Source organism: Zobellella aerophila, assembly GCF_039539325.1.
Lineage (GTDB): Bacteria > Pseudomonadota > Gammaproteobacteria > Enterobacterales > Aeromonadaceae > Oceanimonas > Oceanimonas aerophila.
Window position 1 is genome coordinate 1 of record NZ_BAABCX010000004.1, and the last position, 115343, is coordinate 115343.

The 115343-nt window shown below is 58.3% G+C and carries 107 protein-coding genes, 8 tRNA genes and 1 other RNA gene; 69 read left to right on the forward strand and 47 right to left on the reverse strand.

What is annotated here, in order from left to right; all coding sequences use genetic code 11:
• Positions 1-358 precede the first annotated feature (358 nt).
• Entirely contained in the window at positions 359-1738 is a 1380-nt protein-coding gene (locus ABD806_RS13575; RefSeq protein ID WP_344958907.1) for a PhoH family protein, read from the forward strand.
• Here ABD806_RS13575 and thiQ read toward each other — a convergent pair.
• From thiQ to leuA, 7 genes are all read right to left on the reverse strand, one after another.
• Positions 1735-2430: a thiamine ABC transporter ATP-binding protein gene (gene thiQ, locus ABD806_RS13580; protein ID WP_344958909.1), complete on the reverse strand. Its 696-nt coding sequence runs from the start codon at positions 2428-2430 to the stop codon at positions 1735-1737. The two genes, ABD806_RS13575 and thiQ, sit on opposite strands and share 4 nt — an antisense overlap.
• Positions 2414-4015: a thiamine/thiamine pyrophosphate ABC transporter permease gene (thiP, locus tag ABD806_RS13585; protein WP_344958911.1), complete on the reverse strand. Its 1602-nt coding sequence runs from the start codon at positions 4013-4015 to the stop codon at positions 2414-2416. The genes thiQ and thiP overlap by 17 nt, the downstream gene beginning before the upstream one ends.
• The gene (thiB, locus tag ABD806_RS13590) at positions 4015-5004 is read right to left on the reverse strand and encodes a thiamine ABC transporter substrate binding subunit (RefSeq protein ID WP_344958913.1); all 990 of its coding nucleotides are present in this window, start codon (positions 5002-5004) and stop codon (positions 4015-4017) included. The genes thiP and thiB overlap by 1 nt, the downstream gene beginning before the upstream one ends.
• Positions 5005-5650: 646 nt before the next feature.
• The gene (gene leuD, locus ABD806_RS13595) at positions 5651-6250 is read right to left on the reverse strand and encodes a 3-isopropylmalate dehydratase small subunit (RefSeq protein ID WP_344958915.1); all 600 of its coding nucleotides are present in this window, start codon (positions 6248-6250) and stop codon (positions 5651-5653) included.
• A 10-nt stretch (positions 6251-6260) separates the two neighbouring features.
• Complete coding sequence (gene leuC / locus ABD806_RS13600) at positions 6261-7658, reverse strand: 3-isopropylmalate dehydratase large subunit (RefSeq protein ID WP_344958917.1); 1398 nt, start codon at positions 7656-7658, stop codon at positions 6261-6263.
• Positions 7658-8758: a 3-isopropylmalate dehydrogenase gene (gene leuB / locus ABD806_RS13605; protein ID WP_344958919.1), complete on the reverse strand. Its 1101-nt coding sequence runs from the start codon at positions 8756-8758 to the stop codon at positions 7658-7660. The genes leuC and leuB overlap by 1 nt, the downstream gene beginning before the upstream one ends.
• Positions 8759-8760: 2 nt before the next feature.
• Positions 8761-10326, reverse strand: a complete 1566-nt coding sequence (leuA, locus tag ABD806_RS13610; protein WP_344958921.1) for a 2-isopropylmalate synthase — start codon at positions 10324-10326, stop codon at positions 8761-8763.
• A gap of 486 nt (positions 10327-10812) precedes the next feature.
• Between leuA and ABD806_RS13615 the strand changes: the two genes are divergently transcribed.
• The 16 genes from ABD806_RS13615 to ABD806_RS13690 all read left to right on the forward strand — a co-directional run bounded on the left by ABD806_RS13615 (position 10813) and on the right by ABD806_RS13690 (position 23240).
• A complete protein-coding gene (locus ABD806_RS13615) occupies positions 10813-11760 on the forward strand; it encodes a hypothetical protein (protein WP_344958923.1) in 948 nt (315 codons plus the stop codon).
• A gap of 367 nt (positions 11761-12127) precedes the next feature.
• Entirely contained in the window at positions 12128-13846 is a 1719-nt protein-coding gene (locus tag ABD806_RS13620; protein ID WP_344958925.1) for an acetolactate synthase 3 large subunit, read from the forward strand.
• On the forward strand, positions 13846-14340 hold the full coding sequence (ilvN, locus tag ABD806_RS13625) for an acetolactate synthase small subunit (protein WP_344958927.1): 495 nt from the start codon (positions 13846-13848) through the stop codon (positions 14338-14340). Before ABD806_RS13620 ends, ilvN begins: the two co-directional genes overlap by 1 nt.
• 113 nt (positions 14341-14453) lie before the next feature.
• Positions 14454-14756, forward strand: coding sequence for a DUF2845 domain-containing protein (locus ABD806_RS13630; RefSeq protein WP_344958929.1), 303 nt, complete (start codon positions 14454-14456; stop codon positions 14754-14756).
• A 125-nt stretch (positions 14757-14881) separates the two neighbouring features.
• Positions 14882-15598, forward strand: coding sequence for a helix-turn-helix transcriptional regulator (locus tag ABD806_RS13635; RefSeq protein WP_344958931.1), 717 nt, complete (start codon positions 14882-14884; stop codon positions 15596-15598).
• A gap of 12 nt (positions 15599-15610) precedes the next feature.
• The gene (locus ABD806_RS13640) at positions 15611-15994 is read left to right on the forward strand and encodes a RidA family protein (protein ID WP_344958933.1); all 384 of its coding nucleotides are present in this window, start codon (positions 15611-15613) and stop codon (positions 15992-15994) included.
• Between the two features lie 95 nt (positions 15995-16089).
• Positions 16090-16488, forward strand: coding sequence for a sulfurtransferase complex subunit TusD (tusD, locus tag ABD806_RS13645; RefSeq protein ID WP_425583137.1), 399 nt, complete (start codon positions 16090-16092; stop codon positions 16486-16488).
• Complete coding sequence (tusC, locus tag ABD806_RS13650) at positions 16488-16844, forward strand: sulfurtransferase complex subunit TusC (protein ID WP_344958935.1); 357 nt, start codon at positions 16488-16490, stop codon at positions 16842-16844. Before tusD ends, tusC begins: the two co-directional genes overlap by 1 nt.
• A gap of 7 nt (positions 16845-16851) precedes the next feature.
• Positions 16852-17136 carry a sulfurtransferase complex subunit TusB gene (tusB, locus tag ABD806_RS13655; RefSeq protein WP_344958937.1) on the forward strand — a complete coding sequence of 95 codons (285 nt, stop codon included), beginning with the start codon at positions 16852-16854 and terminating at the stop codon, positions 17134-17136.
• A 136-nt stretch (positions 17137-17272) separates the two neighbouring features.
• Complete coding sequence (gene rpsL / locus ABD806_RS13660; protein ID WP_344958939.1) at positions 17273-17647, forward strand: 30S ribosomal protein S12; 375 nt, start codon at positions 17273-17275, stop codon at positions 17645-17647.
• An 83-nt stretch (positions 17648-17730) separates the two neighbouring features.
• A complete protein-coding gene (gene rpsG, locus ABD806_RS13665; protein ID WP_116475231.1) occupies positions 17731-18201 on the forward strand; it encodes a 30S ribosomal protein S7 in 471 nt (156 codons plus the stop codon).
• Positions 18202-18277: 76 nt separating this feature from the next.
• Positions 18278-20377 carry an elongation factor G gene (gene fusA, locus ABD806_RS13670; RefSeq protein ID WP_344958942.1) on the forward strand — a complete coding sequence of 700 codons (2100 nt, stop codon included), beginning with the start codon at positions 18278-18280 and terminating at the stop codon, positions 20375-20377.
• Between the two features lie 63 nt (positions 20378-20440).
• Complete coding sequence (tuf, locus tag ABD806_RS13675) at positions 20441-21625, forward strand: elongation factor Tu (protein ID WP_344958944.1); 1185 nt, start codon at positions 20441-20443, stop codon at positions 21623-21625.
• 171 nt (positions 21626-21796) lie between these two features.
• A complete protein-coding gene (locus tag ABD806_RS13680; protein ID WP_344958946.1) occupies positions 21797-21985 on the forward strand; it encodes a hypothetical protein in 189 nt (62 codons plus the stop codon).
• Between the two features lie 117 nt (positions 21986-22102).
• Positions 22103-22642: a hypothetical protein gene (locus tag ABD806_RS13685; protein ID WP_344958948.1), complete on the forward strand. Its 540-nt coding sequence runs from the start codon at positions 22103-22105 to the stop codon at positions 22640-22642.
• A gap of 22 nt (positions 22643-22664) precedes the next feature.
• Entirely contained in the window at positions 22665-23240 is a 576-nt protein-coding gene (locus ABD806_RS13690; RefSeq protein WP_344958950.1) for a hypothetical protein, read from the forward strand.
• A gap of 183 nt (positions 23241-23423) precedes the next feature.
• Here ABD806_RS13690 and ABD806_RS13695 read toward each other — a convergent pair whose 3' ends face one another.
• The 8 genes from ABD806_RS13695 to ABD806_RS13730 form a co-directional block, all read right to left on the reverse strand.
• Positions 23424-24725 (reverse strand): hypothetical protein, encoded by a 1302-nt coding sequence (locus tag ABD806_RS13695; protein ID WP_344958952.1) that lies wholly within the window; start codon positions 24723-24725, stop codon positions 23424-23426.
• A 357-nt stretch (positions 24726-25082) separates the two neighbouring features.
• Positions 25083-25442: a hypothetical protein gene (locus ABD806_RS13700; protein WP_344958954.1), complete on the reverse strand. Its 360-nt coding sequence runs from the start codon at positions 25440-25442 to the stop codon at positions 25083-25085.
• A gap of 138 nt (positions 25443-25580) precedes the next feature.
• Positions 25581-26207 carry a recombinase family protein gene (locus tag ABD806_RS13705; protein ID WP_344958956.1) on the reverse strand — a complete coding sequence of 209 codons (627 nt, stop codon included), beginning with the start codon at positions 26205-26207 and terminating at the stop codon, positions 25581-25583.
• 156 nt (positions 26208-26363) lie between these two features.
• Positions 26364-28391 (reverse strand): site-specific integrase, encoded by a 2028-nt coding sequence (locus tag ABD806_RS13710; protein ID WP_344958958.1) that lies wholly within the window; start codon positions 28389-28391, stop codon positions 26364-26366.
• Between the two features lie 198 nt (positions 28392-28589).
• Complete coding sequence (gene dolP / locus ABD806_RS13715; RefSeq protein WP_344958960.1) at positions 28590-29171, reverse strand: division/outer membrane stress-associated lipid-binding lipoprotein; 582 nt, start codon at positions 29169-29171, stop codon at positions 28590-28592.
• Entirely contained in the window at positions 29172-29762 is a 591-nt protein-coding gene (locus ABD806_RS13720) for a D-sedoheptulose-7-phosphate isomerase (RefSeq protein WP_344958962.1), read from the reverse strand.
• An 8-nt stretch (positions 29763-29770) separates the two neighbouring features.
• Positions 29771-30133 (reverse strand): YraN family protein, encoded by a 363-nt coding sequence (locus ABD806_RS13725; RefSeq protein ID WP_344958964.1) that lies wholly within the window; start codon positions 30131-30133, stop codon positions 29771-29773.
• The gene (locus ABD806_RS13730; RefSeq protein ID WP_344958966.1) at positions 30108-31922 is read right to left on the reverse strand and encodes a penicillin-binding protein activator; all 1815 of its coding nucleotides are present in this window, start codon (positions 31920-31922) and stop codon (positions 30108-30110) included. Before ABD806_RS13730 ends, ABD806_RS13725 begins: the two co-directional genes overlap by 26 nt.
• An 83-nt stretch (positions 31923-32005) precedes the next feature.
• Between ABD806_RS13730 and rsmI the strand changes: the two genes are divergently transcribed.
• The 23 genes from rsmI to msrA all read left to right on the forward strand — a co-directional run bounded on the left by rsmI (position 32006) and on the right by msrA (position 56899).
• Entirely contained in the window at positions 32006-32842 is an 837-nt protein-coding gene (rsmI, locus tag ABD806_RS13735; RefSeq protein WP_344958968.1) for a 16S rRNA (cytidine(1402)-2'-O)-methyltransferase, read from the forward strand.
• A gap of 191 nt (positions 32843-33033) precedes the next feature.
• Positions 33034-33418: RNase P RNA component class A (gene rnpB, locus ABD806_RS13740), an RNA gene on the forward strand.
• Between the two features lie 242 nt (positions 33419-33660).
• Positions 33661-34119: a division/cell wall cluster transcriptional repressor MraZ gene (gene mraZ / locus ABD806_RS13745; RefSeq protein ID WP_344958970.1), complete on the forward strand. Its 459-nt coding sequence runs from the start codon at positions 33661-33663 to the stop codon at positions 34117-34119.
• Positions 34120-35064 (forward strand): 16S rRNA (cytosine(1402)-N(4))-methyltransferase RsmH, encoded by a 945-nt coding sequence (gene rsmH, locus ABD806_RS13750; protein WP_344958972.1) that lies wholly within the window; start codon positions 34120-34122, stop codon positions 35062-35064.
• Complete coding sequence (gene ftsL / locus ABD806_RS13755) at positions 35061-35375, forward strand: cell division protein FtsL (protein WP_344958974.1); 315 nt, start codon at positions 35061-35063, stop codon at positions 35373-35375. The genes rsmH and ftsL overlap by 4 nt, the downstream gene beginning before the upstream one ends.
• Positions 35372-37117 carry a penicillin-binding transpeptidase domain-containing protein gene (locus ABD806_RS13760; RefSeq protein ID WP_344958976.1) on the forward strand — a complete coding sequence of 582 codons (1746 nt, stop codon included), beginning with the start codon at positions 35372-35374 and terminating at the stop codon, positions 37115-37117. The genes ftsL and ABD806_RS13760 overlap by 4 nt, the downstream gene beginning before the upstream one ends.
• Positions 37101-38573 (forward strand): UDP-N-acetylmuramoyl-L-alanyl-D-glutamate--2,6-diaminopimelate ligase, encoded by a 1473-nt coding sequence (gene murE, locus ABD806_RS13765; RefSeq protein ID WP_344958978.1) that lies wholly within the window; start codon positions 37101-37103, stop codon positions 38571-38573. The genes ABD806_RS13760 and murE overlap by 17 nt, the downstream gene beginning before the upstream one ends.
• Positions 38570-39910, forward strand: coding sequence for a UDP-N-acetylmuramoyl-tripeptide--D-alanyl-D-alanine ligase (locus tag ABD806_RS13770; protein ID WP_344958980.1), 1341 nt, complete (start codon positions 38570-38572; stop codon positions 39908-39910). The genes murE and ABD806_RS13770 overlap by 4 nt, the downstream gene beginning before the upstream one ends.
• Complete coding sequence (gene mraY, locus ABD806_RS13775) at positions 39904-40986, forward strand: phospho-N-acetylmuramoyl-pentapeptide-transferase (RefSeq protein ID WP_344958982.1); 1083 nt, start codon at positions 39904-39906, stop codon at positions 40984-40986. The genes ABD806_RS13770 and mraY overlap by 7 nt, the downstream gene beginning before the upstream one ends.
• A gap of 3 nt (positions 40987-40989) precedes the next feature.
• The gene (gene murD / locus ABD806_RS13780) at positions 40990-42285 is read left to right on the forward strand and encodes a UDP-N-acetylmuramoyl-L-alanine--D-glutamate ligase (RefSeq protein ID WP_344958984.1); all 1296 of its coding nucleotides are present in this window, start codon (positions 40990-40992) and stop codon (positions 42283-42285) included.
• The gene (ftsW, locus tag ABD806_RS13785) at positions 42282-43457 is read left to right on the forward strand and encodes a cell division protein FtsW (RefSeq protein ID WP_344958986.1); all 1176 of its coding nucleotides are present in this window, start codon (positions 42282-42284) and stop codon (positions 43455-43457) included. The genes murD and ftsW overlap by 4 nt, the downstream gene beginning before the upstream one ends.
• Complete coding sequence (murG, locus tag ABD806_RS13790) at positions 43454-44545, forward strand: undecaprenyldiphospho-muramoylpentapeptide beta-N-acetylglucosaminyltransferase (protein ID WP_344958988.1); 1092 nt, start codon at positions 43454-43456, stop codon at positions 44543-44545. Before ftsW ends, murG begins: the two co-directional genes overlap by 4 nt.
• The gene (gene murC, locus ABD806_RS13795) at positions 44542-46008 is read left to right on the forward strand and encodes a UDP-N-acetylmuramate--L-alanine ligase (protein ID WP_344958990.1); all 1467 of its coding nucleotides are present in this window, start codon (positions 44542-44544) and stop codon (positions 46006-46008) included. Before murG ends, murC begins: the two co-directional genes overlap by 4 nt.
• Positions 46005-46922 carry a D-alanine--D-alanine ligase gene (locus ABD806_RS13800; RefSeq protein ID WP_344958992.1) on the forward strand — a complete coding sequence of 306 codons (918 nt, stop codon included), beginning with the start codon at positions 46005-46007 and terminating at the stop codon, positions 46920-46922. Before murC ends, ABD806_RS13800 begins: the two co-directional genes overlap by 4 nt.
• A 1-nt stretch (position 46923) precedes the next feature.
• Positions 46924-47697, forward strand: a complete 774-nt coding sequence (locus tag ABD806_RS13805; RefSeq protein ID WP_344958994.1) for a cell division protein FtsQ/DivIB — start codon at positions 46924-46926, stop codon at positions 47695-47697.
• Positions 47657-48913: a cell division protein FtsA gene (ftsA, locus tag ABD806_RS13810; protein WP_344958996.1), complete on the forward strand. Its 1257-nt coding sequence runs from the start codon at positions 47657-47659 to the stop codon at positions 48911-48913. Before ABD806_RS13805 ends, ftsA begins: the two co-directional genes overlap by 41 nt.
• 41 nt (positions 48914-48954) lie before the next feature.
• On the forward strand, positions 48955-50094 hold the full coding sequence (gene ftsZ / locus ABD806_RS13815) for a cell division protein FtsZ (protein WP_116475210.1): 1140 nt from the start codon (positions 48955-48957) through the stop codon (positions 50092-50094).
• Between the two features lie 104 nt (positions 50095-50198).
• Positions 50199-51122, forward strand: coding sequence for a UDP-3-O-acyl-N-acetylglucosamine deacetylase (gene lpxC / locus ABD806_RS13820; RefSeq protein ID WP_344958998.1), 924 nt, complete (start codon positions 50199-50201; stop codon positions 51120-51122).
• 71 nt (positions 51123-51193) lie between these two features.
• Positions 51194-52048, forward strand: coding sequence for a M23 family metallopeptidase (locus tag ABD806_RS13825; protein WP_344959000.1), 855 nt, complete (start codon positions 51194-51196; stop codon positions 52046-52048).
• 58 nt (positions 52049-52106) lie between these two features.
• Positions 52107-54836: a preprotein translocase subunit SecA gene (gene secA, locus ABD806_RS13830; RefSeq protein WP_344959002.1), complete on the forward strand. Its 2730-nt coding sequence runs from the start codon at positions 52107-52109 to the stop codon at positions 54834-54836.
• Positions 54837-55161: 325 nt separating this feature from the next.
• Positions 55162-55881 (forward strand): 1-acylglycerol-3-phosphate O-acyltransferase, encoded by a 720-nt coding sequence (locus ABD806_RS13835; RefSeq protein WP_344959004.1) that lies wholly within the window; start codon positions 55162-55164, stop codon positions 55879-55881.
• A gap of 40 nt (positions 55882-55921) precedes the next feature.
• Positions 55922-56266 (forward strand): ribonuclease E inhibitor RraB, encoded by a 345-nt coding sequence (gene rraB / locus ABD806_RS13840; protein WP_344959006.1) that lies wholly within the window; start codon positions 55922-55924, stop codon positions 56264-56266.
• Positions 56267-56389: 123 nt separating this feature from the next.
• A complete protein-coding gene (msrA, locus tag ABD806_RS13845; protein WP_344959008.1) occupies positions 56390-56899 on the forward strand; it encodes a peptide-methionine (S)-S-oxide reductase MsrA in 510 nt (169 codons plus the stop codon).
• A 125-nt stretch (positions 56900-57024) separates the two neighbouring features.
• Here msrA and ABD806_RS13850 read toward each other — a convergent pair whose 3' ends face one another.
• Entirely contained in the window at positions 57025-57948 is a 924-nt protein-coding gene (locus ABD806_RS13850) for a bifunctional helix-turn-helix transcriptional regulator/GNAT family N-acetyltransferase (RefSeq protein ID WP_344959010.1), read from the reverse strand.
• Positions 57949-58082: 134 nt separating this feature from the next.
• On the opposite strand from ABD806_RS13850, the gene ABD806_RS13855 reads away from it, so the two are divergent.
• A complete protein-coding gene (locus ABD806_RS13855) occupies positions 58083-60374 on the forward strand; it encodes a DUF6351 family protein (protein ID WP_344959012.1) in 2292 nt (763 codons plus the stop codon).
• A gap of 38 nt (positions 60375-60412) precedes the next feature.
• Positions 60413-60820 carry a hypothetical protein gene (locus ABD806_RS13860; protein ID WP_344959014.1) on the forward strand — a complete coding sequence of 136 codons (408 nt, stop codon included), beginning with the start codon at positions 60413-60415 and terminating at the stop codon, positions 60818-60820.
• A 2-nt stretch (positions 60821-60822) separates the two neighbouring features.
• Here the strand turns inward: ABD806_RS13860 and ABD806_RS13865 are convergent, their stop codons facing one another.
• Positions 60823-61635, reverse strand: a complete 813-nt coding sequence (locus ABD806_RS13865; protein ID WP_344959016.1) for a helix-turn-helix domain-containing protein — start codon at positions 61633-61635, stop codon at positions 60823-60825.
• 185 nt (positions 61636-61820) lie between these two features.
• Between ABD806_RS13865 and ABD806_RS13870 the strand changes: the two genes are divergently transcribed.
• The 3 genes from ABD806_RS13870 (at position 61821) to ABD806_RS13880 (ending at position 64790) form a co-directional block, all read left to right on the forward strand.
• The gene (locus ABD806_RS13870) at positions 61821-63218 is read left to right on the forward strand and encodes an aspartate ammonia-lyase (RefSeq protein ID WP_344959018.1); all 1398 of its coding nucleotides are present in this window, start codon (positions 61821-61823) and stop codon (positions 63216-63218) included.
• Position 63219: 1 nt separating this feature from the next.
• Positions 63220-64233, forward strand: a complete 1014-nt coding sequence (locus ABD806_RS13875; protein WP_344959021.1) for an asparaginase domain-containing protein — start codon at positions 63220-63222, stop codon at positions 64231-64233.
• A 344-nt stretch (positions 64234-64577) separates the two neighbouring features.
• Positions 64578-64790, forward strand: coding sequence for a glycine zipper 2TM domain-containing protein (locus ABD806_RS13880; RefSeq protein WP_344959023.1), 213 nt, complete (start codon positions 64578-64580; stop codon positions 64788-64790).
• A gap of 198 nt (positions 64791-64988) precedes the next feature.
• On the opposite strand, the gene ABD806_RS13885 is transcribed toward ABD806_RS13880, so the two are convergent.
• Positions 64989-65558: a CAP domain-containing protein gene (locus ABD806_RS13885; protein WP_344959025.1), complete on the reverse strand. Its 570-nt coding sequence runs from the start codon at positions 65556-65558 to the stop codon at positions 64989-64991.
• 187 nt (positions 65559-65745) lie between these two features.
• On the opposite strand from ABD806_RS13885, the gene ABD806_RS13890 reads away from it, so the two are divergent.
• The 3 genes from ABD806_RS13890 (at position 65746) to ABD806_RS13900 (ending at position 67998) form a co-directional block, all read left to right on the forward strand.
• Entirely contained in the window at positions 65746-66159 is a 414-nt protein-coding gene (locus ABD806_RS13890; protein WP_344959028.1) for a GFA family protein, read from the forward strand.
• 200 nt (positions 66160-66359) lie between these two features.
• Complete coding sequence (locus ABD806_RS13895; protein WP_344959030.1) at positions 66360-67214, forward strand: GNAT family N-acetyltransferase; 855 nt, start codon at positions 66360-66362, stop codon at positions 67212-67214.
• A gap of 151 nt (positions 67215-67365) precedes the next feature.
• Complete coding sequence (locus ABD806_RS13900) at positions 67366-67998, forward strand: glutaredoxin family protein (RefSeq protein WP_344959032.1); 633 nt, start codon at positions 67366-67368, stop codon at positions 67996-67998.
• Positions 67999-68325: 327 nt separating this feature from the next.
• On the opposite strand, the gene ABD806_RS13905 is transcribed toward ABD806_RS13900, so the two are convergent.
• The 3 genes from ABD806_RS13905 to pepA are packed head-to-tail and all read right to left on the reverse strand — an operon-like array spanning position 68326 to position 73152.
• Positions 68326-71181, reverse strand: a complete 2856-nt coding sequence (locus ABD806_RS13905) for a valine--tRNA ligase (protein WP_344959034.1) — start codon at positions 71179-71181, stop codon at positions 68326-68328.
• Positions 71182-71185: 4 nt separating this feature from the next.
• Complete coding sequence (locus ABD806_RS13910; protein ID WP_344959036.1) at positions 71186-71638, reverse strand: DNA polymerase III subunit chi; 453 nt, start codon at positions 71636-71638, stop codon at positions 71186-71188.
• Between the two features lie 2 nt (positions 71639-71640).
• A complete protein-coding gene (gene pepA, locus ABD806_RS13915; RefSeq protein WP_344959038.1) occupies positions 71641-73152 on the reverse strand; it encodes a leucyl aminopeptidase in 1512 nt (503 codons plus the stop codon).
• Between the two features lie 161 nt (positions 73153-73313).
• Here pepA and lptF point away from each other — a divergent pair, with 161 nt between their 5' ends.
• Together lptF and lptG are read left to right on the forward strand one after the other, a co-directional pair.
• Positions 73314-74423, forward strand: a complete 1110-nt coding sequence (gene lptF, locus ABD806_RS13920; protein ID WP_344959040.1) for an LPS export ABC transporter permease LptF — start codon at positions 73314-73316, stop codon at positions 74421-74423.
• Positions 74423-75493 (forward strand): LPS export ABC transporter permease LptG, encoded by a 1071-nt coding sequence (lptG, locus tag ABD806_RS13925; RefSeq protein ID WP_344959042.1) that lies wholly within the window; start codon positions 74423-74425, stop codon positions 75491-75493. The genes lptF and lptG overlap by 1 nt, the downstream gene beginning before the upstream one ends.
• 84 nt (positions 75494-75577) lie before the next feature.
• Here the strand turns inward: lptG and ABD806_RS13930 are convergent, their stop codons facing one another.
• Entirely contained in the window at positions 75578-76072 is a 495-nt protein-coding gene (locus tag ABD806_RS13930) for an RDD family protein (RefSeq protein ID WP_344959044.1), read from the reverse strand.
• 181 nt (positions 76073-76253) lie between these two features.
• Between ABD806_RS13930 and ABD806_RS13935 the strand changes: the two genes are divergently transcribed.
• The 3 genes from ABD806_RS13935 (at position 76254) to ABD806_RS13945 (ending at position 77989) form a co-directional block, all read left to right on the forward strand.
• A tRNA-Leu gene (locus ABD806_RS13935) sits at positions 76254-76338 on the forward strand.
• A gap of 74 nt (positions 76339-76412) precedes the next feature.
• Positions 76413-77759 carry a 23S rRNA (uracil(1939)-C(5))-methyltransferase RlmD gene (rlmD, locus tag ABD806_RS13940; protein WP_344959046.1) on the forward strand — a complete coding sequence of 449 codons (1347 nt, stop codon included), beginning with the start codon at positions 76413-76415 and terminating at the stop codon, positions 77757-77759.
• Between the two features lie 56 nt (positions 77760-77815).
• Positions 77816-77989, forward strand: a complete 174-nt coding sequence (locus tag ABD806_RS13945; protein WP_344959049.1) for a hypothetical protein — start codon at positions 77816-77818, stop codon at positions 77987-77989.
• A 71-nt stretch (positions 77990-78060) separates the two neighbouring features.
• On the opposite strand, the gene ABD806_RS13950 is transcribed toward ABD806_RS13945, so the two are convergent.
• The 5 genes from ABD806_RS13950 to rsmC form a co-directional block, all read right to left on the reverse strand.
• Positions 78061-78621, reverse strand: a complete 561-nt coding sequence (locus ABD806_RS13950; protein ID WP_344959053.1) for a CBS domain-containing protein — start codon at positions 78619-78621, stop codon at positions 78061-78063.
• Between the two features lie 544 nt (positions 78622-79165).
• A tRNA-Leu gene (locus ABD806_RS13955) sits at positions 79166-79251 on the reverse strand.
• A 51-nt stretch (positions 79252-79302) separates the two neighbouring features.
• Positions 79303-79388 (reverse strand) — tRNA-Leu (locus ABD806_RS13960).
• Between the two features lie 71 nt (positions 79389-79459).
• A tRNA-Leu gene (locus ABD806_RS13965) sits at positions 79460-79545 on the reverse strand.
• A 132-nt stretch (positions 79546-79677) separates the two neighbouring features.
• Positions 79678-80700 carry a 16S rRNA (guanine(1207)-N(2))-methyltransferase RsmC gene (gene rsmC / locus ABD806_RS13970; protein WP_344959056.1) on the reverse strand — a complete coding sequence of 341 codons (1023 nt, stop codon included), beginning with the start codon at positions 80698-80700 and terminating at the stop codon, positions 79678-79680.
• Between the two features lie 292 nt (positions 80701-80992).
• Here rsmC and dapA point away from each other — a divergent pair, with 292 nt between their 5' ends.
• The gene (gene dapA / locus ABD806_RS13975; RefSeq protein ID WP_344959058.1) at positions 80993-81865 is read left to right on the forward strand and encodes a 4-hydroxy-tetrahydrodipicolinate synthase; all 873 of its coding nucleotides are present in this window, start codon (positions 80993-80995) and stop codon (positions 81863-81865) included.
• A 40-nt stretch (positions 81866-81905) separates the two neighbouring features.
• On the forward strand, positions 81906-82496 hold the full coding sequence (locus ABD806_RS13980; protein ID WP_344959061.1) for an HAD family hydrolase: 591 nt from the start codon (positions 81906-81908) through the stop codon (positions 82494-82496).
• Between the two features lie 34 nt (positions 82497-82530).
• Here ABD806_RS13980 and hfq read toward each other — a convergent pair whose 3' ends face one another.
• On the reverse strand, positions 82531-82902 hold the full coding sequence (hfq, locus tag ABD806_RS13985) for an RNA chaperone Hfq (RefSeq protein WP_344959063.1): 372 nt from the start codon (positions 82900-82902) through the stop codon (positions 82531-82533).
• Positions 82903-83015: 113 nt separating this feature from the next.
• Here hfq and ABD806_RS13990 point away from each other — a divergent pair, with 113 nt between their 5' ends.
• Positions 83016-84194, forward strand: coding sequence for an MFS transporter (locus ABD806_RS13990; protein ID WP_344959065.1), 1179 nt, complete (start codon positions 83016-83018; stop codon positions 84192-84194).
• On the opposite strand, the gene ABD806_RS13995 is transcribed toward ABD806_RS13990, so the two are convergent.
• From ABD806_RS13995 to mutY, 9 genes are all read right to left on the reverse strand, one after another.
• A complete protein-coding gene (locus ABD806_RS13995; protein ID WP_344959068.1) occupies positions 84191-85387 on the reverse strand; it encodes a multidrug effflux MFS transporter in 1197 nt (398 codons plus the stop codon). The genes ABD806_RS13990 and ABD806_RS13995 overlap by 4 nt on opposite strands.
• A 94-nt stretch (positions 85388-85481) precedes the next feature.
• Positions 85482-85691, reverse strand: coding sequence for a cold-shock protein (locus ABD806_RS14000; protein WP_071472183.1), 210 nt, complete (start codon positions 85689-85691; stop codon positions 85482-85484).
• Positions 85692-86055: 364 nt separating this feature from the next.
• Positions 86056-87636 carry a sensor domain-containing diguanylate cyclase gene (locus ABD806_RS14005; RefSeq protein WP_344959074.1) on the reverse strand — a complete coding sequence of 527 codons (1581 nt, stop codon included), beginning with the start codon at positions 87634-87636 and terminating at the stop codon, positions 86056-86058.
• 120 nt (positions 87637-87756) lie between these two features.
• A tRNA-Phe gene (locus ABD806_RS14010) sits at positions 87757-87832 on the reverse strand.
• A gap of 11 nt (positions 87833-87843) precedes the next feature.
• Positions 87844-87919: transfer RNA gene (locus ABD806_RS14015), tRNA-Thr, on the reverse strand.
• A gap of 10 nt (positions 87920-87929) precedes the next feature.
• Positions 87930-88005: transfer RNA gene (locus tag ABD806_RS14020), tRNA-Phe, on the reverse strand.
• Between the two features lie 30 nt (positions 88006-88035).
• Positions 88036-88111: transfer RNA gene (locus tag ABD806_RS14025), tRNA-Phe, on the reverse strand.
• A 94-nt stretch (positions 88112-88205) separates the two neighbouring features.
• Positions 88206-88493 (reverse strand): oxidative damage protection protein, encoded by a 288-nt coding sequence (locus ABD806_RS14030; protein WP_344959076.1) that lies wholly within the window; start codon positions 88491-88493, stop codon positions 88206-88208.
• Positions 88490-89551 carry an A/G-specific adenine glycosylase gene (gene mutY / locus ABD806_RS14035; protein WP_344959078.1) on the reverse strand — a complete coding sequence of 354 codons (1062 nt, stop codon included), beginning with the start codon at positions 89549-89551 and terminating at the stop codon, positions 88490-88492. Before mutY ends, ABD806_RS14030 begins: the two co-directional genes overlap by 4 nt.
• A 177-nt stretch (positions 89552-89728) precedes the next feature.
• On the opposite strand from mutY, the gene ABD806_RS14040 reads away from it, so the two are divergent.
• Together ABD806_RS14040 and trmB are read left to right on the forward strand one after the other, a co-directional pair.
• Positions 89729-90907, forward strand: a complete 1179-nt coding sequence (locus tag ABD806_RS14040; protein WP_344959080.1) for an aminotransferase-like domain-containing protein — start codon at positions 89729-89731, stop codon at positions 90905-90907.
• 393 nt (positions 90908-91300) lie between these two features.
• The gene (gene trmB / locus ABD806_RS14045) at positions 91301-92017 is read left to right on the forward strand and encodes a tRNA (guanosine(46)-N7)-methyltransferase TrmB (protein WP_344959082.1); all 717 of its coding nucleotides are present in this window, start codon (positions 91301-91303) and stop codon (positions 92015-92017) included.
• 84 nt (positions 92018-92101) lie between these two features.
• Here trmB and hemW read toward each other — a convergent pair whose 3' ends face one another.
• The 7 genes from hemW to ABD806_RS14080 all read right to left on the reverse strand — a co-directional run bounded on the left by hemW (position 92102) and on the right by ABD806_RS14080 (position 96800).
• Positions 92102-93247 carry a radical SAM family heme chaperone HemW gene (gene hemW, locus ABD806_RS14050; RefSeq protein WP_344959085.1) on the reverse strand — a complete coding sequence of 382 codons (1146 nt, stop codon included), beginning with the start codon at positions 93245-93247 and terminating at the stop codon, positions 92102-92104.
• The gene (locus ABD806_RS14055) at positions 93247-93843 is read right to left on the reverse strand and encodes an XTP/dITP diphosphatase (protein ID WP_344959087.1); all 597 of its coding nucleotides are present in this window, start codon (positions 93841-93843) and stop codon (positions 93247-93249) included. Before ABD806_RS14055 ends, hemW begins: the two co-directional genes overlap by 1 nt.
• A 122-nt stretch (positions 93844-93965) precedes the next feature.
• Entirely contained in the window at positions 93966-94379 is a 414-nt protein-coding gene (locus ABD806_RS14060) for a DUF4426 domain-containing protein (protein ID WP_344959090.1), read from the reverse strand.
• A 35-nt stretch (positions 94380-94414) separates the two neighbouring features.
• Positions 94415-94726: a DUF167 family protein gene (locus tag ABD806_RS14065; RefSeq protein ID WP_425583142.1), complete on the reverse strand. Its 312-nt coding sequence runs from the start codon at positions 94724-94726 to the stop codon at positions 94415-94417.
• Entirely contained in the window at positions 94714-95265 is a 552-nt protein-coding gene (locus ABD806_RS14070) for a YggT family protein (RefSeq protein WP_344959096.1), read from the reverse strand. The genes ABD806_RS14065 and ABD806_RS14070 overlap by 13 nt, the downstream gene beginning before the upstream one ends.
• Before the next feature lie 9 nt (positions 95266-95274).
• Positions 95275-96099, reverse strand: coding sequence for a pyrroline-5-carboxylate reductase (gene proC / locus ABD806_RS14075; RefSeq protein WP_344959098.1), 825 nt, complete (start codon positions 96097-96099; stop codon positions 95275-95277).
• A gap of 11 nt (positions 96100-96110) precedes the next feature.
• On the reverse strand, positions 96111-96800 hold the full coding sequence (locus ABD806_RS14080) for a YggS family pyridoxal phosphate-dependent enzyme (RefSeq protein ID WP_344959100.1): 690 nt from the start codon (positions 96798-96800) through the stop codon (positions 96111-96113).
• Between the two features lie 33 nt (positions 96801-96833).
• Between ABD806_RS14080 and ABD806_RS14085 the strand changes: the two genes are divergently transcribed.
• The 3 genes from ABD806_RS14085 (at position 96834) to yaaA (ending at position 99865) form a co-directional block, all read left to right on the forward strand.
• A complete protein-coding gene (locus ABD806_RS14085; protein ID WP_344959102.1) occupies positions 96834-97871 on the forward strand; it encodes a type IV pilus twitching motility protein PilT in 1038 nt (345 codons plus the stop codon).
• Positions 97872-97972: 101 nt separating this feature from the next.
• Complete coding sequence (locus tag ABD806_RS14090) at positions 97973-99082, forward strand: PilT/PilU family type 4a pilus ATPase (RefSeq protein WP_344959104.1); 1110 nt, start codon at positions 97973-97975, stop codon at positions 99080-99082.
• A 9-nt stretch (positions 99083-99091) separates the two neighbouring features.
• On the forward strand, positions 99092-99865 hold the full coding sequence (gene yaaA / locus ABD806_RS14095) for a peroxide stress protein YaaA (protein WP_344959105.1): 774 nt from the start codon (positions 99092-99094) through the stop codon (positions 99863-99865).
• A 156-nt stretch (positions 99866-100021) separates the two neighbouring features.
• On the opposite strand, the gene srmB is transcribed toward yaaA, so the two are convergent.
• The gene (gene srmB / locus ABD806_RS14100) at positions 100022-101350 is read right to left on the reverse strand and encodes an ATP-dependent RNA helicase SrmB (protein ID WP_344959107.1); all 1329 of its coding nucleotides are present in this window, start codon (positions 101348-101350) and stop codon (positions 100022-100024) included.
• A 75-nt stretch (positions 101351-101425) separates the two neighbouring features.
• On the opposite strand from srmB, the gene ABD806_RS14105 reads away from it, so the two are divergent.
• From ABD806_RS14105 to ABD806_RS14115, 3 genes are all read left to right on the forward strand, one after another.
• Positions 101426-102136, forward strand: coding sequence for a tRNA1(Val) (adenine(37)-N6)-methyltransferase (locus ABD806_RS14105; protein WP_344959385.1), 711 nt, complete (start codon positions 101426-101428; stop codon positions 102134-102136).
• A gap of 166 nt (positions 102137-102302) precedes the next feature.
• The gene (gene brnQ / locus ABD806_RS14110; protein ID WP_344959109.1) at positions 102303-103607 is read left to right on the forward strand and encodes a branched-chain amino acid transport system II carrier protein; all 1305 of its coding nucleotides are present in this window, start codon (positions 102303-102305) and stop codon (positions 103605-103607) included.
• 339 nt (positions 103608-103946) lie between these two features.
• Positions 103947-105302 carry a diguanylate cyclase domain-containing protein gene (locus ABD806_RS14115; protein WP_344959111.1) on the forward strand — a complete coding sequence of 452 codons (1356 nt, stop codon included), beginning with the start codon at positions 103947-103949 and terminating at the stop codon, positions 105300-105302.
• 43 nt (positions 105303-105345) lie between these two features.
• On the opposite strand, the gene fldB is transcribed toward ABD806_RS14115, so the two are convergent.
• Positions 105346-105861, reverse strand: coding sequence for a flavodoxin FldB (gene fldB, locus ABD806_RS14120; RefSeq protein WP_344959113.1), 516 nt, complete (start codon positions 105859-105861; stop codon positions 105346-105348).
• A 75-nt stretch (positions 105862-105936) separates the two neighbouring features.
• Between fldB and xerD the strand changes: the two genes are divergently transcribed.
• The 4 genes from xerD (at position 105937) to lysS (ending at position 111886) form a co-directional block, all read left to right on the forward strand.
• A complete protein-coding gene (xerD, locus tag ABD806_RS14125) occupies positions 105937-106824 on the forward strand; it encodes a site-specific tyrosine recombinase XerD (protein WP_344959115.1) in 888 nt (295 codons plus the stop codon).
• 387 nt (positions 106825-107211) lie between these two features.
• The gene (gene recJ / locus ABD806_RS14130) at positions 107212-108930 is read left to right on the forward strand and encodes a single-stranded-DNA-specific exonuclease RecJ (RefSeq protein WP_425583144.1); all 1719 of its coding nucleotides are present in this window, start codon (positions 107212-107214) and stop codon (positions 108928-108930) included.
• Positions 108931-109057: 127 nt separating this feature from the next.
• A protein-coding gene (gene prfB / locus ABD806_RS14135) for a peptide chain release factor 2 (RefSeq protein WP_344959117.1) occupies positions 109058-110156 on the forward strand; the annotation gives its coding sequence in 2 pieces (ribosomal slippage) (positions 109058-109132 and positions 109134-110156; 1098 coding nt in all).
• A 245-nt stretch (positions 110157-110401) separates the two neighbouring features.
• Positions 110402-111886, forward strand: coding sequence for a lysine--tRNA ligase (gene lysS / locus ABD806_RS14140; protein ID WP_344959119.1), 1485 nt, complete (start codon positions 110402-110404; stop codon positions 111884-111886).
• A gap of 69 nt (positions 111887-111955) precedes the next feature.
• Here the strand turns inward: lysS and ABD806_RS14145 are convergent, their stop codons facing one another.
• Positions 111956-113653, reverse strand: coding sequence for a BCCT family transporter (locus ABD806_RS14145; protein WP_344959121.1), 1698 nt, complete (start codon positions 113651-113653; stop codon positions 111956-111958).
• A 293-nt stretch (positions 113654-113946) separates the two neighbouring features.
• On the opposite strand from ABD806_RS14145, the gene ABD806_RS14150 reads away from it, so the two are divergent.
• Positions 113947-115221: a dicarboxylate/amino acid:cation symporter gene (locus ABD806_RS14150; RefSeq protein ID WP_344959123.1), complete on the forward strand. Its 1275-nt coding sequence runs from the start codon at positions 113947-113949 to the stop codon at positions 115219-115221.
• The last annotated feature ends 122 nt before the right edge of the window (positions 115222-115343 follow it).

Below are 115343 nucleotides of genomic sequence, written 5' to 3' on the forward strand. Positions count from 1 at the left end.
AACTCAGAAGTGAAACGCACCCGCGCCGATGATAGTGTGGCAGCTGCCATGTGAAAGTAGGTCACTGCCAGGCACCCAATTGAAAAGCCCTTCACCGATGTGAAGGGCTTTTTTGCGTTTCTGCCGCTCACCCTTTTCGTCTCCTGTTGATGTTGAATATCATCATAACCTTGTCTGGTCTGATGATTACGAGGGGGTTCTGCTAGCTCAAAGTCGTCCTGACAAAACAAACGCTTGCCGATTGAGCAAAAGCGTTTTAGGTTAAATGTAATAAAGCAGTCATCTCGCTATCACCTTGACGTGGTGTAACTGATAAAGCCGATGAACAACACAGGGGCTTAGCCCGGGGAGAATGCCTATGGACGGCAATGACCGTAAGCGCTTTATTTTGGATACCAACGTACTCCTGCACGAACCCCTCTCTATCTACTCCTTCAAGGAACACAATGTCGTTATTCCGATGACGGTCCTGGAAGAGCTTGACCGGATCAAAGACAGGCAAAAAGATGTCAGCCGTGATGCCCGCGTCGCCATCCGCACCCTGGAAGATATTTTTCATGATGCCACCCCCGAGCAGATTATCGCAGGGGTCCCGCTGGGCCTGAAAGATGATGAGGCTTCTGGCTCCATCGCCATTATTTCCGACCGGCACCTGCCGGAAGGTTACTCGATGTTTACCGATGATGAAGCGGACAACCGCATCATCAATACCGCCCTCTATCTGCAAAAACATAATGCCGAGGGGATGGCGGTACTGGTGACCAAAGACATCAATATGCGACTCAAGGCCAAAGGGGCCGGACTGGAGCATGTGGAAGATTATCGTTCCGATCAGCTGATCGACGATATTCGCCTGCTCTCCAAGGGGTTTAATCATATTAACGACAGCTTCTGGGACAAGGTGGGTGAATGCGAGAGTGAGACCCACGGTCGTGAGGTGATTCATATGGTGGCCGACGAGCTGCTGCCGGGAGCCCATACCAACCAGTATCTGATCGATGATGGTGACGATTTTGCCGGCCGGGTGCTGAGCCGGGAAAACGACAAGGTACGTTTCGTAGACCTGGGGCGGGAACGGATGATGGGTCGCAAGGCCTGGGGTATCCAGCCTAAGAATATCTACCAGGCGATGGCACTGGATGCCTTGATGGATCCCCATATCGAACTGGTGATACTGACCGGCCCGGCAGGTTGCGGCAAGACCCTGCTGGCGATGGCTTCGGCGCTGGAGATGACCATTGAAAAGGGGATATACGACCGGGTAATAGTCACCCGTAACACCCCGGAAATTGCCGAGAGCATTGGTTTTCTGCCCGGTACCGAAGAAGAAAAGATGGCGCCCTGGCTGGCTGCCATTACCGATACCCTGGAGGTGCTGCACAAACAGGATGAGTGCATGGACGGCTCGCTCAGCTACATCATGGGCAAGGCCAATATCCAGTTTAAATCCGTCAACTTTATGCGCGGACGCAGTATCCAGAATACCTTTGTGCTGTTAGATGAGTGCCAAAACCTGACCGCCTCCCAGCTGAAGACCATCATTACCCGTTGTGGTGAAGGCACCAAGCTGGTGTGTTCGGGCAACCTGGCTCAAATTGATTCCAGTTACCTGACCCCGGTGACCTCCGGGCTGACCTATATAGTGGAGCGTTTCAAAGACTTCGAAGGCAGCGCCAATATCTATCTGAATGGCGTGGTGCGTAGCCGGCTGGCCTCGTTTGCCGAGGAAAACCTCTAACGTCCCAGATAGGCTTTAAACTCCTCCGTGCGGGGGGCTGACAACAGTTCCCTGCCGCCGGTTTCCACAATGCCGCCATTGTGTACGAAGGCGATGTTGTCGGCCACCCTGACCGCTTCCTCCGGGTGGTGGGTAACCAGCAGGACGGCCAGCCCCAGAGCATCCGTCTGCTGACGCAGCAACCCCAGCAACTCAAAACGCAAGGCGGGATCCAGGGCGGAGAAGGGCTCATCCAGTAACAATACCGGCTTGCGCCGCGCCAGGCTGCGTGCCAGCCCCACCCTTTGTTGTTGTCCCCCCGACAGGGTATCCGGTTTGCGCGCCAATAATGCCGCCAGCCCTACCTGTTCGGCGGCCTGCTGTACCTGGCTTTGCTGGTCCGAGGTGAGCCTGAGTGACGGCGACAGGCCAATGGCAATATTCTGGTAGACGCTCATATGCCAGAACAGGTTATTGTCCTGAAACAGGGTAGTGATGGGACGCTCGGCTGGGGGAAGTCCCAGGAGGCTGAGGCCATTAAAGGTCAGGGTGCCCGACTCGACCTTGGCGAAGCCGGCGACCATGGACAACAAGGTGGATTTACCGGCGCCACTGGGGCCGATCAGGGCGGTGATCTGCCCAGAGCTTATCTGCAGGGTGAAACACAGGCTTTGCTCCGGATAGCGGCTGGCGAGTTTATCGAGTTCTAGCATGCTTACCTCCCAATACCCGTTCAATCAGGATAAAAAGCCCCAGGCTCAAGAGCAGCAACACCAGGGCGGTGGCGGCGGCCTGAGTCATCTGGTAATTGCCCAGCTGCTGATAAAGCAGCCAGGGCAGGGTTTGCAGGTGCTGGCTGCCAAACAGGGCAATGGCGCTTAGATCGCCGACCGACAGCATCATCGCCAGGGCCAGGGCCAGGGCAATCGGCTTGCGCAACAGCGGCCACTCCACCCGGTAGATGCGGGCCAGTCCTGTGATGCCCAGGCTGGCGCAGAGCCGGTCATGCTGCCGGGCAACCTGCTCCATTGGCAGCAGCAGGGTGCGTAATGCATAAGGCAGTGCCATCAGTGCATTCACCAACAACACCAAGACAGTCCCGAGGCTGAAGACATCGACCAGCCCCCGCAACAGGATAAAGAGCCCGGTCGACAGCACCACCGCGGGCATTACCAGAATGATGGAGCCCAGGGACTCCATCAGGGCGGCGGCCCCGGTTTGCTTCAGGTGTAGCCGAACATAACGGCTGCTGCTTAACAGGCCGAGGGTAAAGAATACAGAGAGCATGCCTGCCCCCAGGGCGATTTTCAGCGAGCTTAAGGTGGCCCGCCACAGCTCGCCGGACAAAAGCACCGGCCATAACTGGGGATTGATGCCAGCCACGACAATCGCCAGCAGAGGCGGTAAAAACAGGCTCAGGCAGAGCAACATAACCGAGGCATCCATCAGGCGGGTGCTCAGATGATGCCGATCCGGCCTGTCAGGCCGAGGCCGCCCGGGGGCGGCGGCTTGAACGGGCCTGGACAACCCATGCTGTAACAGTAAAAACATACCGCAGAAAACCAGCTGCAATAGGGCCAGTCCTCCCGCCAGCGGCAGATCGAAATCAAAGCGCAGTGCCTGATAGATGGCAACCTCCAGGGTGGTAGACCTGGGGCCGCCTCCCAATGCCATCACGGTGGCGAAACTGGTAAAGCAGAGCAGGAAAATCAGGCTGGCAAGTGCGGGCAGGGCGGTACGCATCGCCGGCCATTCCAGCCAGCGGAATAAATGATGGGAGCGAAAGCCGAGCTGGCTGGCCAGGCGCCAGCTGGTATCGGGAATCGCTTCCAGCGACTGCAGCAGGATGCGGGCCGCCAGTGGCATATTGAAAAAGATATGGGCCAGCAGTATGCCGTTCAAACCGTAGAGGTAGCCGAAGGGTTCGAACCCCAGCGCCATCAATAGCTGGTTTACCCAACCCTGGCGGCCATGGACGGCCACTATACCAAACACCGCCAGTATGGCCGGCAGGACCAGGGATAAACCAAACAGCTTGACCAGCAGGTCTCGCCCGGGAAAGCGCCGTCGGGACAGGGTGCGCGCCAGGGGAATGGCCAGTGCCAGGCTCAACAGGGTTGAAAGCCCTGCCTGGTAGAAGCTGAACCAGAGCACGTGACGCAGGTAGCTGTCGGCCAGCAAATCGGTGAAGGTAAATGTGGGCACCTGAACCAAAAGGGCCCCAATGGGCCCTGTTATCAATAGCAGGATCAGACTCAGGCTAACGGCACCCGGTAGCCACCACCAGCGGGCGGGCATCAGCGGGCGACGCTGTTAAGCCACTGGCGTACCCAGGCCTGGCGGTGCTCGGCGACTTCTTCCGCACTGAAGCTCAGGCTGCTGGCGGGCTGTACCAGCTTATCGAAGCTGGCGGGCAGTGGGGTGTCGATCACCGGGTACATCCAGTTACCGGTGGCGATGTGCTGTTGGAAACCGGGACCGACCATAAATTGCAGGAAGCGGTCGGCCAGTTCCGGCTGCTGGCTGGTTTTCACCTTGGCGGCAACTTCCACCTGCAGGTAGTGGCCCTCACTGAAGCCGGCGGCCCGGTATTGCGTCTTCTGTTCCGCTTCGATGTGATAGGCAGGTGAAGTGGTGTAAGACAGCACCAGGTCCGCCTCGCCTTCCAGGAACATGCCGTAGGCTTCGCTCCAGCCCTTGGTCACCGACACGGTGCGTTTAGCCAGGTTTTGCCAGATGTCGGACGCCCGTTCAGCATACAACTGTTGCACCCACAGCAGCAGGCCCAAGCCCGGGGTACTGGTACGGGGATCTTGATAGAGCAGGCTCAGGTCGTCCCGTTCCAGTAACTCGGCAAAGCTGGTTGGCGGTGTGTCCAGCTTGTCGGCATCATAGATAAAGGCGAAATAACCGTAGTCGAAGGGCACAAACACGCTGTCATTCCAACCGCCGGGCAGCCGTATGCCATCCAGTTCAACTTTATGCTCGGAGAGCAGTCCGGTTTCCTTGGCGGCCTGCAGCAGGTTGTTGTCGAGCCCCAGCACCAGGTCGGCCCGGGTGTCGCCACCTTCGAGGCGCAGGCGATTGAGGATGGAGACACCGTCGTCCAGGGCGACAAACTCCAGCTGACAACCACATTCGGCTTCAAAGCTCTTCTTGATGGCAGGGCCGGGGCCCCAATCGGATGCAAATGAGCCGTAGGTATAGACGGTCAGGGTGGGCTCCGCAGCCATGGCCTGGCTGGAGATCAGCAACGGCAGGGAAAGGGCGAGCAGGTTTTTTTTCATATGGTCACTCCTGGTTGACCGGGGTGGCCATGTACTCAAATGCCAGTGCCAGCATAAAGCGGGCAGGATACGAGAATGCTCTCAGCGGTTAACCGCACCCCGTTTGAGAATAGGCGCTATTGTAGAGAGCTTTGCCAACTCAGACCAGCCTCTTTTCAACAAGATAATACCGATCGGGTTAAGCATCTGGTCAACGTTGTGATTTCGTAGCTAAGAGGAGAGAGGGACGCCTCCTCCGACACGCTGCAAGTACATTCATGTAAGCTCGGGCATGCCATCTGAGCGCCAGGGGTGGCGGGAATGCCGGAACGGCAGGAGCATTTTCCGGCCCTGGCATGTAACGGTCGGCTGAGGCGTTCCCTATTACCTCTTTTTGAATCTCGAGGTGACTGTTGGCGGCACAAACAGGCGATATCGGCGCTTCAAGGAGGACAATGGGATCTGCTTCGCCGACCTTCTGTTTCAGGGATGAAACCGATAGCGTACAGAGATGTATTCATAGCGAGTCGGCAGAGTTGGCCCCTTGTCCGGAGTCTTAGTGATAATGAAATAGCTCCAATCTTTAATGTGATTGGTATAAGTTTGTTGGAGATGATCCAGATAAGAAAACGCCGGCATCACGCCGGCGTTTTCAAGTCAGCCTGGCTTACAGCCAGCCGGGCTGGTTGGCCTCATAAGTATCGATCTGATCCTTGTGTTGCAGGGTCAGGCCGATGCTGTCCAGGCCATTGAGCAGGCAGTAACGACGGAACTCGTCAATCTCGAAGGAGAAGCAGTGCTCGCCGGCGCGTACCTGCTGGGCTTCCAGATCCACGGTTACCTCGGCGCCCCTGTTGGCGGTTAGATAGGCAAACAGGGTATCTACCTCAGCTTCGGTGAGCCGAACCGGTACCATGCCGTTATTGATGGCATTGCCGTAGAAGATATCGGCAAAGCTGGGGGCGATAATGGCCTTGAGGCCGAAATCGGCCAGCGCCCAGGGCGCATGTTCACGGCTGGAACCACAGCCGAAGTTTTCCCGGGTAAGCAGAATACAGGCCCGCTCGTAAGGGGCTTGGTTGAGCACAAAGTCCGGGTTGGGCTGCAGGCCGGCATCGTCCAGAAAACGCGAGTCATGGAACAGGTGCTTGCCAAAGCCAGAACGGGTCACCTTCTGCAGAAACTGCTTAGGGATGATCTGATCCGTGTCTACGTTGGCCGCGTCCAGGGGGGCGGCGATACCTGTTAATTGCTTGAATCCGCTCATGTAAAACCCCTTATAAATCCCGAATATCGACAAAGTGACCAAACACGGCGGCGGCGGCGGCCATCGCCGGGCTCACCAGATGGGTGCGGCCACCCCGGCCTTGGCGGCCTTCAAAGTTACGGTTGCTGGTGGCGGCGCAGCGCTCGCCCGGTGCCAGCCGATCATTGTTCATGGCTAGGCACATGGAGCAACCGGGCAGACGCCACTCGAAGCCGGCTTCGGTAAAGATTTTATCCAGGCCCTCGGCTTCCGCCTGGGCCTTGACCTGCTGTGAGCCCGGCACCACCAGGGCCTGTACCCCGGCGGCGACCTTGCGACCCTTGGCAATGGCGGCGGCGATACGCAAGTCTTCAATCCGGCTGTTGGTGCAGGAGCCGATAAAGACTTTGTCGATGGTCACCTCGGTCAGTTTCTTGCCCGCTTCCAGAGCCATATATTGCAGGGCCTTGGCGGCGGACTGGCGTTCGACCGGATCGGTAAAGTCTTCCGGCGCCGGTATGGTGTCGTCGATGGCCATCACCTGGCCCGGGTTGGTGCCCCAGGTGACCTGCGGCGCTATCTCGGAGCCGTTTAATTCCACCACGGCGTCGAATTTGGCATCGGCATCGGATTTGAGGGTATGCCAGTAGCTGACCGCCTCGTCCCAGTCCTTGCCGGTAGGCGCGAAAGGCTTACCTTCGAGGTAATCGATGGTGGTCTGGTCGGGGGCGACCATGCCCGCCTTGGCACCTAGCTCGATGGCCATGTTACAGATGGTCATGCGGGCCTCCATCGACAGGGACTCGATGGCGCTGCCACAGAATTCGACCACGTAACCGGTACCGCCGGCATGGCCGACCTTGCCGATGATCGCCAGCACCAGATCCTTGGCACTGATCCCCGGCTTGAGTTCGCCGCTGATCTCGATCTTCATGGTTTTGGCCCGGCCCTGCTTGAGGGTCTGGGTGGCCATCACATGTTCCACTTCCGAGGTGCCTATACCGAAGGCCAGGGCACCGAAGGCACCATGGGTGGCGGTATGGGAGTCACCACAGACGATGGTGCTGCCGGGCAGGGTCAGCCCCAGCTCGGGACCTATGACGTGGACTATGCCCTGGTATTTGTGGTGCAGGTCATACAGGGGCACGCCGAATTCTTCGCAGTTCTTGGCCAGGGTTTCCATCTGGATGCGGGCCATCTCACCGGAGGCGGCGATGTCGTTGGTCTGGGTGGACACGTTATGGTCCATGGTGGCCCAGGTCCGGTCCGGTCGGTGCAGCTTGCGGCCTTTTTCCCGCAGGCCGTCAAAGGCCTGCGGGGAGGTGACTTCATGCACCAGGTGGCGGTCGATATAAATCAGCGGGGTTTCACCGGCGACATCGCGCACCAGGTGCGCCGTGAAGACTTTTTCATATAAGGTGCTGGACATTAGTTTGCCCTCCTGATGCGAGTGACTATCTGCTCACCCATTTGACTGGTGGATTGCACCGGATGTTCGGCTTTTTCACTGTGCAGGTCACCGGTAAAGTAGCCGGCGGCGAGGGCTTCACTGACGGCGCGCTCGATCGCCTGGGCGGCCTCTTCCTGCTTGAAGCTGTAGCGCAGCATGAGTGCCGCCGACAGGATCTGGGCGATGGGGTTGGCAATGCCTTTGCCGGCGATATCCGGGGCCGTGCCGCCGGCCGGTTCGTACAGGCCGAAGCCTTTTTCATTCAGGCTGACGGAAGGCAGCAGGCCCATGGAGCCGGTGATCATCGCCATTTCGTCGGAGATGATGTCACCGAACAGGTTGGAGCACAGCAGCACGTCAAACTGGGACGGATCCTTGATCAGCTGCATGGTGGCATTATCGATATAGATATGGTTGAGGGTCACATCCGGATAGTCTTTGGCTACTTCGATAACCACCTCACGCCACAGGATGGAGGCCTGCAGTACGTTGGCTTTGTCTACCGAGGTAACAATGCCGCGACGACCGCGAGCAGCCTCGAAGGCAAGGCGGGCGATGCGTTCGATCTCGAAGCGGTGATAGATCTCGGTATCGAAGGCCTTCTCCTGGGGGCCGGAGCCTTCGCGCCCCTTGGGCTGGCCGAAGTAGATGCCGCCGGTCAGTTCGCGCATGCAGACGATATCGAAACCGCGGGCGCTGATATCGGCGCGCAGTGGTGAAAAGGACTCCAGGCCTTGGTAGATGCGGGCCGGACGCATATTGCAGAACAGCTTGAAATGACCGCGCAGAGGCAGCAGGGCGCCACGCTCCGGCTGTTCGTTGGGGGGCAGTTTTTCCCACTTGGGCCCCCCCACCGAACCGAACAGGATGGCATCGGCGGCTTCACAGCCGGCCAGGGTCGCCGCCGGCAGCGGCGAGCCATGGTTATCGATGGCGATGCCGCCTACATCATGGTGGCTCAGTTCCAGGCTGAAACCGAACTCGGCCTGTGCCTTGTCCAATACTTTCAGGGCTTCTGCCATCACTTCGGGGCCTATGCCGTCTCCGGGCAGCACCGCCACCTTATAACTTGCAGTCATACTCACACTGTCTCCATTCGTATCTTGTTTTGTATTTGCTCTTTTTTCTCGGCCACCTGCTCGGCCCGCCAGATGCTGTTAATCACATGGACCAGCGCCTGGGCGGACGATTCGACGATGTCGGTTGCCAGACCCATGCCGTGGAACTTACGGCCCTTGTATTCGGCGACGATATCGACCTGGCCGAGGGCATCTTTGCCTTCGCCCTTGCTCTTGAGTTCGTACTTGTCGATGCGGATGTCATAACCCGTGACCCGGTTGATGCACTGATAGACCGCATCGACAGGACCATTACCGACGGCGGCTTCGTTGACCGTCTCGCCGCCGACAGTCATGCGCACGCTGGCGGTGGACATCACATCACTGCCAGACTGCACACTCAGGTACTTGAGCTTGAACTGCTCTGGTTCTTCGTGGATCTGGCTGAAGAACAGCAGGGCTTCCAGATCATAATCGAAAACCTGGCCCTTGCGGTCGGCCAGTGCCAGGAAGCTGGTATAAAGGGTATCGAGATCATAGTCCTGCTCGCTGTAGCCCATCTCGGTCATGCGGTGTTTGATCACATGACGGCCGGAGCGGGAGGTCAGGTTCAGCTGGTTTTTGGGCAGGCCAATGCTTTCCGGGGTGATGATCTCGTAGGTATTCTTGTTCTTCAATACCCCATCCTGGTGAATACCGGAAGAGTGAGAGAAGGCATTGGCACCGACGATGGCCTTGTTGGGCTGTACCGGCATGTTGCACAGGTTACGGACCAGCTGGCTGGTACGATAGATTTCCTGGTGCTTGATATTAGTATGCACCCCGAGTAATTCGCCCCTGGTTTTCATGATCATCGCCACTTCTTCGAGTGAACAGTTACCGGCCCGTTCGCCGATGCCATTGATGGTACATTCGATCTGACGGGCTCCTTGCTGCACGGCCGCGATGGAGTTGGCCACCGACATGCCCAGATCGTCATGGCAATGGACCGAGATAATGGCTTTGTCGATATTAGGTACCCGGTTAAACAAGGCCTGGATGATGCCGCCAAACTCGCTGGGCACGGTGTAACCGACGGTATCGGGAATATTGACCGTAGTGGCGCCGGCCTTGATCACCGCCTCTACCATGCGGCACAGGTTATCGATGGGGGTGCGGCCCGCATCTTCACAGGAAAACTCCACATCGTCCGTGTAACCGCGCGCATGTTTGACCGCGGCGACGCTCATGTCCAGCACGGAGCCGAAGTCTTTGCGCAGCTTGCTCTGCACATGGATATCCGAGGTGGAGATAAAGGTGTGGATGCGGAACTGATCCGCGACCCTGAGCGCTTCGCCGGCGGCGTCGATATCCGCCTTGAGCGCGCGGGACAGGGCACAGACCCGGCTGTTCTTGATATGACGGGCTATGGTCTGGACAGACTCAAAATCCCCCGGCGAAGAGATGGGGAAGCCGACTTCCATCACATCCACCCCGAGACGTTCCAAGGCCAGGGCGATTTGCAGCTTTTCTTTTACTGTCAAACTGGCAGACAGGGCCTGTTCACCGTCTCTTAAGGTAGTATCGAAAATAATGACTTGATCTGACATGTCGCTTCCCCTTGTTTGGATCTTTGCCGCCCGCGACAGATATAAAAAACCCGTGCGGATGGCACGGGTTTTAACTTGAAGTATGTGGGTGATGAATCCCAGCTACGCCTGACCCGTGCGCCTGTGCACAATGAGAGTTAGTAGTAGTAGCTGAATGGTTTTTTGCATAGCACTCATCACCGAAAAAAGAATCCGTCAACAACGCTATACCAATAGCGAGAAACTTAGGGCCTGTCAACTTACAAAGTCAAGCCTAGCCTCCGGTTATGTTGTTTCATATGCTGATTATTTGTTTTTGTTTGAATTTATTTTTTGTTTTTTGTGTTTTTTTTGGTGTTTGGTTCTGTGTTGGTGGGTTGGGGTGGGGGTATTGCTCTACCCCTTTTTATTTTACCAAAGGGGGCTAAATATTCTTGTTCTTCATCATCTTGTCATCGGTCTGGGCCAGACTGGCTCATCGTCTTGTATGACAAGGATCAGTGACCCATGAAGATTTTGTATTTTATTGGTGCCGGGGACCATGTCTCCCAGCACTATGCAAGGATGCTGGCGGTGGCGTTGCAGTCACTGGGAGGCGAGCTGGAAGTGGTTTGCACCGGGGGGGATGGCGTGGCTCCGTTGAGCGGGCTGACGTTGTCCACCCTATCCATGCGTACGCGCCTGCGTCAGCAGGATTACCAGCTGGTATTTGCGGGCAGCAGCGGCCTGGCGCTCAGGCTGAAATTGTTTACCTCAAGCCCGGTGTTTATGTTTGCCCAGGGCAACAAAGGCAGCTTGCTCCGCCGGGCCGGTATCGAGGTTATCGGCCTGGACTGGTTTCATTTTGGCCGCTCCGTGTTGCCGCCCTTGCTGGATACGGTGAGTGAAGAGCGGCGGGTTGACTATGATATTTGTCTGGCATTACCCCAACAGCCCCTGGAACAGATAATTCGCCACCAGGCTGCCGGCGGCCCTAAGGTTTGTTGTCATCCGGAGGTGAACGCGATCCGCCACATCGGTGCCTTGACCCTGCTGCCCTGGCAGCACTGGCCGACGGCACTCAGTCGAAGCCGCGCCGTACTCAGCGAGGGGCAGCTAAGTGTGGTGGCCGAGGCCCTTCATCGCGGTATCGGTTTAACCCTGTTGGGTCAGAGACATGCTCTGGTTTCCTGTCATTCCCGCCTGCTGGTGGAACTTGAGCTGGCGACCAGGCTGACGCGCTTGTCCGAGCCTTTTGCCCCTCTGCCGGCCAAGTCCCGGACACAGCTCCCCCGGGTTCACTATCCCCGGGTAGCGGGTGCGCTGATGCACTGGCTACTCGCTGGACAGCCGGTATCGCTGGCTACATTGGCTCGTCAGCTGTGGCGGCAGGTGTTGTTTTCGGAGTGGGCTGATGAACGTTTGCATGAGCTGGTACCCGATGGTGATATGCAATGCGGTGGCCTATTGAGATAAACCGGATTGGCCTGCTTGTTTTCCAAGGATCTGTGCTATAAACCTTCCAGAGTTTAGATAAAAATAAGAGCCTAAAACTGTTTTATAGTGATTGTTTCTGTTTTGTTCCCGTGGGTATGGGGGTAAAACAGTTGAATCAGCTGGCTTTGGCGTTATTAGCAGTAAATAAAGCCGTAGACAACCGGTATAAAGCAGGTTAAGGTGCTTTTTCTACTTGTTAGTTATGAAAGTAGAAGTGGTTGTTTAATAAAGATAAAAATTGGCTATTTTGGTGTTATTAGGCAGCTTTGGCACTAGTTGGGCTAAAGCCGTTTAAATTTGACCAACAGTAGCGGAACGTGAGTGCACAGAGCCTGGAGGGCTTATCATGGAGATGTTGTCAGGCGCAGAAATGGTAGTGAGAGCGCTGGAAGATCAGGGAATCGAGCATATTTTCGGCTATCCCGGTGGCTCAGTGCTTGATATCTATGACGCCTTATTTGAAAACAGCAAGATTGAACATGTACTGGTGCGCCATGAGCAGGCCGCCGTACATATGGCCGATGGCTATACCCGCTCTACCGGCAAGGTCGGCACGGTGCTGGTGACCTCGGGCCCCGGAGCCACCAACTGTATCACAGGTATCGCCACCGCCTATATGGACTCCATTCCAATGGTGGTGCTCTCCGGCCAGGTACCGACCGACTACATCGGCGATGACGCCTTCCAGGAAACCGACATGATAGGTATCTCCAGGCCTATCGTGAAGCACAGTTTCCTGTGCAAGAAAGCCTCGGATATACCGCTGGCCATTAAAAAAGCCTATTACATTGCCGCGACCGGCCGCCCCGGCCCCGTGGTGGTGGATCTGCCCAAAGACGTACAGAATCCGAAGGAAAAACACCCCTACGTTTATCCCAGCTCGGTAGAGATGCGTTCCTACAATCCGACCGGGGTGGGTCATAAGGGGCAGATAAAAAAAGCAATGAAGGCCTTGGCCGAGGCCAAACGCCCGGTGATGTATGTGGGTGGTGGTGCCGTCACCGCCGAAGCCAGTGCGCTGGTCATTCAACTGGCGGAGCTGTTCAACCTGCCGGTGACCAATACCCTGATGGGACTGGGCTCCATGCCCGGTACCCACAAGCAGTTTATCGGTATGCTGGGTATGCATGGTACTTACGAAGCTAACAAGACCATGCACAACTCCGATATGATCCTGGCCATCGGTGCCCGTTTCGACGATCGGGTAACCAACAACGTGGCCAAATTTTGTCCCCATGCCACCATCGTCCATGTGGATGTGGATCCGACCTCTATCTCCAAGACCATCAAGGCCCATATTCCGATCGTTGGCTCGGCCGATACGGTATTGGCGCAGATGCTGGAAACCATCCGCGAGCTGGGACTCAAGCCTGATGTACAGGCCTTGGAGGATTGGTGGGTGCAAATCGAGCAATGGCGTGCGCGCCAGTGCTTGCGCTACGAAAAAAGCGATAAATACATCAAGCCCCAGCAGGTCATCGAGACCATGTACCGGATCACCAAGGGCGAGGCCATTGTCAGCTCGGATGTGGGGCAGCACCAGATGTTTGCGGCACTTTACTATCCCTTCGACAAGCCCCGCCAGTGGATCAACTCCGGCGGCCTGGGCACCATGGGTTTTGGCCTGCCTGCGGCCATGGGTGCCCAACTGGCCCGGCCCGATGCGGTGTCCATCTGTGTGACCGGTGATGGTTCCATCCAGATGAATATCCAGGAGCTGTCCACCTGTATGCAATACAACATACCGGTGAAGATCATCTCCCTGAACAACCATGCCCTGGGCATGGTGAAACAGTGGCAGAAGATGTTCTACGAAGGACGCCAGAGCCATTCCTATATGGACTCCCTGCCCGACTTCGTCAAACTGGCCGAGGCCTATGGTCATGTTGGGATCCGGGTCTCGGATCCGGCCGAACTGGAGGCCGCCATGGAGAAGTGCTTCTCCCTGACGGACAAGCTGGTGTTTATGGATATCATGATCGATCCGGAAGAGCATGTGTTCCCCATGCAGATTAAAACCGGCGCCATGGATGAAATGTGGTTAAGCAATACGGAGAGAACCTGATGCGGCGTATTATATCCCTGTTATTGGAAAACGAGTCCGGTGCTCTGAGCCGCGTGGTCGGGTTGTTCTCCCAGCGGGCCTATAACATAGAAACCCTGACGGTGGCGCCGACTGAAGATCCCACCCTGTCCCGGATGACCATAGTCACCATGGGCAACGACCGGGTGATAGAACAGATCACCAAGCAGCTGAACAAATTGGTGGATGTGCTCAAGGTCAGTGATCTGACCGATGGTGAGCATATCGAGCGGGAAATCGTGCTAGTCAAGGTACGCGCCGATGGTGCCAACCGGGATGAGGTCAAGCGTACCGCCGATATCTTCCGTGGCCAGATAGTGGATGTCACCCCTCAGCTGTACACGGTTCAGCTGGTGGGCACCAGCGATAAGCTGGATGCCTTTATCCGTAATATGGCCGATACCACGGAAGTGGTGGAAGTGGTCCGTAGTGGGGTTTGTGGTGTCTCTCGCGGCGAAAAATCCCTGCGCGCCTGATGAGCATTGTTATATTGTTATGGTGTCATAAACCGCCTACGGGCGGTTTTTTATTGCATCGATGGCGCCGATCCAACCCGGGGGCAAACTATCCTTAGGGCAGGGAGGTGGTCATGCGTCATTGGTGGTTGGGATTGGTGTTGTGTCTGTGGCTGGCCCCGGTACAGGCAGACAGCATGCGCTGTAATAACCGGCTGATCACCGACGGTGATCCCATTGCCCTGTTGATCCTGTATTGTGGTGAACCCCTGGTACGGGAAGTGGCCTATCACCATTACCATAACCGGTATGGTCGCTGGTATCGGGAACCGGATGGAGAACGTTGGACCTATTACTTTGGCCGCTATCGGTTTATGCAGATAGTCACCATCAGGAATGGGATCATTGTCAGTATTGAAAATGGCCCCAGGGGGTAAGGTTATTGCCTGCCGGATATTTTGCCCATGCGAGCCTCGCGCCGGTTTGGCTATCCTCAAAAAAAGTTGACATCTGACATGATCAATTGAAAATCAAGGGGAAAGACAGGCATAGGGAGCCAGTAATGCCGGATGAAAGTGGGGCAGCCTTGTTAACCGAACAATTCAAGTGTAAGAAACAATTCACCCAGCAGGATCGTCAGCTGCTGGCGGCCTATGCCGATCTGGTGGATGGCCTGGCCGACATGTTTGGCAAGCATTGTGAGATAGTGCTGCATACCCTGGAGGATCTGGATGATTCGGTGATTAAGATAGCCAATGGCGCTGGGAGCGGCCGTGCCGCCGGGGCAGCGCTCACCGATCAGGCATTACGTATTTTGCCCCAGCTGGAGCAACAGCAGCTGAGCCATAGCCCCGCTCATTTTACCCAGGGGCGTCTGGGGGGGCCGATGAAGTCGAGCACCCTGGCCGTGCGCAACCTGGATGGGCAGATTATCGGGCTGCTGTGTATTAACCTGGATTTAGCCGCTCCCTTCCATGAGTTTATGGCCGACTTTTTACCCAAACCGGTTGAAGTGTCAGACAACTCGCTGGAAAACTTCAGCAATAATGTAGAAGAACTGGTGACCCTGACGGTCGAGCGCACCATAGATGAAATTAATGCCGACCCGGATGTGGCCAATAACGCTAAAAACAAACAGATTGTCATCAGTCTTTTTGAGAAGGGGATCTTCGATATCAAGGACGCCATCGCCATGGTGTCGGACAAGCTTAATATATCCAAACACACCGTTTATCTTTATATTCGACAAAAAAAACGCGATGAAGATGACATCGCCTAACCAGGAGTACCCATGACTAAAACTGTAATTGCGACCGACAAGGCCCCTGCTGCCATCGGACCTTATGTGCAAGCCACCCGCCTGGGCAACATGATCTTTACCTCAGGCCAGATCCCGCTGGACCCGACTACCATGGATATCGTAGAAGGCGGTATTGAAGCTCAGACCAAACAGGTAATGGACAACCTGATGGCGGTGCTGGCCGAAGCTGGTGCCGATGCCGGCAAGGTACTGAAAACCACCTGTTTCCTGTCCGATATGAATAACTTCCTGGCTTTCAACGAAGTCTATGCCAGCTATTTTGTCGCAGGTGCCCCGGCTCGCTCCTGTGTGGAAGTGGCCCGTCTGCCTAAAGACGTGCTGGTAGAAGTCGAAGCCGTCGCCTATATCGATTAAGGCTGCCTAGGCTTAGGGAGGCCGGGGAGCTACCCGGTATCGGAACCCCGGTCTCCATCTTGCCATGAGTCCACCACAGGTATGTAAGGGCAGAAATGATGCCAGGTTTACGTTTTGCCTTATTGGTTACCGGCCCCTGCTATGGCACCCAGTCGGCCACTGATGCCTATCGTTTTGCCCGTGCCCTGCTGGCTCAGGGTCATCGCATCATTAGCATCTTCTTCTATCAGGAAGGGGTTCACAACGGTAACAGTTTCTCCCTTCCCGCCAGCGATGAAACCGACCTGCATCAAGCCTGGGTAGCATTGGCCAATGAACAGGAGCTCAGCCTGGAGCTGTGTGTCGCCGCCGCCCTCAGGCGCGGCCAGGTGGATGAGGATTCGGCCCGACAGGCGAACCTGACCGCCTTCAATGTCAAGGCGCCTTTTCGGCTTAGTGGTTTGGGCTCCCTGGCCCAGGCGATGTTGACCGCAGATCGGGTGGTACAGTTCTGATGAATAAACCGGCTTTTGTGTTTCGGACCTCCCCCCATGGCAGCGCCAGCGGACGAGAAGGCCTGGATGCGGTGCTGGCAGCCTCGGCACTGACCGAGGCGCTGGCGGTGTTTTTTATCGGTGACGGTGTCTATCAGTTGCTGGAGGGGCAGGATCCCGCCGCCCTGTTGGCTCGTAACTATACCGCCACCTTCGGTTTGTTCGAGCTGTACGATATTGAGTCCGTCTATGTCTGTGCCGAGTCGCTGGCCGAGAGGGGCCTGAATGTCTCCCGGCTGAATATTGCCGTGCAACCCTTGTCTCGTGATGAGCTGGTGGCCCGCCTGGCCGACTTTAATGTACGACTGACCTTTTGAGAACCGTATGTTGCACACCGTTAAACACTCGCCCCTGAGCCATTACAATCTGGCGCAATGTTTGCGTTATATGGCAACGGGAGATCAGCTACTATTATGGCAGGATGCGGTGATCGCCGTCACCTTGCCTGACTGGCAGCGGCAACTGGCCTCCCTGGCTGACAGGGGGGGCTTGTATGTCATGCAAGACGATTTGGTGGCGCGAGGCCTGGAAGGTCAGCTGGGTCAGCCAGTGGCCATGGCGGATCTGGTGTACCTGATAGTGGAAAAAGGCAGTCCCCAGGCGTGGTAGCCTCCCTTTTACCAAAACTAAGGCCAGTAAACTGTATAATTCTTGACTCATAAACGGGGTGGGAATAGAATTTTGCGTCCCTGTTTTGGGGATAGATTTTTCACAACTGTAGAACGACATTTTTCAGGAGCTGTTAATGGCAACAATTAACCAGCTGGTACGCAAGCCACGCGAGAAGAACGTTGCAAAAAGCAACGTTCCGGCGCTGGAAGCTTGCCCGCAAAAGCGCGGTGTATGTACTCGCGTTTACACTACCACCCCCAAGAAGCCGAACTCCGCAATGCGTAAAGTGTGCCGTGTTCGTCTGACCAATGGTTTCGAGGTTAACTCCTACATTGGTGGTGAAGGCCACAACCTGCAAGAGCACTCCGTCGTGCTGATCCGCGGTGGTCGTGTTAAAGATTTGCCCGGTGTGCGTTATCACACCGTGCGCGGCGCGCTGGACACTTCCGGTGTATCCGCTCGTCGCCAGGCCCGTTCCAAGTACGGCGCCAAGAAGCCCAAGGCTTAATGGTTCTCCGTTAAGTAAGGCCAAACATATTTAATTTTTAACCTTTTGTTTTGGGTTATTCCTGAAGTTACGGAGAGTTTGCAATGCCAAGACGTCGCGTAATCGGCCAGCGTAAAATCCTGCCGGATCCCAAGTTCGGATCTGAGCTGCTGGCCAAGTTCGTAAACGTAGTAATGGTAGACGGTAAGAAGTCTACTTCAGAACATATCGTATACGGTGCCCTGGATATCGTTGCTGAAAAAACCAGCAAAGAGCATCTTGCCCTGTTCGAGGCGGCACTGGACAATGTTCGTCCTACTGTTGAAGTTAAATCCCGCCGGGTGGGTGGTTCTACCTACCAGGTGCCGGTTGAAGTACGCCCCGTGCGTCGTAATGCCCTGGCCATGCGCTGGTTGGTAGACGCCGCCCGTAAGCGTGGTGAAAAATCTATGGCTCAGCGTTTGGCTGGCGAGCTGCTGGATGCGGCTGAAAACAAAGGCTCTGCGGTTAAGAAGCGTGAAGACGTGCACCGTATGGCCGAAGCAAACAAAGCGTTCGCACACTATCGCTGGTAATTGGATGGGCGCGGTCAAGGCCGCGCCTCTTTGATTGCTGTCTAAGGGCAATTGACCTTAGCAAGAGGATTTTATTGTGGCTCGTACAACCCCAATTGAGCGCTACCGCAATATTGGTATCAGTGCTCACATCGACGCCGGTAAAACTACCACTACCGAGCGTGTGCTGTTTTACACCGGTGTAAGCCATAAGATCGGTGAAGTGCATGATGGTGCTGCCACCATGGACTGGATGGAGCAGGAGCAGGAGCGTGGTATTACCATTACCTCCGCTGCGACCACTTGTTTCTGGGACGGTATGGCTCATCAATACCCTCAGCACCGCATCAACATCATCGACACCCCTGGCCACGTTGACTTCACCATTGAAGTAGAACGTTCCATGCGGGTGCTCGACGGTGCTGTCATGGTTTACTGTGCTGTGGGTGGCGTTCAGCCCCAGTCCGAGACCGTATGGCGTCAGGCGAACAAATATCACGTACCGCGTATTGCCTTCGTCAACAAGATGGACCGTACCGGTGCCAACTTCCTGCGTGTAGTTGGGCAGATCAAGTCCCGTCTGAAAGGCGTGGCGGTTCCTGTTCAGTTGCCGATCGGCTCTGAAGAAAACTTCAAGGGCGTGATCGACCTGATCAAGATGAAAGCCATCAACTGGAGTGACGAAGACAACGGTACCACCTTTGTCTACGAAGACATTCCCGCCGAGATGCAGGATCTGGCCGAAGAATGGCGTCAGAACCTGATCGAGTCCGCAGCAGAAGCCAATGAAGAGCTGATGGACAAGTACTTGGAAGGTGGCGAATTGTCCGAGGCCGAGATCAAGGCAGCCTTGCGGAGCCGCGTGCTGAACAACGAGGTGATCCTGGTTACCTGTGGTTCCGCGTTCAAGAACAAGGGTGTACAGGCGATGCTGGACGTGGTTGTCGACTATCTGCCGTCTCCGGTGGAAGTTCCTGCCATTGCCGGCGTAAAGGAAGACGGCGAAACGCCCGATACCCGTACCGCCGATGATGCCGCTCCTTTTGCTTCTCTGGCGTTCAAGATTGCCACCGACCCCTTCGTGGGCAACCTGACCTTCTTCCGCGTGTACTCCGGCGTAATTCAATCCGGTGACACAGTGCTGAACTCGGTCAAGGGCAAACGCGAGCGTTTTGGTCGTATCGTACAGATGCATGCCAATAAGCGTGAAGAAATCAAGGAAGTCCGTGCCGGCGATATCGCCGCGGCTATCGGTTTGAAAGACGTGACCACCGGTGACACCCTGTGTGCCCAGGACGCGCCTATCATCCTGGAGCGCATGGAATTCCCCGAGCCAGTTATCTCCGTGGCCGTTGAGCCCAGGACCAAGGCTGATCAGGAAAAAATGGGTCTGGCCCTGGGCCGTCTGGCGCAGGAAGATCCGTCTTTCCGCGTATGGACCGACGAAGAATCCGGTCAGACCATCATCGCCGGTATGGGTGAGCTGCACCTGGACATCATCGTTGATCGCATGAAGCGCGAGTTCAAGGTAGAAGCCAACGTGGGTAAACCCCAGGTTGCCTACCGTGAAAGCATTCGCGGCAGCGTTGAGCAGGAAGGCAAGTTCGTTCGTCAGTCCGGTGGTCGTGGTCAGTTCGGTCACGTCTGGATCAAGATCGAGCCGCAAGACGCAGGCCTTGGCTACAAGTTCGAGAACGCCGTTGTCGGTGGTGTTATTCCCAAGGAATACATCCCCGCTGTCGACAAGGGCATCCAGGAGCAGATGAAGCAAGGTGTTCTGGCGGGGTACCCGATCGAAGATATCAAGATTACCCTGTACGATGGTTCTTATCACGATGTTGACTCTTCTGAAATGGCCTTTAAAATCGCCGGTTCCATGGCGTTCAAGGCGGGCTTCATGAAGTGTAACCCCGTGCTGCTTGAGCCGATGATGAAGGTTGAAGTAGAAACGCCGGAAGAGTACATGGGTGATGTGATCGGTGACGTTAATCGTCGCCGTGGTATCATCGAAGGCATGGAAGATGGCCCTACCGGTAAGGTTGTTAATGCCTTGGTACCGCTGTCTGAAATGTTCGGCTACGCCACCGACCTGCGTTCACAGACTCAGGGTCGTGCTTCTTACTCCATGGAGTTTGCCAAGTACGCCGAAGTGCCTGCGAACATGGCCGAAGCGGTTATTGCTGCTCGTAAAGGTTAACTAATCTTTGTTTAAACTCCCCACCCGCATGGCGGGTGGGTTCAAACTAGGAAGGACTAGTCCGTGTCTAAAGAAAAATTTGAACGTAATAAACCGCACGTAAACGTTGGTACCATCGGCCACGTTGACCACGGTAAAACCACCCTGACCGCCGCCATCACCAGCGTGCTGGCCAAGCAGTTCGGCGGCGCCGCCCGTGCTTTCGATCAGATCGACAACGCTCCTGAAGAAAAGGCCCGTGGTATCACCATCGCCGCTTCTCACGTTGAGTACGACACCGAGAGCCGTCACTACGCTCACGTTGACTGCCCCGGCCACGCCGACTACGTGAAAAACATGATCACCGGTGCTGCTCAGATGGATGGCGCCATCCTGGTTGTTGCCGCCACCGACGGCCCTATGCCGCAAACGCGTGAGCACATCCTGCTGGCCCGCCAGGTAGGCGTACCTTACATCGTTGTGTTCATGAACAAGTGCGACATGGTTGACGATGAAGAGCTGCTCGAGCTGGTTGAGATGGAAGTGCGCGAACTGCTGTCCGAGTACGACTTCCCGGGCGACGACATCCCTGTTATCCAGGGTTCCGCGCTGAAAGGCCTGGAAGGCGATGCCGAGTGGGAACCGAAGATCCTGGAACTGGCTGCCGCCCTGGATTCCTACATCCCCGAGCCTGAGCGTGCCATCGACGGCGCCTTCCTGCTGCCGATCGAAGACGTGTTCTCCATCCAGGGCCGCGGTACCGTGGTAACCGGTCGTGTCGAGCGCGGTGTTGTCAAGGTGGGTGAAGAAGTGGCCATCGTGGGTATCAAGGATACCGTCAAGACCACCTGTACCGGTGTTGAAATGTTCCGCAAGCTGCTGGACGAAGGTCGTGCCGGTGAGAACGTAGGCGTGCTGCTGCGTGGTACCAAGCGTGAAGACGTTGAGCGTGGTCAGGTACTGGCCAAGCCGGGCTCCATCACCCCGCACACCGACTTCGAATCCGAAGTATACGTACTGTCCAAAGAAGAAGGCGGCCGCCACACTCCGTTCTTCAAAGGCTACCGTCCCCAGTTCTACTTCCGTACCACTGACGTGACCGGTACCATCGAACTGCCGGAAGGCGTTGAGATGGTTATGCCTGGCGACAACATCAAGATGGTAGTAAGCCTGATCGCTCCTATCGCGATGGAAGAAGGCCTGCGCTTCGCCATCCGTGAAGGTGGCCGTACCGTAGGCGCCGGCGTTGTTGCTAAAATCATCAAGTAAGTGATTTTCGCTCAGCGTTAAAAAGGAGGCTTCGGCCTCCTTTTTTCGTTTCTGAGCAACGAGAAGTGTCCTAGAGCCTAGTTAAATCAATGGCTTACATGCTCGGTTTCAGCCGACTGTCAGACCTCAATGGATGACTGTGAGCCTCAAGCAAAGCATAAAGGACACGACATGATCAAGATTGAAGCCATCTCCCCCGAAGTTTACGCAGCCCTTCTGGAAGCCTCTGTAAGCGATTCTGACAAGCTGGTTGAGGTTTGCCCTAGCCTGACTGTCAGTCGCTCTCAGGATGAGGCTGGGAGGCCGGTGTTGTTGCTGGATGGGTGTGATTGCGGAACGGTTAGGATTGCTTTCAATTGACGTAGGGGCTTCGGCCCCTTTTTTTACTCGTCATATTTATTTTTCACATTACACTTGATTGATTACTTACTTTTGCACGGGGGGGGGAGTGTGGCACTGTCAACACATGAGAAAGTTATGGCAACACTAGAAGGGTATGATATTGAAAAGAGTAAAGTATCTTCTCTCTTGATTAGCCAGATGTGTAAGTATGAAGAGCAGGGGGGTAATTTAGCCTCAATTGCTAAAAGTATTAGTTCTGTTGAAAGAGGAGCTTGCTCCTTTGTAAAGGGGGGTGAAAAATTTAAGGGTGAAATATTGGGATGTTTTTATAAGGTTCATTATTTTGACTCTGAGCATTTTTTTAAAAACATCAGTAATGAAATTATTTATCAGGGAGGGAGTAAAAAAGGAGAGTTCAAGCCAGATTTTTTCAAGAAGTTGTCTCAGTTAGGTTTTGAACATGCATCTAGTGATGGTGACTTTGTGAAGATTTCTAATGATGTGGCGAAATTTGTTGTTGATGGTATTAATGAAAGGGCAGGGAGGGGAGCCGTGACCGGTGAGTGGGTTATTTATAGAGAAAATGAAGGGGAGAGGTTTTACTGCACACTTGCTTATCATCATGAGGATGACGCAGTTATTTTTAAGAGGCTCCAAGATAATAATCTAATCTAACCTTCAATATAGGATAAGAGAAATGTTTGGGAAGAGTCGCTCTGACATATCTGATTACCTTACTCATTGGACTAAAGACACTGATAATAGGACGGCTTTTGAAAACCTCCTTAGTATCATTAAAGAAGGTGTGCTGATAGGGGGGTGTCAGCATATAAAAGGGCAATATAACTGTGTGTGTTTTACGGAAGCCCCCAAAGATATATTCAAGGAGTGCCGAACTAGGTATAGCAAGTATGGGATACAGGTTCCAAAGTGGTGGGTTTATGGAAAGGGTGGAAGGCCTGTAATATATCAAAGTGAAGATGAGTATTACTTGTTGGATGCCTCAATAAGGTGGAGGCATGTAACATATGATTTTCCTGGGCCAGATTTTACTTGGGAGCGAGAGTGGAGAGTTAGGGCAGATGAATTGGTGTTTGATATAGATGATATCAGAATTATTATCTTGGATGATGTGGATGAATCCATAATTTTAGATGAACATGACTCTAGAGAGAGGGAGTATATGGAGTATTGTGCTCATATGTTAGGTGAATATTCATATCTCTCTTATCCGGCAAGAGAGTTCCCATACGGCATTGAATTCTACGAGTGATACTTGAGAAGCTATAAGGACATTTTTGAATGTCGACAAATTTTTTGTCTGGACTACATAGACGCTTGCCGATTTTTTCTAGGACTTTCACTTTTCTATCTACTGCCGGGCATGGTTATTTCACTGTCCCGGCAGTAGGTTTTCCCTTCTGTTTCTGCACTGGCTGTTATCGCCACAGCTCTGTTACCAGCTCCCCCAAACCAGCGCGGGGTCAGCATTTGGCTCGTCAATGTTGATGCTATGAGCAGCTGGTAATCCCTCTTTGCTGGCGCTGCTGTCGATCTGCTTGGTGTTCGTATCAGTCGGTGGTTGGTTCGTCCCTGTAGCTGGCGCTGTGCTATGTGACGGGTGCTCTTTATTGGTCAATTCGTTACTGGTGATGGTCAATGTATCATCCAGTGTTGTGCTCTCTGGCTTGATCTTTTGTTGAGCTGTATCAGTAGTGATTACAGGGGTAACAGGGTCTGTATAACTACATATAGGGGCTTCTCTGTTACTCGCGCACTTTTCACTATCAAACCCAGTGCTGGCGCGGGTTTTAAGGGGATTGTTACCTTTTTCAGAGCACGGTTTTTTGTCCGCGTAGTTCCGTTTTTTGTCGTCCGGTTTTGAAGCATCAAGAGGTCGTCCAGATTGATCAATAACGCCTTTCAGCACCTGTCTAGCTTCCTCGTATACTTGTCGTGCCTCCTGCTCAACCGCTTGTTGAACAACGTAAGGTGACCGCCCCAACAATGCCAGCATGTTGTCCTTGTCCTTGCTGATATAGCTTATCCAGCCCCTTGAACGGTATGGTTTTACCTGTGCTTGGTGATGGGGATTGCCGCTGGTGCCAACGGCCTTGACCAGCAGGCTTTCAACATCGCTGTTTGCCATGTGGGCCGGACGAACAAGTAGGCCGTGCAGGTGTGGATTACTGTCCTTCAGTTCAAAGGCGTATAGGTAGCCCCATTCCGTCAGCCCTGCACGCTCAAAACGCTTTCTAAGGCGATCAAAGAGCTTCTTGGCATTATCCGCTGATAGGGTAGGGGCATCCCCCTTGTATGGCTCCCAGAATGATTTAGGAATCGCCAGCGTGAAAGCTACTAGCTCATTACCAGATTGTGCCGCCCGCTTTAGTAGCGTGGTGGCATGGAAGCACCTTTTCAGGGTATCCGGTGTGCTTTTGTAGGCCAGAAGTTTTTTCGGCATATCGCCAAAGGCTATTTTTGCTTGACGGCGAAAGTATTTGGCGAAGTCTTCCGGCAAGGTGCATTCAGTCAGGCAGGAATCGTCAGGCTGTGACAGGTGCTCAGTAGTTATAATGTCAACAAGCAATGCGCCATTGATGTGCTTTTCACTGAAGCCGTCGGTAAGCCCCAGTTCTTTTGCCACCTTTCTGCGTTTTCTGGTTTTGGCCTTTTCACGCTTTGCTTTATATTCTGGGGTGTTGCGCTTGTCCAGACCGTGAGACGGCTTGGAAGCTTGCCGGTTAATATTGTTCATGCTAGGATTCTTTTTCTGAAAGTGTTTATTTGGCCGCAATATCTCCCACGATATGCGGCCATTATTTTTATCGCCAGCTAGATATTAAGCTTTTGTAGTATTTGGCGAACTTCTCAAGCTCATCATAATGGTAATATATCTTGCACCCTTCCTTTCGGTAGGGGATGGCATAGGCATACCGGTGACGATTTCCTTTCTTCTTTCCGCTACTTGATAGTGTCGCCCTTCTATTCTCGCTTAAGAACGAGGCCCAGTCTTTCCGGCGTTTGGTGAGTTTATGCAGCTCTTCCGCTGCTTCAAAAGTGCTTAATAATGATGGAGCGGCCATGTTCCTGTTCTCCCTTGATTCCTTTCAGGTTACTTTTTTGACTTTCGTCCGGTTTGCTGTTTCTCTATGCCCAGCTTCGCCCACATCCTTTGGGCGTCCTCATAGGCATGATCCATCATGTAAAGACAATCGCTTAGTTCGTCGTCGGTGATGATGTTATTTCTTGTGGTGCTGGTGTCCCGCTGAAGGGTCGCCAGCATGAAGTGATGAAAATGTTCGTCGATGGTGCCGGTTGGCCCTTCGGTCTTTTCAACGTATGCGGCGAATGCATCAAGCAGTTTTTTTGAATGCCAGAATTTACTCAGCTCCATGCCGTAGCCTCTGGCTTCCTTTTTTAAAACGGATTCGCGTTGCACGAAAGCACGCATTTTTTTAGGTGTCCCAGTCATTCCTTGACGCCGGTAGTTAATGTTAGCTTAATTTAAAGTGAAACTATTTTTTGGTCAATGGTGACCAAAAAATATTTATTGGAATGGCAGCACTTTTGGGGTGAAATGAAAAAGCACGGGGAGCGCCCGTGCTTGTTGTTATTCTGGGTTTCGCAGTGTCTTAGCTACTCTGGCAATGGTTGCCCTCGAACAGCCATGCCGCTCTATGATTTTGTTATAGCTCTTGCCCTCTTGCAGCAGCTCCTTGATTGTAGCGTGTAGCTTCTCGTCAACCGGACGGCCTTTATACCTGCCATTCTCTTTCGCTTTGTTGATGCCCTGCCGCTGGCGTCTCTTCCGGTCTTCATAATCCTTTCTGGCAATGGCGGCCAGCATATCCAGCATCATGCCATTGATTGCACTTAACATCCGGTTGGTGAATTCGTCGCCGGTATGTAACAGTTGGTGACTGGTGGGCAAATCCAGCGCCACGACTCGCACGCCTTTACTTTTGATGAGTCCCTGAAGCCGCTCCCAGTCGCTGCTGTTCAGACGGCTAAGCCGGTCTACCTGTTCCACCAGCAGGATGTCTCCAGTTCTGGCGACATCGAGCAACCGGAACAACTCGGGACGTTTGAGACTGGCACCTGACTCATTTTCTTTGAACCATGCATCGACGGTGAAACCTTGCTGTGCGGCAAAATCTAGCAGCGGACTTTTTGCACGCTCGGCGTCCTGCTCATCGGTGGAGGCTCTTAAGTAACCGTATACCCGTGATGATGACATGCTTGTCTCTTTGGTGGTTCGTTTATAGTGGTTTCATAATATCAGTCTGTTTTGAGTGGTCAAGCATGAGTTGTGAAACCATTTTTATGTGGGGGGAGGGTGGTTCACCTGAGGTATACCAAAAGTGAACCACCTTACAGAACGATACTTTGGGATTTATCCCGCTATGGAAGCGACCTTACGTGCCTCCCGTGCTTTTGCTGCCTCCAGTGATTTGTCCTCTCGCTCAAGCTGCTTGTCCAGTTGCTCACGGGTGTATATTCCCCGCATTTTGTTGGCGCTGAAGTCGTGCCAGTGCTCGCAGGTGAGGGGAAGGTCAAATTGGATACGATTTATAGTGTTATGCATCTTCAGCAGCTCGCTTTCGGTGAGTCCTTTCTGGCCGCCGTAGTGCCTAGTCATTAAGCGTCTGCCTTTTATTGCCATCTCACTCTGATCAAGATGGCCGACATACATGGCAATCTCATGTTCCGGGATGTTGAGGTCTACGCGCATCTTGGTAATGAAGGTGTGCCGTAATAAATGAAAGCTTTCGCCCTTTTGGTAAGCGCTGCTGTGCTTAAGCATTTGATTGAAGCACCTCATGGCCGTGTTCTTGTAGTTGTCAGTCTTGCCGTCATCGGTGCTTCCCCAGTCAATCGTGGGGAACAGGACTTTTGAACCCAGCTCGGCCATTTTGGTCACATAGTCCAGCAGCCCAAGATCCAGCAGAGTCTGATGTATAGGGACGTATCTGATGCTGTTTGCGGTCTTCACCCTTTTGCCGGCCACCCGACGATCTGACCTTTTTCCAACGTCACCATTAACCCAGAAACACCAGACGCCATGCACCTGTAGGATGTCTTGGGTGTGGAGCTGCGAGCACTCGCCGACTCTCATACCGGTAAACAAGCCAATGAGGGGAATCCAGAAGTGCCCGCTTCTGTAGTGGCTGGTGTCTTTTGACTTCGGCAACGAGAAGTAAGGGTGACTGAAAATGTCCCTGATGCGTTCATCCGAGAAGTATTTGATAGCTTCATCTGTGCCTTTCATTCCCTTGTTCGGGTGCTCTGCCGGCAGTATGTCGTGCACGCTTATATGGTCGATGGGCTGCTTGCCCCTGTAGCGTTGGTTCATCTTGCCAATGAAGCTGTTGAAGGTCTCAAGGAAGTCCTTGATGGTCTTTTTGGCTTTGTATTTTGCTGGCGGCGTGCCGGTCAGCTTCAGGAATTCAGGCTTGGTCAGTTTGGTGACCTTCTTAAACCCTATCCCTGCCGGGATGGCTACATACTTCTTGCAGATATGAAGATACTGGTTTGGCGTCAGATCAAAAAAGCGGAAGCCTTCGCCTAGTGTGTGTCTGACGATGGCCTTTGTGATTACCGCACACTCATTGATTTTACCTAGCTTGGTGTTATCCCCCTTGTTGGCGACATACTCTTCTATATATATGTCCCACACGTCCGAGAACGATTTGTTCATGTCCTCGTGGGATAGTCCTCCAGGGTTGTAGATAGGGGGTTCTGTGCTTCTCACTGGGGATGCCAGTTGACCTTGTAAGGTCTCTGTAACAACAGTGATATTCGTTGTGGATTGTCTGAAAGAGGCTTCTTGCTCCTGTTCAATCTCTTTGACTCTCTGGCGGAGTTGAGTAATGAAGTCTGCGTCTTTCTTTAGCACCTCGTCGGCCAATTTCTCTTCATCTGCACGATTAAAGCTTGAACTTAAGCCGCTCATAGAAAGCTTCAGCCTTTTTTTCTGCACGATGCCATGCTTTCTTTCTCTAAGGTCTTTCTCTGCTTCATCGATTATGGAGAGAAGGGTGCCCTTCAGTTTTTCCTGTTCCTTCCCATTCGCTACCATTCTGGCCACTGACTCAGGAATGTATTCCAGCTTCTCTTCGGTAGTCATCCTGACCAGATGCCGGAGCTCTTCGATATCTTTAAGGTGCTGCTCTAAAATCTCTTTGCTTGAGGTGTTTTTCTTTGCCATCTGAACTAATACCGCTTGCTGTGACAACAATGACTGAGCCAGCGAAAGCGCCAGCTCTTTTGCCTTCTGCCGCCTCTTGGTCAGCAACGATAACCTGACCTCCTTCGGGAGAAGCGGCGCAAGCATACGCAGTTCTTTATTAAGGGCAAGCCGAAAGTAATAGGTGCCGTTAGGGTCGCGGTAGCAGTAGGGGATTGCTGTTCTGTAGCTCATGTTTTGACCTCGCGTGAGGTCTTCAGGCGGCGGCACTGTCAGACAAAATTGTCAGACCTAGAGCCTGTCATACCGGCATTCATTGCCTTTTTTCCTTTTGGCGCATATGTTTAAGCACCTCTAGGTCATAGGCTTCGGCCTCCTTTTTTTATGGGATCAAAGAAAAGAGCTGGGCCGCATAGGCTCGCCCACTCGGCGTCAGTTAACGGCCTGAATAAATTCAAACACGGTGACTACTCGTTTGACGCCACTGACGTTACGCGCTATCTGTACGGAAATATCGGCTTCGCGCTGGGTCACCAGGCCAATCAAAAACACTTCCCCATTTTCGGTCACTACCTTGATCTTGGTGGCGTCGATATTTTTTTCCGCAATCAGGCTGCTTTTCACCTTGGAGGTCAGCCAGGTATCCTGGGTGCGTACCGACAGGGAAACCGGCTCGGCCAAGCGGATTTCATTATAGACTTGCGCAACCCCGGGCACCCCCTTGACCACCTGTTCGGCCTGCAGACGATAGTCCTCTGTCGGGGCTTGGCCGACCAGCAACACCTTGCCCTTGGTGCTGATCACGCTTACCTTGCTCTGCTCCCAAAGGGGTTTGGTTTCGCCCAGGCGGTTCAGGGCCCTCATTTCTATGGCCTGATCTTCAAGCTGGGTGCCGATGGTGCGTCTGTCCGTCGCCATGCCCCCGCCGGTTGCTCCCCCCGCGACAAATACGCCGGCACAACCCTGTAGCAGGGCGAGGGAAACGAGTGCAAGGGCTAGGTTTTTTTTCATCAATCAGTCCTCCTGTTTCGGGAAAAGCGTTCGGTCGATGAGGTCGCACAGACAATGCAGGGTGAGCAGGTTGACCTCATGAATACGGGGAGCACGCAGGGCGGGCACACGAATCTCCACATCATTGGGTCCCAGCAGGCCGGCCAATTCACCGCCGTCGCCGCCGCTCAGGGCGACTATGGTCATATCCCGGCTGAGTGCTGCTTCCGCAGCCTTGATTAAATTGCGGCTGTGCCCGCTGGTCGAGATCACCACCAGTACGTCTCCGGCTTGGCCCAATGCCCTGATTTGGCGGGCATAGGCTTCGTCAAAATGTTGATCCACGGCGATGGCGCTGATGCTGCTGGTATCCAGGGTGAGACAAATTGCCGGCAAGGCGGGACGCTCGGTTTCATAGCGGTTGAGCAGCTCGCTGACAAACAGCTGCGCCAGCGCATTGGAGCCGCCATTGCCGCATACCAGCATCTTGTGGCCGTTAAGCAGGCACATGACCATCATCTGCGCCGCTGCCAATATGGTGTCGGGCAAGGCCTCGGCGGCGGCGATTTTGGTTTGAATGCTTTCGGTAAAGCTGGCTTTGATTTCTTCCTGCATGGGATCCCTTAAAAGGCGTTTTGTATCCAGTGAATCTCCGGGCCTTCGCAGGCGACCAGATCGAAGCGACAGGACTGCCGGGCTTCATTCAATCCCCTGGATTGTAAATAAAAAGAGGCGGTACGTCTTATCCTACCTTGCTTGGCGGCGGTCACCGAGGCAAGGGCACCACCAAACTGCTGGCTTTTGCGAAAGCGTACCTCGACAAACACCAGGGTATCACCCTGGTGCATAATAAGATCGATCTCACCCAGCCTGCACTGGTAATTACGGCACAGCAGCCTCAGCCCCTGAAGGCATAGGTATGCCTCGGCCCGGCGCTCATAGGCGTCACCCTGGGCCCGCTTACCGGGTGGGAAGCCAGCGACCATCTTGGTATACCGCCCATTGCAGGCCCCTGTGCAGGGTTCCGTCTGGAGAAATATTCAGTTGTCCGGTCAATGCCGGCAGGCGTCCGGCGGTAGCCCTTAGCTGGCTCAGTTGCGGCAGGCTGGTCAGGGCATCATGGCCAAAGGCAAACAGGCGCAGCCAGCTGCTGTTCGCCTGGGGCCAGGATACGGTTATTTCTTCCTTCAGCTGGGGTGATGCCTCAAGCATCCAGGGCATATCCGCCAGTTGCAGGCCATTGAACTCACGCACGGCCGTACCCTGGGGGACATAGCTGCGGGAAATGACATAGGCCGGCAGCCTGGAGGCGGACAGGCTGTCCTGTACCAGGTGAAAATAAGGCAGTGTTATCTGGGTTTCGGTGGCGTTGGTAACCAGAAACAGGGAGTCAACCGGCGCATCTGTGGTATCCACCCAGTCGGGTTCGCCACCAGGCTGGCCTTGTTCGGTATTGCTGTCCGGGATCTCTGTGACGGTAAGCGCCTGCCTGACGTCCTGCTCTACCTTGTCCTTATCATTAAAATAGGCGAGGGTCGCAGGCATTCCGCTTAGTTGCTGCCAGCTTTGGTTAAACCGGTTGGCGATGCGCTGGCCCAGCTCATGGTCGGGCGCAAACACCAGGGGACGCTGATGGCCCTGTTCCCACATATGGTGGGCCACTTCGTCGGCATCGGCTTCCGGCGACAGGGAAAAATAATAGGTGTGTGCCAGGGCGGGCTTATGAGCCGGCTCATTGAGCGCCAGTACCGGCAAGGTCGGCTGGAGCGCCAACAGTGCCTCCACGTTCTCTTTTAACAGCGGTCCCACGATAAAGTCGGCCCCCGCTTGTTGCACTTGCCGATAGACGGCGGTCATGCTGCGCTCATTGGTATCGATGAAACTCAGCCGGGCGCCCTGCTCCGGATGGGCGTGCATCATACCCGCGCGGATGGCTTCCGACTGCTCGGCCAGGCGGCCGCTCAGTGGCAGCAGGACGGCGATGTGGCCGGGCTGGTAAAGCGCCTTCCGGGAGCTGTCCGGCATGGGCGGCAGATAAATTGCCCCCGGGTGCGACGGATATAACTGAGCCCAGGACTCGAGCTGCCATTGTTTCGGGTCGGGTTGCAGCGTCGGGTTATTGAGGATGGCCATCAGTTCAAACCAACCGCGGCTGGCCTCATCGTCGTCTTTTTTCTGCGCCGCTCGCAAAGACGAAGGGTTTTGCTCGCCCAGCAGGTGATAGATACGTTCCCGGTTGGCGTCGGCCTCGGCATCGGACAACCGCCTGTGCAGTGCTATATATTGCCGGGCTGCGGCCAGGGGCTGCCCCTGCTTTTCCTGCAGTTGACCTTGGGTCGACAACAGCAGGGACAGGCCGGTTTCCGGCAGGGCCGCCGTATCCAGCTGGCCCAGGCTTTGTTCGGCCAGCTCGAGCCGGTTGGCGGACTCAGCCCAGCTGGCTTTCAGGAGTTGAGCTGTCGCCTGCCGCGCCGGGGTGTTGGCATTTTGCTGTAATGGCGATAACAGGGCTTCGGCAGCGTCCGGCTCGCCTTGTTGCAGATAAGCCCGGATGGCCAATGCTTGCCAGACGAAAAGATCGTGCTGGGCTGCCCGGGTCGATTGGCGTTGATATTGTTGTGCCGGCCTGTCGATGGCGGCAAAAACCTCTGGTGCCGTTTGATCCTGATCGCTGATCTGAGGCGGTTCAAAGACGCCGCATGCCAGCAGCGTAGAGGAAAGCACCATGGTGCAGAGCAGTCGTGTTACACTCCCGCGTTGATTTTGTTTAGCCAATCCCTTAATTCCAAGCTGTGTCATTCTTGTCCCTAGTGTAATGGGGCCATGGTGGTGAGACAATTGCTTACACAGGAGACCCTATGAGCCCAGCGGCTGTTCTTTATATAGTGCCGACCCCAATTGGTAACCTGAGTGATATCAGCCACCGCGCCCTCGAGGTATTGCAACAGGTGGATGTGATTGCCTGCGAGGACACCCGGCACACGGCCAGACTGCTTTCCCACTACCAGATTAGCACCCCTACCTGGGCCCTGCATGACCACAACGAGCAGCATAAGGCCGAGCAGCTGGTTGCCCGGCTGTCATCGGGTAAGAGTATCGCCCTGGTATCGGATGCCGGTACCCCACTGATCAGCGATCCGGGCTATCACCTGGTCAACCGTTGTCGCGAAGCGGGTATCCGGGTGGTGCCCCTTCCCGGAGCCTGCGCCGCCATCACAGCCCTGTCCGCCGCCGGTCTGGCCACCGATCGCTTTGCCTTCGAGGGCTTCCTGCCGGCCAAGGAGAAGGCCCGCCATGACAAGCTGGAAAGCCTGAAAGAAGAAAGCCGTTCGCTGATCTTCTATGAGTCGCCCCGCCGCCTGCTGGATACGGTAGCCGAACTGGTGGCGGTGATGGGGCCGGATCGGCAAGTGGTGGTGGCCCGGGAGCTGACCAAGACCTTTGAGACGATTCACAGCCTGCCGGCCGCCGAGATGCTGGAGTGGTTGCGGCAGGATGATAACCGCTGCCGGGGTGAGATTGTGCTGATGGTGGCGGGCCATAGGCCGGATAGCGAGGCGCTGCCCGCCGAGGCACTGCGTACCCTGACCTTGCTGCGGGCCGAGTTGCCGCTGAAGAAAGCCGCCGCCATTACCGCCGAGATCCACGGCGTAAAGAAAAATGCCCTCTATAAATATGGGCTGGAGCAGGAATAGTATTCTTGGTGGTGACTGGTGACTGGTGACTGGTGACTGGTGACTGGTGACTGGTGACTGGTGACTGGTGACTGGTGATTGGTGACTGGTGATTGGTTTGTTCTTGTCCAGTCCCAAGTCCCAAGTCCCAAGTCCCAAGTCCCAAGTATGGGTATTTGTACCCGGAGGCGCACTGGTGTACACTCCGCCCCGGAGTCGGCCAGGCGATCGCTGCCTCGTCGTTGTGCCTTCGGGCAAACGGGCGAGGGGGAGGAAAGTCCGGGCTCCATAGGGCAGGGTGCCAGGTAACGCCTGGGGGACGTGAGTCTACGACCAGTGCAACAGAGAGCAGACCGCCGATGGCCCGCAAGGGATCAGGTAAGGGTGAAAGGGTGCGGTAAGAGCGCACCGCGCGACTGGCAACAGTTCGTGGCACGGTAAACTCCACCCGGAGCAAGACCAAATAGGCCCCCTACAGGTGCGGCCCGCGCTGGGGGCGGGTAGGTTGCTTGAGCCAGCGAGCGATTGCTGGCCTAGAGGAATGATCGTCACCGAGCTTGCTCGGGACAGAACCCGGCTTAACGGCCGACTCCAACTCTTTCGGGGGCGCAGCTCAGGCTGCGCCCCTTTCTTATAGTCGATATTTTCTTTTTTGCCTCTCTTTTTAAATTCCTCTTATAAAGCAAACAGCTATCAATGAGTCTTATCGGCTCAGCCGTACTTCGCCCGATATCACTACTTCTCGGCTTGAAAAGCTTGAGTCCCCTCCTTACACTCTATCGTGGTGGGAAAAAGTGGCTTTTTGTGGAAAAAAGTAGAATCTAAGGATACTGACTTACATGCTTCGTGGTGCGCATGCTATCAGCCTGGACGGCAAAGGCCGCCTGGCGGTACCGACACGCTTTCGTGACTGGTTGCGGGATGACTGCGACGGTCAGCTGGTGTGCACCATAGATATCAATAATCCCTGTTTATTGCTGTATCCCCTGGTTGAATGGGAAGAAATAGAAAAGAAGTTGAAAGGGCTGTCGAGTATGAACCCGGCCGAGCGGCGCCTGCAGCGCCTGCTGTTGGGCTATGCCAGTGAATGTGAACTGGATGCCCAGGGGCGGTTTCTGGTACCCGGGCCCTTGCGGCAACATGCCGGACTCGATAAAAAAATCATGCTGGTGGGGCAACTGAACAAGTTCGAAATCTGGGACGAGTCCTGCTGGCAACAACAAGTTAATGATGACCTGCTGGCCCTGCCCGAGCAGGACTGGTCGGCATCGGAACGTTTGCGGGATTTCTCTTTATAAATGAATAATAAACAGGCACATATTACAGTTCTGCTGCACGAGGCGGTGGCCGGTCTTGCGCTCAAGCCCGATGGTATCTATGTCGACGGTACCTTTGGTCGGGGCGGGCATTCGCGGTTGATCCTGAGTCAGTTGGGTGCCGAGGGGCGCTTGTTTGCCATCGACCGGGATCCCCAGGCCATCGCCGCCGCCGAAGCCATCGACGATCCCCGCTTTCACATTTTGCACGGGCCTTTTTCCCGTCTGGCCGAGATGATGGCAGAGCAGGGCATGACAGGGCGCATAGATGGCGTCCTGCTCGATCTGGGCGTTTCCTCCCCTCAACTGGACGAAGCCGAGCGTGGTTTCAGCTTTCAAAAAGACGGCCCCCTGGATATGCGCATGGATCCTACCAGCGGCCAGAGTGCGGCCGAATGGTTGGCCCGGGCCGAGGCAGACGATATCGCCTGGGTGCTAAAAACCTTCGGTGAAGAGAAATTCGCCAAGAAGATTGCCCGCGCCATCGTCCATGACAGGGTCCAGACCCCCTTTACCCGCACCCGCCAGCTGGCGGAGATGATTGCCCGGGTCAATCCCAGCCGGGAAAAAAACAAGCATGCCGCCACCCGCAGCTTCCAGGCCATTCGCATCTATATCAACAGCGAGCTGGATGAAATCGAGCAGGCGCTGGACGGCGCCCTCGAGGTGCTGGCACCCGGCGGCAGGTTATCGGTGATCAGCTTCCACTCCCTGGAGGACCGGCTGGTCAAACGCTTTATCCGCAAACATGAAAAAGGACCTGAAGTGCCCCCCGGGCTGCCATTGACCGAGGCGCAACTGGCCGGGGGGCGCCTGCTGAAGAGCATCGGCAAGGCACAAAAACCTTCCGAACAGGAAGTGGCCGCCAATGCCAGGTCACGCAGCTCGGTGTTGCGTGTCGCCGAACGGCTGGCGGAGGCTGAATGATAGAGCAGCGGATAAATCTGACCAAGGAAATTGGCCTGGATTTATGGCGCCACAAATGGCGTATGCTGCTGGCCTTGTGCACCCTGGGGTCGGCGATGACGGTGATCCTGGTGACCCATGGCACCCGGCAGCTGACCAGCGAGTACAACGAGTTGATGGCGGAGCAGGATCGCCTGGATATCGAATGGCGGAACCTGCTGTTGGAGCAAAGTACCTTGATGGAACACAGCCGGATAGAAGTCCTGGCCCGCAATAAGCTGGGCATGAGTCGGCCGGCTCCTTCCGAGGAAAAATTGGTTACCAAACGATGAGACGGCGCAAGACGCATAAGAAAGAACCTCTGCTGGTCGGCTGGCGCTTCGCCACCGTCTGCAGCGTGATTTTGTTCGCTTTCGTGGCCCTGTTTGCCCGTGCCGCCTGGATCCAGGTGGTGTCGCCGGACCGACTGCGGCTGGAAGGGGACATGCGTTCCCTGCGCACCACCACCACCACCAGCACCCGCGGCATGATCCTGGATCGCAACGGTGAAGAGCTGGCGGTATCTGTCCCGGTGCAGGCGGTGTGGGCCGATCCCAAGCAGGTTCATGCGGAAAACAGCCTGACGAAAACCCGGGCCTGGCAAGCGCTGGCCGACGTGCTGGGAATACCCGTCGAGACCCTGCAGCAAAGGGTCGCCAACCCCAAGCGCCGCTTCGTCTACCTCCAGCGGCAGGTGACCCCATCGGTAGCCGAATATATCCGCAAATTGAAGTTACCCGGTGTGCACCTGCGCCCCGAGGCCCGTCGCTTTTATCCGACCGGAGAGATTAACGCCCATCTGGTGGGCATGACCAATATCGACGGCAAGGGCATAGAGGGCATAGAGCGGGCCTACAACGAATGGCTGACCGCCCAGGCTGGCGAGCGCCGGGTGCGCAAGGATCGCATGGGCCGGGTGATTGAGGATCTGGGGGTGGTATCGGAAGCCCGGGAAGCCAACAACATCCAGCTCACCATCGATCAGCGCCTGCAGGCGCTGGCCTATAGGTCCCTCAAGCAGGCATCGGAATTCCATCGGGCGACGTCCGCCTCCCTGGTGTTGCTGGATGTGAAAAACGGAGAGGTGCTGGCCATGGTCAACACCCCTTCCTTCAACCCCAACAACCGGGGCCAGTATCAGAGTTTCCGTGCCCGCAACCGGGCGGTGACCGACACCTATGAACCGGGCTCGACCCTCAAGCCGCTGATCGTGGTCAGCGCGCTCGAAAACGGCATCATCAAGGCGGATTCGATCGTCGATACTTCGCCGGGCTGGATGCGCCTGGGCGGCAAGCGGGTGTCCGATACCCGCAACCTGGGTAAAGTCAGCGTCGAAACCATCATCCAGCGTTCTTCCAACATGGGCATGGCTCGCATGGCCCTGCAGGAAACCCCGGAGCAGCTGTTGGATACCCTGTACCGCTTCGGCCTGGGTATCGACTCGGGGATGGGGCTGGTGGGCGAAAGTACCGGCATGATCCCCCAGCGCCGTCGCTGGTCCGACATAGAGAGGGCGACCCTGTCATTCGGTTATGGTATTACCGTTACCCCGCTGCAGCTGGCCCAGGCCTATGCGGTCCTGGCCAATGGTGGCGTGCGCTATCCGCTGACCATCGTCAAGCGGGCCCAGCAGCCGGTCGGTGAACAGGTGATTGTCCGTCAGCACGCCAGGGATGTGCTGCAGATGATGGAAAGCGTGATCGGTCCGGGCGGCACGGCCCGTAAGGCGGCGATCCCCGGGTACCGGGTGGCCGGCAAGACGGGGACGTCACGCAAGGCCATTGCCGGCGGCTATGGCAGTGATTATGTCGGGGTATTCGGCGGCATGGCGCCGGTGAGCGATCCACGGTTGGCGATGGTGGTGGTGATCAACGAACCCCAGGGTGACCTTTATTATGGTGGTGATGTGGCAGCCCCCGTGTTTGCCGAGGTGATGAGTGCGGCACTGCAGTTGCTCAATATCCGCCCGGATGCCGCGACCGAAGAGCAGTTACAGTTGGCCGGACAGGAGGCGTACAATGTCCCTCACACTTAGAGATCTTGCGGTGCCGCTCGGGTTGTCGGCACCGGCGATAACGGTGACCTCCTTGACCTTGGACAGCCGGTCGGTGACGCCAGGCTGCCTGTTCATCGCGGTCAAGGGCCACTCGCTGGACGGTCGGCAATTTATTTCCCAGGCCCTGGCGGCGGGGGCGGCTGCCGTTATCCATGAAGTAGACAGCCCGGAACAGGGCGGCCTGGATTATCAGGATCACCGCCTGCTGGGGGTCTATCAGCTGCCCCGTCATCTGTCGCTGCTGGCCGGCATTTTTTATGGCGATCCTTCATCGGAGCTGCAACTGGTCGGGGTGACCGGCACCAACGGCAAGAGCACCATCACCCAGTTGATCGCCAACTGGAGCAGCCTGCTGGGCAGCAGGACGGGGGTGATGGGCACCCTCGGCAACGGTCTCTTCGGCCGGCTGCAGGATGCGGTCAATACCACCGGCTCGGCCCTGGAGGTTCAGCAGCAGTTGGCTGCCTTGCATGCCCAGGGCGCCGGGCGGGTGGCGATGGAGGTGTCTTCCCATGGCCTGTGCCAGCACCGGGTGGCGGCGCTGGATTTTGATGTAGCCGTCTTCACCAACCTGAGCCGGGATCACCTGGATTATCACGGCACCATGGCCGCCTACGGCGAAGCCAAGCGGCAGTTATTCGAGTTATGCCGGAAGACGCGCATCATCAATGCCGACGATAGCGTGGGCCGTCGTTGGCTCAGCCTGTATCCGGACGCCATCGGCTACAGCCTGCACGGCCGGGTACGGGACTTTGCCGGCCCGCAGCTGGTGGCTGAAACCGTACATTTTTATAACGATGGGTTGAAAGTGACCATTAACTCCGACTGGGGGAATGGTGTATTATCCGCCCCCTTGCTGGGACGCTTTAATGTCGCCAATCTGTTGGCGGCGATGGCGGCCCTGTTGGCGTTGGGTGAGTCCTTTGATCAGCTGTTGGCCACGGCTCCGCGGCTGAGCGCGGTGTCTGGACGGATGGAACGTTTTTATTGTCCGGGCAAGGCGCTGGTGGTGGTGGATTACGCCCATACCCCGGATGCCCTGGAACAGGCTCTGGAAGCCTTGCGGCAGCACTGCCGGGGGCAGCTCTGGTGTCTGGTCGGCTGTGGCGGTGACCGTGACAGGGGCAAGCGGCCGTTGATGGCGGCGGCGGCGGAAGCCGGCGCGGACCGGCTGATCCTGACCGATGACAATCCGCGTACCGAGCAGGCCGCCGTTATTCTGGCCGATATGATGGCAGGCCTGGCGCAGCCGGACGCGGCCATGCGGATCCATGACCGGGCGGCGGCGATGGCCCTGGCGGTTGAACAGGCGGCAGCCGATGACATTATTTTGGTGGCCGGTAAGGGCCATGAGGATTATCAGATAGTGGGTACACAAAAGCATCATTACAGCGACCGTGAAACCGCGGCCCGGATATTGGGGATAGCCCTGTGATCAGCCTGCCCTTAAGCCTGTTGGCCCAGGCCTCCGGCGGCGAGTTGCGCGGTGCCGACGGGGCTATCCTGGCGGTGACCACTGATAGCCGGCAGCCGTTGGCGGCTGGCAGCCTGTTTGTGGCGCTGATCGGCGAACACTTCGATGGCCATGAATTTGCGGCCCAAGCGGTGGAGCAAGGCGCCGGCGCCCTGCTGGTCGAGCGCTGGCTGGCGCTCGAGGTGCCCCAGATCAGGGTGGCGGATACCCGCCTGGCCCTGGGTCTGCTCGGCGGCCTGGTGCGGGAGCGCAGCCAGGCCAAGTTTCTGGCCATAACCGGCAGCTGCGGCAAGACCACGGTCAAGGAAATGGCGGCGGCCATATTGCAGCAAAGGGGCAAGGTCATGGCGACCCGGGGCAACCTGAACAACGAAATCGGCGTGCCCCTGACCCTCTGCGAGCTGACGGCGGACACCGATTTCGCGGTGGTCGAGCTGGGTGCCAATCATATCGGCGAAATCGCCTGGACCAGCTCGCTGGTCAAGCCCCATGTGGCCTTGATTAACAATGTGGAGGCTTCGCACCTGGAGGGCTTCGGTTCACTCGAGGGGGTCGCCAAGGCCAAGAGCGAGATCTACGACGGCCTGGTGGCCGGCGGCGTGGCCATCGCCAATGGCGACAGTCCTTTCTGTAGCGGGTGGCGGGCACAGCGGCAGCTGACCTGTTTCGGTGAGCGGCGGGAGTACGAAGCCCGTCAGGTCAGCCTGGACAAGTCAGGCTGCGCCCATTTCCGCCTGCTGACCCCCCAGGGTGAAGTGGCGGTGCAACTGCCGGTACCGGGCCGGCACAATGTGGCCAATGCCCTGGCGGCGGCGGCGGCTACCCAGGCGCTGGGCGCCAGCCTGGAGGAGATTGCGACCGGTCTTGGCGCGTTCAGCTCGGCCAAGGGCCGGCTACAGGTGTGGACGCGACCCGGTCTGACGGTGCTGGATGATACATATAACGCCAGTGTCGCCTCGGTACTGGCGGCGCTGGATACCCTGGCCAGCCTTCCCGGATATCGCATCTTTGCCTTTGGTGATATGGCCGAGCTCGGCGATTACAGCAAGGAAATGCATATCAAGGTGGGTGAACATGCCAGAAAGCTGGGTATCGACCTGGTGCTGACCGTGGGTCAGGACAGCCGCCATACGGCACAGGCTGCCCATGGCCGGCATTTTGACAACAAACAACAGCTGTGGCCGGTATTGGCCGAGGCCTTGGCACAGCAGAATAAGGTGGTGGTTTTGGTGAAAGGTGCGCGCAGTGCCCGAATGGAAGACGTGGTTCGGTCCATCCAGGAGGGGACATCATGCTAGTCTGGCTGGCCGAGTTGCTGACTCCCCATTTCGGTTTTTTTAATGTGTTTTCTTATCTGACCTTCAGGGCCATCGTTTCCATCCTGACCGGCCTGTTCGTCTCCCTGTGGATAGGCCCCCGCCTGATCCGCCGGCTGCAGCGGCTGCAGATCGGCCAGGTGGTGCGCAACGATGGCCCCGAATCCCACTTCAGCAAGGCCGGCACCCCCACCATGGGCGGCTTGATGATACTGATCGCCATCTTCGTCTCGGTGTTGCTGTGGGCCCGGCTCTCCAACCCCTATGTGTGGGTGGTGCTGTTCGTGCTGGGAACCTTCGGCGCCATCGGTTTCGTCGACGATTACCGCAAGGTGGTGCGCAAGAATACCGATGGCCTGATCGCCCGCTGGAAATATTTCTGGCAGTCGGCGGCCGCCCTGGCGGCGGCCGTCTTTGTCTACGTCATTGCCCATGAGCCGAGCCAGACCCAGCTGGTGGTGCCCTTCTTCAAGGATGTGATGCCCCAACTGGGCCTGTTGTTTATCGTGCTCAGCTACTTCGTGATCGTCGGTTCCAGCAATGCGGTCAACCTGACCGATGGCCTGGACGGCCTGGCGATCATGCCCACTGTGATGGTGGCGGCCGGTTTCGCCCTGGTGGCCTGGGCCACGGGCAACGTCAATTTCGCCGACTACCTGCATATTCCCTATGTGTCCCATGCGGGTGAGCTGACCGTGGTCTGTACCGCCATGGTCGGCGCCGGGCTGGGCTTCCTCTGGTTCAACACCTTCCCGGCCCAGGTATTTATGGGCGATGTGGGCTCCCTGGCCTTGGGGGCGGCGCTGGGCGCCATTGCCGTGCTGGTGCGCCAGGAGTTTCTGCTGGTGGTGATGGGCGGCATCTTCGTGATCGAAACCCTGTCAGTGATCCTGCAGGTGGGCTCCTATAAGCTGCGTGGACAACGGATCTTCCGGATGGCCCCCATCCACCATCATTATGAACTGAAAGGCTGGCCCGAGCCGCGGGTGATAGTGCGGTTCTGGATTATTACCCTGATGCTGGTGCTGGTCGGCCTGGCTACCCTGAAGCTGAGATAAATTATGCTACCCGAGCGGATCCTGATCATAGGGCTGGGACAAACAGGACTTTCCTGTGTGCGCTATTGCCTGCGCCAGGGGCGGGTGCCCCGGGTAATGGATACCCGTTTGCATCCTCCCGGCGAGGATCAGCTTCCTGCCGACATTGGCCGTCATTTTGGCGGCCTGGATGTCGGGCAACTGCTGGCGGCCGAGCTGATCGTGGTCAGCCCGGGGGTGCCGCTTGCCACCCCCGAATTGCAGCAGGCGCTGGCCGCCGGGGTCGAGATAGTGGGCGACATCGAGCTGTTCGTGCGGGCCTGCCCGGTACCCGTGGTGGCCATTACCGGCTCCAACGGCAAGAGTACCGTCACTACCCTGGTGGGCGAGATGGCCAAGGCCGCGGGTATCCGGGTGGGAGTCGGCGGTAATATCGGCACCCCGGCGCTGGATCTACTGTCCGAGCCGCTGGAACTGGCGGTGCTCGAGCTGTCCAGCTTCCAGCTGGAAACCACCCCCGGGCTGCGGGCGGCGGCGGCGACCGTGCTCAATATCAGCGAGGACCACCTGGATCGTTATGATTCCCTGGCCCATTATCGGGATACCAAGCTGGCCATCTACCGTCATGCCGGGTTGGCACTCTATAACCGGGAAGACAACCAGACCCGGCCCCCGGCGGGTGGCGGCGTCAGCTTCGGCCTGGACGAGCGTGAATATGGCCGGCTCCGGCACCGGGGCCGGTTGTGGCTGAGCCGTTTCGGCAAGCCGGTGCTGCCGGTGGACGAACTCAGGATCGTCGGTAGTCATAACCAGCTCAATGCCCTGGCGGCCCTGGCCCTGGCCGATGAGGCCGGCATCCCCGGGGCCGCCCAGCTAAAGGTGTTGCGTGAGTTCAGTGGGCTGCCCCACCGCTGCCAGTTTGTGGCGGAGAAGAACGGCGTGCGCTGGCTCAACGACTCCAAAGCCACCAATGTGGGCGCGACCCTGGCGGCCATCGCCGGGGTGGCCGAGAGCGTGACCGGCCGGCTCTGGCTGATCGCCGGCGGCCAGGGCAAGGGTCAGGACTTCAGCCCGCTTACGCCGTTGCTGGAAAACAGCATTGCCGGCATGTTGTGCTTCGGCCAGGATCAGGCCAGGCTGCTGGCCCTGGCGAAAAATACCATGGCCGTGGCGAACCTGCCCGAGGCGGTGGCCTGGTGCGCCGCCCATGCCTCGCCCGGTGACTGGGTGCTGTTCGCCCCCGCCTGCGCCAGCCTGGACATGTATGCCAATTATGTGGCCCGGGGCCAGCATTTCATCACGTTGGTGGAGGCCCTATGAAATTAGTCCCCAGCCTGGATTTTGACTGGTTCCTGAAGCCCTCCCAGGGTTTGATCTATGATCGCCAGCTGGTGATCCTGGCGCTTTCGTTGATGGCCATCGGCCTGACCATGGTGGCCTCGGCCTCCATCGCCGAGGGCATCGCCCTGAACGATGACCCCTTCTACTTTGTCAAACGGCACAGCGCCTTCCTGCTGCTGTGCCTGGTGCTGAGCGGACTGGTGCTGCAGGTGCCCATGTCCCGTTGGCAGCAGTTCAGCGGTGCTTTCCTGATTTGCTCGCTGCTGCTGCTGGTACTGGTATTGGTGGTGGGACGCAATGTCAACGGCAGTACCCGCTGGCTGGCCCTGGGGCCTATCAATGTGCAGCCGGCGGAAATCGCCAAGCTGGCGCTGTTCGCCTTCCTCGCCGGTTTCCTGGTACGTCGGCAGGCGGAAGTGCGCGGCCAGTGGAAAGGCTTCCTCAAGCCGCTGGCGGTGATGGCGACCATGTCGGTGCTGCTGCTGATGCAGCCGGACCTGGGCTCGGTGGTGGTGTTGTTTGTGACCACCATCGGCATGCTGTTCCTGGCCGGGGCCCGGCTCAGCCAGTTTATCAGCCTGATCGTGCTGGGCTGCTCGCTGGTGGGCTTCTTGATCGTCAGTTCCCCCTACCGGATGCGCCGGGTGACCTCTTTCCTCAACCCCTGGGAAGATCCTTTCGGCAGCGGTTATCAGCTGACCCAGTCGCTGATGGCCTTTGGCCGGGGGGGCTGGCTGGGCGAAGGCCTGGGCAATTCCATCCAAAAACTGGAATACCTGCCCGAAGCCCATACCGATTTCGTGTTCGCCATCCTGGGTGAGGAGCTGGGCTTTACCGGCGTGCTGCTGGTGCTGCTGTTGCAGGCCTGGCTGGCGTTCAAGGCCCTGCTGATCGGCCAGAAGGTGTTGCTCGGTGGCCGCCAGTACGAAGGCTACCTGGCGATGGGTATCGGTATCTGGTTCAGCTTCCAGACGGTAGTCAACGTGGGCGCGGCTTCCGGCCTGCTGCCCACCAAGGGCCTGACCCTGCCGCTGGTCAGCTACGGCGGTTCCAGCCTGCTGGTGATCGGCGCGGCGGTGGCGATCCTGGTGCGCATCGACCATGAGTGGCGGCGTGACAACATGCAGGCCAGACAGCGGGAGGCGACATGAACGACAGCAAGATCCTGCTGGTGATGGCCGGCGGTACCGGCGGACACGTATTCCCTGGTTTGGCGGTGGCCAACCGGCTCAGGGCCGAGGGCTGGCAGGTGCACTGGCTGGGTACCGCGGATCGGATGGAAGCCCAGCTGGTGCCGAGCCACGGCTATCCCCTGCATACCATCGCCATCGCCGGCATTCGAGGCAATGGCGTCAAGCGGCTATTGACGGCGCCCTTCCAGATCCTGCGAGCGTTGTTGCAGGCCAGGGCGGTGTTGCGGGAAGTCAGGCCCCAGGTGGTACTGGGCATGGGCGGTTTTGCCGCCGGTCCCGGCGGGGTGGCGGCAAAACTGGCCGGCATTCCGCTGATCCTGCATGAGCAGAACGCCGCCGCCGGCTTGACCAACCGGCTGTTGGCCCGGCTGGCCAAGCGGGTGCTGATGGCCTTTCCCGGTGCCTTCGCCGCCAGCGGCAAGACCGCCGTGGTCGGCAACCCGGTGCGTCCGGAGGTGCTGGCCCTGGCCGCCCCGGCCGAACGTATCGGCCTCGAAGCCCAGCCGTTGCGGCTGTTGGTGGTGGGCGGCAGCCTGGGCGCCCGGGTGCTGAACGAGACAGTGCCGGAGGCGGTGGCCCGCGCCGGCAACATAAGGGTGCGTCACCAGACCGGGAAGGGCAATGGCGAGGCGGTACGTGCCGCCTACCAGGCATTGGGGCAGGAGGCCGAGGTCAGCGAGTTTATCGATGACATGGCCGCCGCCTATGGCCAGGCCGATCTGGTGGTATGTCGGGCCGGTGCGCTGACGGTGTCGGAAGTGGCCGCCGCCGGCCTGGGGGCCATCTTCGTGCCCCTGCCTCATGCGGTGGATGACCATCAGACCAAGAATGCCCTTACTCTGGCCGACGCGGGGGCGGCCTGTCTGCTGCCCCAACGCGAGTTGACCGTGGCCGGGCTGGCCGCTCAGCTACAGACCCTGGCCGGGGATCGTGCGCGTCTGCTGGCGATGGCCGAACAGGCCCGAAAACTGGCGATTACCGATGCGGCGGAGCGGGTGGCCGAGTGCCTGCGAGCGCAGCTAAAAATGAATGAGAGAGTGGCATGACCAAGGTTGAACTGACAAAACTGAGAACCATGGTACCCGAGATGAGACGGGTGCGGCGGATCCACTTTATCGGCATCGGTGGTGCCGGCATGGGCGGCATCGCCGAGGTGCTGGCCAACGAAGGCTATGACGTTTCAGGTTCCGATATTGCCCATAATGCGGTCACCGATCGGCTGGCAGCCCTGGGTGCGACCATCTATCTGGGCCATGCCGCCGAGCAGGTCGAGCAGGCTAGCGTGGTGGTGGTGTCCACCGCCATCCATGCCGACAATCCCGAGCTGCTGGCGGCCCGGGAGCTGCGTATCCCCGTGGTGCGCCGGGCCGAAATGCTGGCCGAGCTGATGCGTTTTCGCCACGGGGTGGCGGTGGCCGGCACCCATGGCAAGACTACCACCACCAGCCTGGTGGCCAGCATCTATGGCGAGGCGGGCATGGATCCCACCTTCGTGATCGGCGGTTTGCTCAACAGCGCCGGCTGCAACGCGCGCCTGGGCTCCAGCCGTTACCTGATCGCAGAGGCGGATGAGAGCGATGCCTCCTTCCTGCATCTGCAGCCGATGGTGTCCATCGTCACCAATATCGAAGCGGATCACATGGACACCTATGGTGGCGACTTCAGCAAGCTGGAAGGCACCTTCATGGATTTTCTGCACAACCTGCCGTTTTATGGCCTGGCGGTGCTTTGTGTGGATGATCCCGTGGTGCGTGAGCTGTTGCCCAGGGTCGGCCGTCAGTGCGTTAGCTACGGTTTCGCCGAGGATGCGGACTACCGGGTGGAGGACTTCAGCCAGCAGCACGATCACAGCCGCTTCCGGGTCTGCCGTCCGGACGGCAGCAGCCTGGAGGTGCAGCTCAACCTGCCCGGTCGCCACAATGCCCAGAATGCGGCGGCGGCCATCGCCGTGGCCTGCGAGGACGGGGTGGCCGATGAGGCGATACTGGCGGCCCTGGCCAAGTTCGCCGGGGTCGGACGCCGCTTTCAGCAGTACGGTGAGTTTGAGACGGGCCAGGGCAAGGTCAAGCTGGTGGATGATTACGGCCATCACCCCAGCGAGGTGCGGGCCACCCTGAATGCGGTGCGAGCCGGCTGGCCCGAGCGCCGCTTGGTGACCATCTATCAGCCTCATAGATACACCCGCACCCGGGATCTGTACGAGGACTTCGTCGACGTGCTGTCAAAGACAGATGTACTGATCCTGTTGGAGGTATACAGTGCCGGTGAGACGCCGATCCCCGGCGCCGACAGCCGCGCCTTGTGCCGCACCATCCGCAGCCGTGGCCAGCTTGAACCCATCTATGTGGCGACCCCGGATGAGGTGCCGTCGGTGCTGGCCGAATTGCTGCAGGACGGGGATCTGGTGCTGACCCAGGGGGCCGGCAATGTCGGCGGCCTGGCGCGCAAGCTGGGTGAGCTGCAATTATCCGTGGCGGCCATGAAACAACAACGTGAGGAGCAGGTATGAACCGGTTTGGCAAGGTTGCTGTGTTGTATGGCGGTCGCTCCGCCGAGCGGGAAGTGTCGTTGCGTTCCGGTGCGGCCGTGCTGGCAGGCCTGCAGCGGGCCGGTGTCGATGCCCACGGCGTCGACACCCGGGACTATCCGCTGGCCTGCCTGAAGGAAGAAGGCTTTGAAAGCGCTTTTATCGTGGTTCATGGCCGGGGTGGGGAAGACGGCACCCTGCAGGGGGCGCTGGAGCACCTGGGACTACCCTATACCGGCTCCCGGGTGTTGGGGGCTGCCCTGGCGATGGACAAGATCCGTACCAAGCAGGTCTGGCGGAGCATGGGGCTGCCCACCGCGGAATACCGGGTGGTGCATAAAAATAGTTTCTCCCCGGATGACTCGGCCGCGCTGCTGGCCCAGTTTCAGGGGCCTGTCTTCGTCAAGCCGTCCCATGAGGGTTCCAGCATCGGTATGACCAAGGCCACCGATGCCGATACCCTGACCCGGGCCATTATCGAAGCCTTCAAGTTTGACGATGAGGTACTGCTCGAGAGTTTTATCCAGGGCGACGAATATACCGTCAGTATCCTGGGCGAACAGGCGCTGCCGGCGATCCGTCTGCGCACTCCCCACGATTTTTATGACTATTCCGCCAAATACCAGTCCGGGGACACCGAGTATCTGTGTCCCTGTGGGCTGAGCGAGTCGGAAGAAGCTGAGCTGGGCGCCCTGAGCCTGGATGCCTTCCGGGCGGTAGCGGCTACCGGTTGGGGCCGGGTCGATCTGATGCGCGATGCCGACGGCCAGTGGTGGCTGTTGGAGGTGAATACGGTGCCGGGCATGACCGAAACCAGCCTGGTGCCCAAGGCGGCCAGGGTGGCAGGTTTATCCTTCGACCAGCTGGTGGTCAAGGTATTGGAGATGGCGTACTGATATGGGCGGCACCGTCACCCGGACCCGCCTGGGCTTTATTGCCGGCCTGACCTTGTTTGTGTCGGTGCTGGCTACCCTGGCGTGGGGCCTGTGGCAAATCGGCCTGTGGATCACCTCGGCCAATCAGCTGCCGATGCACAGCCTGATCATCCAGGGTGAGCACAAATACCTGAGCCGCGAGCAGGTGCGGGAGGCGGTGCTGACCCTGCCCCAGGTAGATAACTTCTTTACTCTGGAGGTGGATCAGGTACAGCAGCAGTTGCTGACCCTGCCCTGGGTGTCCCAGGCCTCGGTACGCAAGCAGTGGCCCGACAAGCTGCGGGTCTATATCGTCGAACAGGAGGTGGCGGCCTTCTGGAACGAAGGCGCCATGCTCAACCGCCAGGGGGAGGTATTTGAGGCGGACTATCGCGGCCTGGAGCTTTCCCTGGTGTCCCTGTCCGGGCCCGATGAAGAGTCCGACAAGGTATTGAAGGAATATCATGGCTTGCAGCAGTTGCTGCAACCTTATGGTTACGACATAACCCATGTACACCTAACCCCCAGGCTGTCCTGGGAGTTGGTCCTGTCCAATGGGGTAAGGTTAATCCTGGGACGGGAGCATATCGAAACCCGTCTCCAGCGATTTGTTGATGTCTACCCGGGAATCCTGGATCGTGAGCGGATCGACTATCTCGACCTGCGATACGATACCGGCCTGGCGGTAGGATGGAAGCGGGACGAAGAGACTGACAATGACAAAAAACGCGGAACGCAATCTAATCGTCGGGCTTGATATAGGCACGGCCAAGGTCACGGCCCTGGTGGGCGAAGTCCTGCCGGACGGCGACCTCAATATCATCGGCCTGGGCAGCCATTCTGCCAAGGGCATGGACAAGGGCGGCGTGAACGATCTCGAGTCGGTGGTCAAGTCACTGAAACGGGCGGTGGATGAGGCCGAGATGATGGCCGACTGCCAGATCACCTCTGTCTACCTGGGTCTGTCGGGCAAGCATATAGAGTGCCGCAACGAGAGCGGCATGGTGCCCATTTCCGATGAGGATGTGACCCAGGAGGATGTGGACAATGTGATCCATACCGCCAAGTCGGTACGGCTGTCCGATGAACACCGGGTGTTGCATGTGCTGCCCCAGGAATTCTCCATCGACTTCCAGGAGGGCATTAAAAATCCGATCGGTCTGTCCGGGGTGCGCATGCATGCCAAGGTCCACCTGATCACCTGCCATAACGACATGGCGCGCAACATCGAAAAATGCGTGGAACGCCTGGGCCTGCGGGTCGATCAGCTGATCTTCAGTGCCCTGGCCTCCAGCTATGCGGTGCTGACCGACGACGAAAAGGAGCTGGGCGTCTGCGTCGTGGATATCGGTGGCGGCACCATGGACATGGCGGTGTTTACCGGTGGGGCCCTGCGCCACACCAAGGTGATCCCCTATGCGGGCAGCACGGTGACCAGCGACATCGCTTATGCCTTCGGTACGCCGCCGTTGGACGCCGAGGCGATCAAGGTGCGCCATGGCAGTGCCTTCAGCCGCAAGGTGAGCAAGGAGGACACCATAGAGGTGCCGAGCGTCGGTGGCCGGCCGGCCAGGAGCCTGCAACGGCAGACCCTGGCGGAGGTGATCGAGCCCAGATACAGTGAACTGCTGGGCATGATCAACCAGGAGCTGACCAAGGTTCAGAGCGACCTGAAAAAAATGGGGGTCAAGCATCAGCTGGCCGCCGGCCTGGTACTGACCGGTGGTGCGGCCCAGATCGAAGGCCTGGTGGAGTGCGCCGAGCAGCTGTTCCAGTGCCAGGTGCGTATCGGCCAGCCCTCGGGGGTAAAAGGGTTATCGGATTATGTGGAGACGCCCGTGTATTCGACGGCCGTCGGTTTGCTGCAATACGGCAAAGAGCACCAGTCCATGCCTCAATTGGAATATAACAACAAGACCAGCGTTTCCGGCCTGCTGAAGCGGGTGGGCAACTGGTTGCGTGGCGAATTTTAATCTTGGTAGGAACCGACCAAGAGCAAAGCGGAGAGAGACCTATGTTTGAACTGATGAATGATCACGAGCAGGAAGCCGTCATTAAGGTAGTGGGTGTCGGCGGCGGCGGCGGCAACGCCGTGGAACACATGGTGCGGGAAAACCTCGAAGGGGTAGAGTTCCTGGCCATCAATACCGATGCCCAGGCCCTGCGTAATTCCAGCGCCAACACCACCCTGCAGGTGGGCAGCGCCATTACCAAGGGGCTGGGGGCCGGCGCCAATCCGGAGGTCGGCCGCGATGCGGCGCTGGAAGACAGGGATGCCATCCGCGATCTGCTGGAGGGTGCCGACATGGTGTTTATTGCCGCCGGCATGGGCGGTGGCACCGGCACCGGCGCCGCGCCGGTGGTGGCGGAAGTGGCCAAGGAACTGGGCATACTGACGGTGGCCGTGGTCACCAAGCCGTTCGCCTTCGAGGGCAAGAAACGCCTGAGCTATGCCCAGCAGGGCATCAACGAGCTGGCCAAGCATGTCGACTCGCTGATCACCATCCCCAACGACAAGTTGCTGAAGGTACTGGGTCGGGGCATTTCCCTGCTGGATGCCTTCAAGGCCGCCAACAATGTGTTGTTGGGGGCGGTACAGGGTATCGCCGAGTTGATCACCCGTCCGGGTCTGATCAACGTAGACTTTGCCGACGTGCGTACCGTGATGCGGGAGATGGGTACCGCCATGATGGGTACCGGCAGCGCCACCGGTGAGGACAGGGCCGAAGAAGCCGCCGAAAAAGCCATTTCCAGCCCGCTGCTGGAAGATGTGGATCTGGCCGGGGCCCGCGGCATACTGGTGAACATTACCGCCGGCCTGGATATGACCATCGAAGAATTCGAAACCGTGGGCAATGCGGTCAAGGCCTTCGCGTCCGAAAACGCTACCGTAGTGGTGGGCACGGTACTGGACCCGGAAATCTCCGACGAGTTGCGGGTCACCGTGGTGGCGACCGGTATCGGTGCCGAGCGCAAGCCCGACATTACCCTGGTAAAGTCCAGCCCGGCCCGGGATGACAACGGCATGCGTCGCCTGGAAACCCAGCGGGAAGAGCAGGTTGGCAAGGTGGCTGTGAATTCGGATGCCACCCAGGTTAAGCCGGATCTGGATTATCTGGATATACCGGCCTTCCTGCGCAAGCAGGCCGACTGAGAAGCTGAAAAAGGCGCTCAATTGGCGTAGGTTAAAGGTTGTGCTAACATGTCCGACCATATTATTTGGTACGGACTTAGGCCCTATTGTTGGCGGACAAGCGTATGATTAGACAACGAACCCTGAAGAATACCGTGCAGGCGACCGGAATCGGCCTGCATTCCGGTCACAAGGTGCAAATGACCTTTGTGCCCGCGCCGGCCAACACAGGAATAGTGTTTCGTCGCACCGATCTGGAGCCCCAGGTCGAGATCCGTGCCGATGCGGACCTGGTCAGAGATACCATGCTCTGTACCGCCCTGGTCAATGAGCAGGGCGTCCGGGTATCGACCATCGAGCATTTATCGGCGGCATTGGCCGGTCTGGGCATCGATAACCTCTATATCGAGGTCGATGCCCCCGAAGTACCGGTGATGGACGGCAGCTCCCACCCCTTTATCTACCTGCTGCAGTCCGGCGGCATCCGCGAGCTGAATGCCCTGAAGCAGTTTATCCGCATCAAGCAGCCGGTGCGCGTCGAAGACGGGGACAAGTGGGCCGAGTTCCGGCCCGCCCGTCAGGGCTTCAAGCTGGATCTGACCATCGACTTCAAGCACCCGGTATTTGAAGGTAAGAGCCAGCAGCTGGTACTGGATTTTTCCGGCGCCGCCTTCGTCAAGGAGCTGAGCCGAGCCCGTACCTTCGGTTTTATGCGGGACATCGAATACCTGCATTCCAAGAACCTGGCCCTGGGTGGCAGCCTGGAAAACGCCGTAGTGCTCGATGACTACAAGGTACTGAACGATGATGGCCTGCGGTATCCGAATGAATTCGTCAAACACAAGATGCTGGATGCCATCGGCGATCTCTATATGTGCAACCACAGTATCCTTGGCGAATTCCGAGCCTACAAGACGGGACACGCCCTCAACAACAGCCTGTTGCGGGCCCTGCTTGCCAATCAGGCAGCCTGGGAGCTGGTGACCTTCGGCGAAGCCGGAGCCGAATCACCGATCCGTTACTACGATACGGCACTTAACCTGGCCTAGTTTTAAGTCCAGCAACGCCGGCCTTCTCTCCGCGCCGGCGTTCCTTTTGGTTTTTTTCCAGAATAAAGCCCATGACAGCCAGTGTTCCCCCCCCGGCCCAGGCCATGCCCCTGCGACCCCTCGGCGCCTCCCTTATTACCCTGCTGGTGGCGATACCACTGGCGCTTGCCCTGTATTGCTACAGTCAGTGGCAGGCCGTTCAGGATAACAATGCCCGGCTGGAGCAACAGCTGGAGCAACAGCGGCGCGGCCAGCAGCAACAGCTGTCCCGCATCGGCAGGCGGCTGGGACAACTGCAGGCCGAACTGGGGCAGGTGGCCAGACTGGGCCAGCGCCTGCAGCAGGATTATGCCTTGGATGAAGAGCTGGCAACCGTTAATGTCTTTGACAGCGGCCTGCTACAGCGCTCCTTCAGCGGTTTTGCTGAGCTGAATCTGGCGCTGGAGCTGCTGGCGAGCCAGGCCAGGGAACAGGGCCTGGTATTGTCCACCCTTGAATCTCTGCTGCTGAATCTCCATATAAACGAAATTACCCGGGTGCATGGTCATCCGGTACCCGGTGGCCAGGGCCGGCTGAGTTCCACTTTCGGCAACCGTAGAGATCCCTTTACCGGTCATGGTCGGTGGCACGGCGGGATCGATTTTTCGGGTAAATTGGGCACCCCGATTGCGGCGAGCGGCGCCGGTATCGTCAGCCTGGTGGCGCAACATCCGGCCTATGGTCGCATGATCGAACTGAACCACGGACAAGGCTGGGCCACCCGTTATGCGCATCTGGACAAACAGCTGGTCAGCGTCGGTGACAAGGTAGAAAATGGGCAACTGATCGCCCTGATGGGGCGCACGGGCCGGACGACCGGCGTGCATCTGCATTATGAAGTGTTAAAGGGGAACAAGCGGCTGGATCCGGCGCGCTTCTTACCCTAGTAAATTTTCGACCCCGCCCGCGGCGGGGGGTATTTTCCAACATCCTAATTGGCCAAGCATGATTACCAAATTATTCACCAAGATAATCGGTAGCCGTAATGACAGAACGCTCAAACGGTTGCGCAAAGTAGTAAATGAAATCAATGCCATGGAGCCCAGATTCGAGGCCCTGTCCGATGCCGAGCTGCAGGCCAAGACGGCCGAGTTCCGCAGCCGGCTGGAGCAGGGCGAAACCCTGGAGGCCCTGTTGCCGGAAGCCTTCGCCACCGTGCGCGAGGCCTCCAGGCGGGTGTTCGAGATGCGCCACTTCGACGTGCAGCTGCTCGGCGGCATGGTGTTGCACAACAACCAGATAGCCGAGATGAAAACCGGTGAGGGCAAGACCCTGACCGCGACCCTGCCGGTCTACCTCAATGCCCTGACCGGCCGAGGCGTGCATGTGGTGACGGTGAACGACTACCTGGCCCGCCGCGATGCGGAGACCAACCGGCCGCTGTTCGAGTTTCTCGGCCTGAGCGTGGGTTGCAACCTGCCGGGCATGGGCCCCCAGGAGAAAAAAGCCGCCTATGCCGCCGATATTACCTACGGCACCAACAACGAGTTCGGCTTCGATTATCTGCGCGACAACATGGCCTTCTCGCCGGAGCAGCGGGTCCAGCGCCCGCTCTACTATGCGCTGGTGGATGAAGTCGACTCGGTGTTGATCGACGAAGCCCGTACCCCGCTGATTATCTCGGGGCCGGCGGAAGACAGCTCCGAGCTGTATACCCGTATGAATACCTTGATCCCCAAGCTGGTCAAACAGGACAAGGAAGACTCGGAAGAATACCAGGGGGATGGCCACTACACGGTCGACGAGAAGAACAAACAGGCGCTGCTGACCGAAAACGGCCAGATCTTCGTGGAAGAAGAGCTCAAGCGCATGGGCCTGCTGGCCGAGGAAGACTCGCTGTTTTCCGCCACCAATATCATACTGCTGGCCCACGTCAACGCCGGCCTGCGTGCCCATACCCTGTTCGAGCGCAATGTGGATTACATAGTGCAGGACAACGAGGTGGTGATCGTCGATGAGCATACCGGCCGCACCATGCCGGGCCGTCGCTGGTCCGAAGGCCTGCATCAGGCGATGGAAGCCAAGGAGGGGGTCAAGATCCAGAACGAAAACCAGACCCTGGCTTCGATTACCTTCCAGAACTACTTCCGTCTCTATGACAAGCTGGCCGGCATGACGGGGACCGCCGATACCGAAGCTTTCGAATTCCAGCATATCTATGGCCTCGAAACCGTGGTGGTCCCGACCAACAGGCCAATGATCCGCAAGGACATGGGCGACCTGGTGTATCTTACCGCCGCCGAGAAGTATCAGGCGATAGTGGCCGACATCAAGGACTGCGTCGAGCGTGGTCAACCGGCACTGGTGGGTACCGTCTCCATCGAAAACTCCGAGCTGCTGTCGCGCATCCTCGAGCGGGAAGGCATCAAGCACCGGGTGCTGAATGCCAAATTCCACGCCCAGGAAGCGGAAATTATCGCCCAGGCGGGCCAGGCCGGTACCGTGACCATCGCCACCAATATGGCCGGTCGGGGGACCGATATCGTGCTGGGGGGCAACTGGCTGGCGGAGATCGAGGCGTTGGACAACCCGATCCCCGAACAGATTGCCGCGATCAAGGCCGACTGGCAGCGGCGCCATGAGGCGGTAATCGAAGCCGGCGGCCTGCATATTATCGGTACCGAACGCCATGAATCCCGCCGCATCGACAACCAGCTGCGCGGTCGTGCCGGCCGTCAGGGGGATCCGGGCTCCAGCCGTTTCTACCTGTCGATGGAAGATGCGCTAATGCGGATCTTCGCCTCCGACCGGGTCACCGGCATGATGAAGAAGCTGGGCATGGAAGAAGGCGAGGCCATCGAGCATCCCTGGGTGACCCGCGCTATCGAAAATGCCCAGCGCAAGGTGGAAACCCGTAACTTCGACATCCGTAAAAACCTGCTGGAGTTCGATGATGTGGCCAACGACCAACGCAAGGTGGTCTATGAGCAGCGTAACGAGCTGCTGGATACCGGCGATATCAAGGAAACCATAGAGGTGATCCGGGAGGATGTGTTCAACGGTGTCATCGATGAATATATTCCGCCCCAGTCACTGGAGGAAATGTGGGATGTGCCCGGCCTGGAACAACGGCTCAAGGCCGACTTTGCCCTCGAGCTGCCGGTGGCCGAGTGGCTGTCGGCCGACGAGCGCATGCACGAGGAAAAACTGCGGGAAAAAATTCTCGAGCAAGCGGCCGAGGCCTATCAGCAAAAAGAGGCCGTGGTCGGCGGCGAGGTGCTGCGCCAGTTTGAAACCTCGGTGATGCTGCAGACCCTGGATGGCCTGTGGAAAGAACACCTGGCGGCGATGGATCACCTGCGCCAGGGGATCCATCTGCGTGGCTATGCCCAGAAGAACCCCAAGCAGGAATACAAGCGCGAGTCTTTCGAGCTGTTTACTGGCATGCTGGACAGCCTCAAGCGCGAGGTGGTGAGCATCCTCAGCCGGGTCAAGGTGCAGAGCCAGGAAGAAGTGGAAGCGGCCGAGGCCCAGCGTCGCGAGGCCGCCGAGCGGCTGCCGCAGAGCTACAACCATGCCCAAGCCGACAACCAGCTGGTGAATGAGGCCGCCGTGGCCGTGGCCTCTGCCGGCGGGGATCCCTTCGTGCGTGACGGGCTCAAGGTGGGCCGCAACGATCCCTGTCCCTGCGGCTCCGGCAAGAAATACAAGCAGTGCCACGGCCGGTTAAGCTGATAGTCGACATCACCAGCCCGGTCCACAATGCCTCCGGTTAAGGGGGGCGTTCCTTACTAAGCCGACCATCGGCGTCAAGGCCGGAACATGCTCCTGCAGTTCCGGCATTCCCGCCATCCATGGCGGTCAGATGCGCCGCTGAGCGTCCTGGGAAGGGATCTTGGCGCGTCGGCCTGTGCGGAAGGGCTCCCCTTTTTCTGCTTAACCGAACCGCATTGCGGCCCGAAGTGGTGATGGCGTTTTGCTAATCTGACCACTGGGACTACACTTGTTCACCCAAAACCCCGTCAGTATACTGCCGTCTCCCAAATCCCGAGGATCCTTCATGTTAAAGTTGCTTAGGCTGTTGCTGCTTGGCCTGGCCATGGTCGTGGTATTTGTATTAGGCACCCTGCTTTGTCTGCTGAGGCCCCGTCACCCCAACAACGTTCACCTGCTGGGTCGGCTGTTTCACCTGGCCTGTCCATTGATTGGCCTGAAGGTCCGCATCCGTGTCGCCGAGCAGGCCAAGGGGCTGCATTCGGCTGTGTATATTGCCAACCATCAGAGCAACTGGGACATAGTTAGCCTGCCTGGGGTGGTGATGCCACGTACCGTGGCCATCGGCAAGAACAGCCTGTTCTGGATCCCGCTGTTCGGCCAGCTGTTCTGGCTCAGCGGCAACCTGCTGATCAACCGGGAAAACAAGGCCAAGGCAGCGAGCACCATCGGCAAGGTGGTGGATAAGATCCGCCATCGCAACATGTCCATCTGGATGTTTCCGGAAGGCACCCGCAGCCAGGGCAAGGGCCTGCTGCCCTTTAAAACCGGTGCCTTCCACATCGCCCTGCAGGCCAAGGTGCCGATCGTGCCCATCGCCTGCTCCAGCTATTTCGGCCAGGTTGATCTGAACCGCTGGGACAACGGCGAGCTGATCATCGAGGTGATGCCGCCGATCAGCATAGAGGGCTATAAAAGCACCCAGATCCGCGAGCTGCTGAAGCACAGCCGGCAGCTGATCTCCGAGCGCATAGCGGTGCTGGACACAGAAGCGCGCCGGCCCTAAGCTTGACCATCATTTTCCCGTAGACGGCCCAGGAGCCCTTATGAGCGAGCCCACCGACTGGCAGCAAGAGACCCGTGACATTATCGAATCCCTGCTGGAAGACGGTAGTAACCCGGATGCCCACTACACTGTCGAGCATCATTTTTCCGGCTCCGACTTCAATCGACTGGAAAAGGCGGCGGTGGACTGCTTCAAGGCTGGCTTCGAGGTGACGGACGCGGAGGAACTGACCCTGGAGCGGGGCCAGACCCTGCTCTGCTTCGATGCGGTCGGCAAGGCGCCGCTGACCGAAGAGGCCATCGGCGCACAGATCCAGCAGCTGTTACCGATCGCCGCCAAATACGGCATCGAATACGACGGCTGGGGCACCTACTTCGAGGAATAACGCCATTGGCAACTGACAGGGAACCCTTGTCGGCGGCAAATCATCGGTGAAACGACAGGCGCCTGTTCACGGTCAACTGTATACGCGCTTGACCTTGAACAGCACCAGCTCGGGGAGCTACCGATGACACGCACTCCATACCTTGCCACTTTACTGATCCTGTTGTGTTCCGGGCCAACCCCGGCACAACAGGCCGACTCCGATACCTCGGTGGCCATCTTTGCCGGTGGTTGCTTCTGGTGCATGGAGCCTCCCTTCGACAAGTTGGACGGGGTGCTCTCCACCACCTCCGGTTATACGGGAGGCCACAAGCAGAATCCCAGCTATCGGCAAGTATCCGCCGGTGGGACCGGTCATGCCGAAGCGGTGCGGGTCGTCTATGACCCGGACAAGATCAGCTATCAGGAGTTGCTACGGGTATTCTGGCGCAATATCGACCCGGTAACGGCCAATCGCCAGTTCTGTGACGGCGGCAGTCAATATCGCAGCGCCATCTACTATCAGAACCAGGCACAACGGCGGCTGGCGGAGCAGTCCAGGCAGGCATTGACCGTCTCCGGCCGCCTGCCCGGGCCCATAGTGACCGAAATCGCGGCGGCCTCGACCTTCTATCCCGCCGAAGAGTACCACTAGGATTACTATCAGAAGAACCCGCTGCGTTATAAGCTCTACCGTTACAACTGCGGTCGCGATCAACGGCTGAAGGAGCTGTGGGGCAGCGCGCTGGAATGAGCTGGCCCAGAGCCTGGGACGGGTTATCAATCAGCGGCGCCGGTCAGCTCCAGCGCCAGGGTGATCTCACAGTCATGATGGCCGCTATCGCCTAACCGCGAGCTGGGCTGGAAGCCCAGGCTCCGGTAGAGTGCCAGCGCCTCGCCCAGGCAGGCGGTGGTCTCCAGATAGCAGCGGCGGTAGCCCATGGCCCTGGCCTGGGCCAGGGCATACAGGGCCAGACGCTTGCCCAGCCCCAGTCCGCGGCCGTCGGCTGCCAGATACATCTTCTGCAATTCACAGGTGCCGGGGCTACCGGCCACCGGTCCTATGCCGGTACCGCCCAGCAGCTGCCCATCCGCACCTTTCACCACCCAGTAGCCTTGGCCCTCTTCCCGATAAAAGCCAAACAGATCATCCAATTGCGGATCGGCCACGCTGAAGCCGCGATCGGCGGTCAGTCCATATTCGGCGGAAACCTGGCGGATGATGGCGGCCATGGCGGTGTTATCCGTGGCCTGGAGCCGTGTTATGACCAACTCCTGTTGTTGCCGGCTGCGGGCCAGGGCGCGACCATAGAGGGCAAGCCCCTGGCTGACAATGGCTTGCTCCTGGGGGCTGAGCTGGGCCAGGGCCCGGGCCACGTAGCCATCCATTTCCCGGTGCAGCGTCGCCAGCTTTTGCCGGCCCAGTGAGGTGAGCCGGACCAGCTTGCTGCGGCCATCATCGGGGTTATCCAGGTAATCCACCAGTCCCAGTTCGGCGAGGCGAGTCAGGGGCCGGCTGGCGTTGGACTTGTCCACCCGCAGGCGATCGGCCAGTTGATTGATACTGAGGGGGCTCTCATCCAGCTCGATCAGCAGGTGGGCCTGTACCGGCGATAAATCCAGCCGGCCACAGCGCTGATCCAGCATGCCCAGTTCCCGGACCAGGGTGCGGGCATGGCCGCGCAGGGATCGGATCTGTTCCATGGCTACTCCTTTGTTGCGAAAGACAACTATATCCGAGTGGTTGCTTGTTGCAACTATTTTTCGGCGTTCATCCCAGGGCGGTTCCAGGCCGATTGACTACTATTAACCAAGGTGGACGAAGAAAGGTGGACGCCATGGACAAGGCAAAAAAAACCTCCGGCTGGCTACGACTCTGTGCAACTACAGGGCTGGCCATACCCTTACTGTTGATCCTGTCAGGCTGCAGCGAGATAGAAGCCCGATTAGGCAAAGAATTGAAGCCAACGCCACCGGATGTGGTGGTTGAGAAGCTGCCGCCCGGTTATGATCCGGGCTCCCCCAGGCCCCCCTATCTGGGCCCCCACGCCTCACTGGTTCCCCTGGATCTGTCCGGTTTCGGCTTTCCCGTGCTACCGGGAGAAGTCGGTCCCATCGATGACTCCCTCGGGCCTTTGCAGTATCCCTTTACCTGTAATACCGAAGAGGTCGATCTGGGTCAGCCGCTGGTGGATAACCAGGACGGCATAGGTACCCCCGTCTATGCGGTGGTGAACGGGGCGAAGGATAAAACTCAGCTGCTGGGCCATAGCCGGGATTGTTTGCTCCAGACCCGGGTCGGTTATTACTACAAGGTAGTGGAAAGCGATCATTTCAGGCCCTTGCCCGCCGGAGAGTTGCCGACAGATATCGACTGGCTGGAGCTGAACGGCAAGCGCTTGCCCTTTGTGGTTAGGGTAGAGCAGGGCACTATCAACCGCTTTATCTACGCCATCGCCATGCTGGCCGACCCTGATGATCCGGTTGAATCCACAACCAGTCCCTACTGGAATCGCAAGCTTATCTATCATTTCAAGGGCGGAGTGGGAATTGGCAAGCGTCAGGGCAAGATGAGCCTGGGCCACCTCACCAGCCGGCGGGTGGGTGAGCTGGCCAAGGGCTATGCATTGATCGGCTCCAGCGGCAATGTGACCAGCAACCATTACAACATGTGGCTGGCCGCCAATACCGCGGAAATGGTCAAGGCCCAGTTCGTCGCCCGTTACGGTCGACCCGACTATACGGTGGGCATCGGCGGTTCGGGCGGTGCCGTACAGCAATACCTGATTGCCCAGAACAAGCCGGGCCTGCTCGATGCACTTATTCCCCTCTACAGCTATCCGGACATGATCACCCAGAGCATCTGGGCCCTGGATTGCGAGTTGCTGGAGTATTATTTCGATGTCACCGCCCGGGACAACAAGCGCTGGCAGGTGCAGGAAAACCGCGGCTTGGTGATGGGGGTTGCGGCCAGCAGCGAGGTGGAGCATCAGTTCAAGAAATATTATCGCTGGGCCCGCTATGCGGGGCTGGGCCAGCGCCTGCCGAAACTGGCCCCTGGCGCGACCGAGTGTTCCAAGAGCTGGCGTGGCCTGGCTCCCTTGACCAACAATCCCCACTATTCCCACCGGGCCTTGCATTACGCGCCCAAGGTGGCCAAGGTGGCCCGCTTCAGCCACTGGCATGATGCGGCCCATATCTACGGGGTGGGGGAAGACGGCTTCGCCAATCGCACCCATGATAACGTGGGCGTGCAGTATGGACTGGATGCCCTGAAGAAAGGGAGCATGAGCATTCCCGAGTTCCTGCATCTCAATGCCAACATCGGCAGCTGGAAGCCGCCCGCTGACATGACCCAGGAGCGGCTGTGGGTCTTGACCGGCGACGACAACCTGTCCCGGGTGTCGATCTGGAGCGATCACAATATGCAGAAGACACCGGGCGGGGCCGTGCCGCTGCAGATCTTCGAACGCAATCAGCACAAACTGGTGCGGGTGGCGCCGCGCAGTCAGGGTCATCCCGGAGCCATGGCGGCCGCCTACCATGGCGGCCATGTGTTCCTGGGTAACATCGATATTCCCATCATCGACCTGCGCCACTACCTGGATCCCGAGCTGGACATGCACCATTCCTATGCCACCCTGTCGTCCTGGCTGCGGATCAGGCAGGCCAGGGGCAACACCGACAACATGCTGATCTGGCAGAGTGAGAAGCCCTTTGATCCCAGCGACAAAGCCTTTGCCCTGCTCGACGAATGGCTGACCACGGGACAGCGCCCGGCGGCGGCTCAGGATGCCTGCTGGACCATAGACGGCGAACTGATAGCCGAAGGCCCGGACGTCTGGTCCGGACCCTGGCGGGGCGAGCAGCAGCTCGGCACTTGCCTGAAACGCTTCCCGCCCTATCGTTCGCCCCGCAACGTATCGGGCAGCCCCCTGGGCGGGGATTTGTTCAAGTGTGCGCTGATGCCGGTGGCGCAGGCGCTGAGCCGGGGCACCTATGGCGATATCGATATGTCCCCCTATCAGGCGATGCTTGAGACCATATTTCCGGATGGTGTCTGTGATTATTCTTTGGGGGATACGGCCAGGCCCACGGATAGCGAGCTGGGATTGAGTACCATGCTATAAGTAGCCGGCTATCGAAGCCATAAGGGGGGCATGCCCGGGTGCAAGGCCAGTATGAATGGGAAAGTCTGCTGTGGGACGAATATAAATATCGCCACGATCATATCTGGAAAAAGCTGTTCCAGATCACCATAGGAGTGGTGTTGCTGGGGGCGGTGCCCTACCTCAAGCCCGATATCACCCGGGTATTGCAGGGGTGGATCCTGATCGCCCCCTTGCTGGGTACGGTATTGTCCCTGATCGCCATTTTCCTGATGCATTTCGAGCTGTGCCTGTTCGCCAAGATAGCCCAGGCGCACCGGCACCACCAGGAAGCCCATGGTGCCTTCCAGCATAGCAAGGGCAGCTATTTCCGCTACCTGATCATGGTCTATGTGTGCTTCCTGTTTCTGGTCAGTATCGCCAATGTGGCGGTAGTACGGCTGCTCTGGCTGGGGCTGGTGGCCTAGCCCTAAAAGGAATGCCTGGCCCTGAAATGGTATTCACCCGGCGCCATATCGTTGCCGATGGCGTCGAGTATCGTCCTTGAGATCTGGCCGCTGTCGGCCTCGAAGGTGCTGCACAGGGCCAAGGTACGGCGAATGTCCACCTGCCGGCCCAGGTATTCCAGCACCACCCGGGTGCAGCTGGGAATACGCTCACCGCTGGCGGAGGCGCCCAGGCGCAGGCCGCTGAGCCGGCCCACCCGGCTCTTGAAGGTGGGGATCAAGATGGTCTGGGTGATCTGGTTGCCGGTGAGCGACTCATAGTCGACCAGGAAAATCCGATCCGCCAGCAGGTGGACCATGCCCAGATATTTGCTGTGATAGACCCGTTCTCCCGGACTCTGCTGCAGGCGCTCGGTGCGCTGATAGTAGACGCCGGCTCCCCGGCGTTCCAGGCAGACCAGGTTGCGCAAAATCTTGCCTGGAAAAGCCATGGAATGGTGGTATTCGAAGTAATAGCCCAGGTATTTTTCCAGCCCTTGGGAGCTGGCCTGTAGCAGGCCCAAATGACTCGTCTCCGGATGTGCCTCTTCCGCCACCTGGGGCCTGGGCCTGACCTGGATCAGCAGCTCAAACTGGCTGTGGGGCATCAGTATTTCGTGCTCTTCCACCCCGAAGAAATCGCACAGGCGGCGCAGGCTGTGGGCCGATGGCTTATAGCGGCCGCTCAAATAGCGATTGAACTGGGGCCGGTTGATCTTGAGTCGGCGGCATACCTCGGCCACCGATTTGTAGTAACTGCAGAGCAGGCGCAGGTTTTTGGCGAAATCTTGGTGCATATGGGCTCCCTGGAAGTGCCCCCAGTGTACCTAAAGTCATTTTCCTGCAACAGGGTGCATCTGTCTCTTTATGACGCACCCCGTGCGCCAATCAGCATCATCTTGAGCCAGTGCGTCAAATTCTCAGTCGCCAGCCTCACTGCTGTAATAGAGGCCATAGTCAGCACTGGTGAGAGAACAGATAAATGCAAACACGTATCGAACGGGATTTATTGGGCGAGCAGCAACTGCCGGAGCAGGCCTGGTATGGTATCCAGACCCAGCGGGCCCAGCAGAACTTCACCATTACCGGGGTGCCCATCAGCCACTTCCCCGAGCTGATCCGCGCCCTGGCCATGGTCAAGGCCGCCGCCGCCCAGGCCAACCGCCAGCTGGGCTTGCTGGACGAACACAAGGCCGACGCCATCAATGCCGCCTGCGCCGATATCATGGATGGCGCCCTGCACGATCAGTTTGTGGTGGATCTGATCCAGGGCGGGGCGGGCACCTCCACCAACATGAACGCCAACGAAGTGATCGCCAACCTGGCGCTCAGCAAGCTGGGTCATGCCCGCGGCCAGTATCTGCAGTTGCATCCCAACAACGATGTCAACCGCTCCCAGTCGACCAACGACGCCTACCCTACGGCGGCCCGGCTGGCCATCGTTTTTGCCGCCCAGCCGCTGAAACAAGCCATCGCCGGCCTGCAGCAGAGCTTCGCCGCCAAGGCCGAGGAGTTTGCCCATATCCTCAAGATGGGTCGTACCCAGCTGCAGGATGCGGTGCCCATGACCCTGGGCCAGGAATTCGAGGCTTTCGCCGTCAACCTGGGTGAAGAAGCCGCCCGTATCGACGATGCCTGTCGGCTGTTGTGCGAGGTCAACCTGGGCGGCACCGCCATCGGCACCGGCATCAATGCCCATCCCGGCTATGCGGCGCTGGCCATCGCCCATCTGGCCGAGATCTCCGGCCAGCCGGTGAGCCTGGCCGACAACCTGGTGGAAGCTACCTCAGACATGGGCGCCTTCGTCACTTTCTCCAGCGTACTCAAGCGGCTGGCGGTGAAGCTGTCCAAGATCAGTAACGATCTGCGCCTGCTGTCCAGCGGTCCACGCACCGGCCTGGGTGAAATCCAGCTGCCCGCCATGCAGCCCGGCTCGTCCATCATGCCCGGCAAGGTGAACCCGGTGATCCCGGAGGCGGTGAACCAGACCGCCTTCCAGGTGATCGGCGCCGATCTGGCGGTGACCCTGGCCGCCGAGGCTGGCCAGCTCCAGCTCAATGCCATGGAGCCGCTGATCATCTATAACCTGCTCAATTCCAGCCGCATGCTGGGCGAGGCCATCCGTATGCTGGACAGTCGCTGTGTCCGCGGCATCCAGGCCAACGAGGCCCAGTGTGCCGGACACCTGCATAACAGCATCGGCATCATCACCGCCCTGGTGCCCCATATCGGCTATGACAATGCCAGCCGTATCGCCAGCCAGGCCCTGACCAGCGGCGCTACCGTTGCCGAGCTGGTGCGCCATGAACAACTGCTCAGCGAGGAACACCTGGCTGTTATCCTCAGCCCGGCGGCCATGGTCGCGCCCATGGGGGCCTGAGATGGGCAGGGTACTGATACTGCACACCGGCGGCACCATCGGCTGCCGGGCTTCCAGCGATGGCCACAAGCCAGCTCCCGGGTTTGCCGAGCTGCTGCGTCGGCGGCTGCAGGACAGTGGCGAGCCTGGGCTGCCCGAGTTCGATGTGATCGAGCTCGGCCAGCTGATCGACAGCGCCAACCTGAGCCCGGCTCACTGGGCCCAGATCGCAGGCCTGCTGGTGGTGCACTGGCAGGATTACGATGGCTTCATGGTGCTGCACGGTACCGACACCATGGCCTATACCGCCTCGGCACTGTCGTTTATGTTGCAGGGCCAGGACAAGCCGGTGATCCTCACCGGCTCCCAGATCCCCCTGAGCGAGCGGCGCAGCGACGGCCTGGATAACCTGATCAACGGCCTGCATCTGTGCGTGACGCCGATGCTGGCGGAAGTGTGCGTCTATTTCAACGGCCGGCTGCTGCGGGGCAACCGCACCACCAAGCTCAAGGCCACCGAGCTGGATGCCTTCGCCACTCCCAACCTGGCGCCTTTGGGCGTAGCCGGCATCAGGATGGAGCTGAATCGCGGCCTGTTGCTGCCCGCTACGCCCCTGAGTTTCCGCATCCCGCAATTTGATGCCGAAGCGGTGACCGTGCTCAGCCTGTATCCGGGTATTTCGGCCCGGGCCGCCCGTGCCCTGCTGGACCATGAGCAGGTGAAGGGCGCCGTTATGCTGAGCTTTGGCGTGGGCAACCCGCCCGATGCCAATACCGAGCTGATGCAGGTGCTGGAGCAGGCGGTGGCGCGGGGCCAGGTGATCGTCAACCGTACCCACTGCCTGTACGGCAAGGTGGATCAGGGCACCTATGCCACCGGCCACAGCCTGACCCGTATCGGGGTGACGGCGGGAGGCGATCTGACCCTGGAAGCGGCCTTTGCAAAGCTGCATTACCTGCTAGCCCTGGAGACGAGCCCGGACCAGGTGCGCAGCCTGATGCTGCAGCCCATGCGGGGGGAGCTCAGCGCGGTGTGAGCGACCGGCGATGGATAGCGGGATGAGTCTTGGGGAATTAAAAGGCCCCGTCCGGGTAATGCTGTTCAGTTAAGGGGAGCCCTCATCTACCAAGTCGACCGTTGTCGTCATGGATGACGCCGCCGAGCCCCCAGGGACGGGATTTCGGCGAGTCGGCGTGTGGAGGAGGACTCCCCTTTTCATCTTAAGTGAACGGCATTGCCCGTCCGGGGTCTTATTAACAATGACAGATACTTTCGCAGTGTCTCCGTTCGGCCGGGCACTTTTGATGCCGTCGGAATACACTTAACCGGCGGGTGCGCATCCGATGCGCTTTCATCATCAGCCAAAGTCGAGGTAGTAGTATGAATATCACCAGAAACGCGGTTGCCGCCTCCCTGCTGCTGACGCTGGCGGCATGCAGCAATATGTCCGAGCGGGATCGTAACACCGCCATCGGGGCCGGGGTCGGTGGTGTCGCCGGCTCCGTGCTGACCGAAGGCAGCACGCTGGGTACCGTAGGTGGTGCCGTGGTCGGCGGTGTGATCGGCCACGAAGTGAGCAAGGATAAAAAGTAAGCCTCTCTTTGACGGCGGCGGGGAAGTCATTTCCGTCGCCGCCATTTCTTCCTGTCATTCGGCTTAGATAACCGCTCCCAATGGTTGATAACAGGCCAGGCGACAGACGCAGACACGCAGAACCCGCCCTTGGCCCGGAAGCTCTGTTTTCCGGCTCCCGACCTTTGCTCCGGATATAGCGCGATGAGGCTCGGTGATTTAATAGGCGCGTTCACCCAGGTAATTCCCCGGGGGCGAGTAGTTGCACACCAGTATCATGTTATCGCGGCATACCGACTTGGCGCAGCCCAGTTCACGGGTGTCATGCCACACCATCTGGGTATAGTGGCCGGCCACCTGGGCGGTGGCGCGGGTCAGCGGTTGGCCCCCATAGTCGCGTTTTTCTTGTTGCCAGGAGCGGGCACCGTCCAGCACGCTGTAATAACCCAGGGTGCCCATAAACAGGTTCTCGCCAAAGCCCGAGCCTTGGCTGTGTTCTATATCGCAACGCCCGGCCAGCACCCGGGCCCAGCGTTCGGCCTGGGCGCTGGCGGCATCGGACCAACGCAGCGGCGGCGTGCCCACCTCGGCCCTCACCCGGTTATGGTAAGCTAACAGCCCTTGCCGTTCGTCGACCGAGAGCGAGCCGGCCACCGTCCCGGTACTCACCGGCCGGACGGGTGAATCGGGCAAGCCGGCCCCGTAGTCGGACAGGCGGCCGGACTCGGCACCCGGCCCGTAGCAACCCAGCAGCAGGCTCAGGCCCGCGAGGGTCATCACCTTCTTCATTGTTCTCCCCCTTTACTGTGGTGGCCCCCTAAGGATGGCACAAATTCCCTGTTGCCCCGGTGAGTCAGCGGGCGCTCGTCGGTAACGCCCGTTATCCGGTGAGCAGGGTGCGCCCTGGGTCCCCACCTTATATAGTGAATAACAGGCTGACCTCGGATTTTTTGCTTTATCTATGGGGGACCGACCAATGTTTAGCCCGATAACAGGTGGATGTTTGTGTGGCCATGTCCGCTATCGCATTGAATGTGCGCCGCTGGATGCGGGATATTGCCATTGCCGACGCTGCCAGAAATCAAGCGGGGCGCCGGTGCTGGCCTGGCTTACCGTGGCGGCACATGGGTTTGCCTATACAGGGGGAGCGCCGTCGGTATATTGCTCGAGTCGGAGTTATCAACGCGAGTTTTGTCCCCATTGCGGCACCCAGTTAATTTTTTGCCGAAGCCTTTCACCCAGGACCATAGATGTGACGCTGGCTTCCCTCGACGATACCTCGGTGATCGCTCCCCAATACCATATCTGGATGCAGAGCAGAGTCAGCTGGTTGCGGATAGACGATACCCTGCCGCGTTTTGAGGGTGAGGGCCCGAAATGTTCTGCGTAGCCCTCGTTTGGCCGGCAGGCCCGCCAACTAAGGCGCTCATAAGGGGGCATCAGTATGAAAACCGGACCAGGTGCCTTCTGTTGTTGAAAGCCACTGTGGTGAAGCTGCCAGCCCGGACGGCTGCTAGAGTTAAAGGCATTAAGTGGATCTGCCCTCGGCATTGTCAGACATAGCCAGTCAATCATAGAGATCGTGAATATATGATGCAGAACAACAACTATATCATCAGGACCATGACCCGGCAGGAAGTCGATATCGCCATCGACTGGGCGGCGGCGGAAGGTTGGAATCCCGGCCTGCACGATGCCGACTGCTTTTATGCCGCCGATCCCCATGGCTTCCTGGTCGGTTTGCTGGGAGATGAACCCATTGCCGCGATCTCCGTGGTGAAATATGGCGCTTCTTTCGGTTTCCTTGGTTTTTACATGGTCAAGCCGGCGTTTCGTGGCCAGGGCTACGGCATACAGATATGGAATGCGGGTCTGGCCTACCTTGGGGGCCGAACCATTGGCCTCGATGGGGTCGTCGCCCAGCAGGACAACTACAACAAGTCCGGATTTTCATTGGCTTACCGTAATGTCCGTTATCAGGGTAATGGCGGCGGGGAGTATCCAGACAACTTAGGGATAGTGCCGCTGGCTGCCGTCCCCTTTGCCGACATCTGTGCCTACGATACCCTGTTTTTCCCCGAAGCCCGCCCGCAATTCCTGCGCTGCTGGATTAACCAGCCAGGGAGTACGGCCCTGGGCATACGGCAGGATGGCAAGCTGGCTGGCTACGGGGTGTTGCGTAAATGTCGTAGCGGCTACAAGGTCGGTCCCCTGTTTGCCGATGCCGCGGAGCTGGCGGAGCCGTTGTTCCTGGCATTGAAGTCCCATGTCCCCGAGGGGGAGTCGGTGTTCCTGGATACGCCAGCGGTGAATATATCGGCGGTCGAGCTGGCCCAGCGGCATCAGATGAGTGTCTCCTTCGAGACGGCCCGCATGTACCTGGGTCAGAGTCCCGAGCTGCCCATCAATCGGCTGTTCGGCGTGACCAGTTTCGAACTGGGATGAACCGGCGCCGCCACTGGAAGGGGGATCCCGGTTATCTCTCCCCGCTGCAATATAAATCGGGACCGGGGCGGTCTACTGCCATATGGGCCCGGTTATCGGTAGCGGTATACAGCCGAGATGGCAAAGGGTGAGTTGAACAAGGGGCAGGCGTATGGATAGCGATAAGGTCATGGTGACGCTGTTTCGCTGGGCGGGGGCCTGGGGGCCGTTCAAGGTCAGCATCCCCTGTGGGGAATGCTCCCTGTCCAAGGACGTGATCCAGGACACCCTGGCTACCGAGCTGGCGGGTGTTCCGGTCGAGCTGGAGATCCGTGAGTGGCTGAGTGAATGGTGGCGGCCGCTGGTAAAAGGCGGCTGGCATGCGCCCATCATCATGGTCGAGGGCAGGGTCATCGCCCAGGGCCATGCCCTCAACCGAGGGGTGCTGGTGCAGGCGGTGATCGAAGCCCATGCGCTCAGGACCGCGGTTTCCGGCAACCACCTGTTCGGCAAGCAAAGCTGTCCCCACTGCCAACGGGCCAAGGGCTATCTGCAACAGGCCGGCATCGACTACCGCTATCATGATGTGGTCAAGGACCCCGGGGCCCTCTACGAGATGCTGGCCAGGGTCAAGCCCATCATAGGTCCCAAGACGCCGGTGACGGTGCCGCAGATCTGGCTCGATGGCCGTTACATAGGCGGCGCCGATCAGCTGAGCACGATAGTGCATCAGCCGGTGACGCCCAATTACGATCGCGGCCAGTGTTCGCTGTCGCCGGAAGGCCGGCAGGAGAATGGCCAATAATACCTTTTCCCTTAAATCTCTATTGCCTCTTTCGAGCACCGAGTTGTCTGCAGACAGCGCCAACAGACAATTCCGTAGCATCAGGGAGGACAAAGGGATCTGCTCCGCCGCGCCATCCGTGCCACGGATGGCGCGGCGGAGCCCCCAGGGAAGGGTTTACGGCGTGTCGGAGGAGTAGGCCATTTGTCCGACCTTCACGGAGAAACCAAGTAGATCAGTTATGTAATCTGTTTGGTATAAGGTGACCGTCGGACAGGCTGCGCCATGAATCCAAAGAAAAAGCCAGCCATTTCAGGCTGGCTTTTTTGTCAGATTTAACTGCTCGGCTTACAGGCTGGCGATCTGCGCCTGTTGCTGCTGCAGCTTGGCTTCGGTAGCTCGGTAGTCGTCGAGCTTTTCCTGCTCCTTGGCGACCACCTCGGCCGGAGCCTTGGCGGCGAAGCCGGGGTTACCCAGCTTGCCGGCCAGGCGCTTGATCTCGCCGGCCACCTTATCCAGCTCTTTCTGCAGACGGGCCAGTTCGGCGTCCTTGTCGATCAGCCCTGCCATCGGCAGCAGCAGCTCGGTGTCACCGATAAGCTGTTTGATGGACACCGGCGCCTCTTCGCCGGCGGCCAGCAGGATCAGCGACTCCAGTTTAGCCATCGACTTGAGGAAGGCCAGGTTGTCGGTGGCCCGGCGCACATCGGTGTCGTCGGCGGCGCGCAGCAGCACGGTCAACGCCTTGCCCGGAGAGATGTTCATCTCGGCGCGCAGGTTGCGGATCGACACGATAAAGCGCTTTACCCATTCCAGGTCGGCCATTGCCACCTCATCGATGCGGGCCTCGTCCACCTCAGGGTAGGCGGCCAGCATGATGGTGTCACCGCCACGACCGGCCAGAGGGGCTACCCGCTGCCAGATCTCTTCGGTGATAAAAGGCATGATGGGATGAGCCAGACGCAGCAGGGTTTCCAGTACCTGGATCAGGGTCTGGCGGGTGCCACGCTGCTCGGCCTCGCTGCCGTTCCACAATACCGGCTTGGTCAGCTCCAGGTACCAGTCGCAGAACTGGTTCCAGATAAACTCATAGAGGGCATTGGCAGCGCGGTCGAAGCGGTAGCCGTCCAGCGCGGCGCGCACGTCCTTGATAGTGACCTGCAGCTGAGCCTGGATCCAGCGGTCGGCGAGGGAATAGAGCAGCTCGCTGCCGTCCTGGCCGCAGTCCTGCTGTTCGGTGTTCATCAGCACATAGCGGGAGGCGTTCCACAGCTTGTTGCAGAAGTTACGGTAACCCTCCAGCCGGCTCATGTCCCAGTTCAGATCCCGGCCGGTGGTGGCCATCGCCATAAAGGTGAAGCGCAGGGCATCGGTGCCGTGGGGCTCGATACCGTCGGCAAACTCCTTGCGGGTGCGTTTGCCGATCTTCTCGGCCAGCTGCGGCTGCATCATGTTGCCGGTGCGCTTCTGTACCAGATCCTCCAGGCCGATACCGTCGATCATGTCCAGCGGATCCAGCACGTTGCCCTTGGACTTGGACATCTTCTGGCCCTGCTCGTCGCGCACCAGGCCGTGTACATAAACGGTCTTGAACGGAACCTGCGGCTTGCCGTTTTCGTCCTTGATGAAGTGCATGGTCATCATGATCATGCGCGCCACCCAGAAGAAGATGATGTCGAAGCCGGTAACCAGCACGCTGGACGGATGGAAGGTGGCCAGTTCTGGGGTCTTCTCTGGCCAGCCCAGGGTGGAGAAGGTCCACAGCGCCGAGCTGAACCAGGTGTCGAGCACGTCTTCGTCCTGTCTGAGTACCACATCGTCGGCCAGCTGGTGCGCCGCGCGCACTTCGGCCTCGTCGCGGCCCACATAGACCTTGCCCTCGGCGTCATACCAGGCGGGGATACGATGCCCCCACCACAGCTGGCGGGAGATACACCAGTCCTGGATATCGCGCATCCAGGAGAAATACATGTTTTCGTACTGCTTGGGTACGAACTGGATCTCGCCGTCTTCCACCGCCTTGGTGGCCACGGCGGCCAGCGGGCCGGCGCGTACATACCACTGATCGGTGAGCATGGGCTCGATCACCACGCCGCCCCGGTCGCCGTAGGGCACGGTCAGCTCGTGGTCCTTAACGCCGTCGAGCAGGCCCAGGGAGTCCAGCGTGCTCACGATAGCGTCGCGGGCCTCGTAACGATCTAGGCCCTGGAATTGGGCCGGCAGCTCGCTGTTGTAAACGGTGCTCGGCTCGCCCTTGGTGTTGAACACCTCGGCCTCTGCGCGGATCTCGGCATTGAGGGTCAGCACATTGATCAGCGGCAACGCATGGCGCTTGCCTACCTCTGCATCGTTGAAGTCGTGGGCCGGGGTGATCTTCACGCAGCCGGTGCCTTTTTCCATATCGGCGTGTTCGTCGCCGACGATGGGGATGAGGCGGTTGACCAGCGGTAGCAGGATTTCCTTGCCGATCAAATCCTTGTAGCGAGGATCTTCCGGGTTGACCGCCACCGCGGTGTCGCCCAGCATGGTTTCCGGCCGGGTGGTGGCCACTACCAGGTAGTCCTTGCCGTCGGCGGTCTTGACGCCGTCGGCCAGCGGATAGCGGAAGTGCCACATATGGCCCTTCATCTCGCGGTTTTCCACTTCCAGATCGGAGATGGCGGTGTGCAGCTTGGGATCCCAGTTCACCAGGCGCTTGCCGCGGTAGATGAGATCGTCTTCATACAGCTGGACGAACACTTCCTTCACCGCGTTGGACAGGCCCTCATCCATGGTGAAGCGCTCGCGCTCCCAGTCCACCGAGGCGCCCATGCGGCGCAACTGGCGGGTGATGGTGCCGCCGGATTCCTTCTTCCATTCCCAGATCTTGTCGATAAAGGCATCGCGGCCGTAATCGTGGCGGCTCTTGCCTTCCTCGGCGGCGATCTTGCGCTCCACCACCATCTGGGTGGCGATACCGGCGTGGTCGGTGCCCACCTGCCACAGGGTGTTCTTGCCCTGCATACGCTGGTAGCGGATCAGGGTATCCATGATCGAATCCTGGAACGCATGGCCCATGTGCAGGCTACCGGTCACGTTGGGCGGCGGTATCATGATGCTGTAGGGATCTTTGCTGGTATCGCCATGGGCTTTGAAATAGCCCTTGCTTTCCCATTGCTGGTACAGGGCTTGTTCGATGGCGTTGGGATTAAAGGTTTTTTCCATTGTGCTATGCGTCTTCAGTTTGGGGTGGTACAGGCTCGGTGGTCAATTCGAAACCGGCCTGACGATAGGCTTTAAAGCGTTCACGGGCCAATTGCTTGGCCTCCTCCTCGGGAGGCACGAAGTCGATCAGCTGGCTGAAGCGGCGGGCGAAGGCGGGCGGCTGCGGATGCAGGTTGATCAGCACCGGCCGGCCGGCCTGCGGCGGCTGCCAGCCGAGCACCACGGGGGCACCCTGGCGGGGCCCTTCGCCTTGCAGGTTGTGGGCCACGAAGCTGTCGGCTTCTTGTTGCCACAGCCGTTCGTCCAGTGCTTCGGCCTGGCCTTTATCCCGGGTGTAGATAAACACCCCCAGCCCCTGCCGGTAACAGTCGGTGGCCAGTTTGCACACCAGCTGCTCCAGCAGGTCGGGCGCGGTGGCCGAGGCCTCCGGCAGCAGATAAAAACGACCCTGGCTCATGCTCATTCTTCGGTGTTAGCCACGCCGGCCCGGTTCAGCAGGAACTGGGTCAGCAGGGGCACGGGACGGCCGGTGGCACCCTTGTCCTTGCCGCTCTTCCAGGCGGTGCCGGCGATATCCAGGTGCGCCCAGTTGTACTTGCGGGTAAAGCGGCTGAGGAAGCAGGCGGCGGTAATGGTGCCTGCCGGCCGGCCACCGATGTTGGCCATATCCGCGAACGGGCTTTCCAGCTGATCATGATATTCGTCGCTCATCGGCAGGCGCCAGGCGCGGTCGCCGGCCTGTTCCGAGGCGTTGAGCAGCTCGTGGGCGAGGGGGTTATGGTTGGCCAGCAAACCCGAGGTATGGTGGCCCAGCGCGATGATGCAGGCACCGGTGAGGGTGGCCACGTCGATTACCGCTTCCGGCTCGAAGCGCTCCATGAAGGTCAGTGCGTCGCACAGTACCAGCCGGCCTTCGGCATCGGTGTTGAGTACTTCCACGGTCTGGCCGGACATGGTGGTGAGAATATCGCCGGGGCGGTAGGCGTTACCGTCGGGCATGTTTTCACAGCCGGCCAGCACCGCCACCACGTTGATCGGCAACTGCAGCTCGGCCAGGGCGTGCATGGTGCCGAGCACGGAGGCGGCGCCGCCCATGTCGTATTTCATCTCGTCCATGCCTTCGGCGGGCTTCAGGGAGATGCCGCCGGCGTCGAAGGTCAGTCCTTTGCCCACCAAGGCGATGGGACGGGCGGCGGCATCCGGGTTACCCTTGTATTCGATGATCGACATCATGGCTTCATTATGAGAACCGCGGGCCACCGCCAGGTAGGCATTCATGCCCAGCTCGGCCATTTCCTGCTCACCGATCACCCTGGTGTTGATGTTGTCATAGGCATCGGCCAGTTGCCGGGCCTGGGAGGCCAGGTAGGCGGGGTTACAGATATTGGGCGGCATGTTGGCCACGTTACGGCAGATGCGCACCCCCTTGGCCACCGCCAGGCCGTGCTGGATGGCGCGCTCGCCTATGGTCAGCTCCCGTCGTGTGGGTACATTGAACACCAGCTTGCGCAGCGGGCGGCGCGGCTCGGCCTTATTGGTCTTGAACTGGTCAAAGGTATAGAGGCTGGACTGGGTGGTTTCTATCGCCTGGCGCACCTTCCAGTAGGTATCCCGCCCCTTGACGTGCAGCTCGGTTAAGAAGCACACTGCCTCCATGGAGCCGGTTTCGTTCAGGGTATTGATGGTCTTGGTGATGATCTGCTTATATTGACGCTCGTCCAGCTCCCGTTCCTTACCGCAGCCGACCAGCAGCACGCGCTCGCCGAGTACCCCCGGCACCTGGTGCAGCAACAGGGTTTGCCCGGCCTTGCCTTCCAGATCGCCGCGGCGCAGCAGGGAACTCAGGTAGCCATCGCTGATTTTATCCAGTTGTTCGGCAACGGGAGACAGGCGGCGGGGTTCAAACACGCCGACCACAATACAGGCACTGCGTTGTTTTTCGGGGCTGCCACTTTTAACACTGAACTCCATGGATTCTCCTACGGCTTGAAGACAACAGGCGCCAGATGAACGATAATGTGGGCCATCGGTAAAGGCGCCGATCTTCGCTTATTAAACATGCGAAAATAGTGATTTTACGCATATTCTTAAGCGTTTCCATTAAAAAAGACAAGTTTACACTGGGATTAACGGTGATTGCATTCCGCTATTTGTTTCGCGAAACCCTGAAGACTCAGCTGGCCGTGCTGTTCGTCTTGTTGCTGATCTTTATCAGTCAGAATTTTATCCAGGTACTGGGAGAGGCCGCCAGTGGCAAAATCCCCGGCGGCCTGGTGGCCAAGTTGCTGTTGCTCAACATGCCCGAGATGGCCACCATCATGTTGCCGGTCAGCCTGTTTATTGGGGTGCTGTTCGCCCATGGTCGCCTGTATGCCGAAAGCGAAATGACGGTGATGCGTGCCGTCGGCATGGGGCCGGGCAAGGTGATGAAGGCCACCATGCTCCTGGCCTTACTATGGTGCTGCGTGGCCCTGGGCAACTCTCTGTGGCTGAACCCCTGGGCCAAGGGACAAATCTACCAGCTGCGGGATCGGGTTCAGGCGGATCCCGGGTTCGCGGTGCTGCGCGAGGCCCGCTTTATGAGCCTGGACGGGGGACGCATCGTTGCTTACGTGGAAGAGGTGGAGAAAAACGGTGGTGCCGGCCAGCTGAACCATATTTTTGTGGCCCAGCGTGGCCAGGGCCAGCAGGTGCCGGCGGTAGTGGTGGCCGAGGCCGGGCGGATCAACGAACGGGAAGATGGCCAGTGGCTGACCCTGGATCAGGGCCGCCGCTATGGCGGTGAGCCGGGTACCCGCGCCTTCGAGGTGGCCGATTTCCGGGAGTACAGTGCCTTTATTCGCGCCGCCGAGGTCGAGGCATCGGAGCAGAAAGAGTCGGCGACCCCCAGCCTGGCGTTGTGGCAGTCTGAACAGCTCAACGATAAAACCGAATTGCAGTGGCGGCTGGTGCTGCCGTTGTCGATGCTGGTGCTGACCCTGGTGGTGGTGCCCCTGGCGGTGGTCAACCCGCGTCAGGGCCGCTATGCCAAGCTGTTGCCGGCCATCATGCTTTATCTTGCCTATTTCCTGCTGCAAAGCGCGTCGCGCTCGGCGCTCAGCGGGGGCTCCCTGCCCACCACCCCCGGACTCTATATAGTGCCATTGGGCTTCCTGTTGCTGGTGGCCTTGCCGCTGAATGTGCTGGAAACCGCCTGGTGGAACCGGGCGCGGGAAAATTTTAGACGGAGCAAGGCGGCCTGATGTTCAGTATTTTCGATCGTTACATCGGCCGCACCGTGCTGATGTCCATGCTGTTGTGTGAGCTGGTGCTGGTGGGCCTGTCGGCGATTATCCGCTATGTGGAACAGCTGAGGAGCGTGGGCGAGGGCAGCTATGGCCTGTTGCAGGCCTTTTATTATGTGATCCTGTCTATGCCCAAGGAAATCGTGCTGTTTTTTCCTATCGCGGCGCTGTTGGGGGGGCTTATCGGTCTCGGCCAGCTGGCCAGCTCCAGTGAGCTGGTGGTGATGCAGGCGGCGGGACGCTCTCGTCTCAATATTGTGGTGAGCGTGCTGAAAACCGCCTTGCCGCTGATGCTGGTGGTGATGATGGTTGGCGAATATGTGGCGCCGGCGACCAAGCTGGCGGCCGACGATCTGCGAACCCAGAGCCGGTCCGGCGGCCAGGTGGTGCTGTCGGTGCATGGGGTCTGGGCCAAGGATGGGGATGCCTTTGTCAATATTTCCCAGGCCAGGCGGGATGGCTCTCTGCAGGGGCTGACCCTCTATTACTTTGACGGGCAGATGAAACTGACTCGCATCACCCAGGCGCGTGAGGCCAGCTACCAGCGGGATGCATGGCAGTTGAACGAGGTGACCGACACCCTGTTCAATCATGGGGTTGCCATTACCACAGAACGTACTGAGAGTCGGGCCTGGCGTTCGGGTCTGACCCCGGAAAAGCTGGGGGTAGTGGCGATAGATCCGGACGAGCTGTCGATGCGCGGCCTGTGGGAGTACAAGGGCTACCTGGAGGACAACCGCCAGGACAGCAGCCGCTATGCATTGGAGTTCTGGCGCAAGGCGCTGCAGCCCGTGATGGTGATCGCCATGATGCTGCTGGCCTCTTCGTTCGTGTTTGGTGCCCTGCGCAGCGTCAGCATGGGTGCCCGCCTGCTGATGGGCATACTGTTCGGCTTTGGCTTTTATGTGTCAAACGAGGTGTTCGGTCCCATCAGTCTGGTGTATTCGGTGCCGCCGGTGATGGGGGCGCTGGGCCCCAGCCTGATGTTTATCGTCATCGCCCTCTATATGCTGAACCGCCGGGCATAAAAGGCAGGGATTGGGGAATGGTGATCAGGGACTGGGCCGGATAAGCTGCATTCCCCATTCCCCATTCCCCATTCCCCTAAGTTCCTATCTTTCCAATAGCTGGCGGTTTTGTTCCTTGCTCAACACTACCATTTCGCAGCCGGCAAGCTTGTCTTGCAGCGCCAGCTTGGTGCCGGGATTTAGCCAGATCCAGAAGTTACCCAGGCCGAGCAATGCTGTCACGGCCCGCACCAGGGCCTGGGAGACACTCAAGCGGCTGCCGTCGGTGTTCTGCACCCTGAGCCGCCAGGCTCGCATGCCGATGGTCTGACCGCTGGTGCGCCAAAACCAGCAGTAAAAGCCGATGATGATGGCGCCCAGATACAGGCTGTACAGGGGGCTGGCGCCCAGCAGGGCGGCGGCGTCCGCATGCTCCCCCAGGCCGAGCCAACCCAGGGCCAGCGCCAGCTGCACCAGGCCGTAGCCGATAAAGCCGGCTACCATCAGCAGGGCCACTACTACCAGAAAATCATAAAGCCAGGCCGCCAGGCGACGCATTACGCCCGCCCTGGGCAGGCCGACAAAAGCTGCAACCGTCATTCAGTTATTCCCCTCGATGTTTGCCGGCATTTTAGCAAAACTCGGGCAGGAAGGGAGCCAAGCCTGGGCTATTGCTGAACGGATAATAAGTGCGCAATTGCTCCGCCCTGCGCAAAATAAGCTTGCGGGACATAAGCGGATACGTATAATGCAAACCGCCCACCAAGGTGGGCCTACCAGTGGCAGTGTGATGAAATCGGTAGACATGAGTGATTCAAAATCACTTGCCTTCGGGCGTGGCGGTTCGAGTCCGCCCACTGCTACCACTTAAAACCCAGCATCGGCTGGGTTTTTTTGTTTTTGCTAAGCTGACAGTCAGCCCCTTTCTGCAGAGTATTTTATGGTGAAGCCCGGCCAGCTCGTTTCCGTTTCTGTTCATAGTCTTACCGATAAAGGCGATGGTATCGCCAGCCTGGAAGGGCGTCCGCTTTATGTGGAGCATGCCCTGCCCGGTGAGCGGGTTCAGGTACGCCTGACCAAAGTGAAGCCCAATTTTTGCCTGGGTGAACTGGTGCGGGTAGAGCAGGCGGCGACGGGACGACGCGAGGACTTCTGTGTCTATGCCGCCTGCGGTGGCTGTCAGCTGCGGGTGCTGGACTACCCGGCGCAGCGGGCGCTGAAGCGGCAGTTGCTGGTGGATGCGCTGGCAGAGCAGGGACTGAGCTGCGAAGTCGGGGAAACCATGGCCATGGACGAGCCCTATCATTATCGCAATAAGGCCCAGTATGCGGTACAGCCCGGCCCGCGCATCGGTTTTTATGCCAAGCACAGCCACCAGCTGGTGGAAGCGGATCACTGCCGGGTGCAGCACCCGGTTACCGCCGAGGTGGTGAGCAGGGTCAGGGACTGGATGCAAGCCTGGGCCGTTTCCGCCTATGACGAGGCGGCGCATACCGGTTTGATCCGCCACCTGATGATGCGCAACGGCGAGCACAGTGGCGAGCTGATGGTGGTGCTGGTGGCGACCGACACGCCGGAACACCTGGACAAGCTGGTGGCCAGCCTCGGGCAGGTCAGTGGCCTGGCCAGTTTGATCCTGAATATCAATCCGACCCGGGGTAACCGCATCCTGGGCCAGGAAAACCGCCTACTGCTGGGCAAGCCGGTGATCGAGGACAGCCTGGACGGGCTCAGGTTTGCCATTTCTCCGCTGTCTTTTTACCAGATAAATCCTCGGCAGACCGAAGTCCTGTACCGGGAGGCGGTACGGCTGGCCGGTTTGCGGGGCCATGAGGTGGTGTTTGATCTCTATTGCGGCATCGGCACCATAGCCCTCTTTCTGGCTCGTTTCGCCAAAGAGGTTCACGGCATAGAGATAGTGCCCGAGGCGATAGCCGATGCACGCGCCAACGCCGCGCTTAACGGCATCGATAATACGGTGTTTCATGTGGGGGCGGCGGAGCAAAAGGTGCCCGAGTTGTATCGGTCCGGCATCAAGGCCGAGGTGGTAGTGGTGGATCCGCCCCGCAAAGGCTGTGAGCCGGCCCTGCTGGAGACCCTGGCACGGATGCAGCCCCGGCGTCTGGTGTATGTGTCCTGCAATCCCAAGAGCTTGGCCCGGGATCTGGGCTGGTTGCTCGAGGCCGGTTTTGCCCTAGAGCAGGCCACACCGGTGGACATGTTTCCCCATACCATGCATGTGGAAACCGTGGCCTTGCTGACCTGGCAGGGAATAGAAAGTAAATAACCCTTGCAAAACATTAAATGATAACTATTGTCAATTGTGTCTTTTTAAGGAGGCCGATGATGGTGGTGCTATTGGTGTTGAGCTGGCTGATGATGGTGTTGTGGGTACCGGGGGCGGCCTTGAACCTGTGGCTGAGTGCGGGCTTTGCCCTGTTTACCCTGTTGCTGGCCATCCCTTCCCTTAGCCGGCATTGGTACCTTGGTAGCTTGGCCGGGCTGGGGTGCTGCTGATACAGCCGTCGGGGTTTTGAATGGGTAGACGGCACTGCCTAGGTGGCAGTGCCGTGTTCCCATTGAGCGCTTCAGGAAATCAGGGAGTCAAAGATATTCAGGAAGGTCGGGGCCTTGTTGATATCCAGGGAGATATGCAGGCGTTCGGCGATATCCTGTGCCGATATCACGCCACGGATATGGTGGCTGTCTCGCTCGATGATGAGGCAATATTGTTCTCCGCTGCTTTTCAGTGCGGCAATCACGTCGGCGATGGTGCTTTCCTGCAGTTGCTGGTAAGCCAGCGCTTTGAGTTGCTTGCGGGGGCGCATCAGATCGGCCACCTGGATCTCGTGGCGTGAGTTGCCGTTGGCTACTTGGCGTATCATCGACTGGCCTGACAACTGTTCCAGGCCGATCAGACCCACCAGTTCCCCTTTTTCATCAACCACCAACTTCAGCTTGGCGTGCTCATGGTGCATCATCTCAAGCGCGCCGGTCGCTGGTGTATTTGCGTCGATAATGGCGGGTGGGCTGTGCTTGAAGTCGTTAACCAGCTCAAGGACCGGGGTGTTCAGGCTGGCGCCGGTAAAATCGCTCGGCAGTACCAGATGGTCGATGGCTTCAACGGGATACAGTGACAGTGTTTTCATGGTATTTCCTCTCTCCTCCCGGACGAATTGATGCCAGGCGGACGAACATTGCTTGGAGATATGGCGTGACAACAGCCGACGCCAGAGCTATCGGTGTGAGGAAAGAGTTATCGGGGGACCACGGGCCGAGTGGCTGCTGTGGTACAAGGGTAACACTGGGTAGCAATAACAGCTTGCCAATGCGTCGGGAACAGGGTTCTGTAACGGAGGGGTAAACAGCGGGGGGTCGGTGTCGGGGTCATCGTTCTCCGACAGGACTGGCAGTAAGGAGACATCGGCAGGATATACAGCCAAACCTGCCTGTATATCCGTGAGGGGCGTTGGCGAGGAAGCATGCACGGCGGATGGCTGCATCAGCAGCAAGCTCATCAAACTGTATAACAGCCAACGCATGTTCACATCAGTCACAGGTTATTAACGCCTGAAACGATAATGTAGCCAGGCAAGATGTAATGCAAGGGCGAACGGGCAGTTTTTCTTGGATGGAGATAAAGAGGGGGGAGCGGTATGGCATTTCGTCGAATATTAGGTTATTAACAATCATTGGTGCGAAAGGGGGGACTTGAACCCCCACGTCCATAGGACACTAACACCTGAAGCTAGCGCGTCTACCAATTCCGCCACCCTCGCATACCAGATTGTTTTTGAGTACTTTCCAATTAAAAGCGATTGCCTTTAAGTTGGTGCGAAGGGGGGGACTTGAACCCCCACGTCCATAGGACACTAACACCTGAAGCTAGCGCGTCTACCAATTCCGCCACCCTCGCATACTCATATTGTCCGGCTGTTTTAGATGAGGCCGTCATCCTTTCCTTAGCCAACCGGTTACACGGTTATTTGGTGCGAAGGGGGGGACTTGAACCCCCACGTCCATAGGACACTAACACCTGAAGCTAGCGCGTCTACCAATTCCGCCACCCTCGCCCTGCTAAGGACTGCGAATTCTATAGATTTTTTTTCGGCCGTCAATACGGAGGTCCTGAGAAAAAGTAAAAAATCCGGCTTTTTACGCTGTTTGCTCAGGAAATCCGCAACTATAGTTAAAATGCCGGCGGCCTAGCTCTTGGTCGCCTGATAAATTTTAAACTTGCCGGTGGCTGCGAGCGTCTCACAGTTGCCGAAACTGGCCTGGATCAGGTCGGGGTAGGGCAGGAAGGCGTTGGCCACCAGGGTGAGTCGGCCACCGGGTTTCAGGTAATGGATGGCCCCATGCAGCAGTTCCTCCGTGGTGCTGTAAAAGGTCTTCAAACCCGCATGGAAGGGGGGGTTGGTGATGATCTGGTCGAATTTTCCGTTCACCTGGCTCAGGCCGTTGGAGGGATATACCCGGGCGTTCAGGCCGTTGCGGGCCAGGGTCTGGCGGCTGGCTTCCAGCGCCAGGGCATTGATATCGATCATTTCCAGTTCGAGTTCCGGCTGGCGTTTGAGCAGGCTTGCGCCGATCACCCCGGCCCCGCAGCCAAAATCGAGCACCCTCCCCTGGAGTCTGCCCAGGGTTTGCAGCAACAGGCTGGAGCCCGTATCAAGGTGTTCGGCGCTGAATACCCCCGGCAGGGTATAAATCTGCAGCTTTTCCCGAGGCAGATCATAGTTTTTAAGCCAGTCGGCCTGCTGAAAGGGAGCGACGGAACGGCTCAGGGTGCCATGAAACAGGCTGGCCCGACGGGCGCTGTCCAGCTTGTTTACCCGGTTACAGTAAGGTGCCAGTAATTGGGGGGCAGATTTGACACCGCCTTTATTGTCGCCGGCGATAAAAATATGGCCGCCTTCCGCGAGCAGGGGCAGGCAGGCGGCCAGCAGATATTCGGCTTCGGCCTTGGCTTTGGGCATCAACAGCAGGATGGCATCGCAGGTTCCGTCAGTGGGTTCGGAACCAAACTCAAGTTGTTGATAATTATGATCTTTAAGCCACTGCGTATAGCGATAGTCGGTGCTGAACACCTGCGGCGCCGGGCCTTCGTTGGCCATGGCCAGCGGCAGGCTGTCTTCCAGTTGCCCGCAGATCAGCAGGCCTGGCCGGCACAGGGTGTCAAAGTTGCGGGTCAGCATTTCGCCGACCGAGGTTAATGCCTGAAACATGTCGGGTTCCGGAGTCAAAAAGCAATTGGCCATTATACATGCTGCCGCAGTCCTTGACATTTGCCAGTCATTAGCAAAAGATGCAGTTCAAGATCTTTCTGGGTGCAAGTCATGATTTTTATCGCTAAACGCAAACCGATGAAACCGCTTAAACGAGCAGCGGTAATCTGTATTGCGTGACCGGCGCCCACTTTAGTCAAGACGAGATATTCTCAAACCCCGGTTACGCAGCAGCGACCGGGGTTTTTTTAATCGCCATTTTTTCATCCTCTAGCCAGGAGAAGGAGTTTCCATGTTTCGCGGTTCTATAGTTGCCCTTGTCACCCCATTTGATGGTGCCCGGGTGGATGAGGCGGCGCTGCGCCGCCTGGTTGACTGGCATATCGAGCAGGGTACCCACGGTATAGTGCCGGTGGGTACCACGGGCGAAAGCCCGACCCTGAGCCACGATGAGCACTGTCGGGTGATCGAAGTGGTGGCCGAGCAGACCGCCGGACGGGTGCCGGTGATTGCCGGTGCCGGCTCAAATAATCCGGTTGAAGCCATCGAGTACAGCCGTTATGCCCAGCAGGTGGGTGCCGATGCGACCCTGCATGTGGCCGGTTATTATAACAAGCCCAGCCAGGAAGGGCTGTATGCTCACTTCAAGATGCTGCACGATGCCACCGAGCTGCCGATCATCGTCTACAACATTCCGCCCCGTGCCGTCGTCGATATCATCCCGGCGACCATGGCTCGCATCGCCGAGCTGCCGCGCATTGCCGGCGTGAAAGATGCCACCGGTGATCTGGCTCGTCCCTGGGCCGAGCGGCAATTGATTAACAAGCCGTTCTCCTGGCTGTCCGGTGAAGACGGTACCGCCGTGTCCTACAACGTGGCCGGTGGTGTGGGCTGTATTTCGGTGACCGCCAACGTGGCGCCCAAGCTGTGCGCCCAACTGCAGGAGCTGACGCTGGCCGGTAAGTGGGAGCAGGCCCGCGAGCTGCAGGACAGGCTGCTGCCTCTGCATCAGGCGATGTTTGCCGAACCCAACCCGGCCGGCGCTAAATATGGCTTGTCCCTGCTGGGCTTGGCCAGCGACGCCTGCCGCGTACCTATCCTTGAGCTGCAGGACAGCACCAAGGCGCGTATTCGTCAGGTGATGGAACAGTTGGATCTGATATAAGTCCATGGCCGCACCGGCGGCCATGGCTGATGGTAAATGCATGAATTTAGAACAGTTTGATGGTTTGATTTTTGACTTGGACGGTACCCTGGTCGATACCATGCCTTTGCATCTGTCGGCCTGGGAGCGGGCCGCCGGGGAGTTTGGTTTTCACTACGATGCGGACTGGCTCTACTCACTGGGCGGCGTACCCAGCCGCAAGATAGCCCGCTTGATCGCCGAGCAGCAGAACATCAGCCTGGATGGCGACCTGGTCGCCCGAGTCAAGAATGGCCACTATCAAAGCCAGTTGCTCAGGGCCGAGGCTTTTCCCGCCATGCTCAGTTTATTGCGGCAATGGAGCGGAGTGCTGCCGATGGCTATCGGTACCGGCTCTGCCCGGGTGAATGCGGAGCGGGTACTGACAAATACCGGCCTGAGCCGATATTTTCCGGTGGTGGTGACCGCCGACGAGGTAACCTCGCATAAACCCAACCCCGATACCTACCTGCTGGCGGCCGAGCAGCTGGGGCTGGCGCCGGAACGCTGTTTGGTGTTTGAAGATACGCCGATCGGCCGGCAGGCGGCCCGGGCAGCCGGTATGGCCTGTGTGATGGTGGTGGACGGTATGCCCCGATTTGAGGTGGGGTGAGGGCATCTTGCTGCCCTCTGCAGATCAGGCTGGCTTAGTCCTGTTCATCCTGAACCACATCCTGATTTCCGGAGTGGCCATGGTGATTGGAGTGATCATGGTGGTTTTCGTAGCGCGGACGCCTCGGCTTGTTGATGATCACCCCGGTGCGGGGCGGACGGCGGGTGGCCGGCGATATGGTCGAGATCTTGGCTTTATAGATAAGCTGCTGCTGACCCCTGGGGTCCGACAATAAAATACTATATTGGTCAAAGGCACTGATCATCCCTTCCAGCTTGATGCCATTTGTCAGGAATATGGCGCAATGAGTCTGATTCTTGCGCAACCAATTCAGTGCCGCGTCCTGTCCATTACCCAATGAAAAGGCTTGTTGCAGCGATTGGGGATTTGAAGATTGGGCAGTCATGTAGGCAGTCCTGTTTGTTATTTTGCAACCTTGATTGTGCTTAATGAATGCCCAGCTTGTCAAAGTAAAGCTCAAATAAATCCGGCAAACCCAGATGGCTTTAAGGAGACGGCGTGACGACATCCGACAAGCAGACCGGCACCATTGTCCTGGCCTGTTTGATAGTCAGTATAGGACAGCTCAGCGTTGGCCTGCTGTTTCCGGTCTTGCCTGCCATCAGTGAGGCGTTGAGTGAGCGGCCGGAGCGGGTACAGTGGCTGATTTCCCTCTATTTATTCGCCTTTGGCCCTGTGCAGTTACTCTATGGCCCCCTCAGCGATGCCCGGGGGCGCCGGCCTGTGCTGCTGGCCGGCCTGGCGATCGCCTTGTTGGGCGTGGGCCTGTGCCTGCTCCCCGGTGTGTCTTTCGATTGGTTGTTGTTGGGGCGCTTCTTGCAAGGACTGGGGGCGGGCTGTGGCGCCGTGGTGTCGCGTGCCATGCTGAGGGACAGATTCGAAGGGGCCGGGCTGCGCAATGCGCTGTCTTTTATCGCCATGGCCGCGGCCTTTACTCCCATTATCGCCCCGGCGGTAGGCGGGATGATTGGATACCACCTGGGCTGGAACAGCGTCTTTATGGCCATGATGCTGTACCTGCTGCTGACCTGGCTGCTGTTGCTGAAGGGCTTTCAAGAAACCCGTCAGGGGAGCCGTCAGTTACTCAAGGTGCGCCATATTGCCGCCAATTATCGGTGCCTGCTGGGAGACCGGCATTTTCTCGGCCATGGCGGCATGCTGTGGGGGCAGTACTCGCTGATGATGCTGTCGATCTCTGTGCTGCCCTATGTGATGCAGACCGAGATCGGCATGACCGCCGCCGAATATGGCAGCTGGGCCTTGCTGCCCGCCTCGGGCTTACTGTTGGGTGGGCTTATCAACAACCGGATCCAACATCGGGCGGATGCGGCCGATATACTGCGTTTTACCCCTTTTATCCAGATGCTGGCCGGGCTATGGGTGATCTTGATGCCGTTGGCGCCCCAGTGGATGATCGCCGGTATTTTTATTCAGGCGCTGGGCAACGGCATGGCCTTTCCCAATGCCATGAGCCGCCTGCTGGAGCCCTACCGCGAGCTGGCCGGGGCCGCCGCCGCCCTGTCTGGCGCCCTGCAGATGCTGTTTGCCAGCCTGATCTCGGCAGGGCTGGTCTTTGCCGGGGTGAACACTGCCTTCGGCCTGGGCCTGTGTATTGTGCTGGGAGCGCTGGTGTTGAAGCTGTTGTCCGGGGTTGCGCTCGGTCGGGACACTCCCTAGGCATCGCTGTCGGCCAGCAGTCGGTGCTCCCGGGGGAGACGGCTCAATGCCAACAAGGCGAGCAAAGCCAGGAGCAGGATAGTGAGGGCGCACGCCTCTCCCGGATTGAGGGGCAGTCTGGTGGCGGTGTAAGAAGCGGTCGCGGCGCCAGTCATCTGCAGGCAGCCGAGCAGGGCGGCGGCGCGGCCAGCCCTGTCTCCAAAGGGAGCCATGGCCGAGGCGGCGGCGGACCCCAGTATCAGGGAGAAGCCGACAGAACATAGGCCGACCGGTATCATAAAGGCCCATAAACCCGGAGCCACCCCCATCCAGATCAGCATTAAAGCACCGCCGGCCAGCAATGCCAGGCTGCCGACCTGTACCACCTTATGTCGGCCCAGTTGTTTCACCAGCCCGGGGGCGGAGAAGCTGGAGGTCATTATCATCAGTGCATTGGCGCCGAACACCAGAGCAAACTGGGTTTCGTTCAATCCCAGCCGTTCCATCAAGATCAGCGGGGCGAAGGTTACATAGGTGAGGATGCCCCCCATGGCGGCGATGCAGGTCAGTACATAGACTCGAAAGGCCTTATGGTGCCATACGGATAGGTAGGCCCGAATCGACGGCAGGGGCTGAAGCCGGGTGTCGGCCGGCCGGGTTTCCTGCAGGCGGAAGGCGACCAGCATCAGGGCGAAACCGGCAAACAGGGCCAGAAACATAAAATTGGCCTGCCAGCCGAGGCTGATGGTCAGCCAAGCTCCCAGTACAGGCGCCAGGGCTGGGGCCAGGCAGAGGGCGCCATTTAAATAGGAATAAGCACGGGCGCTGTCGGTGGCGCCAAGCCGGTCACGCACCACGGAGAAGGCCACTACAGAAGTGCCGCAGGCGCCGAGGCCCTGGATCATGCGGGCGAACAGCAGTAAGGACAAGTGTTCGGCAAATGAGGCCAGGATAGAGCCGAGCAGGAACAGACAAATGGCGAGCAGGGCGGCGGGACGGCGTCCCCAGCGGTCAACCAGGGGGCCGAACAGTAACTGGCCCAGGCCAATGGCCAGCATAAATACTGACAGGCTGAGCTGAACATCGGAGGCACTGGCGTTCAATGACAGGGCCATCTGTGGCATGGCCGGCAAATAGATATCAATCCCCATGGGGCCGAACAGGATCAGCGGCAATAGCAGCAGCACCAAACTTGTCACCGAGTTTTTCGTCATGGAGTCTGACCTTTAGTGTTCAGGAGGAATAAAAAATGCCAAAACAAAAAAGCCGCGCCCGGAGGCACGGCTTAGGAATTCTGCTGTAAGGGTCTTACAGAGGAACTACGTTCTCTGCTTGAGGACCTTTTTGGCCTTGAGCTACAGTGAACTGTACTGCTTGGCCTTCAGCCAGAGTTTTGAAACCCTGAGACTGGATGGCGCTGAAGTGTACAAACACGTCAGGACCTTGTTCTTGCTCGATGAAACCGAAACCTTTGGATTCATTGAAGAACTTAACTTTACCTTTAACGATATTAGACATACCTAAATCCTGTAAACAAACTTACATAAATAACTAGCTGAGAAAAATACCGGTTTAACTTATGAAATACAGGACGAGGTACCACTAGAACTTCGTAAGCAAAAACATAAATATAGCCGTATCCTTCAAGCTGAAGCCACTCTAACCCCTAATCCCCCAGGGGTCAACAGGTATTTGAATTTCATTGCATAATTCATCTTATTTTCATAATCCGCAAACAGGACGAAGCAAAGAGGGATCGGGCGATGGATTTTTGGTTAATTCAAAGCCTTTTTGGGATTCGTATAGGGCTTTATTCGGGGCCGAGCTTCAGGCCCTAAGGTTGGACATCGATAGTATTCATCAACAATAACAGCCCCGGCCTTTAAGCCGCTGGCGCAGAAGCGACCAGGGTTTGATTCCTACCCTGCTGCTTGGCCTGATAAAGCGCCCGGTCAGCCATTTTCAGTGCCTCGTTGATACCTGTGGTATCTCCCGGCCAGTAGGCAACACCGAGAGAGATAGTGACATGACCTGCTTCCGGCATTTCATGCTGGGCGACATGATGGCGTAAACGTTCGGCTATACCCTCGGCCACTTGAGCATTGGTATCTGGCAACAAAATAATAAACTCCTCCCCGCCACTACGGCACAGGGCATCAACCTTCCTGGCGTTTTTTTGCATCAGTTGCGCTAACGACTTAATTACTTGGTCACCTACATCATGGCCGTAGCTGTCGTTGACCCCTTTAAAATGATCGATATCCAAGGCTATGATGGCGAAGTGCTGTTGTATTTCCTGATAATAATCCAACACTTTTTGCATGCCTCGGCGGTTATATAATGCTGTCATGGGGTCAGTGTGACTATCGGTGTTGAGCTGAGTGATTTTGTCGTTGAGCAGGCCAACGCCTTTGAGGATGGCGCGCTTCAGTTGGGCGGACTCAAAGTACCAAGAACTGATGGCCAGAATGCGATCCTGCGCATGCTGTTGATCCATTTCTCGGGCATTTCTCGCCAGCTGCCAGAGCGGTCTGGAAATCAGCAGGGCAGAAAACCAGATAAACAGCAGTGTCAGCAGGGTCAGCGGCAGTATCTTGATAAATACGGCCTGTATCTGCTTATCGAGTTCGGCCAAGGTTGCCGACTTTGGTCGTTGAGCCACCACCCCCCAACCCGCCCGGGGAACGGGAGCAAAACCGGCAAGCATATCCGAACCACGCGAGTTGATCAGGTTATCGGCTCCACTTTGGTTTCGGATCACGGCGTCTATTACCGGATTGTCGGTGACCTTCTCGCCGACACGGTGCTGATCCATGTGGTAAATTAATACACCGTTTCTATCCACTACATAAAGGTAAGAGCCGTCTTTATAGTGGTGCTGCCCCAGTAGCAGGTTGAGGATATTTTCCCCCTGCAGATAGATGGTCCCGGCCATATATCCAAGATAACGGCCATCGGGGGCGAAAATAGGGTGAGAAATACTGATCAGGTAGTTGCCGGCCGGAGACAAAAAGGGATCGGTTATCAGCGGCTGTTTGGCGTTGAGCGATTGCCTGGCATTGGGGGAGGTGAGCTTGACGCCCTTGATTTGCAGGGTTTCCGGTGATGTCGCCATTATGATGGCGTCGGCATTGACTATGACCACAGAGTTGAAACTTTCCGTTTGCCGGTGCAACCGCCTGGCTTCTGCAAGCAGGGCTTGCTCGTCATCCATCTGTCCGGCAAGCAGCGCAGCACTGTACTTCAGCTGAGTTTGCGCCGATTTCAAAAAGGTGTCGGTCGTTTCTGCGAGCTTGGCCGCATACACCCGGTTGGCTTCGAGGGTGTTGTTGATCAGCAATTCCCGTTGCACTTGATAGGTGGCATAAAAACTGTTGGCAAGAGTGATTAAGACACTGACGATGGTCAGCGCGAGGATGAGGCGTCGCAAGTCCAAACGCAGCAAAAGGTGTAAAATTTTCATGATGGGGGCTTACAAAGCATACAGTGTTTCTTGGGCCTTGCGCTGAGAGAGCCGCCTGGCTGCCCCAAGGCTCTCTGCTCACGGATACAAAAAAGCCCCGCATAAGCGAGGCTCTCAAGATGGTGCCCAGAGGCGGAATCGAACCACCGACACGGGGATTTTCAATCCCCTGCTCTACCGACTGAGCTATCTGGGCAAAACTCTTAATGGTGCCGGCAGAAGGAGTCGAACCCTCGACCTACTGATTACAAGTCAGTTGCTCTACCAACTGAGCTATGCCGGCAACATGGAAATGGTGCCCAGAGGCGGAATCGAACCACCGACACGGGGATTTTCAATCCCCTGCTCTACCGACTGAGCTATCTGGGCAATATGGGGCTTGTTGAGAGCACCTGAAAATGGTGCCCAGAGGCGGAATCGAACCACCGACACGGGGATTTTCAATCCCCTGCTCTACCGACTGAGCTATCTGGGCAACGGGGCGTCATTAAATAAGATTGCCTATGGCAAGTCAACCGCTTTTTAGAAGGCTCGAGCGCGTTCGCTCAAGCCTTGAGCAAAGTGCTGATTTACTCCGCTGAGCCCGGGTGGGAAGGGGGGGTGTAGCCCTCGATTTTTACTTCTGCATCCTCGAACAGATAGGCGACCATCTCCTGCTCCAGCAGCTGGCGATGCTCAGGATTCATCATGTTCAGCTTTTTCTCATTGATCAGCATGGTCTGTTTTTTCTGCCATTCGCCCCAGGCTTCCTTGGATATGTTGTCGTAGATCCGTTTGCCCACTTCTCCCGGGTACAGCTGAAAATCCAGGCCTTCTGCTTCTTTTTTCAAACGCTGACAAAAAATAGTACGGCTCATAGTGTCCTCTCGGTGTGCAGTTGCGGGTAGGCCAGCAGTTTTTTAGTGGCGGCGGCCAAGCCTACCGATGCAGGTTGCTGCAAGTTATACCAAAGACGCTCATCTCCTGCCATGACCTCAAGGGGTTGGTGGTCCAATTCAACCAGGAAAGGCGAAATATCCAGATGAAAATGGCTGAAGGTATGGCGGAAACCGGGCAGGGGCTTGGGCTCGCCTGCCTCAGGATGGCGGACCAGCCAGGCCCGCAGCTCCACTTCATCCCTGAATTCAGGAAAACAATAGAGGCCACCCCACAGTCCCTGGGGCGGCCTTTGTACCAGTAACAGTTGCTGCCGATGTTTGAGCAATAAAAAGCAGGACTGTTTTTCCGGTATCTTGGTAGTTTTCGGTTTGCCGTGCGGATAGGCGGTTGGTGTGCCTAGTGCATGGGCCCGGCAATCGGCCTGCACCGGACAGAGTTCGCACCTGGGGCGGGAACGGGTGCAGATGGTGGCCCCCAGATCCATCATCGCCTGGTTATATTGGGCAACACCCTGCTGCGGGGTGAGCTGGTCAACTCGCTCCCACAGCCGGTTTTCCACCTCTTTCTTGCCGGGCCAGCCTTCAAGCGCCAGCCAGCGCGCCAACACCCGTTTGACATTACCGTCGAGGATGCCGTGGTGTTGGCCCAAGGACAGGGACAACACGGCTCCGGCGGTGGAGCGGCCGATCCCCGGCAGGCCCAGCACTTCTTCAAAGCGCTCGGGGAAACGGCCCTGGTAATGATCCCGGATCACCCGGGCCGCTTGGTGCAGGTTGCGGGCTCGGGCGTAATAGCCCAGGCCGGTCCAGTGATGCAATACCTGGTCGCTGTCGGCATCGGCCAGGCTGACCACGTCGGGGAAGCTTGCCATAAAGCGCTGGTAATAGGGGATAACCGTCTTGACCTGGGTCTGCTGCAGCATGATTTCCGACACCCAGACCCGGTAGGGCGTTTTATTGAGTTGCCAGGGCAGGGTCTTGCGGCCATGAATCTGGTACCAGTCGAGTACCCGTTTGGCAAAAGAGTCTGTGTTCACGGTAATTACGAGATAAAAATGAATGCCGGGATCAGACCACAGCGTCGACCCCAGTGCAAACCGCAACATCAAGCCGGCAATATTCTTTAAGGTTCATTGTTTGTTATTTGAATGTTTTCTGATACAAAAGAAGGGTTTTATTGGCGTCCGCCAAGCTTGTTTACCAGAGAGACCTCTATGCAGCCCTTTTTTGCCCAGCGCTTTGCCAAGGTAGAGCCTTCCTTTATCCGTGAAATCCTGAAAGTCGCCGTCAATCCGGAGGTGATCTCCTTTGCCGGTGGCCTGCCCAATCCCGAATTCTTTCCCAACGAAGAGCTGGAAGTGGCCACGGCCAAGGTGCTGCAGAACAAGGGTAACGGCGCGTTGCAATACGCGGCCACCGAAGGTTTTGTCCCGCTGCGTGAATATATTGCCGAGCGCTATCTGCAGCAACACGGCATGCGGGTGTCGCCGGAAAACATCCTGATCACCAATGGCTCCCAGCAGGCGCTGGACCTGATCGGCAAGGTACTGGTGGATGAAGGTTCCGACCTGATTATCGAAGAGCCGGGTTATCTGGGCGCCATTCAGGCGCTGTCGGTCTACCAGCCCAATTTTCGCGGCGTATCGCTGAATGATGATGGCCCGGATCTGGCCGAGTTGGATGCCCTGCTGGCCGAGCCCAACCATGCCCGGCTGATGTATGGCGTCACCAACTTCCAGAATCCGTCGGGCCTGAGCTACAGCCTGGAAAACCGCAAGGCGGTGGCCGAGCGGCTGATCAAGCACCAAGTGCTGATGGTGGAAGACAACCCCTACGGCGAGCTGCGCTTCGAAGGTGAGCATCTGCCGCCGATCGCCAAGCTGGCGCCGGAAAATGTGGTCTTGCTGGGCTCTTTCTCGAAGGTGGTGGTGCCGTCATTCCGCCTCGGCTGGATGGTGGTACCTGACTGGCTGCGTCAGAAGATCACCATCGCCAAACAGGCCTCCGACCTGCATACCAACGGCTTCGTGCAGCAGGTGTTGTTCAGCTACCTGCAGGATAACAGCCTGGATGCTCATATCGACCGTATCCGCTCGGTTTACGGCCGGCAGAAAACCGCCATGGAGCAGGCGCTGCTGCGTCACTGCCCGGGTATCGACTTCACCCGTCCCGAGGGAGGCATGTTCCTGTGGCTGAAGTTGCCGCAGCATGTGGATGCCATGAGTCTGTTCAACCTGGCCATTAAAGAAAACGTGGCCTTTGTTCCGGGTCGTCCCTTCTATGTGCGACCGGATATCCTCAACACCGCCCGCTTCAGCTATTCGGGTGCGGATGCTGCCACCATCGAAGAGGGTATTGGCCGTTTGGGACGGGTGATCCAGCAGGTTTTATGAGTTGTCAGCTATAAGTCATAAGCTATAAGAAAGAAAAATGAAGGTCCTGCCTTATGCCAGCGTAGGGCGGGACAGTCCCCTTTTTTTATCTCCTTGGCCATAATCTGAGGCGATGTTTTTGTCTCCGCCGACTCGCTTGCACATCCCTGTCCATTCAGGACATGCCTTCCCTGGCATGTCGTGGTCGGCTGAGCAGCGCCCTTTGCCCTCCTGGAGCACGGGTCCGAATTATGATCAGATACTTAATGTAATTGGTATGAGAGCTTTGTCATTGCAACTGGCACTTTTCCCGTTGTTCTTGTCGCTGACAGCTTAAGGCTTGCGGCTTTTTAAGCTTGCACCTTTGGGCTAACTTTGGATAATTCGCCTTCTCAAGCCAGCCGGAGAGAGCAAATGACAGACGTAAATCAGGCCGATTACACCGAAGACGGCCACTACAAGCGCAAGATCCGCAGCTTTGTGCGCCGCGAAGGCCGGCTCACCAAGGGCCAGGAAAAAGCCCTGGCCGAGCAGTGGCCGGTAATGGGCATTGAGTTCAGCGCCGATCGGCTCGATCTGGATGCGCTATTCGGCCGTAGCGCCCCCCGGGTACTGGAAATCGGCTTCGGCATGGGGGCTTCTCTGGTGGCAATGGCCAAGGCCGCGCCCGGACAGGATTTTATCGGTATCGAGGTGCATACCCCGGGGGTGGGTGCCTGCCTGATGGCCGCCGCCGAGGCGGGCGTCGGCAACCTGCGGGTGATGTGTCACGATGCGGTGGAAGTATTCGAGCAGATGCTACCGGAGCAAAGCCTGGATCGGGTGCAGCTGTTTTTCCCCGATCCCTGGCACAAGAAGCGTCATCACAAGCGGCGCATAGTACAGCCGGCCTTTGTGGAAATGCTGCGCAGCAAGCTGAAGATCGGCGGTGAATTCCATATGGCCACCGATTGGGAAAACTATGCGGAGCATATGCTGGAAGTGATGAAGGCGGCCCCCGGCTATGCAAATGCGGCCACCGAGGGTGATTATATGCCGCGGCCCGATTACCGCCCGCTGACCAAGTTCGAGCAGCGCGGTCAGCGTCTCGGCCACGGGGTCTGGGATCTTATCTTTACCCGGATTGCCTGAGCCTGAATCGTCGGGCCAAGGCCCGACCTACGCTATTGATGTTCTCATCATTTGATGTAGGTCGGCCCTCGGGCCGACAATAACTTATTCCGCCATAAACAAATCCAGTAGCCGGTTCAGGAAGCGCCGTCCCAGGGGACTTAGCTGCCAGCTGTCTCCCAGATCCAGCAGCAGTTCCAGCCTCAGCGCCTCCCGCAGCGGTTCGGCCAGTAGCGCCGGATTCAGCCCGGTCAGTTGTTCGAATTCCGTCTTGGGGATGGGCTCGAACAGCCGCAGCCGGTTCATAAAGTATTCCAGCGGCAGATCCTCGGCTTTGATCGGCCAGTATTTATCCAGGTAGGGCCGTTCGGCGTCCAGGTAGCCCTTGGGATGCTTGACCTTGACGGTGCGTACCAGCCGGCCCTGGGCGGGCAGGCTAACCTTGCCGTGGGCGCCGCAGCCGATGCCCAGATAATCGCCGAAGCGCCAGTAATTGAGGTTATGGCGGGCCCGATGGCCGGGTTTGGCGTAGGCTGACACCTCGTATTGACGGTAGCCGTTGGCCAGCAGCAGGGCGTGGCCCTGCTCGTAGATATCGGCCAGTGTTTCGTCTTCTGGCAATGCAGGCGGGCGGGAGGCGAAAGGGGTGTTGGGCTCTATGGTGAGTTGATACCAGGACAGATGAGGCGGTGCCAGATCGATGGCCTGTTGCAGATCATGGAGGCCATCGGCCAGGGTTTGCTCGGGCAGGCCGTGCATCAGATCCAGGTTGAAAGTCGGCAGGCCGACAGCTTGCGCTTCGCGGGCGGCAAAGCGGGCCTGCTCCGGATCGTGGATGCGGCCCAGCCGGCGCAACTTGTCCGCCTGAAAACTCTGGATGCCGATGGAAATACGGTTTACACCCGCCTGCATAAAGCCGGCGAAGCGGCCGGTTTCCACCGTGCCCGGGTTGGCTTCCAGGGTGATTTCTATCTCCGGGGCAAAGGGGATGCGCTCCCGGATGCCCGCCAGCAAGCGGCCGATTGCCTCGGGGCTGAGCAGGCTGGGGGTGCCGCCACCGATAAAGATGCTGTGCAGGTGGCGTCCCTGGACCAGGTGCAGATCCTGTTGCAGGTCATCGAGCAGGGCCGAGACATAGGCCTGCTCCGGGATGGTTTCCTTCAACGCATGGGAATTGAAGTCGCAATAGGGACACTTCTGCACACACCAGGGGATATGCACATACAGACTGAGGGGCGGCAACTGCAGCATCAGGCGTCCTGTTGCAGCAATGCCTGCAACTGCTGTAGTGCCTTGGCCCTGTGGCTCAGCCGGTTTTTTTCGGCGGGCGTCAGTTGTGCCGAGGTGGTGCCGGTTTCGGGTACCAGGAACACGGGATCATAGCCGAAGCCGTGGTCGCCGTCGGGCTGTTCGGTGATGGCGCCGTGCCAGCGGCCGGTGCAGATCAGCGGCGTGGGATCATCTGCATGGCGCAGGTAGACCAGCACGCACCAGAAGGTGGCCTGGCGTTGGCTGGCCGGTACGCCCTGCAACTCGGCCAGCAGCCGTTCGACATTCTGCTGATCCGTGGCGTGGGGGCCGGCAAAGCGTGCCGAATAGACGCCGGGGCGGCCGTCGAGGGCGGCGACCGCCAACCCAGAGTCATCGGCGATGGCGGGCAGGCCGGTGACGCGGGCCGCATGACGGGCCTTGATGATGGCATTTTCCACAAAGGTGGTGCCGGTTTCGTCAGCATCCACCACCTGGAACTCACTCTGGGGCAGCACCTGCATGCCCAGATCATTGAGCAGGCTCTGCAGTTCGGCAACTTTTTTGGCGTTGCCTGAAGCCAGCACTATCTGTTTCATCTTCTATGCGCCTGAATACATTGACTGGCGTGATGATAACACCGGGGGAGGGGGGATGGGGAGAGCTGCATTGGTACCTGGGCCCTGCCGTCAAGGGACGGACCCAGGTTCAGGCGGGGAGTTCAGTCTACGTAGAAGGTATGTCGGAAAGAGAAGCTGGCACCTTGCCCCGGGCTCTGGATATCTATGTTGAACAAGACGTTGTCTTCATTACGATAGGGGAACTCGGCGATATAGTAGATGGCATCTCCCTCGCGAACTTCCTGAAACTCCAGGTTACGCACTGTGCCGAGCAGGTTTTTGCCTTCTCCCGACAGGTTGACCGACTGATGGGTTCCGTTTGCATCCAGTATCGCTATGTTAAGCAGGCCATTGAAGCGGCTGCGCTCTATGTTATAGCTGCGGGCAACCTCGGGGGTTAAAAAGGTGGAGGCCAGGGCGCTGTAATGAACCGTCCAGTTACCCACTTTGGTTTCGGTGGCCAGGCTAAGGGGAGCACTCAACAGCACCACCAGGGGGAGAACAAATTTCCACATAACAGCTCCTTGATGAAACATTTATCAGTTTGAGTTTAGGCGCTATCGGCCAGGAGATCAGCAAGCTCCGCGGGGATTTCCCTGGGCTGGACTACCCTGACCCTTTTGTGGCGGCTGGTTTCGCCGCCGATGATCGACACCCGGGATTTAGGTACCCGGCAGCGCTTGGCCAGCCATTTGATCAGATGGGCGTTGGCTTGGCCAGCGACCGGTGGGGCGGTAATGGCCAGCCTCATTTCGTCTCCATGGCGGCCGGAAAACTGGTCCCGGCTTGCCTTGGGTTGCAGATACAGGCTGAGCCACAGCGAATCGTCTTCCAGCCTGACGGCCTGACTCAAAGTTGCCACCAGAGCGGGCCGAACATATCACCCATCAGCCAGTTCAGGGCCTGCAGGGCGATAAAAGCGACCAGTATGGATAAATCCAGGCCGCCCATGGGCGGGATCACCCGGCGGATCGGCGCCAGCAGGGGCTCCGTCAGTTGCAGCATCACATACTCGATCTGGCTGCGGCCCTGGCTGACCCAGCTGAGCAGGGCGCGGATGATCAGGATCCAGAACAGCATGACCCCGGCCTTTTTCAGTACCGTGACCAGGCTTACCAGAGCGACCGTCGGCCAGTCCGCGTAGAGCAGGTTCATGGCCTTGAAGATCAATAACTTGGCAAGGGCAACCAGCACCGCCAGCAGCACAGCGGCGAAGTCAATGCCGAAGAAGCCGGGGACCAGACGACGCATGGGGGTCAGTACCGGGTTGGTGGCCCGTACCACGAACTGGCTGAAGGGATTATAAAAATCGGCCCTGGCCATTTGCAGCCAGATGCGCAGCAGCACCACCATCAGATAGAGGTCAAACAGGGTGTTGATCAAATAATAAGCGGTGTTCATCTAGGATCCTTAGAGTTGCGCTTCCAGTTCCCGCGCACGGGCCACCGCCGCGGTCATGGCCTGACCGACCAGTTTATTCAGGTCCTGCTCCTGGAAACTGCGGATCGCTTCGGCTGTGGTGCCGCCCTTGGAGGTTACCTGGGCTCTCAGCTCGGCCAACGATAATTGCGGATTGGCTTCCACCATGTGGGCCGCGCCCAGGGCGGTCTGCTGTATCAGCAGGCGAGCCTGTTCGGCGCTGAAGCCCTGTTTTTCGGCGTGCTCGGCCATGGCTTCCATAAACAGGAAGAAGTAGGCCGGCGCGCTGCCGGCGGCGGCGATCACCTGATTGATGCCGTCTTCTTCCGAAACCCACAGGGTCTTGCCCACGCATTGCATCATCTGTTCACAGTAGCGGCGGTCGGACTCATCGATATGTGCCTTGGCATGCAAGCCGGTCATGCCCAATCCCAGCAGGGAGGGAGTGTTGGGCATGGTGCGCACCAGTTTGTCATGGCCACCGGTCATCTGCTCCAGGCGGCTCAGGCTGATCCCGGCTGCGATGGAGATAAGCAGCTTGTCACCGAAGCCACCCAGAGACTGGACCAGGGGGCTCAGCATGGCTGCCATCATCTGCGGTTTGACCGCCAACACCAGGGCCTCACACCGGCTGGCCGCCTCGGCATTATCCTGGGTGATATGAATACCAAAATCGGCAGCCAGGCTGTCCAGTTTTTCCCTCGACGGGTTGGCGGCCCAGATTGCATCGGCCGGATAGCCGGCCTGGATCAGGCCGGAGATCAGGCTGCGGGTCATGTTTCCCGCGCCAATAAAGGCAAGTTTTCTTTGTTCCATTGATGATCACTTCAGTTGCGGGTACCAAATATGGCCGTTCCCACCCTCACCAGGGTGCTGCCACATGCCACGGCCATTTCCAAATCTTCGCTCATACCCATCGACAGTGTATCCACATCCGGATAAATTTCTGCCATTCTATCAAAGAGTTGCTTTAACTCCAGGAACTGGGATTCGAGTCTGGCTACATCATCTGTGTGCTCGGGGATGGCCATTAAACCCCGTAGGCGGAGCCCGGGCAAGTCAGCGAGCGATGCGGCCAGGGCCAGTGCCTCGGCCGGGATCAGGCCTGATTTACTGGATTCACCGCTGACATTGACCTGCAGACAAATATTCAGGGGGGGTAAATGGGACGGCCTCTGCTCGCTGAGCCGCTGGGCGATCTTCAGTCGGTCTACCGTCTGTACCCAGTCGAAATGCTCCGCCACCTGACGGCTTTTGTTGGACTGTAGCGGTCCGATCAAATGCCAGCGCATATCCGGGTATTTATGCGTTAATTGCTGAATTTTTTCAATTGCTTCCTGCACATAGTTTTCACCGAATTGCCGCTGGCCGGCGGCATAGGCTTGCTCGATATCGGCGATGGGCTTAGTTTTACTGACGGCCAGTAAATGAATGTCACCAAGGGGGCGACTAGACTCACTTGCAGCCTTTGCAATTCTGTCCTGAACTAGCTGTAAGTGCTGTGCGATGTTATTCATATCATTGATAACCAAAAGAGACGGGGACCCTTTATGGATATTACGGAATTATTGGCGTTTAGTGTAAAGCATAATGCATCTGATCTGCACCTTTCATCTGGTGTCCAGCCCATGATTCGGGTGGACGGAGAAGTACGCAAGCTGAGTCTGCCGGTGCTCGATCATCGTGAAGTGCACCGACTGGTCTACGACATCATGAATGATCGCCAGCGCAAAGAGCTGGAAGAGAGCTTCGAAGCGGACTTTTCCTTTGAGTTACCGGGGCTGGCCCGTTTCCGGGTCAACGCCTTTCATCACGCCCGGGGGCCGGCGGCGGTGTTCCGGGTGATCCCCAGCGAGATCCTCAACCTGGAGCAGCTGGGCGCCCCCGATATTTTCCGGCGCATCGCCGAATACCCGCGTGGACTGGTGCTGGTGACCGGGCCTACCGGCTCGGGTAAGTCCACCACCCTGGCGGCCATGGTCGATCACATCAATGAGAACTTCAACAAACACATACTGACCATCGAAGACCCCATCGAGTTTGTACACCACAACAATAAAAAATGCCTGATCAACCAGCGGGAAGTGCACCGTGATACTCACTCGTTCAACAACGCCCTGCGTTCGGCCCTGCGCGAGGATCCGGATATCATACTGGTGGGGGAGCTGCGGGATCTGGAGACCATACGGCTGGCGCTGACCGCGGCTGAAACCGGTCACCTGGTATTCGGTACCCTGCACACCTCGTCGGCGGCCAAGACCATTGACCGTATTATCGATGTGTTCCCGGGAGCGGAAAAAGACATGGTGCGCTCCATGTTGTCGGAGTCCTTGCGGGCGGTGATCTCCCAGGCCCTGCTCAAACGCATCGACGGTGGCCGCATCGCGGCCCACGAGATCATGCTGGGCACCACCGCCATCCGTAACCTGATCCGGGAAGACAAGGTGGCGCAGATGTATTCGGTGATCCAGACCGGCATGTCTCATGGCATGCAGACCATGGATCAGAGCCTTAAATACCTGGTGACCAGCGGCTTGGTGGCGCCGGTGGATGCCAAGGCCAAGGCGGTGGATCCGAACGGTTTCTAACAGGGGCCATCTACCAATAAATCGAGACCGGTCAGCCAAGGCTGGCGCCGACCGGTCTTATGCCGCATGATCGCGGCCATATTGCCATTCAGGAGGTGATAATGGAGCTGAACTCCTTGCTGAGCGCCATGGTGGAGCAGAAAGCATCGGATCTGTATATCTCGGTGGGGGTGGCGCCCACCATGAAGGCCCGGGGGCAGTTGCACCGGCTTGGCTCCGAACCGCTGACGGAGGCCGAGACCCTGGGCCTGGTGGAGTCGACCATGACCGCCGAATGGCGGCAGCGTTATCACCGGCAGAAAGAAGCCAACTTCGCCATCACCCGAGAGGGCATAGGTCGGTTCCGGGTCAGCGCCTTCTGGCAGCAGGACAGGGCCGGCATGGTGCTCAGGCGTATCGAGAGCAGCATACCTACCTTCGAAGAGCTCTACCTGCCCGAGGTGCTGCGAGAAGTGACCCTGGCCAAGCGGGGACTGGTGCTGTTCGTCGGTGGCACCGGGGCGGGCAAGTCGACCTCCCTGGCGGCGATGATCGGCTACCGCAACCGCTATGCCGATGGCCATATCCTGACCATCGAGGATCCGGTGGAGTTTGTGCATCAGCATGACCGCTCGATCATTACCCAGCGGGAAGTGGGCATAGACACCGAATCCTTCGATGCTGCGCTGAAAAGCTCCCTGCGCCAGGCGCCCGACGTGATCCTGATCGGTGAGATCCGCTCTGAGGAGACCATGGGTTATGCCCTGTCCTTTGCGGAAACCGGTCACCTGTGCATGGCTACCCTGCATGCCAACAATGCCAATCAGGCACTGGACAGGATCATGCATCTTGTTCCGGAAAGTAAACACCGCCAGTTGCTGTTCGATCTGTCCTTCAATCTCAGGGCGATTGTGGCCCAGCAGCTGGTGCCCAGCATGGACGGCAGCCAGCGCCGCGGCGCCTTCGAGATACTGCTCAATACCCCCTTGGTGGCGGATGTGATCCGCAAGGGTGACATGCATCGGCTCAAGGAGATCATGGCGAAATCCCGGGAACAGGGCATGCAGACTTTCGATCAGGCATTGTTTGACCTCTATACCCAGCGCCATATAGGCTACACCGAAGCGCTGGCCTATGCCGACTCGCCCAATGATCTGCGGTTGATGATCAAGCTGCACGGCGGCGGCGGGCTGGATTCGGATCTGCTCGACAATATCACCATAGAGTCTTAGAGGATTTGCATGCTGATTGTGGTTTCTCCGGCCAAGACGCTGGACTTCGATACACCGCCGGTGGTGGCCGACCATACCCTGCCGGCCCTGCTGGATCACTCGGTCCGGCTGATTGAACGGGCCAGGCAGCTGACGCCCGTCCAGCTGAGCCGGTTGATGGGGATCAGCGACAAGCTGGCGGGACTGAACGCGGCCCGCTTCGCGAGCTGGCAGCCTGGCTTTACCCCGGACAACGCCAAGCAGGCGTTGCTGGCGTTCAAGGGCGATGTCTATACCGGGCTGGATGCCGAGACCCTGGGCAAAGAGGATTTTGCCTTTGCCCAGCGGCATCTGCGCATCCTGTCCGGCCTGTACGGGTTGTTGCGGCCGCTGGATCTGATACAGGCCTACCGGCTGGAGATGGGTACCCGGCTCGACAACGAACGGGGCGCCGATCTGTATCAATTCTGGGGGGATATCATCACCGAGCACTTGAATCGGGCGCTGGCGGATCAGGGGGATCGGCTGTTGATCAACCTGGCTTCTAATGAATACTTTAAGGCGGTTAAACCGAATCGGCTGGACGGCCAGATAGTGACGCCCGTGTTCAAGGACTGCAAGAACGGCCAGTACAAGATAATCAGCTTCTACGCCAAGAAGGCCAGGGGCATGATGGCCCGCTACATCATAGAACACCGGCTGACCGAGGTGAGCCAGCTGACCCGCTTCGACAGCGCCGGTTACTACTTTGCCGAGCAGGAATCATCCGCCACCGAGCTGGTGTTTAAGCGGGACGAACAGTAACGAGGATCAAAATGAAGAAGAGTTGAACCTTTCGGTCCGGCAGCGCTCTTATAGTCAGTGTCTACTGAATTTTATTGTTCCTCTTCTTCATTTTTGACCGGCCGATTGGCCGGTTTTCTTTTTTAACCCATCTCTTTTAAGCCACTTCGGCCCGGATTATTCTTCCCCGGCGTCTTTGGGGGCCTTGGTTGCAGCGGACGGTTTTCCGGTTGCCCATTTCGGCTTACCCTTGGCCTTGCGATCCTTGAGCCGTACCTTCTTCTTCTCCGGGGACTTATCGGTCATTTTTTTGCCGCCCTGCTCTTTTTTCTTGCGAGGGGCTACGCTGGCTTCCTTGTGCTTGGGCCTGAGCTCGTCGATCACCCGGCGTTTGAGTCTTTGTTCGGTGTAGCGCTCCACCTTGACCACTATCGGCATGTCGTGGGCCTCGACCAGGCTGATGGCGGTGCCCTTGCGCCCGGCGCGGCCGGTGCGACCGATGCGGTGTATGTAGACATCGGCGGTGCGTGGCATATCGAAATTGATCACATGGCTGACCTCGGGCAAGTCTATGCCCCGGGCCGCCACATCGGTGGCTACCAGGATATTGACCTTGCCGTTGCTGAACCGGCGCAGGGCCTCGAAGCGTTTTTCCTGCTCCATCTCGCCCCTCAACCAGGCGCAGTCCAGGCCTTCCTGTTGCAACCGGCTGGACAGCTCGGTCAGGCGGTCGCGGGTTTTCACAAAGACGATGCTGCGGGTGACCTCCTCGTGGGTCAGCAGGTGCTTGAGCAGGGCGAATTTATGTTCGGGATTATCTGCCAGGTGCAGCCACTGGGTGATCTTCTTGCGTTCACTGCGCGGCGGCTCGGCGGTGATCTTAACCGCCTCCTTGAGCAGCTCGTTGGCGAAGGACATCAGCCCCTTGCCTTCGAGGGTGGCGGAAAACAGCATGGTCTGGCGGCGCCAGCGGGCCTCGGCGGCAATACGGTCGACATCATTGATAAAGCCCATGTCCAGCATGCGGTCCGCTTCATCCAGGATCAGGAGCTCGATATCCCGGCTGTCGAAGGATTCTTCTTCTATGTATTGCAGCAGGCGACCCGGGGTGGCCACCACGATATCCGTGGTCTTGGTCAGGGCCGGCAGATGGGCGTCGGCCTTGACGCCGCCGGTGATCACCTCGACCCGCAGTTGGGTATCCTGCAGCATGGCCTTGGCGTCATCACCGATCTGTTTGGCCAGCTCCCGGGTTGGGGTTAGCACCAGCACCCGGGCCGGGCCGGCCTGGCGACGGGGGAAGTCCAGCAGGTGTTGGCAGGCGGGCAACAGGAAGGCGGCGGTCTTGCCGGTGCCGGTCGGCGCCGAGGCCATGATATCCCGCCCGCTCATGGCTTCGGGAATGACCTGGCTCTGAATGGTGGTGGGCTTGGCATAGCCCATGCGCGTCAGGGCGCGTACCAGTATGGGGTCTAATTCCAGTTGCTCGAAGGTCAAACTGCTCATGGTGGATCTCGTCGGCCTAAAAGGCGGGTATTATAGGCGAACTCGAACAAAAAAACCTGACAGGAATCACCGAGCATCATGGCCAGCAGGGGTTTTACTTTTAAACAATTTCATATCAATCATGATCAATGCGCCATGAAGGTGGGGACCGACGGGATTTTGCTTGGTGCCTGGGCGCCGTTGGGGCAGGCCAGGAGAATCCTGGATGTGGGCACCGGCTCCGGCCTGGTCGCCTTGATGCTGGCCCAGCGCGGCGGTGCCGGGGTCCATATTACCGGTATCGAACTGGACGCCCGGGCGGCGGCGCAGGCCAGGGACAACGTGGCGGCGTCTCCCTGGCCGGACAGGGTCGAGATAGTGACCGGTGATCTGCAGTCCTACCAGGCGCCACGCTTCGAGCTTATCGTCTCCAACCCGCCTTATTTCAGCCATGGCCAGGCCTTCGACTGCGCCGCCCGGGCCGGGGCGCGGCACACCGGTAGCCTGGATTTTCCCGCCCTGTTCCGGCACTGCAATCGTTTGCTGACCGAAGATGGTCGATTATCTCTTATTCTTCCCTATCAGGCCTTGGATGATGCTTGTGACCAGGCTGAGGTAAATGGCCTGCATCTGATCGAAAAACAAAATGTGATAACCAGGGATGGAAAGCCACCTGGAAGGTTTTTATTGCAGTTATCTAGAGTTAAAGGCTACTTAATTGAGGGTTGTTTGGTTATTAATTCTGCATATGGCGGTTATGGCGAAACATATACCAATATGGTCTCACCCTTCTATTTGAAGATGTAAATTTCGTCTTGAAGATAATTTTCATATCATTATGCTACCACCAGCTTCGACGTGTGCCGGTTTTTAGTATTTTACAAGTAAAAACCGGCAGCACGTCGTTTTGTTTTTAGTGTTTGGTTTCCAAATGAAACAGGCCGCACGCGAATAGCCGAAACCGAGGTGCTCCTTGAACAAGTCGTTATCTACCTTCGATGTATTGGGCTTAGGCTTTATGACCTTTGCCTTTTTTTTGGGCGCCGGAAATATTATTTTTCCGCCCCTGGCCGGATTCCTGGCCGGTGAAAACCTGTACAGCGCCATGCTGGGCTTCTTGCTGACCGCCGTCGGCCTGCCCCTGGTCACCTTGATCGCCGCGGCCCTGGCCGGTGGCGGCCTGCCGACCATGGGCCGCTACCTGCCCGCCGCCGTGGTGACCCTGATGGCCACCGCCATCTTTATCATCATAGGCCCGGCCTTTGCCGCGCCTCGCACCTCCCTGGTGGCCTTTGAGATGGGCCTGAAGCCATTCCTGCACGAGCCGGGCCAGCTTGCCCTGACCCTGTATACCATCGGCTTTTTTGTGCTGGTGATGATGTTGTCGTTCAATCAGGGACGGCTGCTGGATGCGGTGGGCAAGGTACTGACGCCGATCCTGATCCTGTTGCTGCTGGCCTTGGCGGTGGCGGTCTTTGTCGCGCCTCAGGGGACCCAGGCGCCGGTGGCCGATGCCTATCTGCAGCAGCCGTTTGTAAAGGGCTTTATCGAAGGCTACAACACCATGGACACCTTTGCCGCGCTGATGTTCGGCATGCTGATCCTGGATGTATTGCGCCAGAAAGGGGTGACCGACAGCAAGACCCAGTCCCGCTACCTGATGATAGCGGCGCTGATCGCCGCCGCCGGCCTGGGTTTTGTCTATGTATCCCTGTTTATGCTGGGTGGCACCAGCCTGGGGGTGGTGGATTCGGTAAACAATGGTGGTGAGATCATTACCGCCTATGTGCTGTCGCTGTTTGGTGAACCCGGCTTGTGGGTGCTGGCCGCCATCGTTACCCTGGCCTGCCTGACCACAGCGGTGGGGCTGGTGTCTTCCTGCGCTGATTACTTCCATCGCCTGACCGGCAAGGGCGGCTACCGGCGCTGGGTGCTGATCAACAGCGGCGCCTGTATACTGGTGGCCAATGTCGGCCTGAGCACCTTGATCAGCGTATCCGTACCGATCCTGGTGGCCTGCTATCCGGTGGCCGTGGCCCTGGTGCTGGCGACCTACCTCAAGCCGCTGATGAAGTCGCCGGTGTTTGCCTTCCGCCTGATCATCGCGGTGGCCTTTGCCTTCGGCCTGATCGACGGCATGCAGGCCGCCGGCCTGAACATGGGCCTGTTTGCCTTCCTGCCGATGTTCGATATCGGTATGGCCTGGGTACTGCCCACCCTGGCCGCCGCCATGTTGGGCTTGGTGGCCGGTAAGGTCGAACAGGAAGCCATGGCTTAATATTCGGTTTCATTCCTAGTTAATCCCAAGAGGGTGGCGCAGGCCGCCCTTTTCAATATCTGCGCTCTATCACTTTTTGGTATGGACCCAGGGGTGAGCTCGCCCGATACGCTGCATAAAAAACCCTCGCCGTTACTCATGTCGATCAGTTAATCTGGCCGCTTGGCTTCCTGGCTGAATGGACGGCCCGGGATGGCGGGAGCGCTACAGCATTAAGATCGGTTACTTAAACTCTGGAAATGGGAGGTAGGCTAAAATTGACCCTATCGGGGTAGCGGTAAGCGGGCCGCAACGTCAGCCCCGGGTGCTGTCTTATTGCGAAATCATCAGGGATGTAACATGAAAGCAAACACCTGCGCCTCATTGAGCAAGTATATGGAGCTCTTGCTTGATGCCATTTGTGTGGTGAATAAAGAGGGGCACTTCGTCTATGTGAGCGCTGCTTGCGAGCGGATTTTTGGCTATACCCCGGAAGAAATGATCGGTAGACCCATGATCGAGCTGGTCTTTCCCGAAGATCGGGAGCGCACCCTGCAGACCGTCGACGAGATCATCTCCGGGGAGCCCCAGCCCCATTTTGAAAACCGCTATGTGCGTAAAGATGGCCAGGTAGTCAATATCATGTGGTCGGCTCGCTGGTCGGAAACCGATCAGTTGCGGATTGCGGTAGCCAGGGACATCACCCGGTGCAAGCATGCGGAACGGGTGCAAGCGGCGCTGTACGCCATCTCCGAAGCCGTTCACGAGGCGGATGACCTGGGCACCTTGTTTCAACGGATTCATAGGATCATAGGGGCGCTGCTGCCGACCACCCATTTTTACATTGCGCTTTATGATGAAGCGAGTGGCGAGGTGAGCTTTCCCTATCATGTCGATGCCTATGACCCCTTGCCCGTCCCCCAGCACATCGACTCGGACACGCCTTGCAACCGGGTCATTCGTGGTGGCCAAACACTGCTGCTGAATCCGGAGGACGTGCTGGGGTCCGAATCTTCACGATACGGTGCCGCGTACGGCCGCCGTTTGAAAAGCTGGCTGGGTGTGCCCCTTCAATCCCGCAATGGCACTATCGGCGCGCTGATTGTGCAGAGTTATGCGGATAATGCCCGCTATACGGAAAAGGATCGGGAGCTGTTGCAGTTTGTGTCCAGGCAAGTCGCCGATGCGATCGAACGTAAACAGATGATGGCTCGGCTGCAGCATATTGCCCTCTATGATCAGCTCACCCACCTGCCCAATCGGACGCTGTTCCACGACCGTATGCAACTGGCGTTGGCCAAGGCGCGACGCCACCAGGGGCAACTGGCCCTGCTCTATCTGGATCTGGACAAATTCAAGGAGGTCAACGACACCCTGGGCCATGGTACCGGTGATGTCCTGCTTGATAAGGTTGCCCGGCGCCTGGAGCTGTGCGTGCGTGAATGCGATACGCTGGCACGCCTGGGTGGCGACGAGTTTGTGGTGTTGCTGGAGTCCATTGTGCTGTCGGAGCAAGCTGTGTTGGTGGCGGAAAAGATCCGCCATGCCCTCAATCAGCCTTTTGACCTGGCGGGACGCGAGGTTCATATCCAGCTGAGTATCGGTATTGCGCTTTTCCCGCTTCATGGGGACGATGAACAACAGCTGCTGCGTCATGCGGATGAGGCCATGTATGCGGAAAAAAAGTCAGGAGCCCCGGGGCGGGAGGCGGACTGAATATCTTGATGCTCCGGGGCCGGAAGCCGATAAGGAACGGGTGTTAGAGGCCGGCCATTTCTTCCAGTATCTGCGCAACCCAGTCCTGGATGCGTGCGTCCGTATCGTCGTACTGGTTGGCCTCGTCCAGCGACAGGCCGACGAAATACTCGCCATCCGGGGTCAGTGCCCTGGATGCCTCGAACTCATAGCCCCGGTTGGGCCAGTAGCCGACCAGGGTGGCGCCGCGGGCGACGACCTTGTCGTGCAGCATGCCGAGGGCATCCTGGAACCATTCTCCGTAGCCGAGCTGATCGCCCATGCCGAACAGGGCCACTATGCGACCATCCAGATCCAGCGCGTCTACCTCATCCCAGTGGGATTCCCAGTCTTCCTGCAGCTCGCCGAAATCCCAGGTGGAAATCCCCAGGATCAGGATGGGGTAATCCTCGGCACGCTTGAGCGGCGTATCCTTGATATTATGCAGGTCGACCAGTTCGGCACCGAGCTGTTCACGTATTTTTTCGGCGGCCATTTCGGTATAACAGGTGGTTGAGCCGTAAAATAATCCGATATTCATAGCCGTTGACTGATAAAAAAAAGAATGGCCAATGATAACAGAAGCCCGCCATTTGGGCAGGGGCTGGGAGCACAGATGTCTTATCCACTGGTAGAACAATTTGTCGATGCGCTCTGGCTGGAGAAAGGCCTGGCGGACAATACCCTGGTCTCTTACCGCTCCGACCTGGGACATTTCGCGGCCTGGCTGGACCAGCAGGGCAGCAGCCTGCTGGCGGTGGATGGCCTGGGGTTGCAGCAGTATCTGGCCCACCGGCTGGAGCAGGGCTTCAAGGCCAGCAGCACGGCGCGCATGCTGAGCGTGTTGCGGCGCTTCTTTCAGTATCTGCACCGGGAACAGTTGAGGACAGATGATCCCAGTGTGCTGATCGCCGGTCCCAAGTTGCCCAAGCGATTGCCGACCGATCTGAGCGAGGCCCAGGTGCTGAACCTGCTGCAGGCGCCGGATATAGCGGAGCCACTGGAGCTGCGTGACAAGGCTATGCTCGAGCTGCTCTATGCCACCGGCCTGCGGGTCTCGGAGCTGGTGGGCCTGGGCATGGATAACCTCAGCCTGCGCCAGGGGCTGGTGCGGGTCACCGGCAAGGGCAACAAGGAGCGGCTGGTGCCGATGGGTGAAGAGGCGTTGCACTGGCTGACCCGCTACCTGAAGGAGGCTCGGGCCCTGCTGCTGGGCGAGCAGTCGTCGGATGTGGTGTTTCCCTCCCGCCGGGCCCGGCAGATGACCCGGCAGACCTTCTGGCACCGGATCAAGCTGTACGCGCTACGCGCCGGCATCGGTGTCGAACTGTCGCCCCATACCCTGCGCCACGCCTTCGCCACCCATCTGCTCAATCACGGCGCCGATCTGCGGGTGGTGCAACTGTTGCTGGGCCACTCGGATCTTTCCACCACCCAGATCTACACCCATGTGGCCACCCATCGGCTCAATGCCCTGCATGAAGAGCATCATCCGAGGGGGTGATCCATTTTAGTCATCGTCGGGATGATAACCTGGCTGCGGGAGACGCCGCGAATCCATCCATGGGGACTTCGCGGTGTCATCCCTGACGCAGAGACCCCCGCAATCAGATTATCTCCCCTCTTCCCTCCGCTACTTCGCCTGTTTCAGAAGAGACTAAAGTCAGCGAGGTGATGAAAGGGTTGGCTCTGCCGGCCATTCGCGCCAGGGATGACGCGGCTGAGCGTACAAGGATGTATTTACAGCGAGTCGGTTGAGCTAACCCTTTTGTCGCGATTCCTCATATTGAAAAATGGTGTCAGCAATCCGCCGACCTGGGATGATTGCAAAAGCGGCAGGCGGCGGTTAGTGTTGTGCGCCTGTATTCGTTAGCCCAGGCAAGATTCCCCTATGCTGCCCATTCGTCGTCGCCAGCCCTCGGCCCATCAACTCCCCGCCGATCTTTCCCCCATACTGCAACGGCTGTACGCCAGCCGGGGCCTGGTGCGCCCCGAGCAGCTCAACCTGCAGGCCGGTGCCCTGCTTAAACCCGGCTTCAAGGGCATGGCGGAAGCGGTTCAGTTATTGCAACAGGCGTTGAACGAGCAGGCCGCCATCCTGATCGTCGGCGATTTCGACTGCGACGGTGCCACCAGCTCGGCGCTGATGGTGCATGGCCTGCGCGCCATGGGAGCACAGAAGGTCAATTATCTGGTGCCCAACCGCTTCGACTATGGCTATGGCCTGAGTCCGCAGGTGGTGAAAGAGGCGGTGGAGCTGGGTGCCGAGCTGTTGATCACCGTCGACAACGGCATCTCCAGCATCGCCGGGGTGGCGGCGGCCAAGGCTGCGGGCATCAAGGTGATCGTCACCGACCATCACCTGCCCGGCAACGACACTCCCGAGGCCGATGCCATCGTCAATCCCAACCAGCATGGTTGCGACTTTCCCTCCAAGAACCTGGCCGGGGTCGGCGTGGCCTTCTATTTGCTGCTGGCGCTGCGCTCGGCGCTGAATGAGAATGGCTGGTTTGTAGATCAGGGCATCACCGCGCCCAATATGGCCGACTACCTGGACTTGGTGGCCCTGGGCACGGTGGCCGATGTGGTGGCTTTCGACGGCAACAACCGGGTGCTGGTACACCAGGGTCTGCAACGCATGCGCGCCGGACGCCTGCGCCCGGGCATACAGGCGTTGCTCGATATTTCCGGACGCAATCAGCAGCGGCTGGTGGCCACCGATCTGGCCTTTGCCCTGGGACCCCGGCTCAATGCGGTCGGGCGACTGGATGACATGTCGATGGGCGTGGCCTGCCTGCTCAGCGAAAATCTGGATGAGGCCCGCAGGCTGGCGGCCATGATGGACGAGTTGAACCGGGAGCGTAAGGCGATCGAGGCCAGCATGCAGCAGGAGGCGCTCACCACCCTGGCCAAGATCCGCATCGGCGACGGCCAGTTGCCGGCCGGATTGGTGCTGCATCAGGACGACTGGCATCAGGGGGTGGTTGGGCTGGTGGCCTCGCGTATCAAGGAGCGTTACCACAGGCCGGTGATCGCCTTTGCCGAGGCCGGCGACAACGAGCTGAAAGGTTCGGGCAGGTCCATTCCAGGGGTGCATCTGCGGGATTTGCTGGAAGCCATCAACAGCCGTCATCCGGGGCTGATCGGCAAGTTCGGCGGCCATGCCATGGCGGCGGGGCTGTCGCTGACCAAGGACGCCCTGGCGAAGTTCAAGGCCGCCTTCGAGGCGACGGTGGATGACTGGGTCAGCCCGGAATTGCTGGCCGGCGAGATCCTCACCGACGGCGAGCTGGCGGCCGATGAGCTGACCCTGGAGCTGGCCGAGCGGCTGCGTTTTGCCGGGCCCTGGGGCCAGGCCTTTCCCGAGCCCTTGTTCGATGGTCAATTCCGGCTTATCCAGCAGCGGCTGGTGGGAGAGAAGCACCTCAAGCTGGTGCTCAGCCCGGACCAGGGGAAGACCCTGGTGGATGCCATCGCCTTTAACGTGGACCTGAGCGTCTGGCCCAATGCCACCATCCAGCATGTCCTGCTGGCCTACCGGCTGGATGTCAACGAATGGCGCGGCAAGCGTCAGCTACAGCTTCTGGTGGAGCAACTGGCGCCGGCCTGAGTTTATCGCCGTAAAAATCGCCGCCCCGTGCTGCGTTTGGGCGTCATCTTGGGTAGAATATGGGGCCTGCCATTGGCCCAGGTGTATCTGCCGGCCAAATATTCATTTTTACGCAAGAGAAAGACCCATGTTTGAAGTAAACCCTGTGCTGAACAAACTTAAGGAGCTGTCTGAGCGGGCAGGACTCCTTAGGGGGTACCTTTGACTATGATGCCAAGAAAGAGCGTCTGGAAGAGGTAAATGCCGAGCTGGAACAGCCGGATGTGTGGAACCAGCCCGAGCGTGCCCAGGCACTGGGTAAGGAAAGGGCCAGCCTGGATGCGGTGATCGGCACCCTGGATGAACTGGAGCAGGGCATCGAAGATATCGGTGGTCTGGTCGAGCTGGCGGTGGAAGAAGAAGACGAAGCCACCTTCGAAGAATCCAAGGCCGATCTGGCGACCCTGGAGAAAAAGCTGGCCGATCTGGAGTTCCGCCGCATGTTCTCCGGCGAACACGATGCCGCCGATTGCTATCTGGATCTACAATCCGGCTCCGGTGGCACCGAAGCCCAGGACTGGTGCAACATGGTGCTGCGCATGTATCTGCGCTGGGGCGAAGCCAGTGGCTTCAAGACCGAAATCATCGAACTGTCAGAAGGCGAGGTCGCCGGCATCAAATCCGCCACCGTTAAATTTACCGGCGAATATGCTTTCGGCTGGCTGCGTACCGAATCCGGTGTACACCGTCTGGTGCGCAAGTCGCCGTTCGATTCAGGCGGCCGTCGTCATACTTCCTTCTGTTCTGCCTTCGTCTATCCGGAAATCGACGACGATATCGAAATCGAAATCAATCCGGCGGATCTGCGGGTCGATACCTACCGCGCCTCCGGGGCCGGCGGCCAGCATGTTAACCGGACCGACTCGGCGGTGCGTATTACCCACGAGCCGACCGGCATAGTGGTGCAGTGCCAGAACGACAGATCCCAGCACAAGAACCGGGATCAGGCGATGAAGCAGCTGAAAGCCAAGCTTTATGAATTCGAGCTGCAGAAGCAGAATGCCGAGAAGCAGGCGCTGGAAGACAGCAAGTCCGATATCGGCTGGGGCAGCCAGATCCGCTCCTATGTGCTGGACGATGCCCGCATCAAGGATTTGCGTACCGGGGTGGAAACCCGCAATACCCAGTCGGTACTGGATGGCGACCTGGATAAGTTTATCGAGGCCAGCCTCAAGTCTGGACTCTAATTTTCCATGCCGATCCGTCGGGAGCAGGCTCAGCCACGCCAATACGCAGCATGAGATGTCACCTTCGCATGTTGCCTACTGCGAACTTTCACTGGAAGTTCGCTCAGGCAACAAGCTTGGTACTAGCGAGCCAGCTCGCCCATGTATGCTCGGCGATGGCATCCCTGCCATCGACGGTTGGCTTAGGCAGAACCTGCTCCCGCCTGGAACAGGGGCTCCAATAAAGATTCAACCAAGGCTTAATCATGACAGAGCAGCTACAAGACGAAAATAAACTGATCGCCGAGCGCCGCGCCAAACTCGAGCAGATCCGCAGGGATTGCCCGGCCAACGGTCACCCCAACGACTTCCAGCGGCAGCACCTGGCCGCCGATTTGCAGGCCGAGTTCGGCGGGCAGGATAAGGACGCCCTGGAAAGCCTGGGCAAGCTGGTATCGGTTGCCGGCCGGGTGATGGCCAAGCGTGGCCCCTTCTTGGCATTGCAGGATATGTCCGGCCGCATCCAGGCCTATGCCACCAAGGAAGCCCAGCAGATCCTCAAGGATCAGTACGGCGGCCTGGATATCGGCGATATCGTCGGCGTCAAGGGTGTGCTGTGCAAGTCCGGCAAGGGTGACCTGTATGTCAACATGGATGAGTTCCAGCTGCTCACCAAGGCGTTGCGCCCGTTGCCGGAGAAATTCCACGGCCTGTCGGATCAGGAGACCCGCTACCGCCAGCGTTACCTGGATCTGATCACCAACGAAGAGTCGCGCAATACCTTCAAGGTGCGCTCCCAGGTGATGGCGGCCATCCGTCAGTTCATGAGCAATCATGGCTTTATGGAAGTCGAAACGCCGATGATGCAGGTGATCCCCGGCGGCGCTTCGGCCCGTCCCTTTATCACCCATCACAATGCCCTCGACATGGACATGTACCTGCGTATTGCCCCCGAGCTGTACCTCAAGCGGCTGGTGGTGGGTGGCTTCGAGAAGGTATTCGAGATCAACCGCAACTTCCGCAACGAAGGCCTGTCCCCCCGCCATAACCCGGAATTCACCATGATGGAGTTCTACTGGGCCTATGCGGACTACCGGGATCTGATGGACTTCACCGAGGAAATGCTGCGTACCGTGGCCACCCAGGTGCTGGGGTCCAGCCTGGTGCCCTACGGCGAGGAAACCTTCGACTTCGGCCAGCCGTTCGTGCGCCTGAGCATGAAGGACGCCATCCTCAAGTACAACCCGGAAGTCACCCTGGAGCAGCTGGCTACTTATGACAGTGCCTGTGAAGTAGCCAAGGATTTGAAGATCAAGGTCGAAAAATCCTGGGGGCTGGGCCGGGTGATCACCGAAATCTTCGAAGAGACCGCCGAGCACCGCCTGATCCAGCCGACCTTTATCACCGAGTATCCGGCGGAGGTATCGCCCCTGGCCCGTCGTAACGATAAGGATCCGAGCATTACCGATCGCTTCGAGTTCTTTATTGGCGGCCGGGAAATCGCCAACGGCTTCTCCGAGCTGAACGACGCGGAAGATCAGGCGCAGCGTTTCCAGGAGCAGGTCGAGCAGAAGGATGCGGGCGACGACGAAGCCATGTTCTATGACGAGGACTATGTCACCGCCCTGGAGCACGGCCTGCCGCCGACCGCCGGCCAGGGGATCGGCATCGACCGCCTGGTGATGCTGCTGACCAATTCCCACACTATCCGCGACGTTATCCTGTTCCCCACCCTGCGACCCCAGCGGTAAATTCAGGTTTTTCAGTGTTTAAAAAGCCGGTCATCGACCGGCTTTTTCTTTCCCTCTATTGGATACCCATTACAGTCGTGACGGGTGGCTGTCCGGGTCACCTTCTTGATGAGGCTTGTCGTCATGCGAGACGCCATGGTAAGGCGTTTCCGGCGTCTCCCAGCTGCCGTCCTCGGTCCAGGGATCGTCTTCCGGGAAGGCCTCTATATGGATCTCCTTGATCTCGTAGTCGGGCTGGTAACGCAGGTCGTAATGGGCCGCCCGGACGATCGAGATACAGAGCAGCAGGGCGACCAGCAGCAACGGAACGCCGCCGATCACGCTGGCCGTCTGCAGGGTCTGGAGTCCGCCGAGGAACATCAGCACGATCGGCATTACCGACAGCGCGAAGGCCCAGAACAGCCGGTTCCAGCGTACCGGCTCTTCGTCGACTTCCTTCTGGACCACGGCGGCGAGGATATAGGAGATAGAGTCAAAGGTGGTGGCGGTGAAGATCAGCGCCAGCAGGGTGAAGACAAAGATCACCAGGTTGCTCAACGGCAGTGTCTTGAGCATGGCGAAAATGGCCGCCGTCGGGCTTTCGTTGTTGAGGATGGAAATCACATCCAGGGTACCGGAAAGTTGCAGATAGATACCGTAATTACCGAGCACCATAAAAAAGGCGAAGCAGCCCAGGGTCCCGAAGAAGATGGAGCCGGCAACCATGGACTTGATGGTACGCCCACGGGAAATACGGGCGATAAAGAGCCCGACACTGGGGGCGAATACCAGCCACCAGGCCCAGTAGAAAATGGTCCAGTCCTGAGGGAAATGGGTGTCCTTGAAGTCCTCGAACTGGGCGAAGGGCTCGGTCCAGCTGGCCATGTGTACCAGATTGTCCAGCACGCGGCCGAGCGCGTCCAGACCCGTGTTGGCCATAAACAGGGTGGGACCGACGAGGAAGACGAACAGCAGCAAGGACAGCGCCAGCCAGAAATTGATATCCGATAGCAGCCGAATCCCTTTTTTCAGACCCACGAAGGCGCTGTAGCCGAAGATGGCCGTGCATACCAGCAGCACCAGGATCTGCGTGGTCAGGTTTTTAGGCACGCCGAACAGCTCGTGAACCCCCTCGTTGATCAGCGGTGCGGCCAGCCCCAGGGTGGTGGCACCGCCACCCAGCATGCCGAAGATAAACAGCACGTCGACCAGCTTGCCAAGCCCGCCGCGGGCATGTTTTTCGCCAAATACCGGCATCAGCGCTTCACTTATCTTCAGCACGCTGTGGTTGCGGACATAATAGAAGTAGGCGATAGGCAGCGCCGGGATCAGGTAGATGGACCAAGCCAGGGGGCCCCAGTGGAAAATGCCGTAGGCCACGGCCCAGCGGGCGGCTTCGACCGTCCCACCTTCCACTTGAAAAGGGGGCGCCTGGAAGTAATAGGCCCACTCGATCATCGACCAGTAGAGAATAGAGGCGCCGATACCGGCACAAAACAGCATGGCCGCCCAGGAAAGGGTCGAAAATTCGGGATCTTCCTCAACTTCGCCCAGTTTTATCTGACCGATATCACTGAAGATGATGTAGACCATGAAACCGCCGGCGCCCAGGCCCAGCATCAAGTAAAGAATACCCAGCCTGTCGGTGACGAAGTTCTTGGCCGCCAGTACCCAGCCCTCGCCTGTTTCGGGAAACAGGATCAGTGGGACGGTGACCGCAAGCAACAGAAACAAAGCCCCAAAAAAAGTGGGCTTATCGATGACTTGCCATCCAGTGCCTGTACTCACGGCCACTCTCCTTGCATGATTTCATCTGAATCACTTTGATTATAAGGTCAATCCTCCTGGCCCGCCGGTTGTAGCCCGAATCAACGACGCTGTTGTTCTCACACGGTATCAACACTTTTTGCAATCTTAAAATTTTGTGATGGTCATCACGCAGCCGGTCATTTATTTGATTCTCGGGTTGCTGTGCTGTTTTTAAAATGTAAAATCCCGCCACTTATTGCTCTGCTAGTTAACCTGTCTATAAAACTAACAAATTGCAGATCAATTATTCAGGTTTTTCTGAGGAATACATAATGAAAGGTTCTCTGTCCACTCGTATCTTCGCCGGCCTGTTCGCCGGCCTGATCATCGGCAGCATGATCCAGTACCTGTTTACTGGTGTCACATTCTTAAACGAAAGCGTGGTCGGCCTGGCCGATGGGGTGGGCGGCATGTTTGTGTCGCTGATCAAGCTGATGGTGGTGCCCCTGGTGTATATCTCCATCGTCAGTGGCATCTGCGAGCTGCGTGACATCGCCAGCTTCGGCCGGCTGGGTAGCAAAACCTTCGGCCTGTATATCATCAACACCATGCTGTCGATTGCCGCCGCCATTATCGTGGGGGTTGTTTTCCGGCCGGGGATGGGTGCCAGCCTGCCCCATGGCGCCGGCGGCGCGGTTGAACTGACCACCACGGAGACCCCGGATATCGGCGCCATGCTGGTCGGCATCGTGCCCAGCAACCCGGTCCAGGCTTTCGCCTCCGGTGATATGCTGCAGATCATCTTTATGGCGATCCTGACCGGTCTGGCAATCCAGGCCATGGGCAGTGCCGCGGCGCCGGCGATCCGGACCTTCCGCATCGCCAATGAGGTGATGATGAAGCTGGTCGGCCTGGTGATGACCCTGGCGCCTTACGGAGTATTTGCGCTGATGATCAGCCTGGGGGCTACCCTGGAAGCCGATACCCTGATGTCGGTGGCCGGTTATGTGGCCCTGGTGGTGGCCGTGCTGGTGTTCTGGATCATGGTGGTCTATCCGCTGGCGGTGTGGCTGACCACCGGCGTCAAGCCGGGTGAGTTCCGTCGGGCGACCCGCGAGCAGTTGCTGTTTTCCCTGTCGACCGCCAGTTCCAATGCCACCATTCCGGTGACCATGCGCACCCTGACCGAGAAACTGGGGGTATCCAGGGCGATTGCCGGCTTCGGTGTTCCGCTGGGGGCGACCATCAATATGTCCGGCTCGGCCATTTATATCACCCTGGCCGCCATGTTCGCCGCCAATATCTCCGGTACGCCGATTGCCAATGGTGATTTGATCACCGTCGGTATTACCGTGCTGCTGATGTCCGTCGGGGTCGGCGGGGTACCCGGTGGGGCCGTGGTGATGGCCGGGGTGCTGTTGCACCAGATGGGGCTGCCGGTGGAAGCCATGGCGATCATCATGGCGGTGGACCGTATCAACGACATGTTCTGCACCTCTTCCAACGTGGTGGGCGATACCGCCGTCAATACCATAGTGGCGAAGATGGAAGGCAACCCGGATGCCCTGGAGGAACCGGCTCCGCTCAAATCCACTGTGAGCAAGTAAGCATAAAAAAACCGCCGGGAGGCGGTTTTTTTATTGCAGTTCAGTTAAGGGGAGCCCTCATCTACCAAGCCGACCGTTGGCGTCATGGTCGAAAAGTGCTCCTGCCGTTCCGGCATTCCCGC

Coding starts and splice junctions, on each gene's coding strand:
- ABD806_RS13575 (WP_344958907.1), top strand. CDS start 359: ATGGACGGCAATGACCGTAAGCGCTTTATTTTGGATACCAACGTACTC.
- thiQ (WP_344958909.1), bottom strand. CDS start 2,430: ATGCTAGAACTCGATAAACTCGCCAGCCGCTATCCGGAGCAAAGCCTG.
- thiP (WP_344958911.1), bottom strand. CDS start 4,015: ATGCCCGCCCGCTGGTGGTGGCTACCGGGTGCCGTTAGCCTGAGTCTG.
- thiB (WP_344958913.1), bottom strand. CDS start 5,004: ATGAAAAAAAACCTGCTCGCCCTTTCCCTGCCGTTGCTGATCTCCAGC.
- leuD (WP_344958915.1), bottom strand. CDS start 6,250: ATGAGCGGATTCAAGCAATTAACAGGTATCGCCGCCCCCCTGGACGCG.
- leuC (WP_344958917.1), bottom strand. CDS start 7,658: ATGTCCAGCACCTTATATGAAAAAGTCTTCACGGCGCACCTGGTGCGC.
- leuB (WP_344958919.1), bottom strand. CDS start 8,758: ATGACTGCAAGTTATAAGGTGGCGGTGCTGCCCGGAGACGGCATAGGC.
- leuA (WP_344958921.1), bottom strand. CDS start 10,326: ATGTCAGATCAAGTCATTATTTTCGATACTACCTTAAGAGACGGTGAA.
- ABD806_RS13615 (WP_344958923.1), top strand. CDS start 10,813: ATGAAGATTTTGTATTTTATTGGTGCCGGGGACCATGTCTCCCAGCAC.
- ABD806_RS13620 (WP_344958925.1), top strand. CDS start 12,128: ATGGAGATGTTGTCAGGCGCAGAAATGGTAGTGAGAGCGCTGGAAGAT.
- ilvN (WP_344958927.1), top strand. CDS start 13,846: ATGCGGCGTATTATATCCCTGTTATTGGAAAACGAGTCCGGTGCTCTG.
- ABD806_RS13630 (WP_344958929.1), top strand. CDS start 14,454: ATGCGTCATTGGTGGTTGGGATTGGTGTTGTGTCTGTGGCTGGCCCCG.
- ABD806_RS13635 (WP_344958931.1), top strand. CDS start 14,882: ATGCCGGATGAAAGTGGGGCAGCCTTGTTAACCGAACAATTCAAGTGT.
- ABD806_RS13640 (WP_344958933.1), top strand. CDS start 15,611: ATGACTAAAACTGTAATTGCGACCGACAAGGCCCCTGCTGCCATCGGA.
- tusD (WP_425583137.1), top strand. CDS start 16,090: ATGATGCCAGGTTTACGTTTTGCCTTATTGGTTACCGGCCCCTGCTAT.
- tusC (WP_344958935.1), top strand. CDS start 16,488: ATGAATAAACCGGCTTTTGTGTTTCGGACCTCCCCCCATGGCAGCGCC.
- tusB (WP_344958937.1), top strand. CDS start 16,852: ATGTTGCACACCGTTAAACACTCGCCCCTGAGCCATTACAATCTGGCG.
- rpsL (WP_344958939.1), top strand. CDS start 17,273: ATGGCAACAATTAACCAGCTGGTACGCAAGCCACGCGAGAAGAACGTT.
- rpsG (WP_116475231.1), top strand. CDS start 17,731: ATGCCAAGACGTCGCGTAATCGGCCAGCGTAAAATCCTGCCGGATCCC.
- ABD806_RS13680 (WP_344958946.1), top strand. CDS start 21,797: ATGATCAAGATTGAAGCCATCTCCCCCGAAGTTTACGCAGCCCTTCTG.
- ABD806_RS13685 (WP_344958948.1), top strand. CDS start 22,103: ATGGCAACACTAGAAGGGTATGATATTGAAAAGAGTAAAGTATCTTCT.
- ABD806_RS13690 (WP_344958950.1), top strand. CDS start 22,665: ATGTTTGGGAAGAGTCGCTCTGACATATCTGATTACCTTACTCATTGG.
- ABD806_RS13695 (WP_344958952.1), bottom strand. CDS start 24,725: ATGAACAATATTAACCGGCAAGCTTCCAAGCCGTCTCACGGTCTGGAC.
- ABD806_RS13700 (WP_344958954.1), bottom strand. CDS start 25,442: ATGACTGGGACACCTAAAAAAATGCGTGCTTTCGTGCAACGCGAATCC.
- ABD806_RS13705 (WP_344958956.1), bottom strand. CDS start 26,207: ATGTCATCATCACGGGTATACGGTTACTTAAGAGCCTCCACCGATGAG.
- ABD806_RS13710 (WP_344958958.1), bottom strand. CDS start 28,391: ATGAGCTACAGAACAGCAATCCCCTACTGCTACCGCGACCCTAACGGC.
- ABD806_RS13720 (WP_344958962.1), bottom strand. CDS start 29,762: ATGCAGGAAGAAATCAAAGCCAGCTTTACCGAAAGCATTCAAACCAAA.
- ABD806_RS13725 (WP_344958964.1), bottom strand. CDS start 30,133: ATGGTCGCTGGCTTCCCACCCGGTAAGCGGGCCCAGGGTGACGCCTAT.
- rsmI (WP_344958968.1), top strand. CDS start 32,006: ATGAGCCCAGCGGCTGTTCTTTATATAGTGCCGACCCCAATTGGTAAC.
- mraZ (WP_344958970.1), top strand. CDS start 33,661: ATGCTTCGTGGTGCGCATGCTATCAGCCTGGACGGCAAAGGCCGCCTG.
- rsmH (WP_344958972.1), top strand. CDS start 34,120: ATGAATAATAAACAGGCACATATTACAGTTCTGCTGCACGAGGCGGTG.
- ftsL (WP_344958974.1), top strand. CDS start 35,061: ATGATAGAGCAGCGGATAAATCTGACCAAGGAAATTGGCCTGGATTTA.
- ABD806_RS13760 (WP_344958976.1), top strand. CDS start 35,372: ATGAGACGGCGCAAGACGCATAAGAAAGAACCTCTGCTGGTCGGCTGG.
- murE (WP_344958978.1), top strand. CDS start 37,101: ATGTCCCTCACACTTAGAGATCTTGCGGTGCCGCTCGGGTTGTCGGCA.
- mraY (WP_344958982.1), top strand. CDS start 39,904: ATGCTAGTCTGGCTGGCCGAGTTGCTGACTCCCCATTTCGGTTTTTTT.
- murD (WP_344958984.1), top strand. CDS start 40,990: ATGCTACCCGAGCGGATCCTGATCATAGGGCTGGGACAAACAGGACTT.
- ftsW (WP_344958986.1), top strand. CDS start 42,282: ATGAAATTAGTCCCCAGCCTGGATTTTGACTGGTTCCTGAAGCCCTCC.
- murG (WP_344958988.1), top strand. CDS start 43,454: ATGAACGACAGCAAGATCCTGCTGGTGATGGCCGGCGGTACCGGCGGA.
- murC (WP_344958990.1), top strand. CDS start 44,542: ATGACCAAGGTTGAACTGACAAAACTGAGAACCATGGTACCCGAGATG.
- ABD806_RS13800 (WP_344958992.1), top strand. CDS start 46,005: ATGAACCGGTTTGGCAAGGTTGCTGTGTTGTATGGCGGTCGCTCCGCC.
- ABD806_RS13805 (WP_344958994.1), top strand. CDS start 46,924: ATGGGCGGCACCGTCACCCGGACCCGCCTGGGCTTTATTGCCGGCCTG.
- ftsA (WP_344958996.1), top strand. CDS start 47,657: ATGACAAAAAACGCGGAACGCAATCTAATCGTCGGGCTTGATATAGGC.
- ftsZ (WP_116475210.1), top strand. CDS start 48,955: ATGTTTGAACTGATGAATGATCACGAGCAGGAAGCCGTCATTAAGGTA.
- lpxC (WP_344958998.1), top strand. CDS start 50,199: ATGATTAGACAACGAACCCTGAAGAATACCGTGCAGGCGACCGGAATC.
- ABD806_RS13825 (WP_344959000.1), top strand. CDS start 51,194: ATGACAGCCAGTGTTCCCCCCCCGGCCCAGGCCATGCCCCTGCGACCC.
- secA (WP_344959002.1), top strand. CDS start 52,107: ATGATTACCAAATTATTCACCAAGATAATCGGTAGCCGTAATGACAGA.
- ABD806_RS13835 (WP_344959004.1), top strand. CDS start 55,162: ATGTTAAAGTTGCTTAGGCTGTTGCTGCTTGGCCTGGCCATGGTCGTG.
- rraB (WP_344959006.1), top strand. CDS start 55,922: ATGAGCGAGCCCACCGACTGGCAGCAAGAGACCCGTGACATTATCGAA.
- msrA (WP_344959008.1), top strand. CDS start 56,390: ATGACACGCACTCCATACCTTGCCACTTTACTGATCCTGTTGTGTTCC.
- ABD806_RS13850 (WP_344959010.1), bottom strand. CDS start 57,948: ATGGAACAGATCCGATCCCTGCGCGGCCATGCCCGCACCCTGGTCCGG.
- ABD806_RS13855 (WP_344959012.1), top strand. CDS start 58,083: ATGGACAAGGCAAAAAAAACCTCCGGCTGGCTACGACTCTGTGCAACT.
- ABD806_RS13865 (WP_344959016.1), bottom strand. CDS start 61,635: ATGCACCAAGATTTCGCCAAAAACCTGCGCCTGCTCTGCAGTTACTAC.
- ABD806_RS13870 (WP_344959018.1), top strand. CDS start 61,821: ATGCAAACACGTATCGAACGGGATTTATTGGGCGAGCAGCAACTGCCG.
- ABD806_RS13875 (WP_344959021.1), top strand. CDS start 63,220: ATGGGCAGGGTACTGATACTGCACACCGGCGGCACCATCGGCTGCCGG.
- ABD806_RS13880 (WP_344959023.1), top strand. CDS start 64,578: ATGAATATCACCAGAAACGCGGTTGCCGCCTCCCTGCTGCTGACGCTG.
- ABD806_RS13885 (WP_344959025.1), bottom strand. CDS start 65,558: ATGAAGAAGGTGATGACCCTCGCGGGCCTGAGCCTGCTGCTGGGTTGC.
- ABD806_RS13890 (WP_344959028.1), top strand. CDS start 65,746: ATGTTTAGCCCGATAACAGGTGGATGTTTGTGTGGCCATGTCCGCTAT.
- ABD806_RS13895 (WP_344959030.1), top strand. CDS start 66,360: ATGATGCAGAACAACAACTATATCATCAGGACCATGACCCGGCAGGAA.
- ABD806_RS13900 (WP_344959032.1), top strand. CDS start 67,366: ATGGATAGCGATAAGGTCATGGTGACGCTGTTTCGCTGGGCGGGGGCC.
- ABD806_RS13905 (WP_344959034.1), bottom strand. CDS start 71,181: ATGGAAAAAACCTTTAATCCCAACGCCATCGAACAAGCCCTGTACCAG.
- ABD806_RS13910 (WP_344959036.1), bottom strand. CDS start 71,638: ATGAGCCAGGGTCGTTTTTATCTGCTGCCGGAGGCCTCGGCCACCGCG.
- pepA (WP_344959038.1), bottom strand. CDS start 73,152: ATGGAGTTCAGTGTTAAAAGTGGCAGCCCCGAAAAACAACGCAGTGCC.
- lptG (WP_344959042.1), top strand. CDS start 74,423: ATGTTCAGTATTTTCGATCGTTACATCGGCCGCACCGTGCTGATGTCC.
- ABD806_RS13930 (WP_344959044.1), bottom strand. CDS start 76,072: ATGACGGTTGCAGCTTTTGTCGGCCTGCCCAGGGCGGGCGTAATGCGT.
- rlmD (WP_344959046.1), top strand. CDS start 76,413: ATGGTGAAGCCCGGCCAGCTCGTTTCCGTTTCTGTTCATAGTCTTACC.
- ABD806_RS13945 (WP_344959049.1), top strand. CDS start 77,816: ATGATGGTGGTGCTATTGGTGTTGAGCTGGCTGATGATGGTGTTGTGG.
- ABD806_RS13950 (WP_344959053.1), bottom strand. CDS start 78,621: ATGAAAACACTGTCACTGTATCCCGTTGAAGCCATCGACCATCTGGTA.
- rsmC (WP_344959056.1), bottom strand. CDS start 80,700: ATGTTTCAGGCATTAACCTCGGTCGGCGAAATGCTGACCCGCAACTTT.
- dapA (WP_344959058.1), top strand. CDS start 80,993: ATGTTTCGCGGTTCTATAGTTGCCCTTGTCACCCCATTTGATGGTGCC.
- ABD806_RS13980 (WP_344959061.1), top strand. CDS start 81,906: ATGAATTTAGAACAGTTTGATGGTTTGATTTTTGACTTGGACGGTACC.
- hfq (WP_344959063.1), bottom strand. CDS start 82,902: ATGACTGCCCAATCTTCAAATCCCCAATCGCTGCAACAAGCCTTTTCA.
- ABD806_RS13995 (WP_344959068.1), bottom strand. CDS start 85,387: ATGACGAAAAACTCGGTGACAAGTTTGGTGCTGCTGCTATTGCCGCTG.
- ABD806_RS14000 (WP_071472183.1), bottom strand. CDS start 85,691: ATGTCTAATATCGTTAAAGGTAAAGTTAAGTTCTTCAATGAATCCAAA.
- ABD806_RS14005 (WP_344959074.1), bottom strand. CDS start 87,636: ATGAAAATTTTACACCTTTTGCTGCGTTTGGACTTGCGACGCCTCATC.
- ABD806_RS14030 (WP_344959076.1), bottom strand. CDS start 88,493: ATGAGCCGTACTATTTTTTGTCAGCGTTTGAAAAAAGAAGCAGAAGGC.
- ABD806_RS14040 (WP_344959080.1), top strand. CDS start 89,729: ATGCAGCCCTTTTTTGCCCAGCGCTTTGCCAAGGTAGAGCCTTCCTTT.
- trmB (WP_344959082.1), top strand. CDS start 91,301: ATGACAGACGTAAATCAGGCCGATTACACCGAAGACGGCCACTACAAG.
- hemW (WP_344959085.1), bottom strand. CDS start 93,247: ATGCTGCAGTTGCCGCCCCTCAGTCTGTATGTGCATATCCCCTGGTGT.
- ABD806_RS14055 (WP_344959087.1), bottom strand. CDS start 93,843: ATGAAACAGATAGTGCTGGCTTCAGGCAACGCCAAAAAAGTTGCCGAA.
- ABD806_RS14060 (WP_344959090.1), bottom strand. CDS start 94,379: ATGTGGAAATTTGTTCTCCCCCTGGTGGTGCTGTTGAGTGCTCCCCTT.
- ABD806_RS14070 (WP_344959096.1), bottom strand. CDS start 95,265: ATGAACACCGCTTATTATTTGATCAACACCCTGTTTGACCTCTATCTG.
- proC (WP_344959098.1), bottom strand. CDS start 96,099: ATGGAACAAAGAAAACTTGCCTTTATTGGCGCGGGAAACATGACCCGC.
- ABD806_RS14080 (WP_344959100.1), bottom strand. CDS start 96,800: ATGAATAACATCGCACAGCACTTACAGCTAGTTCAGGACAGAATTGCA.
- ABD806_RS14085 (WP_344959102.1), top strand. CDS start 96,834: ATGGATATTACGGAATTATTGGCGTTTAGTGTAAAGCATAATGCATCT.
- ABD806_RS14090 (WP_344959104.1), top strand. CDS start 97,973: ATGGAGCTGAACTCCTTGCTGAGCGCCATGGTGGAGCAGAAAGCATCG.
- yaaA (WP_344959105.1), top strand. CDS start 99,092: ATGCTGATTGTGGTTTCTCCGGCCAAGACGCTGGACTTCGATACACCG.
- srmB (WP_344959107.1), bottom strand. CDS start 101,350: ATGAGCAGTTTGACCTTCGAGCAACTGGAATTAGACCCCATACTGGTA.
- ABD806_RS14115 (WP_344959111.1), top strand. CDS start 103,947: ATGAAAGCAAACACCTGCGCCTCATTGAGCAAGTATATGGAGCTCTTG.
- fldB (WP_344959113.1), bottom strand. CDS start 105,861: ATGAATATCGGATTATTTTACGGCTCAACCACCTGTTATACCGAAATG.
- xerD (WP_344959115.1), top strand. CDS start 105,937: ATGTCTTATCCACTGGTAGAACAATTTGTCGATGCGCTCTGGCTGGAG.
- recJ (WP_425583144.1), top strand. CDS start 107,212: ATGCTGCCCATTCGTCGTCGCCAGCCCTCGGCCCATCAACTCCCCGCC.
- lysS (WP_344959119.1), top strand. CDS start 110,402: ATGACAGAGCAGCTACAAGACGAAAATAAACTGATCGCCGAGCGCCGC.
- ABD806_RS14150 (WP_344959123.1), top strand. CDS start 113,947: ATGAAAGGTTCTCTGTCCACTCGTATCTTCGCCGGCCTGTTCGCCGGC.